This window comes from Qipengyuania aquimaris (genome assembly GCF_020171965.1).
GTDB lineage: Bacteria > Pseudomonadota > Alphaproteobacteria > Sphingomonadales > Sphingomonadaceae > Qipengyuania > Qipengyuania aquimaris_A.
The window spans coordinates 622,825-738,167 of sequence record NZ_JAIUZK010000001.1 but is presented as its reverse complement, the minus strand read 5'-3'; the positions used below and the strand labels follow the sequence as shown (position 1 = coordinate 738,167).

The 115,343-nt window shown below is 62.9% G+C and carries 98 protein-coding genes, 1 tRNA gene, 2 rRNA genes and 1 other RNA gene (2 of these 102 only partly in view); 49 read left to right on the top strand and 53 right to left on the bottom strand.

Annotated elements, in window-relative coordinates:
- The 3 genes from LCM24_RS03555 to LCM24_RS03545 form a co-directional block, all read left to right on the top strand.
- Window positions 1-738 (top strand): 23S ribosomal RNA (locus tag LCM24_RS03555); it begins 2,054 nt to the left of the window's first position.
- Window positions 739-851: 113 nt separating this feature from the next.
- Window positions 852-966, top strand: a 5S ribosomal RNA gene (gene rrf, locus LCM24_RS03550).
- Between the two features lie 119 nt (window positions 967-1,085).
- Window positions 1,086-1,162: transfer RNA gene (locus LCM24_RS03545), tRNA-Met, on the top strand.
- 95 nt (window positions 1,163-1,257) lie between these two features.
- Here the strand turns inward: LCM24_RS03545 and LCM24_RS13060 are convergent.
- From LCM24_RS13060 to LCM24_RS03460, 17 genes are all read right to left on the bottom strand, one after another.
- A complete protein-coding gene (locus LCM24_RS13060; protein WP_224802777.1) occupies window positions 1,258-4,953 on the bottom strand; it encodes an SdrD B-like domain-containing protein in 3,696 nt (1,231 codons plus the stop codon).
- Window positions 4,954-5,258: 305 nt separating this feature from the next.
- A complete protein-coding gene (locus LCM24_RS03535; RefSeq protein ID WP_224802776.1) occupies window positions 5,259-6,191 on the bottom strand; it encodes a hypothetical protein in 933 nt (310 codons plus the stop codon).
- Window positions 6,192-6,254: 63 nt separating this feature from the next.
- Entirely contained in the window at window positions 6,255-6,767 is a 513-nt protein-coding gene (locus LCM24_RS03530) for a DUF4402 domain-containing protein (RefSeq protein ID WP_224802775.1), read from the bottom strand.
- 69 nt (window positions 6,768-6,836) lie between these two features.
- The gene (locus LCM24_RS03525) at window positions 6,837-7,328 is read right to left on the bottom strand and encodes a DUF4402 domain-containing protein (protein ID WP_224802774.1); all 492 of its coding nucleotides are present in this window, start codon (window positions 7,326-7,328) and stop codon (window positions 6,837-6,839) included.
- Between the two features lie 138 nt (window positions 7,329-7,466).
- Entirely contained in the window at window positions 7,467-7,973 is a 507-nt protein-coding gene (locus LCM24_RS03520; RefSeq protein ID WP_224802773.1) for a DUF4402 domain-containing protein, read from the bottom strand.
- 50 nt (window positions 7,974-8,023) lie between these two features.
- Entirely contained in the window at window positions 8,024-8,581 is a 558-nt protein-coding gene (locus LCM24_RS03515; protein ID WP_224802772.1) for a DUF4402 domain-containing protein, read from the bottom strand.
- 171 nt (window positions 8,582-8,752) lie between these two features.
- Complete coding sequence (locus LCM24_RS03510; RefSeq protein ID WP_224802771.1) at window positions 8,753-10,066, bottom strand: radical SAM protein; 1,314 nt, start codon at window positions 10,064-10,066, stop codon at window positions 8,753-8,755.
- Window positions 10,067-10,105: 39 nt separating this feature from the next.
- Window positions 10,106-10,315, bottom strand: coding sequence for a hypothetical protein (locus LCM24_RS03505; protein ID WP_224802770.1), 210 nt, complete (start codon window positions 10,313-10,315; stop codon window positions 10,106-10,108).
- On the bottom strand, window positions 10,312-10,464 hold the full coding sequence (gene ccoS / locus LCM24_RS03500) for a cbb3-type cytochrome oxidase assembly protein CcoS (RefSeq protein ID WP_224802769.1): 153 nt from the start codon (window positions 10,462-10,464) through the stop codon (window positions 10,312-10,314). Before ccoS ends, LCM24_RS03505 begins: the two co-directional genes overlap by 4 nt.
- Window positions 10,461-12,584, bottom strand: a complete 2,124-nt coding sequence (locus LCM24_RS03495) for a heavy metal translocating P-type ATPase (protein WP_263617774.1) — start codon at window positions 12,582-12,584, stop codon at window positions 10,461-10,463. The genes ccoS and LCM24_RS03495 overlap by 4 nt, the downstream gene beginning before the upstream one ends.
- A complete protein-coding gene (locus tag LCM24_RS03490; protein ID WP_224802768.1) occupies window positions 12,581-13,027 on the bottom strand; it encodes a FixH family protein in 447 nt (148 codons plus the stop codon). Before LCM24_RS03490 ends, LCM24_RS03495 begins: the two co-directional genes overlap by 4 nt.
- Window positions 13,024-14,604, bottom strand: a complete 1,581-nt coding sequence (gene ccoG, locus LCM24_RS03485; protein ID WP_224802767.1) for a cytochrome c oxidase accessory protein CcoG — start codon at window positions 14,602-14,604, stop codon at window positions 13,024-13,026. Before ccoG ends, LCM24_RS03490 begins: the two co-directional genes overlap by 4 nt.
- A complete protein-coding gene (gene ccoP / locus LCM24_RS03480) occupies window positions 14,591-15,523 on the bottom strand; it encodes a cytochrome-c oxidase, cbb3-type subunit III (RefSeq protein WP_224802766.1) in 933 nt (310 codons plus the stop codon). The genes ccoG and ccoP overlap by 14 nt, the downstream gene beginning before the upstream one ends.
- The gene (locus tag LCM24_RS03475; protein WP_090480486.1) at window positions 15,513-15,677 is read right to left on the bottom strand and encodes a cbb3-type cytochrome c oxidase subunit 3; all 165 of its coding nucleotides are present in this window, start codon (window positions 15,675-15,677) and stop codon (window positions 15,513-15,515) included. Before LCM24_RS03475 ends, ccoP begins: the two co-directional genes overlap by 11 nt.
- Window positions 15,674-16,426 carry a cytochrome-c oxidase, cbb3-type subunit II gene (gene ccoO, locus LCM24_RS03470; protein WP_090480489.1) on the bottom strand — a complete coding sequence of 251 codons (753 nt, stop codon included), beginning with the start codon at window positions 16,424-16,426 and terminating at the stop codon, window positions 15,674-15,676. Before ccoO ends, LCM24_RS03475 begins: the two co-directional genes overlap by 4 nt.
- 12 nt (window positions 16,427-16,438) lie before the next feature.
- Window positions 16,439-18,085: a cytochrome-c oxidase, cbb3-type subunit I gene (ccoN, locus tag LCM24_RS03465; RefSeq protein WP_224802765.1), complete on the bottom strand. Its 1,647-nt coding sequence runs from the start codon at window positions 18,083-18,085 to the stop codon at window positions 16,439-16,441.
- 110 nt (window positions 18,086-18,195) lie between these two features.
- Window positions 18,196-18,897, bottom strand: coding sequence for a helix-turn-helix domain-containing protein (locus LCM24_RS03460; protein ID WP_224802764.1), 702 nt, complete (start codon window positions 18,895-18,897; stop codon window positions 18,196-18,198).
- 143 nt (window positions 18,898-19,040) lie between these two features.
- Between LCM24_RS03460 and LCM24_RS03455 the strand changes: the two genes are divergently transcribed.
- The 4 genes from LCM24_RS03455 (at window position 19,041) to LCM24_RS03440 (ending at window position 24,075) form a co-directional block, all read left to right on the top strand.
- Entirely contained in the window at window positions 19,041-19,715 is a 675-nt protein-coding gene (locus LCM24_RS03455) for an OmpW/AlkL family protein (protein ID WP_224802763.1), read from the top strand.
- Between the two features lie 147 nt (window positions 19,716-19,862).
- Entirely contained in the window at window positions 19,863-21,083 is a 1,221-nt protein-coding gene (locus LCM24_RS03450; RefSeq protein WP_090481535.1) for an MFS transporter, read from the top strand.
- 46 nt (window positions 21,084-21,129) lie between these two features.
- Window positions 21,130-23,151 carry a TonB-dependent receptor gene (locus tag LCM24_RS03445; RefSeq protein ID WP_224802762.1) on the top strand — a complete coding sequence of 674 codons (2,022 nt, stop codon included), beginning with the start codon at window positions 21,130-21,132 and terminating at the stop codon, window positions 23,149-23,151.
- Window positions 23,152-23,181: 30 nt separating this feature from the next.
- Complete coding sequence (locus LCM24_RS03440; protein ID WP_224802761.1) at window positions 23,182-24,075, top strand: HpcH/HpaI aldolase/citrate lyase family protein; 894 nt, start codon at window positions 23,182-23,184, stop codon at window positions 24,073-24,075.
- Here the strand turns inward: LCM24_RS03440 and LCM24_RS03435 are convergent.
- From LCM24_RS03435 to LCM24_RS03410, 6 genes are all read right to left on the bottom strand, one after another.
- Window positions 24,072-24,806, bottom strand: a complete 735-nt coding sequence (locus tag LCM24_RS03435; protein WP_224802760.1) for a 3'(2'),5'-bisphosphate nucleotidase CysQ — start codon at window positions 24,804-24,806, stop codon at window positions 24,072-24,074. The genes LCM24_RS03440 and LCM24_RS03435 overlap by 4 nt on opposite strands.
- A 91-nt stretch (window positions 24,807-24,897) precedes the next feature.
- Window positions 24,898-26,364, bottom strand: coding sequence for a sugar MFS transporter (locus tag LCM24_RS03430; RefSeq protein ID WP_224802759.1), 1,467 nt, complete (start codon window positions 26,362-26,364; stop codon window positions 24,898-24,900).
- A gap of 102 nt (window positions 26,365-26,466) precedes the next feature.
- Entirely contained in the window at window positions 26,467-28,845 is a 2,379-nt protein-coding gene (locus LCM24_RS03425) for a glycoside hydrolase family 3 protein (RefSeq protein WP_224802758.1), read from the bottom strand.
- 86 nt (window positions 28,846-28,931) lie between these two features.
- On the bottom strand, window positions 28,932-30,161 hold the full coding sequence (locus tag LCM24_RS03420; protein ID WP_318247355.1) for an MFS transporter: 1,230 nt from the start codon (window positions 30,159-30,161) through the stop codon (window positions 28,932-28,934).
- Window positions 30,133-31,182, bottom strand: coding sequence for a LacI family DNA-binding transcriptional regulator (locus LCM24_RS03415; RefSeq protein ID WP_224802757.1), 1,050 nt, complete (start codon window positions 31,180-31,182; stop codon window positions 30,133-30,135). Before LCM24_RS03415 ends, LCM24_RS03420 begins: the two co-directional genes overlap by 29 nt.
- A 168-nt stretch (window positions 31,183-31,350) precedes the next feature.
- Window positions 31,351-34,746, bottom strand: coding sequence for a TonB-dependent receptor (locus LCM24_RS03410; RefSeq protein ID WP_224802756.1), 3,396 nt, complete (start codon window positions 34,744-34,746; stop codon window positions 31,351-31,353).
- 154 nt (window positions 34,747-34,900) lie between these two features.
- On the opposite strand from LCM24_RS03410, the gene LCM24_RS03405 reads away from it, so the two are divergent.
- The 6 genes from LCM24_RS03405 to LCM24_RS03380 all read left to right on the top strand — a co-directional run bounded on the left by LCM24_RS03405 (window position 34,901) and on the right by LCM24_RS03380 (window position 41,187).
- Window positions 34,901-36,403: a tryptophan halogenase family protein gene (locus tag LCM24_RS03405; protein ID WP_224802755.1), complete on the top strand. Its 1,503-nt coding sequence runs from the start codon at window positions 34,901-34,903 to the stop codon at window positions 36,401-36,403.
- A 41-nt stretch (window positions 36,404-36,444) separates the two neighbouring features.
- A complete protein-coding gene (locus LCM24_RS03400; protein ID WP_224802754.1) occupies window positions 36,445-37,035 on the top strand; it encodes a flavin reductase family protein in 591 nt (196 codons plus the stop codon).
- Between the two features lie 60 nt (window positions 37,036-37,095).
- Window positions 37,096-38,073 (top strand): NAD(P)H-dependent flavin oxidoreductase, encoded by a 978-nt coding sequence (locus LCM24_RS03395; RefSeq protein WP_224802753.1) that lies wholly within the window; start codon window positions 37,096-37,098, stop codon window positions 38,071-38,073.
- 11 nt (window positions 38,074-38,084) lie between these two features.
- Complete coding sequence (locus LCM24_RS03390) at window positions 38,085-39,227, top strand: acyl-CoA dehydrogenase family protein (protein ID WP_224802752.1); 1,143 nt, start codon at window positions 38,085-38,087, stop codon at window positions 39,225-39,227.
- Between the two features lie 10 nt (window positions 39,228-39,237).
- Window positions 39,238-39,975 (top strand): SDR family NAD(P)-dependent oxidoreductase, encoded by a 738-nt coding sequence (locus LCM24_RS03385; RefSeq protein ID WP_224802751.1) that lies wholly within the window; start codon window positions 39,238-39,240, stop codon window positions 39,973-39,975.
- A gap of 186 nt (window positions 39,976-40,161) precedes the next feature.
- Window positions 40,162-41,187 carry an aldo/keto reductase gene (locus LCM24_RS03380; RefSeq protein ID WP_224802750.1) on the top strand — a complete coding sequence of 342 codons (1,026 nt, stop codon included), beginning with the start codon at window positions 40,162-40,164 and terminating at the stop codon, window positions 41,185-41,187.
- 93 nt (window positions 41,188-41,280) lie between these two features.
- On the opposite strand, the gene LCM24_RS03375 is transcribed toward LCM24_RS03380, so the two are convergent.
- The 5 genes from LCM24_RS03375 to LCM24_RS03355 form a co-directional block, all read right to left on the bottom strand.
- Entirely contained in the window at window positions 41,281-41,844 is a 564-nt protein-coding gene (locus LCM24_RS03375) for a fasciclin domain-containing protein (RefSeq protein ID WP_224802749.1), read from the bottom strand.
- A gap of 88 nt (window positions 41,845-41,932) precedes the next feature.
- The gene (locus LCM24_RS03370) at window positions 41,933-42,871 is read right to left on the bottom strand and encodes a cation diffusion facilitator family transporter (RefSeq protein ID WP_224802748.1); all 939 of its coding nucleotides are present in this window, start codon (window positions 42,869-42,871) and stop codon (window positions 41,933-41,935) included.
- A 96-nt stretch (window positions 42,872-42,967) separates the two neighbouring features.
- On the bottom strand, window positions 42,968-43,636 hold the full coding sequence (gene mtgA / locus LCM24_RS03365; protein ID WP_224802747.1) for a monofunctional biosynthetic peptidoglycan transglycosylase: 669 nt from the start codon (window positions 43,634-43,636) through the stop codon (window positions 42,968-42,970).
- Window positions 43,637-43,705: 69 nt separating this feature from the next.
- Entirely contained in the window at window positions 43,706-44,611 is a 906-nt protein-coding gene (gene rpoH / locus LCM24_RS03360; RefSeq protein ID WP_177201865.1) for an RNA polymerase sigma factor RpoH, read from the bottom strand.
- A 122-nt stretch (window positions 44,612-44,733) separates the two neighbouring features.
- Entirely contained in the window at window positions 44,734-45,678 is a 945-nt protein-coding gene (locus LCM24_RS03355) for an RluA family pseudouridine synthase (protein ID WP_224803455.1), read from the bottom strand.
- Window positions 45,679-45,695: 17 nt separating this feature from the next.
- Between LCM24_RS03355 and LCM24_RS03350 the strand changes: the two genes are divergently transcribed.
- From LCM24_RS03350 to rnpB, 5 genes are all read left to right on the top strand, one after another.
- The gene (locus LCM24_RS03350; protein WP_224802746.1) at window positions 45,696-46,091 is read left to right on the top strand and encodes a Mov34/MPN/PAD-1 family protein; all 396 of its coding nucleotides are present in this window, start codon (window positions 45,696-45,698) and stop codon (window positions 46,089-46,091) included.
- A 37-nt stretch (window positions 46,092-46,128) separates the two neighbouring features.
- Window positions 46,129-46,788, top strand: coding sequence for a histidine phosphotransferase family protein (locus LCM24_RS03345; protein ID WP_090480550.1), 660 nt, complete (start codon window positions 46,129-46,131; stop codon window positions 46,786-46,788).
- A gap of 86 nt (window positions 46,789-46,874) precedes the next feature.
- Entirely contained in the window at window positions 46,875-47,510 is a 636-nt protein-coding gene (locus LCM24_RS03340; protein WP_090481541.1) for an N-acetylmuramoyl-L-alanine amidase, read from the top strand.
- A gap of 72 nt (window positions 47,511-47,582) precedes the next feature.
- A complete protein-coding gene (aqpZ, locus tag LCM24_RS03335; RefSeq protein ID WP_224802745.1) occupies window positions 47,583-48,302 on the top strand; it encodes an aquaporin Z in 720 nt (239 codons plus the stop codon).
- 54 nt (window positions 48,303-48,356) lie between these two features.
- Window positions 48,357-48,775: RNase P RNA component class A (gene rnpB, locus LCM24_RS03330), an RNA gene on the top strand.
- Between the two features lie 18 nt (window positions 48,776-48,793).
- Here the strand turns inward: rnpB and LCM24_RS03325 are convergent.
- Window positions 48,794-49,585 carry a metallophosphoesterase family protein gene (locus LCM24_RS03325; RefSeq protein ID WP_224802744.1) on the bottom strand — a complete coding sequence of 264 codons (792 nt, stop codon included), beginning with the start codon at window positions 49,583-49,585 and terminating at the stop codon, window positions 48,794-48,796.
- Between the two features lie 268 nt (window positions 49,586-49,853).
- Here LCM24_RS03325 and LCM24_RS03320 point away from each other — a divergent pair, with 268 nt between their 5' ends.
- Window positions 49,854-50,603, top strand: a complete 750-nt coding sequence (locus LCM24_RS03320) for a TorF family putative porin (protein WP_224802743.1) — start codon at window positions 49,854-49,856, stop codon at window positions 50,601-50,603.
- An 87-nt stretch (window positions 50,604-50,690) separates the two neighbouring features.
- Entirely contained in the window at window positions 50,691-51,128 is a 438-nt protein-coding gene (locus LCM24_RS03315; RefSeq protein ID WP_224802742.1) for a VOC family protein, read from the top strand.
- A 10-nt stretch (window positions 51,129-51,138) separates the two neighbouring features.
- On the opposite strand, the gene nhaA is transcribed toward LCM24_RS03315, so the two are convergent.
- The gene (gene nhaA, locus LCM24_RS03310) at window positions 51,139-52,368 is read right to left on the bottom strand and encodes a Na+/H+ antiporter NhaA (protein WP_224802741.1); all 1,230 of its coding nucleotides are present in this window, start codon (window positions 52,366-52,368) and stop codon (window positions 51,139-51,141) included.
- Window positions 52,369-52,488: 120 nt separating this feature from the next.
- Here nhaA and LCM24_RS03305 point away from each other — a divergent pair, with 120 nt between their 5' ends.
- The 5 genes from LCM24_RS03305 to LCM24_RS03285 all read left to right on the top strand — a co-directional run bounded on the left by LCM24_RS03305 (window position 52,489) and on the right by LCM24_RS03285 (window position 58,767).
- Window positions 52,489-53,850: a glycosyl transferase family protein gene (locus LCM24_RS03305; protein ID WP_412093786.1), complete on the top strand. Its 1,362-nt coding sequence runs from the start codon at window positions 52,489-52,491 to the stop codon at window positions 53,848-53,850.
- Entirely contained in the window at window positions 53,847-54,968 is a 1,122-nt protein-coding gene (locus LCM24_RS03300; RefSeq protein WP_224802739.1) for a hypothetical protein, read from the top strand. Before LCM24_RS03305 ends, LCM24_RS03300 begins: the two co-directional genes overlap by 4 nt.
- Window positions 54,969-55,014: 46 nt before the next feature.
- Window positions 55,015-55,920, top strand: a complete 906-nt coding sequence (locus tag LCM24_RS03295; RefSeq protein ID WP_090480570.1) for a sulfite exporter TauE/SafE family protein — start codon at window positions 55,015-55,017, stop codon at window positions 55,918-55,920.
- 35 nt (window positions 55,921-55,955) lie between these two features.
- Window positions 55,956-56,666 carry a TIGR02186 family protein gene (locus LCM24_RS03290; protein ID WP_224803454.1) on the top strand — a complete coding sequence of 237 codons (711 nt, stop codon included), beginning with the start codon at window positions 55,956-55,958 and terminating at the stop codon, window positions 56,664-56,666.
- A 97-nt stretch (window positions 56,667-56,763) separates the two neighbouring features.
- Window positions 56,764-58,767, top strand: coding sequence for an ATP-binding protein (locus LCM24_RS03285; RefSeq protein WP_412093785.1), 2,004 nt, complete (start codon window positions 56,764-56,766; stop codon window positions 58,765-58,767).
- Between the two features lie 145 nt (window positions 58,768-58,912).
- Here LCM24_RS03285 and LCM24_RS03280 read toward each other — a convergent pair whose 3' ends face one another.
- Both LCM24_RS03280 and LCM24_RS03275 read right to left on the bottom strand, forming a co-directional pair.
- Complete coding sequence (locus LCM24_RS03280) at window positions 58,913-59,647, bottom strand: 7-carboxy-7-deazaguanine synthase QueE (protein ID WP_224802738.1); 735 nt, start codon at window positions 59,645-59,647, stop codon at window positions 58,913-58,915.
- Between the two features lie 180 nt (window positions 59,648-59,827).
- Complete coding sequence (locus LCM24_RS03275; protein ID WP_224802737.1) at window positions 59,828-62,662, bottom strand: valine--tRNA ligase; 2,835 nt, start codon at window positions 62,660-62,662, stop codon at window positions 59,828-59,830.
- A 217-nt stretch (window positions 62,663-62,879) separates the two neighbouring features.
- Between LCM24_RS03275 and LCM24_RS03270 the strand changes: the two genes are divergently transcribed.
- The 5 genes from LCM24_RS03270 (at window position 62,880) to LCM24_RS03250 (ending at window position 66,744) form a co-directional block, all read left to right on the top strand.
- Window positions 62,880-63,989, top strand: coding sequence for an ABC transporter permease (locus tag LCM24_RS03270; protein ID WP_224802736.1), 1,110 nt, complete (start codon window positions 62,880-62,882; stop codon window positions 63,987-63,989).
- Window positions 63,989-64,885: an ABC transporter ATP-binding protein gene (locus LCM24_RS03265; RefSeq protein WP_224802735.1), complete on the top strand. Its 897-nt coding sequence runs from the start codon at window positions 63,989-63,991 to the stop codon at window positions 64,883-64,885. Before LCM24_RS03270 ends, LCM24_RS03265 begins: the two co-directional genes overlap by 1 nt.
- 3 nt (window positions 64,886-64,888) lie before the next feature.
- Window positions 64,889-65,836, top strand: coding sequence for an MlaD family protein (locus LCM24_RS03260; protein ID WP_221563972.1), 948 nt, complete (start codon window positions 64,889-64,891; stop codon window positions 65,834-65,836).
- Between the two features lie 14 nt (window positions 65,837-65,850).
- Window positions 65,851-66,435 (top strand): ABC-type transport auxiliary lipoprotein family protein, encoded by a 585-nt coding sequence (locus LCM24_RS03255; protein WP_224802734.1) that lies wholly within the window; start codon window positions 65,851-65,853, stop codon window positions 66,433-66,435.
- 90 nt (window positions 66,436-66,525) lie between these two features.
- Window positions 66,526-66,744 carry a hypothetical protein gene (locus LCM24_RS03250; protein WP_224802733.1) on the top strand — a complete coding sequence of 73 codons (219 nt, stop codon included), beginning with the start codon at window positions 66,526-66,528 and terminating at the stop codon, window positions 66,742-66,744.
- A 457-nt stretch (window positions 66,745-67,201) separates the two neighbouring features.
- Here LCM24_RS03250 and LCM24_RS03245 read toward each other — a convergent pair whose 3' ends face one another.
- The 7 genes from LCM24_RS03245 to crcB are packed head-to-tail and all read right to left on the bottom strand — an operon-like array spanning window position 67,202 to window position 72,172.
- Window positions 67,202-68,449 (bottom strand): class I SAM-dependent methyltransferase, encoded by a 1,248-nt coding sequence (locus LCM24_RS03245; protein ID WP_224802732.1) that lies wholly within the window; start codon window positions 68,447-68,449, stop codon window positions 67,202-67,204.
- 45 nt (window positions 68,450-68,494) lie between these two features.
- Window positions 68,495-69,187 (bottom strand): ATP12 family chaperone protein, encoded by a 693-nt coding sequence (locus LCM24_RS03240; protein ID WP_224802731.1) that lies wholly within the window; start codon window positions 69,185-69,187, stop codon window positions 68,495-68,497.
- Window positions 69,187-69,396 (bottom strand): hypothetical protein, encoded by a 210-nt coding sequence (locus LCM24_RS03235; protein ID WP_224802730.1) that lies wholly within the window; start codon window positions 69,394-69,396, stop codon window positions 69,187-69,189. Before LCM24_RS03235 ends, LCM24_RS03240 begins: the two co-directional genes overlap by 1 nt.
- On the bottom strand, window positions 69,386-70,042 hold the full coding sequence (locus LCM24_RS03230; RefSeq protein WP_224802729.1) for an HAD-IA family hydrolase: 657 nt from the start codon (window positions 70,040-70,042) through the stop codon (window positions 69,386-69,388). The genes LCM24_RS03235 and LCM24_RS03230 overlap by 11 nt, the downstream gene beginning before the upstream one ends.
- Window positions 70,039-70,638: an FMN-binding negative transcriptional regulator gene (locus tag LCM24_RS03225; RefSeq protein WP_224802728.1), complete on the bottom strand. Its 600-nt coding sequence runs from the start codon at window positions 70,636-70,638 to the stop codon at window positions 70,039-70,041. Before LCM24_RS03225 ends, LCM24_RS03230 begins: the two co-directional genes overlap by 4 nt.
- Window positions 70,638-71,765 (bottom strand): RluA family pseudouridine synthase, encoded by a 1,128-nt coding sequence (locus LCM24_RS03220; RefSeq protein ID WP_224802727.1) that lies wholly within the window; start codon window positions 71,763-71,765, stop codon window positions 70,638-70,640. The genes LCM24_RS03225 and LCM24_RS03220 overlap by 1 nt, the downstream gene beginning before the upstream one ends.
- Window positions 71,762-72,172 carry a fluoride efflux transporter CrcB gene (gene crcB, locus LCM24_RS03215; RefSeq protein ID WP_090480614.1) on the bottom strand — a complete coding sequence of 137 codons (411 nt, stop codon included), beginning with the start codon at window positions 72,170-72,172 and terminating at the stop codon, window positions 71,762-71,764. Before crcB ends, LCM24_RS03220 begins: the two co-directional genes overlap by 4 nt.
- A 205-nt stretch (window positions 72,173-72,377) precedes the next feature.
- Here crcB and rpsU point away from each other — a divergent pair, with 205 nt between their 5' ends.
- The 4 genes from rpsU (at window position 72,378) to gatA (ending at window position 75,084) form a co-directional block, all read left to right on the top strand.
- Window positions 72,378-72,584 carry a 30S ribosomal protein S21 gene (rpsU, locus tag LCM24_RS03210; RefSeq protein ID WP_006834591.1) on the top strand — a complete coding sequence of 69 codons (207 nt, stop codon included), beginning with the start codon at window positions 72,378-72,380 and terminating at the stop codon, window positions 72,582-72,584.
- 79 nt (window positions 72,585-72,663) lie between these two features.
- Window positions 72,664-73,239: an FKBP-type peptidyl-prolyl cis-trans isomerase gene (locus LCM24_RS03205; protein WP_090480617.1), complete on the top strand. Its 576-nt coding sequence runs from the start codon at window positions 72,664-72,666 to the stop codon at window positions 73,237-73,239.
- A gap of 49 nt (window positions 73,240-73,288) precedes the next feature.
- Entirely contained in the window at window positions 73,289-73,591 is a 303-nt protein-coding gene (gene gatC, locus LCM24_RS03200) for an Asp-tRNA(Asn)/Glu-tRNA(Gln) amidotransferase subunit GatC (protein WP_090480620.1), read from the top strand.
- The gene (gene gatA, locus LCM24_RS03195) at window positions 73,591-75,084 is read left to right on the top strand and encodes an Asp-tRNA(Asn)/Glu-tRNA(Gln) amidotransferase subunit GatA (RefSeq protein WP_224802726.1); all 1,494 of its coding nucleotides are present in this window, start codon (window positions 73,591-73,593) and stop codon (window positions 75,082-75,084) included. Before gatC ends, gatA begins: the two co-directional genes overlap by 1 nt.
- Window positions 75,085-75,088: 4 nt before the next feature.
- Here the strand turns inward: gatA and LCM24_RS03190 are convergent, their stop codons facing one another.
- The gene (locus LCM24_RS03190; RefSeq protein ID WP_224802725.1) at window positions 75,089-75,871 is read right to left on the bottom strand and encodes an FkbM family methyltransferase; all 783 of its coding nucleotides are present in this window, start codon (window positions 75,869-75,871) and stop codon (window positions 75,089-75,091) included.
- A gap of 45 nt (window positions 75,872-75,916) precedes the next feature.
- Here LCM24_RS03190 and gatB point away from each other — a divergent pair, with 45 nt between their 5' ends.
- The 4 genes from gatB to LCM24_RS03170 all read left to right on the top strand — a co-directional run bounded on the left by gatB (window position 75,917) and on the right by LCM24_RS03170 (window position 80,511).
- Window positions 75,917-77,416, top strand: coding sequence for an Asp-tRNA(Asn)/Glu-tRNA(Gln) amidotransferase subunit GatB (gatB, locus tag LCM24_RS03185; protein WP_224802724.1), 1,500 nt, complete (start codon window positions 75,917-75,919; stop codon window positions 77,414-77,416).
- 28 nt (window positions 77,417-77,444) lie between these two features.
- Window positions 77,445-77,900 (top strand): tRNA (cytidine(34)-2'-O)-methyltransferase, encoded by a 456-nt coding sequence (locus tag LCM24_RS03180; RefSeq protein WP_224802723.1) that lies wholly within the window; start codon window positions 77,445-77,447, stop codon window positions 77,898-77,900.
- Between the two features lie 122 nt (window positions 77,901-78,022).
- Entirely contained in the window at window positions 78,023-80,185 is a 2,163-nt protein-coding gene (locus tag LCM24_RS03175) for a S46 family peptidase (protein ID WP_224802722.1), read from the top strand.
- Between the two features lie 89 nt (window positions 80,186-80,274).
- Window positions 80,275-80,511, top strand: a complete 237-nt coding sequence (locus LCM24_RS03170; protein ID WP_224802721.1) for a hypothetical protein — start codon at window positions 80,275-80,277, stop codon at window positions 80,509-80,511.
- A gap of 6 nt (window positions 80,512-80,517) precedes the next feature.
- Here LCM24_RS03170 and LCM24_RS03165 read toward each other — a convergent pair whose 3' ends face one another.
- From LCM24_RS03165 to LCM24_RS03145, 5 genes are all read right to left on the bottom strand, one after another.
- Window positions 80,518-81,183, bottom strand: coding sequence for a hypothetical protein (locus LCM24_RS03165; RefSeq protein ID WP_224802720.1), 666 nt, complete (start codon window positions 81,181-81,183; stop codon window positions 80,518-80,520).
- A gap of 16 nt (window positions 81,184-81,199) precedes the next feature.
- Complete coding sequence (locus LCM24_RS03160; RefSeq protein WP_224802719.1) at window positions 81,200-81,985, bottom strand: hypothetical protein; 786 nt, start codon at window positions 81,983-81,985, stop codon at window positions 81,200-81,202.
- Window positions 81,986-82,193: 208 nt separating this feature from the next.
- Window positions 82,194-82,499, bottom strand: a complete 306-nt coding sequence (locus LCM24_RS03155) for a hypothetical protein (protein WP_224802718.1) — start codon at window positions 82,497-82,499, stop codon at window positions 82,194-82,196.
- Between the two features lie 86 nt (window positions 82,500-82,585).
- Window positions 82,586-85,489, bottom strand: coding sequence for a M16 family metallopeptidase (locus tag LCM24_RS03150; RefSeq protein ID WP_224802717.1), 2,904 nt, complete (start codon window positions 85,487-85,489; stop codon window positions 82,586-82,588).
- A 40-nt stretch (window positions 85,490-85,529) separates the two neighbouring features.
- Window positions 85,530-87,725 carry an acylase gene (locus LCM24_RS03145; RefSeq protein ID WP_224802716.1) on the bottom strand — a complete coding sequence of 732 codons (2,196 nt, stop codon included), beginning with the start codon at window positions 87,723-87,725 and terminating at the stop codon, window positions 85,530-85,532.
- Between the two features lie 119 nt (window positions 87,726-87,844).
- On the opposite strand from LCM24_RS03145, the gene LCM24_RS03140 reads away from it, so the two are divergent.
- The 4 genes from LCM24_RS03140 to LCM24_RS03125 all read left to right on the top strand — a co-directional run bounded on the left by LCM24_RS03140 (window position 87,845) and on the right by LCM24_RS03125 (window position 98,006).
- Window positions 87,845-89,293, top strand: a complete 1,449-nt coding sequence (locus tag LCM24_RS03140) for an ATP-binding protein (protein ID WP_224802715.1) — start codon at window positions 87,845-87,847, stop codon at window positions 89,291-89,293.
- A 138-nt stretch (window positions 89,294-89,431) separates the two neighbouring features.
- Window positions 89,432-92,008 (top strand): ATP-dependent chaperone ClpB, encoded by a 2,577-nt coding sequence (clpB, locus tag LCM24_RS03135; protein WP_224802714.1) that lies wholly within the window; start codon window positions 89,432-89,434, stop codon window positions 92,006-92,008.
- 372 nt (window positions 92,009-92,380) lie between these two features.
- On the top strand, window positions 92,381-95,893 hold the full coding sequence (locus LCM24_RS03130) for a TonB-dependent receptor domain-containing protein (protein WP_224802713.1): 3,513 nt from the start codon (window positions 92,381-92,383) through the stop codon (window positions 95,891-95,893).
- A gap of 109 nt (window positions 95,894-96,002) precedes the next feature.
- Window positions 96,003-98,006 (top strand): alpha/beta hydrolase family protein, encoded by a 2,004-nt coding sequence (locus LCM24_RS03125; RefSeq protein ID WP_224802712.1) that lies wholly within the window; start codon window positions 96,003-96,005, stop codon window positions 98,004-98,006.
- 102 nt (window positions 98,007-98,108) lie between these two features.
- On the opposite strand, the gene LCM24_RS03120 is transcribed toward LCM24_RS03125, so the two are convergent.
- The 4 genes from LCM24_RS03120 to LCM24_RS03105 all read right to left on the bottom strand — a co-directional run bounded on the left by LCM24_RS03120 (window position 98,109) and on the right by LCM24_RS03105 (window position 103,394).
- Window positions 98,109-99,566 carry a 2OG-Fe(II) oxygenase family protein gene (locus tag LCM24_RS03120; RefSeq protein ID WP_224802711.1) on the bottom strand — a complete coding sequence of 486 codons (1,458 nt, stop codon included), beginning with the start codon at window positions 99,564-99,566 and terminating at the stop codon, window positions 98,109-98,111.
- A gap of 39 nt (window positions 99,567-99,605) precedes the next feature.
- Window positions 99,606-99,929 carry a hypothetical protein gene (locus tag LCM24_RS03115; protein ID WP_224802710.1) on the bottom strand — a complete coding sequence of 108 codons (324 nt, stop codon included), beginning with the start codon at window positions 99,927-99,929 and terminating at the stop codon, window positions 99,606-99,608.
- A gap of 157 nt (window positions 99,930-100,086) precedes the next feature.
- The gene (locus LCM24_RS03110; RefSeq protein WP_224802709.1) at window positions 100,087-100,407 is read right to left on the bottom strand and encodes a hypothetical protein; all 321 of its coding nucleotides are present in this window, start codon (window positions 100,405-100,407) and stop codon (window positions 100,087-100,089) included.
- A 110-nt stretch (window positions 100,408-100,517) separates the two neighbouring features.
- Window positions 100,518-103,394 carry a TonB-dependent receptor domain-containing protein gene (locus tag LCM24_RS03105; RefSeq protein WP_224802708.1) on the bottom strand — a complete coding sequence of 959 codons (2,877 nt, stop codon included), beginning with the start codon at window positions 103,392-103,394 and terminating at the stop codon, window positions 100,518-100,520.
- A 322-nt stretch (window positions 103,395-103,716) separates the two neighbouring features.
- On the opposite strand from LCM24_RS03105, the gene LCM24_RS03100 reads away from it, so the two are divergent.
- Window positions 103,717-104,889, top strand: a complete 1,173-nt coding sequence (locus LCM24_RS03100; protein ID WP_224802707.1) for an acetyl-CoA C-acetyltransferase — start codon at window positions 103,717-103,719, stop codon at window positions 104,887-104,889.
- A gap of 24 nt (window positions 104,890-104,913) precedes the next feature.
- On the top strand, window positions 104,914-105,699 hold the full coding sequence (locus LCM24_RS03095; RefSeq protein ID WP_224802706.1) for an SDR family NAD(P)-dependent oxidoreductase: 786 nt from the start codon (window positions 104,914-104,916) through the stop codon (window positions 105,697-105,699).
- 4 nt (window positions 105,700-105,703) lie between these two features.
- Here LCM24_RS03095 and LCM24_RS03090 read toward each other — a convergent pair whose 3' ends face one another.
- Window positions 105,704-106,759 (bottom strand): copper resistance protein B, encoded by a 1,056-nt coding sequence (locus LCM24_RS03090; protein WP_224802705.1) that lies wholly within the window; start codon window positions 106,757-106,759, stop codon window positions 105,704-105,706.
- Window positions 106,756-108,444: a copper resistance system multicopper oxidase gene (locus tag LCM24_RS03085; RefSeq protein WP_224802704.1), complete on the bottom strand. Its 1,689-nt coding sequence runs from the start codon at window positions 108,442-108,444 to the stop codon at window positions 106,756-106,758. Before LCM24_RS03085 ends, LCM24_RS03090 begins: the two co-directional genes overlap by 4 nt.
- Before the next feature lie 85 nt (window positions 108,445-108,529).
- Here LCM24_RS03085 and LCM24_RS03080 point away from each other — a divergent pair, with 85 nt between their 5' ends.
- Both LCM24_RS03080 and LCM24_RS03075 read left to right on the top strand, forming a co-directional pair.
- Window positions 108,530-108,799, top strand: coding sequence for a metal-sensitive transcriptional regulator (locus LCM24_RS03080; RefSeq protein ID WP_224802703.1), 270 nt, complete (start codon window positions 108,530-108,532; stop codon window positions 108,797-108,799).
- 11 nt (window positions 108,800-108,810) lie between these two features.
- The gene (locus LCM24_RS03075) at window positions 108,811-109,290 is read left to right on the top strand and encodes a DUF411 domain-containing protein (protein ID WP_318247353.1); all 480 of its coding nucleotides are present in this window, start codon (window positions 108,811-108,813) and stop codon (window positions 109,288-109,290) included.
- Here LCM24_RS03075 and LCM24_RS03070 read toward each other — a convergent pair.
- A complete protein-coding gene (locus LCM24_RS03070; protein WP_224802701.1) occupies window positions 109,287-109,892 on the bottom strand; it encodes a DUF305 domain-containing protein in 606 nt (201 codons plus the stop codon). The genes LCM24_RS03075 and LCM24_RS03070 overlap by 4 nt on opposite strands.
- A 314-nt stretch (window positions 109,893-110,206) precedes the next feature.
- Between LCM24_RS03070 and LCM24_RS03065 the strand changes: the two genes are divergently transcribed.
- The 3 genes from LCM24_RS03065 to LCM24_RS03055 all read left to right on the top strand — a co-directional run bounded on the left by LCM24_RS03065 (window position 110,207) and on the right by LCM24_RS03055 (window position 114,753).
- Window positions 110,207-113,200 (top strand): TonB-dependent receptor domain-containing protein, encoded by a 2,994-nt coding sequence (locus LCM24_RS03065; protein ID WP_224802700.1) that lies wholly within the window; start codon window positions 110,207-110,209, stop codon window positions 113,198-113,200.
- A gap of 142 nt (window positions 113,201-113,342) precedes the next feature.
- Window positions 113,343-114,215: a crotonase/enoyl-CoA hydratase family protein gene (locus LCM24_RS03060; RefSeq protein WP_090480693.1), complete on the top strand. Its 873-nt coding sequence runs from the start codon at window positions 113,343-113,345 to the stop codon at window positions 114,213-114,215.
- 67 nt (window positions 114,216-114,282) lie between these two features.
- Window positions 114,283-114,753 carry a MarR family winged helix-turn-helix transcriptional regulator gene (locus tag LCM24_RS03055; RefSeq protein ID WP_090480696.1) on the top strand — a complete coding sequence of 157 codons (471 nt, stop codon included), beginning with the start codon at window positions 114,283-114,285 and terminating at the stop codon, window positions 114,751-114,753.
- Between the two features lie 50 nt (window positions 114,754-114,803).
- Here the strand turns inward: LCM24_RS03055 and LCM24_RS03050 are convergent, their stop codons facing one another.
- Window positions 114,804-115,343, bottom strand: partial view of a type II secretion system F family protein gene (locus LCM24_RS03050; protein ID WP_263617748.1) — the 3' portion only. 462 nt of this gene lie beyond the right edge of the window; 540 of the gene's 1,002 nt are visible here — the last part of the coding sequence; its start codon lies beyond the right edge, outside the window; it ends in the stop codon at window positions 114,804-114,806.

Genomic DNA, 115,343 nt, shown 5'->3' with positions numbered 1-115,343 from the left:
AGTCCGAGTGGAGCCAACCTGTGAAATACCACCCTGTTGTTTTCTGATGTCTAACCTAGATCCGTTATCCGGATCAGGGACCCTCTATGGCGGGTAGTTTGACTGGGGCGGTCGCCTCCTAAAGAGTAACGGAGGCGCGCGATGGTAGGCTCAGGACGGTTGGAAACCGTCTGCAAGAGTGCAATGGCATAAGCCTGCCTGACTGCGAGACTGACGAGTCGAGCAGAGACGAAAGTCGGTCATAGTGATCCGGTGGTCCCTCGTGGAAGGGCCATCGCTCAACGGATAAAAGGTACGCCGGGGATAACAGGCTGATGATTCCCAAGAGCTCATATCGACGGAATCGTTTGGCACCTCGATGTCGGCTCATCACATCCTGGGGCTGGAGCAGGTCCCAAGGGTTTGGCTGTTCGCCAATTAAAGTGGTACGTGAGCTGGGTTCAGAACGTCGCGAGACAGTTTGGTCCCTATCTGCCGTGGGCGTCGATACTTGATAGGAGTTGCCCCTAGTACGAGAGGACCGGGGTGAACGTACCTCTGGTGTACCAGTCATCCTGCCAAGGGTGCCGCTGGGTAGCTATGTACGGACGGGATAACCGCTGAAAGCATCTAAGCGGGAAGCCTCCCTAAAGATAAGGTATCTTCGAACCGTCGTAGACCACGACGTTGATAGGCCGGGTGTGGAAGCGCAGTAATGTGTGAAGCTAACCGGTCCTAATAGTTCTTTTCGCGCTTGTAGGATCCATACCATCAACGACAGCCCTGTGGGTTGTCCGCGAGGTGGAGGAAACTCTAGCCGGATAACGCCCAGTATCGTGCATCGATTTAACCCATGTCCGCCTGCTTCATTGCTTGGTGACCTTAGCGTCTGTGACCCACCCGATCCCATCTCGAACTCGGCCGTGAAACCGGACAGCGCCGATGGTACTAGTGCTCAAGCACTGGAAGAGTAGGTCGTCGCCAGGCATTGCAGCCGGCGGACATTGGTAACAAACCCATTCACAGTTTCAAAAGCCGCTGCCGGTGTTAACCGAGCGGCGGCTTTTGTGTCTCTGGACCACATGTCCAGATGTCAGTCACGGTGCCGCGGGGTGGAGCAGTCCGGTAGCTCGTCAGGCTCATAACCTGAAGGTCGTTGGTTCAAATCCAACCCCCGCAACCATGAAAAAGGCCGCTTACCCTCAGGGGTAGCGGCCTTTTTCCGTTTCAGGGCTCTCCAATACTGCGTCGGCCGGATTATCGGCCTAAGTGGTTCCCCTATTTCCGGGCCGAGGCGACGTTTCCTGCGCAAGTGCGGATGGCGAGATCGCGCTGGATGACGTCTCCGTCGTAGGAAACGCTGATCGTATCCCCATCGATCGGGCACAAGCGCAGGCGTTCGACCTGACCGGGATCTATCTGAAGCTGGTACTCTCCGGGTTTGACCCGTTCGAAGAAGTAATAGCCGTCCAGCTCGGTCTTGGCGTAGTTCACCACGTTACCCTCGGTATCGAGCAGGCGCAGACGAACGCCGGAAACCCCTTTCCCGGTTCCCCCGTCGACGAACCGGGCGGTCCCTTCGATCTCGCTTAGAGTTACGATCGGATAGTCGATCGCATGCAATCGGCCCGAGCGCGGCACGACGTCGATGCCCTTCATGGCCGGCGCAAGGTTGATGTCCGGCAAGGTGCTGCTGTCGACCTGGATGCCGACGCGCTGTCCTGTGCCGAGCCCGACCAGGCGAGCGACACCTTCCGCGTCGGATGTGCCCGTCTGGTTGTAGGCAACGAAGTCGATGCCCTCGATCGTCTCGTCGACCGGCCCGTATATGCCGTCACCATCCCTGTCGCGGAAGGCGCGCAAGGTGGCACCGCCCGAGCTTGCCATGCCGGGCTTGGCGAGAAACAGGCCGCCGCGAAGCGGATCGCGGCCGAGGCTGAAACCAAGGCGAAGTCCGACGAAATAGGATTTGTCGAGGAATGAGTAATTGGCATCCAGCGCCAGGGTGAATTCGTCGAAATCCCTAATGCCCGAAGCACCGAAAAAGGGCTTGGCTTCTTCGAACACATATCCGGCCTGCCCGCGTAGAGAGGTCCGTTCGTCCAAAGCGTGATCGACCTGCACGCTCGTACTGATAAGATCGGCGTCCGGAAGCACGGAATAGCCGAGCGACAATCTGCCGCGTGTCTTCGACCGGCCGAGCGTTGCGAGATCGAAGCTGCCGAACAACTGGTTGTTGGTTTCCAGCCCCGCACCGCTGATGCGCGAATATTCCATGCTGTTCGATACCAGCAGGCCCGCGGCGCGTGTCGATGCGCGCACACCGGCGGCGAGGGTATTGCGGCCGTCGACAGTTTCATACGTGCGGAACCGTGCGCTTACGGGAATGGACAGGTTTGCCTTCTCGCCGCCGAGCCCGATTGTGGTGTTGAAGTCGACCTCGGTGGCGCGGCGGAGGAATTCCGTGCCCAGCGCGACTGTCTCGTCAGGAAACTCGCCGCTGTATTCGGTGTGGTTGACTGTAATGGCAGATCGCCCGAACCGTCCACCCAGCCCGCCGCTGACAGCAAAGGCGCCTCCGTCGGCTATTCCGGCATCGGCGCGCACGGCCACCCCGCCGAAGCCGGTGCGGATGCCTGCCGTTCCCAGCCACCTATCTTCCCCGTCGCGCTCAAACCATGCGCCGCCGAGAATGGTCGTGATGTCCGAGGTGAGGCCGTAAGACAGCTGGCCGGAAGTGCGCCAGGCGCCATAGTCGCGAGGCTCGAAAAAGTTTGGCGGCTTCACGCCGAACAGGTTCCGGTCCCGTTGGGCCGCATCCAGGCTGTAGACCAGTTTGCCCTTCGCAAGCCTGCCGTCGCCGACGGTGATGCGTTCGACCTTCTCGCTTCGCTGGCCTTGCGGGCCAAAGAATACGAGGCGGAACACGTTGAGCCCGAAATCCACCGGAACTTGCAGGAATTCGTACTGACCGTTCGAAGCCTCGCTGGTCGAGCCGATGAGGATATCGTTGCGATAGAGCTCGACCTCGTAACCGGCAGGCAGGATCCCGCGCAGGTCAATCTGGTCGAATACCGACCCCACGTCTGACGGCGCATTGGTAACGGTAAAACCTCGGCCGGCGACGCTGCGCAATCCCAGCGGCATGGTCGTGGAGTTAATATCGCCGACGCTGAAGGATGTCGCTTCAAGCGGACCAAGCAAGTCGGCGTCCGGGTCCATCCGGCCAACCTTGAACAGCGACGCGGTCAATCCGTTCACGGTATCGCCGCTGAGGTAGCTTTCGGCAGTCAGGAAAGCGAGATCGCCGGCAAGGAAGACATCCGCTTCCGCACGGGTTCCGAAGGTCCGGTCGGAGACCGCGCGCAGTTCGATATCGGCGGTCGGGAAGGAAATCGGTTCGTATGCCAGGTCGACCCGCTCGAATGCCTTCGCCTGGGGATTGTCCTGCCGTGCCTCCAGCCTCGCCCGCCTCGCTTCGCGCGCGGACCGCTCTTCGAAAGGGAAGCGTTCCAGGGTGGTGATGTGGACCGTCTGGGTCCTCAGATCCGGTTCCACTTCGAGCGGGAACAGCCTTTCGAACTGGTCCAGCCGGAGGAACATTTCGCCGTCGAAGTCAGCGGCCAGGAGGCCTTCGGTCTCGATGATCTTGTCGCCCGCTACGATGGTGCCTTCGCGCAGATCGATGGTCAGGGTGCGATCTTCGCTCAGGATCCAGCCATGCGCATAGCGACCCTCGTCGGTGACGGTTATCGCGAGATCCAAGATGCGGGCGATGCTGCCGAGAGGAAGGTACAGGCCCGAGCGGGTGCCGTACCCGATGATCGTGTCGCTTTCCTTGGCGTTGTTCACCCGAACTTCGAGGATGAGCTCGTCCTGGTAGGAGATGAGCGGCCCGTCGTCTCCAAGATTGCCAGCCAGGCCCGGTGCGGAGGCGAAGGCATTGTCGGTCGCAGCGGTTCCGCCGTCGAGGACGGAGGAGGTTGCCGTGGTCTCGGCGATGCCCGGAGCGCTTTGCGTGCTTCCTGCCTTGGCTGCGGGCCGCTTAACCAATGCTGCCGTCAGCGGCGCATAAGAAGCGACATTGTCTGCCGACAGCCCTGTCGACTGGGGCCGGGGCGTGCTTTGGCCTGTTTCTGAGGCGACGCGCTCCAGCTTCTCGGGATCGGAGGCTGGAAGTGTAGGAGGGCCCGCTTGTGCTCCGGTCTCGAAAGTGGCTCCCGACACTTCAGGTCGTGGCGAGAGCTGCGCTGGATCTGGGCCTGTATCGCTAGCTGCCGTGCCTGGAGCAGCGAAGGTTTCCGGCGCTGCAGCGCTGGCCGGCGAGTTCGAGAGGCCCTGCGCCTGGGGCTCCTCTAGTGGCGCGATCGAGAGGTAATCCTCCGCGGCCTGATCGGAGATGGCCGCAGAAGTGCCGGTCTGGCTGGGCGACGGTGGGGCGAGAGCGTCTGACCCGATTATCAGCCCCTCTTCGCCAACGACTTCCCCACTGGTGACTTGGGGCTGCGCGAGAGCAGCAAAGCTATCGCCGGTTGGCTGAGGCATCTCGGCAGAGGGCGGTGTGGCCAAGCTACCCGCGACCGGGTTGGCAATTTCTCCGATCCCGCCCTGCTGGGCGAGTATGGCCGTAGCGGGTTCGAACTCCGGCAAGGGTTCGAGGGTGAGCGGCGCAACCGAGGCTGTCAGTTCGAGCGGCGCGGCCTGGATTTCGATCGCGGGCTGGTTGCGCGAACCCAGAAGCTTCTGGTCGGGTTCTGACACAGCAAAGGATCCGGCGGACCCTGCAGGTTCGCCAACGGTCGCGGTTCCGACCGATACGACGCGGGCCGTCAGTTGCTCGTCGCTTGCCTCGGTTGGCGAGGGTGCTTGGGATTCGGCGAGTGAATGCTCTGCCCCGGGCGGGACGAGGGGCTCATACCGCTCGATCGGTCCGGGAAGCGTCAGCTCCGTCAGCTGAGTAGCGCCGCTTGGCACCGACGCCTTCGGCGCGCCGCCCCCCTTGGCTTCAGGGCTGCTTGCAACTGAGGGCAGCGTGCTTGCGCTGCCAAGGAGGCTTGAGCGCGGGGGAACGCTTTTCGGGGTCTTCGATACTGCCGGATCGAAAGTGGGGGCGGGCAAGGGCTTGCGGAGGCTTACCGAAGGTCCGGCCGCATCCGCGTTCTGTTTTTTCGGCTGAGGTAATTTCGTGCGCTGCTGGTCCGGGCCCGGCCAAAGGCCGAAACCCACCGCCGCCGTAATCAGGCAAGCGGTCCCGGCACCACCAACGATAACCCGTCTGTTCACGGCACTACGAAGCTATGCTCTGCAAGTTTGCTACCCGGGGCGAAATCGTCGTCCACGAACTCGATTTGCAGGCGAGACCCTGAAGTCAGTAGCGAAGGATCGGTTTCCGGATCGATCGGAACGATGACCTCCCGGGCATCGATTTCGGGATAGATGCCGACCCCGCGCGAAACGGCGATAGGCTCTGCCGAACCTGCGGCCTTGATCACGACGTCACCGAATGCCGAGCGCGTGCCGGAGCGGTTAAGAATGAAACCGACGGCCTGGGTGCCGTCACGCGCGGTGAGCAGCGTCGCACCGGTTATCCCGACATCGAGCGTGGTTTCGCCCACCCGGACAATCACCGGGATCGCGATACCGAAGCGCGGACGGATCGTGACGCCGATGCCATCGGCCTGTTGCGCGCCGGTCGCTTCCTCGATGCTGAAGCCTTCTGCATCGGGCACCGAGGTGACCATGAAGTGCGACCTGTATTCGCCATCGGGCAAGTCGCTGGAACCGCGGGCCATCACCCTGATCAACTGCGACTCCGTCGATCCGAGGCGCACGCGCCGCGGCGAATATCGCAGCATCTGGCTGGCCGTGAGAACCTTGGCCTTGGTAGCTTCGTCGAGACCATTGTCGAACGAGATCAGCTGGCCTTGCGGCGTCATGGCCATATCGACGATCTTGATTTCGTAATCGCCCGGATCGACTGCCTTGTTGTAGAGTCCCACGGTGGCAATTGCGCGGCGGCCATCGATCACCACGCGCTTGGGGAAGAGGTTCACATCTCCCAGTCCGCTGACTGATCCGGCAGGCGGGCTGGGCGCAGTTTGCGCAGCTGCATCTTGTGCAACCGACGTCCCGTGGCCGATCGCCAAGGTGCCGGCCAGCGCCAGCGCAGCGGCGGCGAGTTTGGATTTTGCGAAATTCGACCCGGATTTCATTGCTTTGCCCTTGAAAACATGGGCGCTGGGCCCAGTCCGGGTCATATCCTAGGCATGGTTAATTTACAGATAAAGAACGGCGACCTCGAAAGTCCCCGAATAACTGCCCGGTTCCTGGTTCGCGTCGACATGGAGTCTGCCTCCGACATACAGGTCATAGCTACCCACGGCATCGAAACGGCCGAAGCCTCGGTCGAGGTTCGTCCGGAACCGATCGACCCGCATGGTCGATGTGCCGTTCGAGATATTGATGCGGTTGGGTACGAAAATAATGAAGCGTCGCTGCGCTTCACCCAGCACGGTGAAACGGGCAGGCGCCCTCCCGTTCGGGAATGTTGAAAGATCGAGATTGGTGGTCACCGCGCCATCGGCAGCGACTTCGACGATTCCGTTGGTTGTCGGCTGCATCAATGTGCCAAACCGGAGATCGGAAATGTTCACGATCGAAATGGGCTCTACCACACGCACCTTGGAAGCGCCTGTCACCGACATGGTATCGGTCGACTGCGCGTGTGCCTGAGGAGCCAGAAGGCCGGCTAGCAGGGCGAGAAGCCCTCCGAGATATGTCCTGATCATGTGCCGGCTCATCGGTCAGGATGCTCGGTGGGCAGCCGCTGTCATGATGCCGGCGGCTGCCCGATCCGATTAGTTGTAGCTGACCGTTGCGTCGTAGTTGCCGCTGTAGGTGCCAGCAGCCTGATTCGCACCCACATTCAGCGTGCCGCCGACGGAAAAGCTGTCGCTACCGGTGGCAGACAGCGTGCCGGAAGCCGGAGCGTCGGTGGTGAAGGTCATCGAGTTGCCACCCGAGGTAACCGAACCGCCGGTCGTCACGATGCTGTATGCACGGTTTGCATCACCGGTCACGGTGAAGCTGTCGGCTGCGTTGGTGCTGCCCGAAACGAACAGTGCATCGCCGGTAACCGAGCCAGCGCCGCCCTGCGTCACGACGACGGTGCCTACAGCGGTGCCGGGAATTACGATACCGAAATCGAGTGCGCCGCCATCGTGGGTGATGGTGATCGGAGCGACGATTTCAGCAGTTGCGGTACCCGAATCCGTGGCGGTGTCGCCCGGAGCAGCCATCGCAGGAGTGGCGAATGCGACTGCGGCAGCCGCGAGAATGATCTTCTTCATTAGGTGTCCCCTGGTTCGTACAATAGCGCGCCCAGCTATTGCCGGTGCGACCTAAGGGATAGGACCTAGGTTTTAAGGAAACCTTACCGCCAGGAAAACGCGGAACTACGTGATCTTACGCAGAATATTTACCGCCTGTTAGTCATAAGAAACTACCATCTCCATCTCTGCGACGTAAGTTCCGGCAGTCGAGTCCGGCGCTACCTGCAGCGTTCCGCCCACCTTGAACCGGTCATTGCCCGCATCGTCCAACGTGCCCCTTGCGCCGGGCCCCGGCACGCTTTGCGTCGCAATCGTGATGGAGGTCACATTCAGCGTTCCGCCTCCTCCCGCCCGTGCCGCCACGGCCTGCGCCGGAGCGGTCACGCGGTAGCTTCGGCCTGCTTCGCCGCGCACATCGAAGATGCCGGGGCTTGCCGTGCAGCTGGAGCCGGACGGGCAGATGCTGCGCAAGGAGCCCGTCACGCTCGTCGCCCCGCTGGATGGCGAAAGCGTCAGGGTGCCGCCCGTATCGCCCGTCGCAACTGTACCGAAGCGAAGCGGTTCAATTTCACGAACCGTGATCGGTGCGACAACGGTGGCCGCTGCAGAGCCGCTCGCCTGCGCCCTATCCTGCGCCGAGGCAGAAGTGTGGGGCGCGGTCACGCCCGCCAGGAACAGCGAGAACGCTGTGAGGTGGAGATGCCTTCGCCCGATCATTTGACTGAAATGACAGCTGCGTCGACGACGATGGGTATCTCGACTAGTCCGCCGCCGAAATTGCGATCGACGTCGATCCGGCCGCCAAGATTGAAGGCGCGCGAACAGACGCGTTGCCTGCAATTGGGCATTTCGATCCGGATCACCTGGCCCGGCCGCACCGCACCATACCCCGGAAGGTCGATCTGGTAACGCGACAGGCGCGCCGTGATGCCACCTTGGGCGTAGGTCGAAGGTGCGGAAAACACGATCTCGATGACGAGATTGAGCTCGCGTCGGCCATTGTTGCCACGGTCGTATTGTACGACGAACCGGGCAGGGCCGACACCTGTATCATCGAGAGCGAAGATACCGCCGCTGGAAATTCCGCCCCTCGGGGACACTTCCCGGAAGCCTGATGTCGGCACGGCAAAAGTGCCGAACCTCAGGGCCGATGGATTCTGGACGGAAACCTGGGGGCTGTTGCTTGCCGCAGGGGACGCCGCGAGCAGGCAGACGAGCGCGCAGGCCGCTGAAAAAGCGGAATTTCCTCGTGTGGATTTCAAGCGGCTCATGCCCATAAGAACGGTCTGTGGAACGCGGCTGTTCCGGATTTCCTAATCATTTCAAGCAGTCGGACGCGCCAAATTGGCGCTCTTCACTGCGCACGCTGCAATACGATGGTTAATAGAGAGTGTGCTTGCAAGCCTATTAACCCTGAGTGCAGGCCCATGGACCGATTTGGATCAGACCGCAGAACTGAACTGGCGCATTGAAACGGCGCGATGGGAATCGAACAGGGCAGCGATCGTGCGTGCGTAGGGCAGGCCTTCGGGCAGGATCGTCAGCCATTCCTTGTCGAATGATGCGAGGCCGCGCTCCAGGAAGGGTGCGATTTCGCAGCGGACCTGCGCCATCAGCCTTGCGCCGATCCGGGCACGCCCGTGACACAGCAATGCTTCGATCACGCTGCCGCGATAGCGGTCGTGTGCACTTCGCCTGATACCGCGCCCGGCACTCAGCAGGCCCTGGGATGCACGCATTCGATACCTGCCGGAATTCTTCTCGTTCTGCGCGAGCAGTCCCGGGAACGACGAGATTGCGGAGGCGCCCAGCCCGATGAGATTGAGGGCCTGGTCGTCGGTGAACCCCTGGAAATTGCGGCGCAGCGTACCCGCCAGCGCTGCTGCCGCCATCGGATCTGCGCCCGGTTTGGCAAAATGATCGAAGCCGACCGGTGTGTAGCCATGCGTGCAAAGGTAGCGATAGCCGAGATCGGCCATGGCGAAGCGCGCTTCCTGATCGGGAAGCTGCGACGCGGGTATTGCGCGCTGCCTGGGCACGATATGCGGGACGTGGGCATAGCCGAACAGCGCAATCCGGTCGGCTCCCAGCGCGCGGGTGCGTTGCAGGCTGTCGAGCAGATCGTCTTCGCTCTGGCCCGGGAGACCGTACATCAGGTCGAAGTTTATCGAGCCGACACCGGCTTCCCTCAGCCAGTCGACCGACCGCAGGATCAGGTCTTCATCCTGCACGCGCCCAATGGCCTTCTGGCAATGCGCGGCGAATGTCTGGACTCCGAGGCTGGCCATGTCGAAGCCCGCCTGTCCGATGGCATCGGCCCAGTCCTGCGACATCGTACGAGGGTCGAGCTCTGTCGACAGGATCGGGGCATCGAGATGGAAATGCAGGGACAGCGCATCGAGGATGCCAAGCATATCGGCCGGCGCGATTGCATTGGGGCTGCCCCCGCCGAAGGAAATGCGCCGAACGCGCGCATCGACCGGCAACAGGGCGGCGACTGTCGCGATTTCGGTGTGAAGTGCATCGAGATAGCTCGCCAGGCGATGCTGCCGGTTGGCCCTGCCGGTGTTGCACCCGCAATAGAAGCAGATCTGCTCGCAGAACGGGATGTGCAGGTAAAGCGAGACATTGCCGTGCGCACTTTCCAGAGCCTCGCGATAGGCATTAGCGGGAAGCTCGCCGAAATCGGCGGCGGTCGGATAGCTCGTGTAGCGCGGCACGGGCGTTGCGAGCAGGTCGGGGTAATAGGTCCACATAGCGCCCGATTGCCGATGCGCGGACGGCCCGTCTTTGCGTCAGATCAAATTGTGCTTGCGGGACGCGCCGCGGCAGCCTTTTGCATGACACGGCTGGGTCAGGGGAGACTTCCTCGGCTGCACCGGGATTTCGATAGTGACGGTATCGCCATTGCCGCAAATGCTCGCGGAGATGATCCGCTGCTGTTCGGGCAGGGGGCCGACAATCGCAGGTACCAGTGCGAGCAGGCCTAGGACGGCCCCGTTCATTCTCCTTCGTCCTCGTCGTCGATGAGGATGCGCTGCGCGGCCCCGTCGAGGTCTTCGAACTGGCCGTCGCGCATGGCCCAGAAGAACATCGCCAGACCCAGAAGGCCGAGGCCTAGCGCAATGGGGATCAGGACCAGCAGGCCGCTCATTCCCTGACCCTCGCCAGCCTCAGCGAATTGCCCACCACGATCAGCGAACTGCCCGACATCGCGATGGCCGCGATGAGCGGGGTCACGACACCTGCGAGGGCGAGCGGCACGGCGCAGATGTTGTAGACTACAGCAAGGCCGAAATTCTGGCGCACGATCGCCATGCACCGCCGCGCGTGGGAGATAGCGAGGGCGACAGGCATCAGCGCCTTGCCGGTAAACACCGCGTCTGCCGCCTGCTGGCTGACGTCGCTGGCAGTGCCGGGCGCAATCGAGGCATGGGCCGCGGCGAGCGCGGGACCGTCATTGATGCCATCGCCCACCATCAGGACCTTGCGTCCTTCCGAGCGCAGGTCTTCGAGCAGGGCTAGCTTGTCCTGGGGTTTGGCCTCGGCGGTAGCCGGGACATCGAGAGCCTTCGCGACCGCTTCGACCGCTCCCTGGCGATCCCCGGATAGGATGCGGCTCGCAATGCCCTGTTCCGCCAGTTTGGCGAGTGCTTCTTTCGCATCGGCGCGCAGGCCATCTGCGAAGGCGATGATCGTTTCTTCAGGGCCGATGCGAAGGAGTGAGGCCATGCCGGTGGTCTTTTCGTCGGGACGACCAAGCGAAACGGGCGTTCCTTGCCACGTGCCCGCGAGCCCCTGCCCTTCGACCTCGGCAATGTCCTCGACCTGTGCAGGCCGTGTGCCTTCACTTTGAAGCATATCTGCAAGGCTGCGGCTAAGCGGGTGACGGCTGGTCTGCGCAAGCGCCAGGGCGACCTGACGCGCTTTCTCGCCGAGAGTGGAAATGTCGGCCTGCGGTTCGCCGAGTGTCAGCGTGCCGGTCTTGTCGAAGATCGCGATGTCCACCTCTGCGAGGCGTTCGAGCGCGCTGCCGTCCTTCACCAAGAGGCCACGTTTGATCAGTGCGCCGGAGGTCACGACTTGGGCTGCAGGGACCGCCAGGCCCATTGCGCAGGGGCACGTGATGATCAGGACGGCAATCGCGATCACCAGCGACTGGTACCAGCCTGCGCCAGCCAGCATCCAGCCAAGGAATGCCAGCAGGGCGAGCGAATGGACGGCGGGTGCATACAGCCGCGAAGCGCGGTCAGCGATGCGGGTATAGCGGCTGCGGCTCTGGCCCGCCTCGTCCATGAGGCGGGCGATTTCGGCGATCACGGTATCGGAGGATGCTGCGGTGACGCGCACTTCCATCGGCCCGGACAGGGCGATAGCACCTGCGTGAACGACGGACCCCGTCTCGACCGGTTCCGGATCGCTCTCCCCGGTGAGCATCGAGTTGTCGAGCGATCCGCGCCCTTTCTCGATCACGCCATCGGCGGCCAGTGCATCGCCGGACGCGACGAGCATCAGCATTCCCGGCTGGAGGTCTTCCGCTTTTATTTCGGAAGTTCCGCCATCGGGGCCGAGCACGCGCGCGCTTTTGCCCATCTTGGAAAGCAGCGCGCCGATGCCTGCGCGGGTCTTGGTACGCATGGTCGCATCCAGCGCCCGGCCCGCGAGCAGGAAGAACAGCAGCATGACCGCGCTGTCGAAATAGGCGTCCCCGTCGCCCGCAAAGGTTTCGTACATGCTCAGCCCGGTCGCAAGCAGCACGCCGATCGAAATCGGCACGTCCATGTTCGTGCGTCCGTAGCGCAGCGCCATCCAGGCTGAGGCAAAGAAGGGGCGGCCCGAATAGGCCACGACTGGCAGCGCGATGATTGCCGACAGCCAGTGGAACAGGTCACGGGTGACGCCGCCCGCGCCCGACCAGACGCTGACCGAAAGCAGCATGATATTCATCATGCCAAACCCAGCGACCGCGAGCGCGCGGAGCAGGGCCTTGCTTTCCTTGTCGTCACTGCCGAGCGGATTTTCGGCGAGAGCCTGCGCTTCGAAGCCAAGGTGGCGCAGCGCCTCGACCAGATCGCCCTGGTCCAGACGCGGGCTGTGCCGCACCGCGACGCGCTTGGCTGAAAAGTTCACGCGGGCGGCGTCGATACCCTCGATCTCGGCAAGGCCGCGCTCGATTTTGGCGATACATCCTGCACAGCGCATACCGGGCACGGTCAGGCGCGTGTCGACGAGCGCGCTATCCTCGAGATCTTGCTGGCGGAATGGCGCGCTCAACCGATCTGCTCCTCCGAAACCCAGCGGTCATCGCCCCGTACGATCGAAACGCGCACGATCCAGCGACCTGCGGGCAGGGCTTCGCTCGACAGCAGGCGCGCTTCGCCGGTCTGCACGAAAGAAAGCTCGCGCGTGTCGGCCTGGCCGAGCGGGCGGCGCACCTGTGCGGAAACCGTTGCGCTGGCGGGCACGTTTTCAAGGTCGAGTGCCAGGCGGTCGCCCGAACGGCTGGCCTCGGCATTCCAGCCCAGCGCTTCCTGACGCTCAGCCGCGTCGAGCCAGCCGTTGAACTTCTGGCTGGCGACATAGGAGTTCTCGACCACGACGCCGCTGAAGCTGCCCGATGCGATGGCCGCCATGGTGAAGTTGACCGCCACCACCACGCCGAAGCCTGCCACGAGGATCGCGGCCATTTTCCTGCCAGTGAATTCCTTCTGCATCATGGGGTCTCCGGTGCATCGAAGCGGGTCTCGACACGGTCGCTTTCGCGCTGTTCGTCGAGCGAGGTGACAGTGAACGCAAAGTCCTGTGTCTTCGCGTCGCGAGGGGCCATGACATAGGCCCTGATGGTGCGAACCTGGTCGGCAGCGACCGTGACGGTCTGCGTGGCGGCTGCCTCGTCCCGGCCGATGGCATCGGTCCACATGACGCCGCCTTCCAGCCCCTCGAGCGCGATTTCCATGTCGCGCGGACGGCTTTCCATGTTGCGGATTTTCAGCGTGAAGGAATTGCGGATCGAGCCGTCGCTCATCAGCATGAAGGGCGGATTGCGGTCGGGCGCGACGGTCATTTCCGTATGCGTGCGCACGCCGAGAGCGAAAAGCAGTGCCACGCCGATCCCTGCCCAGATCGTGAAATAGACCATCGTCCTGGGGCGGAGCAGCGCGCGCCATGCCGGTTTCGGTGCTTCGCCAGCGGCCTCCCGCTCGCAATCCTCGAGCGTGGCATAGTCGATCAGGCCGCGCGGCCTGCCGATATCCTTCATGACCTTGTCGCAGGCATCGATGCACAGGGCGCAGGTGATGCAGCCTATTTGCGGGCCTTCGCGGATGTCGATGCCCGTCGGGCAGACCTGGACGCATTGCGTGCAGTCGATGCAATCGCCGAACTGGCCGGGATTCTTGGCGGCTTTCTTCACGCTGCCGCGAGGCTCCCCGCGCCAGTCCTTATAGGTCACCAGCAGCGATTTCTCGTCCATCATCGCGGTCTGGATGCGCGGCCAGGGGCACATGTAGATGCAGACCTGCTCGCGCATGAACCCGCCCAGGGTGACAGTGGTCAGCGTCAGGACCGCCACGGTGATGTAGGCGACCGGCGCCGCTTCGAGGGCGAAGAAATCGCGAAACAGCGTGGGCGCATCAGCGAAATACAGGATCCATGCGCCGCCGGTCACGAAACCGATGGCGAGATAGATCGACCATTTGAAACCACGCCGGAAGACCTTGCCCCAGGTCCAGGGAGCATTCTCCAGCCGGATGCGCGCATTGCGATCTCCATCGACGAAGCGGTCGATGTGCTGGAACAGGTCGGTCCAGACCGTCTGCGGGCAGGCATAGCCGCACCAGGCGCGGCCAACGGCACTCGTGATCACGAACAGGCCGATCCCTGCCATGATCAGCAGTCCCGCGACGAAATAGAATTCGTGCGGCCAGATCTCGATACCGAACATGTAGAACCGCCGGTTGGCGAGATCGACAAGCACCGCCTGGTCGGGCGCGTAAGGCCCGCGATCCCAGCGCAGCCACGGGGTGACGTAATAGATCCCCAGCGTGACCAGCATCACGAACCATTTGAAGCGCCTGAAAGGCCCGTCGATACGCTTGTTGTGGATCGACTTGCGCGCTTCGTAGAGCTTTTCCGGAAGCGTCTCGCGCGGCGGTTCGTGCGGTTCGTGGCGCCGCGTGGCTGCTGCCGGATCGGCAACCGCGCTGGATACGGGCTCGTTCGACTTGGCGATGCCGTCTTCGACGGTCACCGCCCAGTCGCGTTTCGCATCGTCCGGTCGGTCAGGGTTGCCCATCGTTTCCGGCTTCCGCTTCGGGTTGGGTTTCGGCGCCGTCGGAAATCTCCGCTTGCGCCTCTTCGCCTCCCCCGAGCGAATAGATATAGGCCGTCAGCATCTTGACCGTCACCGGGTCCAGCCTCTCGCCCCATGCGGGCATTGCGCCCATCCTGGGGTTGAGGATCTGGCGCTTGATGTCCGCCGCAGTTCCGCCACGAAGCCAGATCTGGTCGTTCAGGCGTGGCGTACCTTGCGCACGGTCGCCCTGTCCGGCCGGACCGTGGCAGGCCGCGCAATTGTCGGCATAGATCTGCGCGCCTACTGCATTGGCATCCGCATTGCCGCTCAGCGACAGGACGTGCTGCGTCACGGCATCGAGCTGCGCGCTGTCGAATGCGCCATCGAATGATGGCATGACGCTCTGGCGCTCCTGGTTATCGTCCGGCTGGCGAATGCCGCGGTCGATCGAATAGTGGATTGCGGCAAGATCGCCGCCCCACAGCCAGTCGTCATCGTTGAGGTTGGGATAGCCAAGCGTCTGGCTGCCCGCCGCGCCCGATCCGTGGCATTGCGAACAGTTCACCTTGAATGCCGCAGCGCCGCCCGCGACGGCGCGCTGCATGAGTTCCGGATTGTCGCGCAGCTTCACCACGTCGATCGCGGCAAGCTGTTCGCGGAAGCTCTGCTGGGCCCGGTCGGCGGCGGTCATCTCCTGAGCCAGCGCGCCGCGGCTGGACCAACCCAGCATGCCTGCGGTCGCCCGGTCGATCATCGGCCAGGCCGGGTATGCGATGACATAGCCGATGGCGAAGATGATGGTGAGGTAGAAGGTCCACAGCCACCAGCGCGGCAGCGGGGTGTTGAGTTCTTCGATGCCGTCCCATTCGTGGCCGACGGTTTCGGTGCCGGTGGGCTGGTCGATGCGCTTATTCGCCATCGTCGTTTCCTTCAAAGATCGAATTGGCTGCCTCTTCGTTGCGCTTGCCGGCGCCCGGGCGGAACGGCCACAGGCACAGCAGCAGGAAGAGCGCCACGGTGGCGATCAGCGCATAGCTGTCGGCGAAATGGCGCAGGCTTTCGTAGGAGGTCATCGGCCTTTCTCCTGCGCGAGTTCCTGCTGCGCGGCGGCGCTGTCGACATCGACCAGCGTGCCCAGCATCTGGAGGTACGCGACCAGCGCATCCATTTCCGTGATGCGCGAGGGATCGCCGTCGTAATCGCGCACCTGCGCCTTGGGATAGCGGCGCTGGAAGTCTTCTAAATCGCCTTCCGCATCCGGATCGGCCTGCAGGAACAAGTCCATCAGGGCGTTGTCGATGTCTTCCTGCGAGTAGGGCACGCCGACGCGGCTCAGTGCGGTAAGGGTCGCGGAAGGATCGCCCACGGCAAGCTCTGTTTCGGCGAGGAACCCGTATTGCGGCATGACGCTTTCAGGCACCACGGCCTGCGGGTTGATGAGGTGCTGGACGTGCCATTCATCCGAATAGCGCCCGCCGACGCGGGCAAGGTCCGGCCCGGTCCGCTTCGAGCCCCATTGGAAGGGGTGGTCGTACATGCTTTCCGCAGCGAGGCTGTATGCGCCGTAGCGTTCCACTTCGTCGCGGAACGGTCGGATCATCTGGCTATGGCAGACATAGCAGCCTTCGCGGATGTAGATGTCGCGCCCGGCCTGTTCCAGCGGGGTATAGGGCCGCATCCCGTCGACTTTCTCGATCGTGTTGTCGAGGTAGAAGAGAGGGGTGATCTGCACCAGGCCGCCGATGGCAACCGTGATCAGCGTGCACACCGCCAGCAGCGTGATGTTGCGTTCTAGTTTCTTGTGGCGTTCGGTCATGCTCATGGCTGTCAGCCCTTATTCGGCCGGAACGGCGCTGGTGGGAGTGTCGACGATCGGACGGTCTTTCTCCGCGTCGTAGGCGGCGTCGCGCATCGGCGCTTCGTCGCGCAGCTTCCCGGCCAGCGTCATCCAGATATTGTAGGTCATCACGAAGGCGCCCGAGAGGTAGAGCAGGCCGCCGAAGGCGCGCAGCACGTACATCGGGAACATCGCGGCGACGCTGTCGGCGAAGGACCAGACGAGATATCCGTCGGGGCCGTATTCGCGCCACATCAGGCCCTGCTGGATCCCGGCGACCCACATGGTGGCAGCGTAGAAAACGATGCCCAAGGTCGCGAGCCAGAAGTGCCAGTTGATCATCCGCAGCGAATACATCCGCTCCCGGCCCCACAGGCGCGGCACGAGGAAGTAGACACAGGCGAAAGTGATCATGCCGTTCCATCCCAGCGCGCCCGAGTGGACGTGGCCGATGGTCCAGTCGGTATAGTGCGACAGGCTGTTCACGCTCTTGATCGAGAGCATCGGCCCTTCGAAGGTGCTCATCCCGTAGAAGGCGAGCGCCATGACCATCATGCGGATGATCGGGTCGGTGCGGATCTTGTCCCATGCCCCGTTGAGGGTCATCAGGCCGTTGATCATGCCGCCCCAGCTTGGCATCCACAGCATGATCGAGAACACCATGCCCAGCGTCTGCGCCCAGTCGGGCAGCGCGGTATAGTGCAAATGGTGCGGACCCGCCCAGATATAGAGGAAGATCAGCGACCAGAAGTGGATGATCGACAGCCGGTAGCTGTAGACCGGGCGTTCGGCCTGCTTCGGCACGAAGTAGTACATCATCGCCAGGAAGCCCGCCGTCAGGAAGAACCCGACCGCATTATGGCCGTACCACCACTGCGTCAGCGCATCCTGAACGCCGGCAAAGGCGCTGTAGCTTTTCGCGCCAAGCAGGCTCACCGGCATGGCGAGGTTGTTGACGATGTGCAGCATCGCAACGGTCACAATGAAGGCGAGATAGAACCAGTTCGCGACGTAGATATGCGGTTCGCGGCGGCGCACGATGGTGCCGACGAAGACGATGAAATAGGCCACCCACACGATGGTCAGCCACAGGTCGACGTACCATTCCGGCTCTGCATATTCGCGCGACTGCGTGACGCCGAGGAGGTAGCCTGTCGCGGCCAGCACGATGAACAGCTGGTAACCCCAGAACACGAAGCGGGCGAGGGCGGGGAAGGCCAGCTGCGCGCGGCAGGTGCGCTGGACGACATAGAAGCTCGTCGCGATCAGGGCATTGCCGCCGAATGCGAAGATCACCGCGCTGGTATGAAGCGGGCGAACCCTGCCGAAATTGAAATAGGGCTCGAAATTGAGCTGCGGGAAGGCCAGCTGCAAGGCGATGAACAGGCCGGCGGCAAGGCCCGCAATGCCCCAGAACATGGTCGCCAGCACGCCCCAGCGAATGGGGTCGTCGTCATATTTCGACGGCGTATCGGGCATCTTGAAGAAGCTGTTGAGCTTGCTCGCGGGGTCGTATCGCGATGCGCTCATCCACATCAGGACGAAGCACACCAGCGCCACGATTACCGCGTGTGCGGCAAAGCCCCCGTCGGCCGCCGTGGCGACGACCACGATCGAGACCAGGAACAGGACAAACCACAGCATTGTGCGGCCTAATGCGGTTTCCGCTTGCATATTACCTCCCGTGCAATCCCTGCGCGCCTAACGTGGCCACCGGGATCCGGCATTGATGTGGATCAAATTTGATGGATTTTTCACGCGGCGACCCTGAGATGGCCTGCGCGGCGATCGAGTTCGTCGACGCGTAGCAGCGTCACTCCGGAGCGGCCCTGCGTCCGGATCAGCCCCTGGTCACGCAGCAGGGTGAACTGGCGGCTGACGGTCTCGATGGTGAGGCCGAGGCTGTCGGCGATATCCCGGCGCGACATCGGCAGGTCCAGCTTCACTTCGGACCCTTCACCGCGCCCGATCCGCTCCGCCATGGAGAGCAGGAAGCTGGACACGCGTTCAAGCGCCGACTTGCGCCCGAGGGTAAGGGTCTTCTCGCGGCTGCGCTGCAGCGACACCGTGCTGCGCTCAAGCAATTGGGTGAGGACCTGCTGGTGCTTTTCGGCAGCCTGCAGGAACTGGGCGTAGGGGAATGTCATGAGGTCGCACTCGACCAGCGCTTCGAGCGTATAGCTGTGCGCGCCATGGGCGGGCAGCGTCAGCAGGTCCCCGGTGAAATGGAAGGCGAGCACCTGCTCGCGATGGTCCGAGGCGTGGGCGACCAGTTTCGTCGCACCGTCGCACAGGAAGACGAGGGTTGGCTCGTCGTCGGGGTAATGCAGCTGCCGGTCCGGTTTCAGGTGGACATGCGAACCGAGCGTGCGGAACAGGCGCACGGTCTCCGGCCCTGTGCGCTTGGGCAGAACGCGGCTTACGAAGCAGTCGAAGGCGTCGGTGCAAGTGTGCATGTACGCCCTATCGCGCGGCGAAAAGCGTATCTCATTGATCCAGATCAAGGAGCGAAATGGAAAGGTGGTGCAGTTGCCTTGCCACGCGATGCAACAACCTGGGCCGCATGGGGTGGCCGCTGCATCGCGCCAAGGAATGCGAAATGAAGAAACTGCTTGCCGGAACCGTCGCGGGGCTCGCGATGCTCGCCATCCCCGCCCAGGCGCAGGCACAGGACGCCAAGGGCGCGATCCAGGTGAAGCTGCTGGGCACGGCCGTGCTTCCCGATGGCAAAATCACCGAGGTGAAAACCGATATCGTCGGACTGCCCGCCGGGACGCAGACCGAGGCCAACGACAATGTCGTGCCGACGCTCGCGATCGAATATTTCGTCTCGCCCAATTTCTCGCTGGAGACGATCTGCTGCATGACGCAGCACGATGTCGACGCCGTCTCGGGCCTGACGGGTGCCGAGCTGGTGTCCGATGCCAAGCTCATCCCGGCGACCGTCACCGCGAAATACCACTTCGACCTCGGCGGTGCGAAGCCCTACGTCGGCGCGGGCGCTACCTATTTCCTCTGGGTGGACGTGGACCCCGGCGAAGCGACCCTGCCGCTGGGTGTGACCAAGACCGATCTGTCGGACGAATTCGGTTTCGTGTTGCAGGCCGGTTTCGATGTTCCGGTCAGTGATAGCGGCCTCGCCTTCAGCGTCGATGCGAAGCGCTATTTCGTCGGCACCACGGCCAGCTGGTACGCAGGCGACACGCTTGCCATCCAGACCGAACACGATCTCGACCCGTGGGTCCTGAGCGCCGGCGTCGCCTACCGCTTCTGACGGGATCGGCCGGCTCTCGCACGCCAGCCGGCCCGCCTTGCGCGGCCTTGCGGGAAGTCCCGCAGGGCCGCGTTTTTTATGCTAGGTCCAAACCTGCGATTCCCGCAGCACCTTGAAGCGTATGCCATGAGTGTTAGGGGCGATTCGATGTTATCCTCGGCCCTTCCGATCCGGTCCCTCTTATTCGCCATCTTCATCCTGATGGCGGGAAGCGGTTTTCTCTCGACCCTCATCGCCATCCGGCTGGAAGAGGCGGGCGCGGCTGCGCTGCTGATCGGTATCGTGGGTACGGGCTATTTCGCAGGGCTCACCTGGGGATCTCTCAAGGTTGAAACGCTGATTGCCCGCATCGGACACATCCGCGCCTTCGCCGCCTTCGTGACCGTCTTTTCGGCCAGCAGCCTGACCTATGCGATCGTCGACTTCCCCTATCTGTGGATCGCGCTGCGGCTGGTGGACGGTTTTGCCATGGCGGGCGTTTTCGTGTGCCTCGAAAGCTGGCTCAACAAGCAGGCCCAGCCGCACAACCGCAGCACGATCCTCGCGGCCTATATGATAGCGCTATATTGCGGGCAGGCCGGCGGCCAGTTCCTCTTGAACCTGGGCGACAATTCGCCGGACCTGCCCTTCATGGTTTCGGCCGTGCTGCTGTCCCTTGCGCTGCTGCCGGTCCTGCTGACCCGGATGGAGCAGCCGCATATCGAACGCACCGTGCCGTTCTCGCTGAAGCGGCTTTATACCGCATCGCCGCTCGGCATCGTCGGCACGCTGACGACCGGCGCCATGCTGGGCGCTTTCTACGCCATGGGTGCGGTTTACGTGCAGCGGATCGGCATGGACCTTTCGCAGGTCGCCTTCTTCACCTTCAGCGTGATCGCGGGCGGCGTGCTGCTGCAATACCCGCTCGGTTTGCTGTCCGACCGGTTCGACCGTCGTAAGGTAATCGTGTGGTGCAGCCTGATTGCGGCGGCGATCTGTGCGGGGCTGGCCCTGCTCGATTTGCCGAACGAGGGGACGATCCTTCTCGGTGCCATGTTCGGCGGCTTTGCCTTCGCGCTCTATCCCCTGTGCGTCGCACACACGAACGATCACCTCGAAGAAGACGAGCGGATCGGGGCGAGCAGCGGCTTGGTGCTGACCTATTCGGCAGGCGCGGTTGCAGGACCGCTGATCGGGTCGACCGCGATGAGCCTTGCCGGACCGGCGGGCCTGTTCTTCGCGATCGGCACGCTGGCGCTGCTCGGCGGTCTGTTCGGCCTCTGGCGGATGGCCGCATCCCCTCCCGTTGCAGCCGACGACCAGCAACCCTTCCAGAGCCTGCCGCGCACATCACCGATGGCCGCGGTGCTCGAATCCGAAGAAGACTGAGGACATTGGCTTGACCGGCTGGCGAGGGTCCCCGAAAGCACCGCCGATGAAAGTGCTCGCTCCAGCTTCTCTCCCGCTATGTGCCGGACTATTCGTGGCGGCAGCCGCTGCCGCATCGCCCGCAATCGCACAGGATGCCGAGGAACCGGTGATCGTCGTCACCGGCGAAGGCCTGGAGGAAACGCCTGCCAGCCCCGCCTACGACACACAGACCATCGAGCGCGAACAGATCGTCTCGGCGCCCTCGGGTCGGATAGAGGACGTGCTGTCCTCGGTCGCGGGGTTCCAGCAATTCCGCCGGTCCGACAGCCGGTCCTCCAATCCCAGCGCACAGGGCGCGACCTTGCGTGCCCTCGGCGGCAATGCGACCAGCCGCGCGCTGGTGCTGCTCGACGGCGTGCCGATGGCCGACCCCTTTTTCGGCTTTATCCCTTTCACCGCGATTGCACCTGAGCGCCTAAGCGAAATCAGGGTGACGCGCGGGGGCGGTGCGGGTTCGTTCGGCGCAGGAGCGCTGGCCGGAACTATCGAATTGGTGAGCGCCGGTGCTGCCGATCTCGACGGGTTCGGCGGCCAGGTCCTCGTCAACGATCGCGGCGGTACGGAAAGCGCGCTGCACGCATCTTCGCAATTGTCCGACGGGTTTGGTGTGATCTCGGCGCGATGGGACCGGGGGCCGGGCTTCTTCACCACGCCGGAGGCGGACCGGGTCGATGCCAGCGCCAAATCGGCTTACGACAGCTGGTCCACTCAGCTTCGCGGAGTTATTCCCGTGGGCGAGGATGCGGAGCTGCAGGTGCGCGGGCTAGTCTATGACGACCGCCGCACCTTGCGCTTCGATGGAGCGGACAGTTCCAGTTCCGGCCAGGATGCCAGCATTCGCCTCGTCGGGCGCGGCGACTGGCAATATGAAGCGCTCGCATACGTGCAGGCGCGCAATTTCACCAATACGGTCATCAGCTCGACGCGATTCGTGCCGGTCCTCGACCAGCGCAACACCCCCTCGATGGGGCTCGGCGGCAAGCTGGAAGTGCGTCCCCCGGTCCAGGACGACCAGGTGCTGCGGCTGGGGGTGGATTACCGCCGCTCCGAGGGCGAGTTGTTCGAAACGGCCATCAGCGCTTTCAGCGGCGCGGTGCGCGAACGCCGCAATGCGGGCGGGACCAATACCGATCTCGGCTTCTTCGTGGAGCATGAATGGCTGCTCGGCCCAATCACGCTGACGGGCGGCGCGCGGGTGGACCGCTATGCGATTTCGGAAGGCTTCTACGAGGCGCGCGATGCTTCGGGCAATATTATCCGCTTGGACCGCTTCGAAGATCGCTCCGGATGGCAGGATTCCTATCGCGGCGGGGTGTTGTTCAGGGCTTCCGATGCCTTGCGCTTGCGAGCAGCGGCCTACACCGGCCTGCGCCTGCCTACGCTGAACGAGCTTTACCGGCCCTTCGTCGTCTTCCCGGTCACGACCAATGCCAACGCTTCCCTGCGGAACGAGCGGCTGGAAGGCGTCGAGGCAGGGTTCGACCTGACCCCGGCAGAGGGCGTGGAACTGTCGGCAACGGTTTTCGACAACAAGGTCGAAGGGGCAATCGCGAATGTCACTCTCGATGCCACCACCCGCCAGCGCCAGAATATCGACGAGATCAGGGCGCGCGGGGTGGAGGTTTCCGCTGGCCTGTCCCTCGACACGCTGCGCTTCGATCTCTCGCTCGCCTATACCGATGCCGAGGCACGCGATGCAGGCGCCGCTTTCGACGGTAACCGGCCTGCACAAACGCCGCGCTGGGCGGGCGGAGCGACGCTTAGCTGGCGGCCCGCGACGGACTGGCTGCTGGCAGCATCCCTGCGCCACACCGGCGACCAGTTCGAGGACGATCTCGAGACCGACCTCCTGCCCGCCACGACCACCTTCGGGGTTTACGCGCAGGTGCCCGTGACCAGGAGCCTTGCCGTGGTGCTGCGCGGCGAAAACCTGTTCGACGAGGAAATCGTGACCCGAAACCAGGGCGGCTCCATCGACCTCGGTGTGCCGCGGACCGTCTGGGCCGGCATCAAGCTGGACCTGTAGAATGCAGAATGTGACGAGAGGTTTGCCCAAGTGACTACCCAGCCATCGCTTCCCAATCGCTTTCGTTCCTGGCTCTTCGCGCCCGGCGATAGCGAGCGCAAGATGACCAAGGCGGCAGAGGGCGAGGCGGACATCGTCATCTTCGACATCGAGGACGCTGTTGCCGAAGACGCAAAGCCTGCCGCGCGCGAGGCCATTCGCGCCTTCCTGCTGGCGCGCAGCGAAGAGGAGCGGACGCGTCTGTGGGTGCGGGTCAACCCGCTCGACGGACCGCACACGGCAGACGACATCGCCGCAATCCTGCCCGGCAGGCCGGGCGGGATCATGCTGCCAAAATCGCGCGGGCGGCACGATGTGGAGGCGCTCGATGCGCTGATGACGCCGCTGGAAATGGAGCTCGGGATCGAACCGGGCTCGACCCCGGTAATCGCGCTGGTGACCGAAGTCGCCGCCGCCATGTTCACGACCGGCGATTATGCGGGTGCCCCGCGGCTCGCGGCGATGACCTGGGGGGCAGAGGACCTCGCCGATTCCATCGGTGCCATGTCGAACCTTGGCGAAGACGGGGCCTATACCTTCACCTATGAACTGGCGCGCAGCCTGACGTTGCTCGGCGCTGCGGCGGCCGGTATCCCGGCTATCGAGACCATCGACGGCGATTTCCGCAACCTCGAAGGCCTCAAGGACCGCGCGCAGAAAGTGCGCCGCGACGGCTATCGCGGGATGCTGGCGATCCACCCGGCGCAGGTCCCGGTCATCAACGAGGCATTCTCGCCCAGCGCCGAGGAAATCGCCGAGGCACGCGAAATCGTGGCGCTGTTCGACGCGAACCCGGGGGCAGGGACCATCGGCCATAACGGCAAGATGCTGGATCGCCCGCACCTCTCCCGCGCGCGCCAGCTGCTGGCGCAGGTCGAAGGCTAGGCCGTAAGCTTCGCCACTTCGGCAAGCACGGTTTCGGCATATTCCGAGCGGCAGATCAGCAGGTCCGGCATGTAGGTGTCGGCCTGGTTGTAGACGAGCGGACTGCCGTCGATCCGGCTGGCGTGTAGGCCATGGGCGAGGGCAACCGCTACGGGCGCGGCGCTATCCCATTCGTACTGGCCGCCGGTGTGGAGATAGATTTCCGCTTCGCCGCGCACCACGGCCATGGCCTTGGCTCCGGCAGACCCCATCGGCACAAGCTCCGCGCCAAGCGCTTCGGCGACAGCCATCGCCTCAGCTGCGGGGCGCGTGCGGCTAACGACCATGCGGGGCTTTGCGGCCATTTCGGGCAGTTCGCCCGGTTTGCCCGTGCAGAGCACCTTGCCGAGGCCGGGCAGGGCGACTGCACCCACTTCAGGCCTGCCATCCACGCACAGCGCGACGTGGACCGCCCAGTCGCTACGCTCCTCTCCGTATTCGCGGGTGCCGTCCACCGGGTCCACGATCCACACGCGCTCTTTGGACAGCCGTTCGCTGGTGTCCCTGCTCTCTTCGGACAGGAGACCGTCGTCGGGGCGCTGGTGACGCAGGGCGTGGCACAGGAACTGGTTCGCGGTTTCGTCGCCGGCATTGCCCAGCGCCTTGCCTTCGAACATGCCGCTCGCGCGCACTTCCAGCAGGATCTTGCCTGCGCATTCGGCGAGGTGGGCTGCCAGTTCGGCGTCGGTCATGCAAAATCCCGTCAGTGAAAACCAGTTCGGGGGCCGCATGGCAGACCGAAGCCTCCATGCGAACCCCCGAAAGTGCCGGTCATTGCCGGTATCAGGCTACGGCAGGCCTTCTTGCGAAGATGCCATAACAAGCAATTACGGCGTAACACACGATCGGAATGATCATCGCCAGTGCCAGATTGCCGCCGGTTGCGTCGGCGACAACGCCGTAGAGCAAGGGAACCACCGCGCCGCCGAAGATTGCGACGTTGATGATGCCCGACCCATCAGCCGCGCGCGGACCGAGCTTTTCGCAGGCCAGCGAGAAGATGGTCGGGAACATGATCGAGTTCATCAGGCCGACTGCCAGCAGAGAGAAACCTGCCAGTTCCCCAGTGCTGTTCGTAGAAAGGAGGATCAGCAAGATCGCCATCGTCGCGTTGAAGGCGAGAATCTTGCCCGGCGAAAAAATGCGCAGGAAATAGCTGCCGATGAAACGGCCCACCATCGCGCCGCCCCAGTAGAGCCCGATCATCCATTCGACTTCATTTGATTCGAAACCGAAAAGGCCATTGAGGAAAGAAGTGACCGGGCCGCCATTGGCCATTACGCTCTCTTGGGTGAGGTAGTTGATAACGACTGAGCCAATCGCGACTTCGCCGCCGACATAGAGGAAAATGCATAGCGCGCCGAAACCGAAGCGCGTGCGCTTAATCAGATCGTTGTCGTACAGCCAGACTGCGGGCGCGAGGCAGATGAGCGCCAAGCCGACCAGAGGGCTGAACTGCAGGGCGATCACCCCGCCGATTGCGGCAATCGCGAGGCCCATTCCGTAACGCTTGTTGGTCACGAATGCGGAATCGCCCATGATTTTCGGATCGTGCGGCAAGCGGTTGCGAAACGACCACACTGCCAGAGCCACGATACCGATCAGGCCGGCAACGCCCAGATAGCCCTTCCAGATCGCTTCGCTTTCGGCTTGGCGATACTCGACCAGCGCTTGGCCGGACAGTTGATCGGCCGTCACCGTGGCAAGGCTGCCGAGGATCACGATCGTACCCACGATCGGGAAAACCGTCGTGCCGAGTGAATTGAATGCCTGCGCGAAGGTCAGGCGACTGTGGGCAGTCGATGGCGGCCCAAGCAGGCTGATCAGCGGATTCGCGACGACCTGCACGATGACCACGCCGCTGGCCAGCACGAAAAGCGCGAGCAGGAAGATACCGTATGTCGCAGTCTGACTAGCAGGAATGAAGAGAAGGCAGCCGACCATCATGGTCACGAGGCCCGCTACCGCCCCGCGCATATAGCCCAGCTTCTTGACCAGTTTCGCTCCGGGTATGCCGATTATGAAATAGGCCATGAAGAAGCAGAACTGCACCAACATCGCTTCGGTCCAGCTGAGCGTGAAAAGCTCTTTCAGCTTCGGAATGATGACGTCGTTGAGCGACGTGATCCCGCCAAAAATGAAGAACAGTCCGAAAACGAAGTAGTTCAAGCCCGGCGCATGTACCGGCGCGCGGTCATCCTCGATCGGATTTGGATCGGTGCTTGACGCAACGTCAGGTGCCAAAGCCATTCAATTTTCTCCCCTATGATCGCCGGTCAAACGCCGTGCGACCCGTTATCCCTATCGGTGTGCCAGCACTGAGCCGCCACGCAAAGCAAATACGAATGCCCGTCAGAACGAGCAGTCGGTCCCCTCTGCAAATTCTTCGCGCACGATCGATCCGATATTGATCGTGAAATCGCCTTCGGAACCCAGTGCCAGCGTCGGGCCGAGATCCGTCGCGCAGGCCGAAGTGATGATCATCTCGCGATAACCCTTGCCTGCCGCGACAGACAGTTGCTGCGTGATGTCGAGCGGTTCGCCCGAGCCGACCTTGACATAGAAAGGCGCGAGCGGCCGGTTTTCGACTTCGTAGACGATGCGATAGCCATAGCCATCGTCGCCGTCCCCCTGGACCAGCTCGAGGATGGAGCCTGCGCTGAACGTAAGCTCGCGCGCATCTTCCTGAGCAGTGCGGTCGATCCCGCGGGCGGTGATGCCGCCTGCCGAGCCGCGCAGGTTGTCGAGCTTGCCGGTTGCCGTGTTGGCGAGCACGCCGTCGGCCAGGCGGCCGCTGACATACCAGTCCTTGGCGGCGCCCTGTTCGAGCGGGGCGCAGGTTTCGTCGAGGGTCGGCAATGCGCTGGTGTCTGCCAGCGTGCGGCCATAACCCACGGTGAACAGCGCCCCGTCGGGCCCGTTGAGCGGACCGAAATCGCACGTGGCGGGCCAGCTGAAACCGAGCTTGCCGGTCGCGGGCATTGCGCCGGTGAGCACGTCGGCAATGCCTGCACCTTCGCCGCCCGGAAGCCAGGATGCCACGAAGGCATCGGCGATGTTGAGTTCGCGGTTCATCCACATGGGACGCCCCGAAAGGAAGACGGCCACGGTCGGCACGCCTTCGGCCTTGAACTTGCGCAGCAGTTCGAGCCCTTCGGTGTCCGGGAAGCCGAGGTGCTTCCGGTCGCCCGCGAATTCCGCATAGGGTTCTTCGCCGAACACCACGACTGCAACGTCGGGCTTGGCCGTGTAGCTACCGTCCTGCGACAGCGTGGCGCTACCGCCGCTCGCTTCGACGGCGCTTTCGAGACCCGACCAGATCGAGGTCGCGCCCGGGAAATTCGCGTTGGTCAGGTCGCCGCCGCCCTGCCAGGTCAGCGTCCAGCCACCCGAAGCCTGCGCGATGCTGTCGGCAGCGCTACCGGCGACGAGGACATTAGCCCCTTCCTTCAGGGGGAGGACTCCGTTGTTGGTCAGGATAACCTGCGACTTGGCGACCGCTTCGCGCGCGATGGCGCGGTGTTCGGCAGAGCCCAGCAGCGCATAATTGCCTGCGTTCGGACGGTCGGAAGGCTTCACGAACTCGTCCAGCAGCCCTGCGCGCATCTTCATGCGGAGCACCCGGCCCACGGCTTCGTCGAGGCGCGCCATCGGGATCGTGCCGTCTTCGACCTGTGCGACCAGCGTTTCGAGCAAGCCCTTCCAGTCGTCGGGGACCATGTAGATGTCGAGACCGGCAAGCAGCGACTGCGGGCAATCGGTGTTGGTGCAGCCCTTGACCTGTCCGTGGCCGTTCCAGTCGCCGACCACCAGGCCGTCGAAGCCCAGTTCGCCGCGCAGGAAATCGGTCAGCAGCGCTTCGTTGCCGTGCATCTTTCGACCGTTGACCGAGTTGAAGCTGGCCATGATCGTTTCGACACCGGCGTCGATCGTTGCCGGATAGGGATAGGCGTGCAGCGCCTTCAGATCCTCGATGTCGCCGTTCACTTCGCCCTGGTCGACACCCTGGTCGGTCCCGCCATCGCCGAAGAAGTGCTTGGCGGTGGCAATGACGTGGCCAGCGCCCAGACGGTCGGGATCGCCCTTGGCGCCCTGCAGGCCCTCTACCAGCGCTGCGCCGAGCGGGGCGACGATCTTCGGATCTTCGGAATAGCTTTCGTAGGTACGGCCCCAGCGGTCGTCGCGCGCGACGGCCACGGTGGGCGAGAAGTTCCAGTCGATGCCGGTGACTTCGATCTCGACGGCCGTAGCATGGCCGATCCGGCGCAGCAGGTCGGCATCGCGGGTCGCGCCAAGGCCGATATTGTGCGGGAAGATCGTGGCCTGGACGACATTGGTGTGGCCGTGGACGGCGTCCGTGCCCCAGATGGTCGGGATGATCGGTTCGCCGTTTTCTTGCGGCTGGACCGAGGCAAGATACATCTCGTCGGCATAGCGAAGCCATTCGGAAGCCGGGGCGAATTCATCGCCATAAGGGCCGCCGTTGCCACCATTGAGATAGCTGCCGAAACGATAGCGACGCATGTCTTCGGGCGTGAAGGAGTTGATCTGCGGCTGGATCAGCTGCGCGACCTTGCGTTCAAGGCTCATGCGCGAAAGCAGGTCGGCGACACGGGCGTCTTCGGACACCTCGGCGACTGCCACTGGGGTGGTTTCGACCTCTGCCGGGATTGCCGAACAGCCGGCCAGGGCAAGGGCCGCCGCCGATGCCGTCCAAAACGCCTTCTTCATTGTGTCCCTCCGCGTCCTCTTTTAATTGAGAACGTTATCAATTGTGAGAAGTGACACGACTGAAAAGGAAAATCAAGCCATCAGATTCAACGCCTGGCTGTGAGGAGGAGCACGGTCGCGAGGGCTGCCAGTCCTGCCAGAAGCAGGAACAGCGCATCGAAGCCGAACAGGGGCACAAGCGCCAGCGTCAGCCACGGCATGATGAGGCTGGGCACGGTGTTCGTCAGGTTGAAGATGCCGAGGTCGCGGCCGCGTGTCGCGGGCTTGGGCAGGAACCGCAGGGTCTGGCTGGAATGGAGCGCCAGGAACACGCTGGTGGCCAGGCCGAAAACAACATAGCCGAAAATCGCGCTCGCCAGCGTGTCGGCGAGCCCCATGATGACCAAACCTGCCGCGCCTACCCCCGATCCGATTGCCAGCGGCAGGAGGGGCCTGTCGTTGCGGTCGGACCAGCGCCCGGCAAGCATCGCCAGGGGTATCGACAGGCCCAGCACGAGGGTGAAGACCGTTGCGGTCCGGTTGTCGCCGAAATCGGCGTCGATCGTTGCGAACCATACTAGCAGATAGGCGAACAGCGCGGCCTCGGCGATCTGGACGAGCAGGCGCGCGAGCCACATCCGGGCTACCGTGCTCCGCGGCTGCCTGCGCGCCGCCGCCGCGTCGCTTTCGCTCGCTGCTGGTGCAGCGGTGAGATGCGGCATGGCGACCGGCTTTCCGAAGAGGATGACCGGCAGCACGCATAGCGCCACGATCGCTGCGACCAGGCTCAGGCGCGCATCGGCATCCGCTACACCGGGGATTGTGACAAGCGCGCCGGATAGCGCGCCCAGCGCAGGGGCGAAGGCGAGCAGGCCGCCAAGCTTGCCTTTCTGTTCATCAGGCACGCAGTCGCCCGCCCAGGCGGCAAGGGGGGCGAGCATCATGTTGAGGCCGATCTGCCAGACCACGATGAGGCCGAGCAGCTCGGCCGCGCTGTCCGTCCTGCGCACGCCGACAAGCAAAACCGATGAAAGCGTAAGCCCGGCCAGGATCCATCCGCGGCGATTGCGCGTGATATCGCTGAGCCAGCCGAATGCGATGTTCGAAATGCTCGCCGAAATGGCCCCGGCGAACGCAATGTAGGCCAGGGCGCCGATCGTATCAGTCGCCTCCAGCTCGCCCACCCGCACCGGGAGAAGCAGGGTCAGGAAGGGCACATAGGCGACGGCACCGCCTGCCGCTGCCAGCGCGTAAAGCCACAGGAAGCGGCTGGTCTGCCGGTGACGGGTGTCGCCTGGTTCCATCCGGTCAGGCGGGAGCAGGGCCGGTCGATCCACGAACGACCAATTCGCCCTTCACGCGGACCGGCTCGGTCGGGAGCTGGCCCTTCTTGGCGTCGATCAGCAATTCGACCGCCCGCGATGCCGTTGCGGCAATCGGCTGGTCGACCGCGGTAAGGGGCGGCTGCGTAAACCGCACGATCGGCGAATTGTCGAAGCTGATGACCGAAAGGTCTTCGGGAATCCGCAGGTCCATTTCCCTTGCCACTTGCATGGTGGCGAAGGTCATCTGGTCGCTGCTGGCGATGATCGCCGTAGGGCGCTCGGGCCGGGAAAGCAGCTTTCGTGCCGCCTCGATCCCGCTGTCGAACCCGAAGTCACCGCGTTCGCACAGGCCATCGGTCGGAAGCTTCGCTGCGAACATGGCTTCCTTCCACCCGGCGATGCGCCAGTCGGAAAGACTGAATTCGGACGGGCCGGCGATGAAGCCGATCCTTTCGTGGCCGAGGTCGAGCAGGTGCTCCGTCGCGATCCGCGCGTTGTGCGTATCGCCCATGGTCATGGGGATGCCCGGACCCGGATCGGTCGAGCCGATCCGCGCAAACGGTATGCCGCGTTCGGCGAGAAGGCCGGTGATCAGCGGATTGCCGGAGTGCGGCGGGGTCAGGATGACGCCATCGGGCTGCAGGGCCGCGATGGCCGCGCCCAGTTCGCGCTCGACATGGTCGTTATGTGTATCGACCAGCTCGATCAGCATGCGGTAGCCGTGCTCGGCACAGGTCAACATGCCGCCCAGCAGCATCTGGTCGACCCAGTCGCGGCCTTCGCGCGCACGCCAGTCGGCGATGGTAAGGTCGCGGTCGTTGATCGCGAGAATGAGGTAGGAGCGCGAGCCGCTCATCCGCTGGGCCGCGATGGAGGGGACATAGCCGAGCTTGTCGATGCTCGACTGTACCCGCTCCTTCATGGCCGGCCGGACATTGGGCTCGTTATTGATGACGCGGCTGACGGTCTGGAGCGAAACCCCAGCATCTGCTGCCACGTGCTTGATGGTCACGGCCTGACGGCGCCTGCCCATAACGAAACCCCCGAATGGTCAATTGGATATCGACCGGTCCACAGCCAACCTAATCCTGGCGGTCAGGATTTGGAATGGTCCGGTTGCGTTTTTCAATAGAGGAAAGACAAACGGGCCCCGGTTTCGCAACCGGGGCCCGTGGTGTTTTCCTGCCTTCAACCCCGGTACTTAGAAATTGAACCGGGCGAGGAAGGTGTAACGGCGGTCGTTACGGAACGCGTTGCTGATGAAGCGCGTGCCATCGTAGTCGACCACGGTCGAGAGCTTGGTCACTTCGTCGAGCAGGTTCACGCCCTGCACGCCGATCTTCAGGTTCTCGTTGACCGTGTAGAAGATCGATGCGTCCAGCTGGCCGCCCGCTTCCTGGAAGGTCGGCGAGAACGGGAAGAGATCGTCTCGCGGCGTAACCAGGAATTCGCTGCGCCAGTTGTAGGCGGCACGGGCCGAGAACGGTCCCTTCTCGTAGAAGATCACACCGTTGATTGTGTGTTCGGAGAAACCACGCAGCGGCAGCTGTGCCTGGAACGGACCGACGTTCTGCGGCGAGGCACCGTCGGCGACCGAGGGGTTGCCGATGTCCGACAGGGTCGGGTTCGTGAAGTCGCCGGCATCGATGTAGGTGTAGGAAGCCTGCACCCCGAAGCCGTCAAGCGGACCCGGCAGGAAGTCGAACTTGTGCTGGTAAGCCAGTTCGAAGCCCTTGAGCGTGCCGTCGTAATCATTGGCAGGGCCAGTGATGATGACGTCAGCCGTCGTGCCGCTTTCCGCGGTATAGGTCTGCAGACCCGTACCCTGGTCGATCAGGCCGGTGATATCCTTGATGAAGAAGGCCGCCGTAAGCGAGCCGACTTCGGCAAAGTACCATTCCGCCGAGACGTCGTAGTTCCACGATTCGACCGGGCGAACGCCGCGGTTACCCGTGGTGATCGAGAGCAGCGGACCGCTGTCGACACGGCCGCTGAAGCCGAACACGCCGCCCGCACTGAAGTTGTTCAGGTCGGGACGGACGATCCCCTTCGAGACCGCGCCGCGAAGGACGAAGCCGGTGCCGGTGTCGAGCCTGATGTTGAAGCTCGGCAGCCAGTGGTCGAAGGTGATGTCGCGGTTGTCGCGGATGACTTCGCCAGTGAACAGCGAGGCGTATTCGGCCAGGCGTGCACCTTCCAGATCGCAATAGAGGATCTGCGGACCGAATGCGGACCCCGTGTCGGGATCGATCGGCGCGTCCGGCGGCAGGACCGGGCAGGAGCCGGAGATTTCGTCCGGCTGGACGATACCGTCGCCGTTGCCGCCGTTCGCGACCGCATCGAATTGCGCCGGATCGGGGAATGCGACCAGCGCATCGGTACGAACGAGCGTGTCCGCATAGCGAAGGCCGATGTTACCACCGATCGACCAGCCATTGTCGAAGTCCATGCCGTAATCGACACGGGCATAGGCAGCGGTGGTCGTTTCGGCGACGTCGGAGATTTCGGACGGGCAGAACGGGTCGCACTGGACGACGCGGCCGTCGAGCAGCGTGCGCTCGCGGCCGTTCACGCCGAGGTTAAAGCGTTCCGGCGTCTGCGAGAAGGTCGTGATTTCGTCCCACTGGCCGTCGATCACGCCATCGAGGTAATCCTGCAGGAAGTCGTCGCCGCCGTAGAACCAAGCTTCGCCGCCCGGGATCGGGGTCGCGACTTCGCCGCGCTGGAAACCGTCCGCGAAGGGCGAACGCAGCTGCGAGTAGTTCGGGAATTCATCCGTGAACGCACCGCCGGCGATCGCGAATTCCTGTCCGTCGAGGCCGGTATAGAAACGACCCGGGGTGAAGCCGGGCTGGCCCCAATCGTAGGAGATCGTGCCAGCGCCGCCCGGATTACAGCCCGGACCTTCGCCCCACGGCGCACAGCCGCCACGGCCGGCCCACGGAGCCGACAAATTGCCCCAGGTGCTAAAGTTGGTGTTGCGCGTCGTCCGCTCACGAGCAGCCCAGCGAGCACCGAAGCGGGCCTTCTTGAAGAAGCCGTCGTCGCTGATGTCGTATTCGAAATCGCCACGCAGGCTGAACATGTCGGCATCGTTGTCTTCACGGCTGTCGAGACCGAACCAGTAATAGGTGTAGAAGCCCGAGCTGAAGTAGTCTGCCGGTGCGCCAAGCGGAGCGATGAACTGGACGTTCGGCGTTTCGCCGGAAAGGTCCAGATCGATGTCGGCCCAGGTGCTCATCGCGCCGAAAACGGAATCGCGGGTCAGGTCCGACTTGATGTACTGCGCTTCGAAGTTACCGCGGAAACGATCCGAGAAGATCGTGTCGATATCGAACGAGATATCCTGAGTGACGCTCTTGGTGTCACGCAGGAAGCGCAGGCTGTCCATCGGGATGCCGCCGAGGCCGAAGGGCGTTGCATAGGCATCGCCGACATTGTCGGTGAGGATGCCGCTGACGAACTTGCCGTCTTCGAACTGCCAGTTGCTGTCCGACCGCGGTTCGGGCGAGGAGACGCCATCGTCCATGCGGCCGATCAGGGCGAATTCCTCGGTCGAGAAAGTCGTTTCCGAACGCAGGTATTCCAGCGTCATAAGGAGGCCGCCGTCGAGCGTTTCGAACTGGGCGACACCCGAGATCGCTTCGCGGTCGCGGTCGAGGTCGGTGGTGCGAACGCCGGCGTACTGCGGCACCAGGACGGAGCCGGAGGGCGGGAATTCATTGGGCTGGTAGTTCGGTTCGTCACCGAAACCGCCGGAATTGAGGTCGAATACGCGCTGGCATCCGCCGCTCAGGTCGGCCGGACGGTAGCAGGGATCGATCGCCTGCGAGGAGTCCGTGCGGCTCTTGAGCTTCGAGTTCGAGTAGCTCAACTGGACGCCGAACGTGCCGTGCGCGCTGTCGAACGTGTCCGAAACCAGCAGGTTGTAGGTCGGCGACCACTTTTCACGCAGGTCGCCATAGTTCGCTTCGATCGAGCCGGCGACATTGAGGCCGGGGTTGTCGAGCGGCTTGCGCGTGACGAGGTTGACGAGGCCCGAGATCTGGCCCTCGATCATGTCTGCGGTAACGTTCTTGAAGACTTCGACGCGGCCGACGAGTTCGGGCGATACGTCTTCGAAGCTCAGGCTGCGGCCACCGGTCGCGGAGAAGATGTCACGACCGTTGAGTTCCGAACGGCCGAAATTGTCGGGCAGGCCGCGGATGATGACGCCGGTGCCTTCGACGGAGAAGCGGGTCGGGTCGGAGGTTTTCTCGAAGCGGCCAATGTTGACGCCGGGGACGCGCTGCAGCGCTTCTGCGACCGAACGGTCGGCCAGTGCGCCGATGTCTTCTGCGGTGATGACGTCGACGACGGTGTCGGCGCGTTCCTTGAAGTCCTGCGCGCTGCGCAGCGAAGCAGCGATACCGGTAACGATGATGACGTTATCCTGGTCGAGCTCTTCCGGAGTGCCGCCGGCACTTTCTTCGGTGAGATCTTCATCCGCATCCTGTGCGAAGGCGGGCTGCGCGGCGACGAGCGCAAGGCTCGACGCGGTCGTCAGTGCGGCAATCCGGCGCCCGAACGTGGCGCCACCTGTTTTGGTGCGAGACATGTATCCTCCCTGGTCCCAAGCGATATGTCAGGACGAATCCTGCATTCATTCTGTCATATATCGCCACTTGTTAGCGTTCACAACATACAATATGAACGTTCACAACAATCGTGGCAGACTGGCAACAGCTGCCCTTTGCTGGCATGGGGTCTCAATGGCTATCGAACACATCGTTATCGTCGGTGGTGGCACCGCAGGCTGGATGGCTGCAGCCGCCCTTTCGCGCATCCGTGACGGACGAAACCTGAAGATCACGCTGATCGAATCCGAGCAGATCGGTACGGTCGGCGTGGGCGAGGCAACGATCCCACCGTTCGTGGAATTCAACCAGGCGCTGGAAATCGACGAGCGCGAGATGCTTTCGGCGACGCAGGGCACGTTCAAGCTGGGCATCCAGTTCAGCAATTGGGGCCAGGTCGGCGAAAGCTACATCCACCCCTTCGGCAATTACGGCTACGACCTTGGCGGCATCAATTTCCACCAGGTCTGGCACGCACTTCGCCAGCGCGGCGACAAAAGGCCCCTGCAGGCCTTCAATCTCGAAACGATGGCGGCCTATTTCGGGCGTTTCTCGCGCACGCAGGACTACAACCGCGACGACCTGCCGCCGATGAATTATGCCTATCACATCGACGCCACACGCTATGCCGGGTTCCTGCGCCAATATGCGGAGAAGCGCGGGGTGGTGCGCCAGGAAGGGCGCGTGGAAGATGTTTCGCTGCACGGCGAAAGCGGCTTTGTTAAGTCGGTTACCCTCCAGAGCGGCCAGACGATCGAGGGCGATTTTTTCGTCGACTGTTCGGGCTTTCGCGGCTTGTTGATCGAGCAGGCGCTCGAGACCGGCTACGAAGAATGGACGCATCTGCTGCCATGCGACCGCGCAGTGGCACTGCCGTGCAATCGCGACGACGGGTCTCCGCCTCCGCCATTCACCAAGGCGACGGCGCATTCGGCAGGCTGGCAGTGGCAGGTCCCGCTCCAGCACCGCAACGGTAACGGACACGTCTATTGCAGCGAGTTCATGTCCGATGACGAGGCGCACGACATCCTGGTCAAGAACCTCGCCGGCAAGCCGACGGCGGAACCCAACTTTCTGCGCTTCGTGACGGGGCGGCGGAAGAAGTTCTGGAACAAGAACGTCGTCTCCATCGGCCTTGCATCGGGCTTCATGGAGCCGCTGGAATCGACTTCGATCCATCTCATCAACACGGGCGTCAACAAGCTGATCGCGCTGCTTTCGCTCGACGGGGTCAATGAGGCGCAGATCAGCACCTACAACCGGATCACGCGCAAGGAATACGAGCGGATCCGCGACTTCCTCGTCCTGCACTACAACGCAACGCGCCGGAACGATTCGCCATTTTGGGACCATGTCCGCACCATGGAAGTGCCGGATACGCTCACCGAGAAGGTCGAGATATTCAAGGCGAATGGCCAGGTCCTTCGCGAAGAGGACGAGCTTTTCACCACCACCAGCTGGGCGGCAGTCATGATGGGGCAAGGCATCTCGATGGTCGGCAACAGCCCGATGGCCGACAATGTCGCAACGCAGATGGCGGGCGAGGTCGACGAGATGGAGAAATCCATCCGCTGGCTGGTCGAAAGAATGCCGGGTCACGGCCAATACATCCAGAAATACGGCCCCGCTCCGGCGTAATCCTTGCCCTTGGCCACGGCGCGGGTTAGCGCTCACCGGCAATGTTCGACCCGCAGGCTTTCCGCAGCGCTCTCGGCTCCTTCGTAACCGGCGTCACCATCGTGACGACGCGGGACGAGAGCGGGCGCCCCATCGGCCTGACGGCGAACAGCTTCAACTCGGTCAGCCTCGATCCGCCGATGGTGCTGTGGAGCCTGTCGCTGCATTCGGGGAGCCTGCCGGTCTTCCGCGAGGCGAAGAGCTGGGCCGTACACGTGCTCGCCGCAGACCAGCAGGCCATGTCGGATCGCTTCGCCCAGCCGGGACAGGACAAGTTCGACGGGCTGGAGGCGGCGGACGGGCCGGAAGGCGCGCCGCTGATCGAAGGGTACGCCGCGCGCTTCGGATGCCGGGCGCGGTTCGAATACGAGGGGGGCGACCATGCCATTTTCCTTGGCGAAGTGGTCGATTTCGAACGCCGCGATGCAGAGCCGCTGATCTATCATTCGGGCAATTACGGCCGCGTAATGCGCTCTCCCACCGGCGAAGACCTGGAGCATGAAGGCCTGGCCGAGAAAACTTCCGGCGGTCTTGCCCTTACGGAACGCGGGGCGGAACTGATGGAAGCGCTCCAGCGCCTGTCGAAGCGCTAGACTCGGCTCTCTCGCCCCGATACCGGTTGCGAAAAGCAACCAGCAGGAGAGGCAGCCATCATGAAAACGCGCATCACCGAAATGTTCGGCATCGAACATCCGATCATCCAGGGCGGCATGCATTATGTCGGCTTTGCGGAAATGGCGGCGGCGGTTTCCAATGCGGGCGGCCTCGGCATCATCACCGCGCTGACGCAGGGCACTCCGGAAAAGCTGGCGAACGAGATCGCGCGCTGCAAGGACATGACCGACAAGCCGATCGGCGTGAACCTGACCTTCCTGCCGACGGTCAATGCGCCCGACTATCCGGGCCTCGTGCGCACGATCATCGAAGGCGGCGTGAAGATCGTGGAAACGGCCGGCAACAACCCGGCGCAGGTCCTGCCCTTCTTCAAGGATGCGGGCGTCAAGGTGATCCACAAATGCACCAGCGTGCGCCACAGCCTCAAAGCCCAGTCGATCGGCTGCGATGCGGTCAGTGTCGACGGGTTCGAGTGCGGCGGCCACCCGGGCGAAGACGATATCCCGAACATGATCCTGCTCCCGCGCGCTGCGGACGAGCTGGAAATCCCCTTCGTCGCCAGCGGCGGCCAGGCCGATGCCCGCAGCCTCGTCGCCAGCCTCGCCATGGGCGCGGACGGCATCAACATGGGCACGCGCTTCATCGCCACCAAGGAAGCGCCGGTGCACGAAAACGTGAAGAAGGCCATCGTCGCGGCGAGCGAGCTCGACACCCGCCTCGTGATGCGTCCGCTGCGCAACACCGAGCGCGTGATGACCAACGACGCGGTCGAGGAACTGCTCGAAATCGAAAAGCAGAAAGGCGACGATCTCAAGTTCGAGGACATCATCGAACAGGTCGCGGGCGTCTATCCGCGGATCATGACCGAAGGCGACATGGATGCAGGCGCATGGTCGTGCGGCATGGTCGCGGGGCTCATCAACGACATCCCGACTTGTAAGGAACTGATCGACGGCATCATGGCCGATGCGGACAAGATCATCCGCCAGCGCCTTGCCGGTTTCCTCGAAGCGTAAGGGCCGCCGCCATGCTCGATACAGCCAGACGCTTCGCCTATAACGAAGACCACGAGGCCTTCCGCGATACGGTTCGCAGGGTCTTTGCCGAGCACATGACCCCCTTCCTCGACAAGCACGAGGAAGAGGGCATCGTGGGGCGTGAAGCATGGAAGGCGCTGGGCGAGGCAGGAATGCTGTGCCCCACCGTGGCCGAAGAGAACGGCGGCCTCGGCCTCGATTTCGGCTTCAACTGCGTGATCGCCGAGGAACTGAGCTACCTCGGCTCATCCGCGGGTTTCACCCTGCAGAACGACATTACCGTCAACTACTTCGAACGGCTCGGCACGGACGAGCAGAAGAAGAAGTACCTTCCCGGCATGGTGTCGGGCGACATCATCACTGCCATCGCCATGACCGAGCCGGGTGCGGGTTCCGACTTGCAGGGCGTGCGCACCACCGCGGTCCTCGACGGCGACGAATGGGTCATCAACGGGTCGAAAACCTACATTACCAACGGCCAGAATGCCGATGTCGTGATCGTGGTCGCGAAGACCGATCCTTCACAAGGCGCAAAGGGCACCTCGCTGATTCTGGTGGATGCCGGCACTCCCGGTTTCGAGCGCGGGCGCAATCTCGACAAGATCGGCCAGCACGCTGCAGATACCTCGGAACTGTTCTTCCAAGACTGCCGCGTGCCCAGGGACAATCTGCTCGGCGGGGAAGGGCGCGGCTTCATCCACCTGATGGAGGAACTGCCGCAGGAACGCCTCTCCATCGCGGTCGGCGCGCAGGCCGGTGCCCAGCGCGCCTTCGACGAAGCGGTCGCCTTCACCAAGGACCGCAAGGCGTTCGGCAGGACGGTGTTCGAATTCCAGAACACGAAGTTCGTGCTCGCCGATCTTGCTGCCAAGCTGCAGGTCGGCTGGGCCCATCTCGACTGGGCGATCCTGCGCCATCTCGAAGGCAAGCTGACCACGGACGAAGCCAGCGCGGCGAAGCTGTGGCACACGGACCTGCAATGGGAATGCTGCGACAAGGCCCTGCAACTGCATGGCGGTGCCGGTTACATGAACGAATATCCCATTGCCCGCCTGTGGCGCGATGCCCGCGTCCAGCGCATTTACGGCGGCACGAACGAAATCATGAAGGAAGTCGTGAGCCGCGCGATCTGAGGAGAATAGCATGACCGACCCGCTGGATTTTTCAGGCAAGAGCGTCCTCGTGATCGGGGGGACGAGCGGGATCGGCAACGGTATCGCTCACGGTTTTCGCGATCACGGCGCGGACGTCCACGTCACCGGCACGCGCGCGAAAGCGGAGGATTATGCCGAGGCCGACGGCAGCGTCATGGAAGGGCTGACCTTCCATTCGCTCGACGTCAGCGACCGCGATGCCGTCGATGCTTTCGAATGGCCCGAACGGCTGGACGTGGTGGTGCTGTGCCAGGGCATCGCCCGCTACAATCGCGAGGAATTCACCCGCGAAGGCTGGGACGCCGTGATGGCGGTCAATCTCGATTCCCTGCTCGACTGCGCCAATGCGGTGCGCATGAAGCTGGCCGATACGGGCGGCTCGCTGCTCATCGTCAGCTCCATCGGCGGTTATCGCGGACTGATCGGCAATCCGGCTTACGGAGCCAGCAAGGCGGCCGCGATCAGCATGGTCAAATCGCTGGGCGTGGCTTTCGCTGCGGAGGGTATCCGCGTGAACGGCATTGCTCCGGGCTATGTCCACACCAAGATCAACGACGCTTTCCTCGGCAACGAGAAGTTTCGCGACGCCACTATCAAGAGCACGCCGCGTGGCCGCCTGGGCCTGCCGCAGGACATGGCAGGGGTGGCCCTGTTCCTCTCCTCGCCGCTTGCCGATTACGTCGTCGGACAGACGATCAGCGTCGATGGCGGGTTGTCGCTGGCCTGACCGCAGCGACGCTTCGCCTTTCCTACTCTGGCGGCAAATGGCAGTCGTGATGGGTGGGTACGGACGAAAGAGCGCATCGAGGTGTCAACCGGATCTTGATTTGAAAATATGTTTTAAAACAAATGCTAAGGGCCGATTTGCGAAGGCGACACAGTGTCGCCTTCGTCACCCGGCGAGGATATGAACATGGAATACGTCAATCTCGGCCGTTCGGGCCTCAAGGTCTCCCGCCTGTGCCTTGGCTGCATGAGCTATGGCGACACCAGCAGGGGCTGGCACGGCGACTGGGTGCTGTCCGAAAGGGAGAGCCGTCCTTTCATCCGCGAGGCGGTGGAGGCGGGGATCAACTTCTTCGACACGGCCAACATGTATTCGATGGGAGCGTCCGAAGAGGTGGTCGGCAGGCTGCTGCCCGAATTCGCCAAGCGTGACGAGATCGTCGTGGCGACCAAGGCCTTCCTGCCCTGGCGACAGGCGCCGAACGCCGGTGGACTTTCACGCAAGAGCCTGATGCAGGCGATGGACGACAGCCTCGACCGGCTGGGCATGGAGTATGTCGATCTCTACCAGATCCATCGCTGGGACGAGACGACGCCGATCGAGGAAACGATGGAGGCGCTGCACGACATCGTGAAAGCGGGCAAGGCGCGCTACATAGGCGCATCCTCCATGGCGGCATGGCAGTTTGCCAAGGCGCAGGAGGTGGCGCGCGCGAACGGATGGACGCCGTTCATTTCCATGCAGAACCACGTGAACCTGCTCTATCGCGAAGAAGAGCGCGAGATGATCCCGCTGTGCCGGGACCAGGGCGTCGGGATCATTCCGTGGTCGCCGCTCGCACGCGGAAAGCTGGCAAGGGCGTGGGACGAAAGCACCGTGCGCAGCGAAACCGATGGTTTCGGCAAGATGCTCTACACGCAGAATGTCGATGCCGACCGCGCGATTGTAGATGCGGTCGGCAGGATTGCCGAGGCGCGCGGCGTGTCGCGGGCGACCGTGGCGCTCGCATGGCATTTCGCGGTCGAGGGGATCACCGCACCGATTATCGGGGCGACCAAGGATGGTCACATTGCGGCGGCAGTCGCAGCGATGTCGCTCGACCTAACGGAAGATGAGGTGGAAAGCCTCGAGGGTCCCTACACGCCGAAAACGCCCGTTGGCGTTGCCTCGACAGCTCCGCGAAACTGGTCACTGACGCTCAGGCGCAAGTAAAAGTCCCGCCCGGCGCTTTGCGGAACCGGGCGGGACAGTCGGCACTGGGCGCGAAGGGGATGCAACGCTCACGGCAGTGCCGGGAGCTTGGCGTTAACCGGGCAGGAAAACGCTGTCGGTGACGTGGATGACGCCGTTGGTGGTCTTCACGTCGGCCTGGATGACTTCGGCTTCACGGCCGGCGGCATCGGTGATGACGATTGCGCTGCCATCGAAGCTGGCAGTCAGCGTTTCGCCGGCCAGCGTCTCGAATTCATAGCTTCCGCCCGACTGGCGGATGGCCTGCGACAGGCGTGCTGCCGGGATGCGGCCAGCCACCACGTGATAGGTGAGGATGTTGGTCAGCGTATCGCGGTTCTCGGGAAGCAGCAGGCTTTCGACCGTGCCGTCCGGCAGTTCGCCGAACGCATCGTCGGTCGGTGCGAAGACCGTGTAGGGGCCAGGCGATGACAGCGTCTCGACGAGACCTGCGGTGTCGACGGCAGTGACCAGCGTTTCGTGGATGCCGGTGCTCATGGCGGCTTCTACGATGTTGGGCTGCGATTTCTTCGCGCCGTGGTTATGGGCGAGGGCCGGCGCGCCGGCGGCAAGGGCGAAACCGCCCATGGCCAGGACCGAAGCTGCAGCAGCGGCTTTGACTTTCTTAGTAATAGGCAAGGAAACTCTCCGAATTTTCTGCCCGTCCAGTGACACAAGCACTCGGCAGGACTGATGTTCCGGAGAAACGGCTGAATTCTGCGGTTTCCTAGGCGCAGAAATTCGATTTCTGTGACCGTGTTTTCTCGATCTGGATCGTGGTGTGGTGAATCCGGTGGTGATGTTCCAGTTCGTCCGCGACTTCGCAGAGGAAATCATCGCCGGGATGGCCGGCTGGCATTACGAGATGCGCCGTAAGCGCGGTCTCGGTGGTCGACATCGGCCAGATATGGAGATCGTGGACGGCCTCCACCCCGTCGAGCGAGGCGAGGTAAGTGCGCACGGACTTTTCCGAGATACCTTTCGGAACGGCCAGCAGACTCATTGCGACACTGTCCTTCAGCAAGCCCCAGGTTCCCCACGCGATGACGGCGACGATGACGAGGCTGACCGCCGGATCGATCCACAGTGCGCCGGTATAGATGATTGCGATACCGGCGAGGACGACGCCAAGGCTCACCAACGCATCGGCTGCCATGTGCAGGAACGCGCCGCGGATGTTGAGGTCATGCTCCCGCCCGCGCAGGAAGAGGAGGGCAGTACCGGTATTGATGGCGATGCCGATACCCGCGACGATGACCATGGTCATGCCCTGGACCGGCTGGGGATCGGAAATGCGGTGCGCCGTCTCGAACGCTATCGCGCCGATCGCGACCAGCAGCAGCGCGGCGTTGGCAAGGGCCGCCAGAATGGTTGAGCTCTTGTAGCCATAAGTAAACCGCTCGTTCGGCGGACGCTTGGCGGCAACGCTCGCACCCCAGGCCAGCAGCAGCGCCAGCACGTCGGAGAGGTTGTGCCCGGCATCCGCGATCAGCGCCATCGAGCCGGAGATCCATCCGTACACCGCCTCGACGATGACGAAGCCGGTGTTGAGGATGATGCCGATCAGGAATGCGCGGCCGAAATCCTTCGGCGCATGGGAGTGCCCGTGCCCCGAATGGTCGTGGTCATGCCCGCCTGCGTGATCATGGCTGTGGCCGATGCCCAAGTGCCGGTGCCTTCCTTGCGTCGCTTCCCGCCTTCAGACCATCACTGGCCCCGAAAGGCAAACAATACAGCGAGATATCCTGTCAGGAGAAAGAGTCTATTCGTAGATGCAGCTGTCGAGCCCGTCCCGCGCCACAACGCCGATGCGCGCCGAAATCGTATTCCCGTGCCTGCGCAGCCAGCCGCCGGGATTTGTCACGGAGCGTTCCTGCGGCAGCGGAAGGGCAGCGGCCATGCGTGCCGCCTCGAGAGGCGTGAGGCTCGCCGCCGACTTGCGGAAGTAGCGCTGAGCTCCCGCTTCGGCGCCGTAAGTGCCGATGCCCGTCTCCGCGACATTCAGGTAGACTTCCATGATCCGCCGCTTGTCCCAGATATTCTCGATCAGGACTGTGAACCAGGCTTCCAGCCCTTTGCGGAAATAGCCGCCGCCCTGCCACAGGAAGACGTTCTTCGCGGTCTGCTGGCTGATCGTCGATCCGCCGCGGATCCGACCACCCTTGGCGTTCTGCTCGATGGCATTCTCGATAGCCTCGCGGTCGAAGCCGTCATGCGTACAGAACTTGCCGTCCTCCGCCGCGATAACGGCGCGTACAAGGTTCCGGTCGATGTTCGACAGCGGCTCCCAATCCTTGGTGATCCCGTCGCCGTTCATCACCATGGTCGCCGTCACCGGAACGGGCACGAACTTGAACGTCAGCACCAGCAGCAGGCTGAGGGCCACGAAGCCGAGCAGGAGCTTGAACAGGAAACGGACGAGAAAACGCATGGATTGCCCTTGGATAAAAAAACGGCGCGAGGAAAGCCCCGCGCCGTTTCGATGTCGTATGGTCGCGCTTTAAGCGGCGCCCGGCAAAAGCCTTTCGCCGGCAATGGCCTTCATCGCCTTCTGCAGCTTTTCGAAAGCGCGTACCTCGATCTGGCGGATGCGTTCGCGGCTGACCGAGTAGACCTGGCTCAGCTCCTCGAGCGTCTGCGGATTGTCCGTCAAACGCCGTTCGGTGAGGATGTGCTTTTCACGGTCGTTCAGGCTGTCCATCGCTTCCACGAGCATTTCGTGGCGGACTTCCTTTTCTTCCGCGTCGGCCACCGTCTCGTCCTGCAGCGGACGATCGTCGGTGAGCCAGTCGAGCCATTCGCCCGAGCCTTCTTCGCCATTGCGCATGGAGACGTTGAGCGAACCATCGCCGCCCATCATCATCCGGCGGTTCATGTTGATCACTTCCTGCTCGGGCACGCCGAGATCGGTCGCGATCTTGTTCACATCGTCGGGATGAAGGTCCGTATCCTCGTACGCGTCGAGGTTCTTCTTCATGCGGCGCAGGTTGAAGAACAGCTTCTTCTGCGCAGCGGTAGTACCCATTTTCACGAGCGACCAGCTGCGCAGGATGTATTCCTGGATGCTCGCCTTGATCCACCACATCGCATAGGTCGCAAGCCGGAAGCCGCGGTCGGCTTCGAACTTCTTCACGCCCTGCATGAGGCCGACGTTACCTTCGGAAATGAGATCAGAAACCGGCAGACCATAGCCGCGGTAACCCATCGCGATTTTCGAGACGAGTCGCAGGTGCGACGTCACGAGCTGCGCCGCAGCATCGGGATCGTCGTGTTCCTCGTAGCGCTTCGCGAGCATGTATTCCTGCTCTTGCGTCAGCACCGGGAACTTCTTGATTTCGGAAAGATAGCGGTTGAGGCTCTGCTCCCCGCCGAGCGCCGGAACGCTCAAAGATTTGGTGTTACTCACTTATTCCTGACCTTTCTAGCGTCGACCTCGTTTGCCGGACCCCTGATGGGCATCCGGTCTATCGGGCCACTGGGTTACTTATACCGCAATCCGCGGAAAAATGCATCTGTCTTTCGTCGATTTCAACGTGCGGTTTCGTCGATAAGTTCCCGCATATCGGCGGGCATTTCGGCGCGGAAATCCAAGGTTTCACCGCTGATAGGATGGCTGAATCCCAAACGTGCCGCATGGAGGGCCTGGCGTTCGAAATGCAGCTCGTCGAGCAAGGCTCGCAGGGGCTTAGGAGTGCGGCCGTAGACAGGGTCTCCTAATAGCCCATGACCGATTGATGCACAGTGAACGCGGACCTGGTGCGTGCGCCCTGTTTCGAGCCGACATTCGATCAATGCGCAGTGGGTGAGCAGGCGCAGCGTCTCGTAATGGGTAACCGCGTGTTTCCCGCGCGAAGAGGTGTCGGGCAGCACCGCCATCTTCTTGCGGTCACGGTCGGAGCGGCCAATCCTGCCCGATATGGTGCCCGAAGGCGGATTGGGGTGTCCTGCGCATATCGCGAGGTAACGGCGGGTAATCGAGTGATCGGCGAATTGCGCGGCGAGCCCTTCGTGGGCGGCATCCGATTTGGCCACGACCAGCAACCCGCTCGTATCCTTGTCGATCCGGTGGACGATACCGGGCCGCTCGACCCCATTGATTCCCGACAGCTTGCCCCTGCAATGATGGAGCAGCGCGTTGACCAGCGTTCCGTCCTGGTTTCCTGCAGCGGGGTGGACCACCATCCCGGCCGGTTTGTCGACGACGAGCAGGTCGTCATCCTCGTAAACGATCACCAGCGGAATATCCTGCGCGGGCGTGTCGAGCGGCGTCGGAGCGGGCAGGGCAATGCGCCAGTTCTCCTCGCCCTGCACCTTGGCGGAGGCCGATTTCGCGACGGTCTTGCCGATCGTCACCGCGCCTTCGGCGATAAGCGCCTTGATCCTTTCGCGCGACAGGCCGGACGCTTCGGCCAGCGCCTTGTCCAGCCTTCCGGGCGAAGTCAGCACTCCAGTGAGGATTTCCGGCGAAGACATGCTATCGGCCATGGGCGATGACGCTCGAACTCTCAAGCCGCCTTGTCGAGGCCATGCTATCCGAAGCTGCCGGGGCGCACCCGCGCGAGTGTTGCGGCCTGATCTTGGGCGAGGGCGAAACCATCGTCGAAATTCGCCCCGCGGCGAACGTCCATCCGAACCCCGAGAAGCACTTCGAGATCGACCCGCAACAGCTTGTCGACGCACATCGCGATGCCCGGAGCGGCGGCTCGCAAGTGCTGGGTTACTACCACTCCCACCCCAACGGCCGCGAAGGGCCTTCGCCCGAAGATGCGGCCATGGCTGCAGGCGACGGGGCGGTCTGGGGGATAATCGCGCTGGATCGAGTCACCTTCTGGCGGGCAGGGGATGGCGGCTTCACAGCGCTTCCCTATGTGGTTCGCGAACGCTAGAAGAGCGCAACCGATTTCCACTCCCGACGGGGCTTTAATGACCGACAGCAATCCCACCGATCTTGCGGCAATGCTTTGCTCGCGCCTTTGCCATGACATGTTGAGCCCGGTGGGGGCCCTGAGCAACGGGCTCGAATTGCTGGCGATGGAAACCGATCCGGAAATGCGCAAGAGCGTGATGGAACTGCTCGAACAGAGCGCGACGATTTCCACCAACAAGCTCAAGTTCTTTCGCCTCGCGTTCGGTGCAGCAGGCGGCTTCGGCGATCGCGTCGACGTGGCGGAACCGCGCTCGCTGATCGAGGCGCTGGCGGGCGATAACGACAAGATCCAGATCAATTGGGCGATCGAGACCGCCAATCTTTCCAAGCCTTCCGTGAAGGTCCTGCTCAATTTCGCCCAGATCGCAATCGATGCGCTGGTGCGGGGCGGCACGCTCGATGTGGGCGCGGAAGTACGCGATGGCAATTGCGAGATCGTGGTTCGCGCAACCGGGCCCAAGATCGCTTTTGACGAAACCATCGGGAAGGCAATCGAAGGCAGCCTGCCTTCTTCCGAACTGTCGAGCCGCACTGCCGCAGCGCACATGATCGCTCTGCTGGCCGAGGAATCGGGTGGCGGTCTGCAATATGCGCGCACCGACGAAGCCTTGGTGCTTGGTGCGGTCCTGCCCGAGCCGGAAGGGCTGATCGGTTGAGCGGCGAGGGCGGCTCGACCGGAGACGAACTCGTCCATCGCGAGCGTCTCTCACCCAACTTCGACGAGCGCACCCTGCCGGTCTCGATGGTGGTCATCCATTATACCGAGATGACCGGCCCCGATGTCGCGCTGGAACGTATGTGCGATCCGGAAGCCAAGGTTTCCGCGCATTACCTCATTTCCGAAGCGGGCGAGGTGACCCGTCTCGTCCCTGAAGAAAAGCGCGCGTGGCACGCAGGCCTGTCGTACTGGCGCGGCCACAAGGACGTGAACTCCGCCAGCATCGGGATCGAACTGGATCATCCCGGCCATCTGCACGGATACAGGGATTTCAGCGAAGCGCAGTTCGAAGCCCTCGTGCCGCTGGTCGCGCGGATGGTGAAAGAGCACAACATTCCCCGCGCCAATGTGGTCGGCCATTCCGACGTGGCTCCGGCGCGCAAGATCGATCCGGGCGAGCTCTTCCCGTGGGAACGGCTGGCCGAATATGGACTGTGCCTGCCCACACCCAAGATCGAACTCGGCGACCCGTTCGACAATGACGGCGCGTTCTATCTCGCGCTCGAACGGTTCGGTTACGACATTACCGATGGACACAAGGCGGTCGAAGCCTTCCAGCGCCGCTGGCGCCCGCGAAAGATCGATGGCGAGATCGACGGCGAAGTGCGCGCGATCCTCTTCCAGTTGCTGCTCGACCGCGACCGGGGCGTGACGCGCTAGTTTTCAACAGCCAGGATTGATCTTTGTTAGTATTTGGGCACTCTCTTCCCAGTCGGGAGAGGGAGAGCTCCAATGCTAAGGAAACTATTCGCAGAATTTTTCGGTACCTATTGGCTCGTATTTGGTGGCTGCGGGGCTGCTGTCCTTGCCGCCGCATTCCCCGAATTGGGGATCGGTTTCGCAGGCGTGGCACTCGCCTTCGGCCTGACAGTCCTGACTATGGCTTATGCCGTGGGTGGGATATCGGGAGGCCATTTCAATCCTGCAGTGTCCCTCGGCCTGGCAGTCGCCAACCGCTTCGCATGGAAGGACCTGCTACCCTATTGGGGAGCGCAGCTTATCGGTGCGTTCTGCGCTGCAGGGACGCTGTTCGTGATAGCTTCGGGCGTCGCAGACTGGAGTCCAGGCGGCTTCGCATCCAACGGTTTCGGCGATCTGTCGCCGGGCGGTTATTCGATGCAGGCCGCGCTTGTTGCCGAAGTTATCCTGACAGCGGCATTCCTTGTTATCATTCTTGGCTCGACGTCTGACAAGGTCCCCGGCGGTTTCGCGCCAATCTCGATTGGGCTTGGCCTCACCCTTATCCACCTGATCTCGATCCCGGTTACCAACACCTCGGTGAACCCGGCGCGTTCTACCGGGGTCGCTTTTTATGCCGAAACCGGTGCGGTCGGGCAGCTCTGGCTGTTCTGGCTCGCGCCGCTCGTGGGCGCGGCTATCGGGGCCGCAATCTGGCGTTACTTGCTGTCACCCGACGAGACGCTGGCCAATATCGGAGGAGATGCAGGCTGACACGTATACGAGGCGGCTTTTCCTTAGCCGCCTCTCACCCTATAGGAGCCTGTGCCAGGGGGCCGGGCAGCCGCGGGTGTTCGCATCCGAGGAAAGTCCGGGCTCCACGAAACAAGGGTGGCGGGTAACGCCCGCCGCGGGCAACCGTAGGGAAAGTGCCGCAGAGAGTAGACCGCCGATGGCTCTTTCGGGAGATCAGGCAAGGCTGAAAGGGTGCGGTAAGAGCGCACCGGGGTTCTGGTAACAGCGCCCGCATGGCAAACCCCACCCGGAGCAAGGCCGAATAGGGGTGGCGCGCTCTCGCAAGAGGGCCGGGGTGTTTCGCCCCGAGTGTAACAGCTGCGACCGCCCGGGTTGGCTGCTTGAGCCGCGGAGCGATCCGCGGCCCAGACGAATGGCTGCCGCTGCGGATACGGTCCGGTTTCGGATACCGTCTGCGGAGACAGAACCCGGCTTACAGGCCCCCTGGCGCTTTTACCGAGTAATCTGATTTACGAAGCGGTGATGCTGCCGTCTTCGGCCTGCGTGGCCTGGATCGTGCGCCGGTGATCACCTTCGAGAACGAGTGCGGTCAGGCGACCGGTACGAAATGCCCCGGTATCGATCCCGATCCGGTGGCCATTGTCTTCGACCTCTTCGAAAATCGTATGGCCGTGCACCACGACATGGCTGAGCGGCTCTGCGTGCGAAAGGAAGCGGTCGCGGATCCACAACAGGTCCTTGCGCTTCTGGTCGTCGACGGCCCGCTTGGGATTGATCCCGGCATGGGCCAGCACATAATCGCCGACCACGATGATTTCTTCGAAGCTTTCGAGGAATTCGCGATCCTTGGCAGGCACCGCCTTCTGCATAACCTTCTGCACCTCTTCGAGCTGCATGCGGTTGTATTCCTTCTTCTTCACTCCGTAGCTGAGCACCGTCTCGCGCCCGCCATGACGCAGGAAATGCCGCAGCGTTTCCTTGTCGGTGAAACTGTCGAGGAACATCTCTTCATGATTGCCCGCCAGATAGCGGACGTTGCGCTTCTTGCCCCATTTGCGGGCAAGCTTGATGACGCCCGCGCTGTCGGGGCCACGGTCGACGAGATCGCCAAGGAAAACGACCGTCGTGTCTGCCGCGCCCGCCTGCGCATCGTCTTGCTCAATGGCAGCCTGCAAGGCCTCGAGCAAGTCGAGCCGTCCGTGTATGTCGCCGATCACATACCAACGCTCTCCCTCGGGGACGCGCGCGATGCGGCGGTCCTTTTCGGGTTTGCGGAAGAGATTGCGTAGGGACTGGATCATTGTTTCTCTGGCGGCACGCTCGTGCTGTGCGCATCTAGTGCACAGCCGATATAGCAGCAAGCGCTGAGCCGCAGCTTAACGCCTTCGCAGTTGCACAATAGCCACGCTTAACGTCACGATAGACAAAAGTATCTCAAGTAATCTTGCGCCGAATCAAGCGTTGCTGCACGATCATTGCGATTTCGACCGAGGAGCCCTTCTTAAAAACCGGGACCCGGCGAGAACGCAGGTGGGACGAAGCACCAAACCGAACCCAAGGAGTTCGAATATGCTCACGTCCTTTCGCGGCCGACTGGCCGTTTCGCTCGCCGCTCTTGCATGCGGCCTTTCTTCTCCCGCACTCGCGCAGGACGATGCCGACACTGACGGTGTGACCGTTTCGGCGAATGTCTCGCTCGTGACCGATTATCGTTTCCGCGGCGTTTCGCTGTCCGGCGGCGATCCGGCTATCCAAGGCGGTCTCGATGTGGCTCATGACAGCGGCTTCTACGCCGGTGTGTGGGCGTCTTCGATCGATGGCGGCCCGTCCTACGGCGAGATGGAATTTGACATCTACGGCGGCTGGTCAGGCCAGCTCAGCGAAGGTGTCAGCGTCGATGTCGGCCTTCTCTACTACCTCTACCCCTCCGAAGAACTCGGTCTCGATACCGATTACTGGGAGCCTTACGCCTCGATCGGATTCAACCTCGGTCCGGCAGAAGCGACTGTGGGTGCCGCCTACGCCTGGGAACAGGATTCGCTTGGAGGTGACGACAACCTGTATGTCTACACGGACCTGAGCACCGCCCTGCCCGGAACACCGCTGACCGTAACCGGTCACCTCGGGTACACCGACGGCGTACTCGCGCCGCCGCTACTCGCTGGCGACACGGACGACAGCGGTCTCGATTGGTCGATAGGTGCCAGCTATGCTGCAGGCCCGCTTGAAGTCGGCATTTCCTATATCGGCGTCGAAGGCCCATCCATCGACGGCTTTACCGACGATGCGATCGTGGGAACCGTGACGGCCAGTTTCTAAAGCGAGGCTTCACGCTGACGGATCGGGGGCGCGTCCTTTCGGGCGGGCCCCCTTTTTCTTGGTCCGGCTGCATCCTAAGTATGCCGCATGACCCAATATCTTCACTCCATGATCCGCGTCACCGATCCAGACGCCACTGTCGCATTTTTTGAACTGATCGGACTGAAGGAAGTGCGTCGCAAGGACAGCGAACAGGGTCGCTTCACCCTGATTTTCCTTGCCGCGCCGGGAGAAGAAGGCGTTGCCGAGGTCGAGCTGACCTACAATTGGCCTCCGGAAGACGGCAGCGAGGGGGAGCAATACGACGGCGGCCGCAACTTCGGACATCTCGCTTACCGGGTCGATGACATCTACGAAACGTGCCAGCGGCTGGTCGAAGCGGGACACACGATCAACCGCCCTCCGCGTGACGGGCACATGGCCTTCGTCCGCACGCCCGATGGCATTTCCATCGAGCTGCTGCAGGACGGCTACCTGGAACCCGCCGAACCCTGGGCCAGCATGCCGAACACCGGCAGCTGGTAAGCCCCAGAACTCAGAGATCTTCCTTGTCGAGATAGGGCGACTTCTGATCGTCCGGATGGTCCGTCGTCATGCGCAGGATGGTGTAGCCGACCACTGCGGAAATGAACGAGCCCATCAGGATGCCGATCTTGGCTTCCTCGATCAGCAGTGCATTTCCGGCAAACGCCAGGCCGGAGATGAAGAGCGACATGGTGAAGCCGATACCGCACAGGATCGAAACGCCCCAGATTTCGGTCCAGCTGGCGCCGTCCGGGCGAGGCGCGAAGCCGAGCCGGTCGGCTGCGTAGATCGCCGACAGAATGCCCACCTGCTTGCCGAAGAAGAGGCCTGCTGCGATCGCAATCGGAAGCGGCGCGATAATACCCTCGATGCCGAGATTGCCGATTTCGACGCCGGCATTGGCAAAGCCGAACACCGGGACGATGAGATAGGCGCTCCACGGTGCAAGACCATGTTCCAGATGTTCGAGCATGGTGTCGTCGTCCTTGCCGCGCATCGGAATGGTCAGCGCAGCGACGACGCCTGCGATCGTGGCGTGGACGCCCGAATTGAGCACCAGGAACCAGAGCACGACGGCCATCAGGATGAAAGGCGTGTAAGCCGAAATGCGCGCACGGTTCATGGCCATCATGATGCCGACAACCACTGCTGCGGCCAGCAGCCACATCACCTTGAGGTTGGCGGTGTAGAACAGGGCGATCACCAGCACCGCGCCAATGTCGTCGACGATGGCGACAGTAAGCAGGAAGAGCCGCAGCGAAGCGGGCACCCGGCTGCCGAGAAGGCCCAGAACGCCCATGGCGAAGGCAATGTCAGTTGCCGCCGGGATCGCCCAGCCGCGGGTCAGTTCGCCCGCGCCTTCGGCGTTGACGAAGAAGAGATAGACCAGCGCGGGGAAGATCATCCCTGCTGCAGCCGCAAGGACCGGCATCTTGCGCTGGTCGTTGTCGGACAGTTGCCCTTCGATCCACTCGCGCTTCACCTCGAGGCCGACGACGAAGAAGAAGATCGCCATCAGTCCGTCGTTGATCCACAGGTGCAGGGTGTTCAGCTTGAACACGTCGGCGCTGAACAGCTCACCGTGGAAGAGGTGATGGTAATCCTCTGCCAAAGCGGAGTTGGCGGCCAGCATTGCAGCGATGGCAACCAAGATCAGCAGGATACCCGCTGATGCATCGCTGACGAAGAGCGCGCGAACCGGTGCGAAAACGAGGCGGATGGGTGAAGGACGGTTACTCATATCGCGTGCTCTCTTTCGCAAAGCATCGTGCGTTGCAAGGGGCTATTCTGCAGGTTAGGGAAGCGACAGGGGGATAAAGGGTTGCCGGTCGCACAATTTACGTCTGCCGAATGGCTTGCGTTGCTTCAGCACGAGCTGTTGCTGCTTGCCGCGGTGTTCTTCGCCATTGGACTGATCGATGAGCTTGCAATCGACCTGACCTATCTATGGTTGAGGCTGACGGGCAGGGCGAAACCGATGGAAGTCGGAGGGAGAGGCTACTTCCGCCAAGAACTGTCCGGAATGGCCGCGATCTTCATCCCGGCTTGGCAGGAGGATGCTGTTATCGGGCCGACGCTGGCCCATGCGCTTTCAGCCTGGCCCCAAGACGACGTGCGGGTCTATGTCGGGTGCTATCGCAACGATGCGGCCACGATCGCATCGGTCGCAGTGGCCGCGCGCAGCGATGAGCGGATCCGCGTGGTGATCGTCGGGGCGGATGGCCCGACCAGCAAGGCTCATTGCCTCAACCGGCTCTATCGGGCCCTGTGCGACGACGAGGCACGCCTACGCGTCAAGGCACACATGGTGGTGTTGCACGATGCCGAGGACATGGTCGACGAAGCAGCGCTGGTCACGCTCGACCGGGCGATATGGCATGACGATTTCGTCCAGTTGCCGGTCATGGCCCTGCCGCAATCGGATTCGCCGTGGATCGCCGGCCACTATTCCGACGAATTCGCGGAATCCCACGCGAAGGCGATGGTAGTGCGCGATGCGCTTGGCGTGTCCGTTCCCGGAGCAGGTGTCGGCTCCGCGATCAGGCGCCCAATGCTGGATCAACTGGCGAGGCTCCACGCCGGCGAGCCCTTCGCTTCCGCCTCGCTCACCGAAGATTACGAGCTGGGCCAGCGGATCTGCGCTGTCGGGGGGACCGGACGGTTTCTCAGGGCAAGGACACCTGACGGCCGCCTTGTTGCCACCCGCGCATTTTTCCCTTCCGATCTTTCCGCCGCCGTGCGCCAGAAGACCCGCTGGACCCACGGCATCGCACTTCAGGGGTGGGATCGCCTCGGCTGGCGCGGGACGCTGGCAGAACGCTGGATGACGCTGCGCGACCGGCGTGGCCCCCTGGCAGCCCTGGTCCTGGCGATCGCCTATCTCCTGGTCCTCTCCGCGATAGTCTCGCAGGTTTCAATCGCTGCAGGCTTGGTCGCGCCCTTGGAGCCTTCGCCAATCCTGCGCGGACTTCTGGTTTTCACCATGTTCGGGCTGGTCTGGCGGCTGGCGGTGCGCGGTTTGTTCACTGGCCGCGAGTATGGACTGAAGCAGGGCCTTATCGCGGTTCCGCGAGTCCTCGTTTCCAATGTCATCGCCATCATGAGCGGTCGACGCGCATTGGTCGCCTATTGGCGCAGTCTGCGCGGTGCGCCGGTCGTCTGGGACAAGACCGAACATCACGATCACCCCTCGCTCGCACTGCCCAGGGCAGCATTCGCATGATCGGGGCATCGGCCAACCGCCGCGGGCAGCCGCTCGTGTTCCTGTTCGTGCTGCTGGGCGGATGGATGACGCTCAGGCTCATGACATGGGAAAATCCCTGGCCGCAGGAATTGCTCCGTAATCTGGAATTGCCAGTGATCGACCAAGTGTTTGGGGGCGAGCCAGTCGAAGGTACAGTGCCCGATGAAAGCGCAGGCGACCCGGATTTGCTTGAAGCGTCGCCTCGCGACATGCCTGTTTCGCTGGATGCGCCGCCGTTGCAAATTCTGCCCGCGAGCGCGGAAGTGCCTCCGCATTTCGTTCAGGACCGGAGCGTAACTGGACACAACCTGATGTGGATGGCCGCGATGTCGCGCTTGCCTATGCCCAGGAGTGTTGCCGCGGCTCTCGACCGGCACGAAGGCAGCGCGCAAGCTGCCATTCCTTTGCCGGAAGGGACGCAAAGGAAAACCAGGCCTTGGCGTTTCGACGGCTGGCTCTTGCTCCGCGGCGAAGGCCGTAGCTCGATCTCTGGCGGAGACCGTCCCTCGAGCTATGGTGCTAGCCAGGTCGGCGGCGTGCTCTCCCATCGCTTGTCCCATTCATCAAGTCACCAGCCAGCGGTTTATCTCAGGACCAGCGCCGCGCTGCGGGAGCCGCGGGAAAGCGAGGCCGCTTTCGGACTGCGCGCGCGTCCGCTTGCCGGCTTGCCTGTGCAGCTTCATGCAGAGGCGCGATTGTCCGATCGATCGGGCCGGCTCGAATTTCGCCCCGCGCTCTTTGCCACGGCAGGGGTGGAACGGAGTGATTTGCCGCTTGGCATGACGGTTCGCGGATATGGGCAGGTCGGCTATGTGGCGGGAAGCTATTCCAGCGCTTTCGTGGACGGGATGGCGGTGGCGGAGCGCGAGGTGGCGCGCTTCGACCTTGGAAAGATCGAGGCCGATCTCAACGCCGGGGCCGGCGCTTGGGGCGGGGCGCAGAAGGGCGCGAGCCGCCTGGATGTAGGCCCGACCGCCAGCATGGACGTACGCATGGGCGAGGTTTCCGCGCGCCTCTCGCTCGATTATCGCGTCCGGGTTGCAGGTGACGCCGAACCGGGGAACGGGCCGGCATTTACCCTTTCAACGGGCTTTTGACACGGTTCAGCTTTAATAGAGAGTGACGCTGCGATAGGGCGGGGCAATGGATGTCTATCTCCCCATTGCAAACCTGTCCGTCGACGGACTGGTAATCGTCGCGCTTGGGGCGCTGACGGGCATCCTGTCCGGCCTGTTCGGCGTGGGCGGCGGCTTCCTGACAACGCCGCTGCTGATCTTTTACGGCATCCCGCCGACCGTGGCTGCGGCATCGGCATCGACCCAGGTGACCGGCGCCAGCGTTTCCGGCGTTATCGCACATTCCAAGCGCCGCGGCGTCGACTACCGCATGGGAGCGGTGATGATCGGCGGCGGCGTGATCGGGTCCGGCTTCGGCGCGCTCCTGTTCAATTTCTTCCGCTCGATCGGCCAGATCGATGTGGTCATCAACGCGCTCTACGTTGTCTTGCTCGGATCGATCGGCCTGTTGATGGCGAAGGAAGCGATCCAGACCCTGCGCGGGACGGGCGGGGCACAGGCCGCAAGACGTCGCCATCACCCGCTGGTCGCCAGCCTGCCTTTCCGGTGGCGGTTCTACGGATCGGGGCTTTACATCTCGCCGCTCGCGCCGCTGATCGTGGGCATCGTGGTGGGCATACTCACCATGCTCATGGGGGTGGGCGGCGGCTTCATCCTGGTGCCCGCCATGCTCTACATTCTCGGCATGAGCGCCAACGTCGTCGTTGGCACCAGCCTCTTCAACATTCTCTTCGTGACCATCGCGACCACGATCATGCACTCGGTCACTACGCGGGCGGTGGACATCGTGCTGGTCGCGCTGTTGCTGCTGGGATCGGTCTCGGGCGCGCAGATCGGGTCGCAATTCGCGGTCAAGGCGAAGCCGGAAGCGCTGCGCCTCGTCCTTGCCGCTATCGTGCTGCTGGTGGCCTTCCGCATGTTCCTCGGCCTCTTCTACCGGCCTGATGAAATCTACACGGTCTACCCGCTGTGAGGGCGATACTGCTTCTCTTCGCGGCCTTCTTCCTGATGGGCCAGCGCGATCCGGTTCTCGTTCCGGAAGTCTCGCAGCATGAGGTGCAGGTGAGGCAGGGCTTCGTCGGGCAGGAATTACTGCTGTTCGGCGCCGTGCTCGATCCGGCCGGACGTGCGGGCCAGGACTATGACATCGTGGTGGTCCTCAAGGGACCGAGCGAGCCGATCCGCCTGCGCGAGAAAGAGCGTTTCATCGGCGTCTGGGTCAATGCGGAAAGCAGCGATTTCCGCTCGGTGCCGAGCTATTTCGCAGTCGCTTCCTCGCGTCCGATCACCGAGATCGTCGACGACAAGACAGCCGCGATCTACGAATTCGGCACAGACTATATCCAGCTCTCGCCCAGCGGGTCGATCAATCCCGAAGAGCAGCGGCGGTTCGCAGCAGGCCTCGTCGATCTGAAGCGCAGGCTCGGCCTTTACCGCGAGGATTTCGGCGGCGTGCAGATCAGCGAGAGCGTGCTCTACCAGGCGCGTATCGAATTGCCGTCCAACGTGACCACGGGCACCTACACTGCCGAGACTTTCGCCGTAACGCGGGGCCGTGTGATCGCGTCCGCTGTCTCCGAGGTCGAGGTAAAAAAGGTCGGCTTCGAGCGTTTCGTGGAAGATAGCGCGAACCAGTGGGGTCTCGCCTACGGCCTGATCGCCGTGCTCCTCTCGGTCGGGATGGGCTGGGGGGCAGGCCGACTTTTCGCTCGTCTCTGAGGCGCTTTCCCATTCATCGTTGACGCGATTTTAACCGTTCTGCGGCATTCCACCCCTGCAATTATGCGTGATCTGCACGAGGGATGTGGGCCGAATTATGAACGACATGAGCAAGGGCAACTTCCGGACTTTCGACCCGGCCAAGGAAGACGGCGCCGAGCCGCCGCAGCCGCGCGGTAACAGCTTGCGCGATCGCATCCGCCGTTCCGAACAGGCCCAGCAGCCCGCACCCGCCGTGTCGCGCTCTGGCTATGTGCACCAGCCGCAAGCCCAGCCCCAACCGCAGCCGCAGGTCGAACATCCGCCCGCCGCCTCGCAGCAAGCCGCGCCTCAGGAAGCTGCCGCTCCGCAGCCCGACTATGCGCCGGCACCCGCCCAGGAACAGGCCGAACGCCCCGTGCCGCAGCCGGCTCCCCGGCAAGAAGCGGTAACAGCACCTGCCGACGCTGCTCCTGAAAAGCAGTCCAGCCCCGAGGAGACTCCCGAGCAGACAGGTGATGGCGATAACGCGATGCAGCCCATCGGCGTAGTTCTCGAAATCGCGGGCTCCGGCTCGCAGGTCGCCATCGACCTCCAGCGCCTGACCGAATGCGCCGACGACAAGGATCCTTCCGTCGCCATGGCCGGGCAGGTCGGCTCGCAGATCAAGATCCGCGTCGGCAACAGCTGGCTCCTCGCCAGCGTTCGCAACCAGAAGCGCGACCGCAAGGCGGGCAGCATTCTCGCCAACATCGACTTCCTCGGTGAAGGCGTGGAAGAGAAGCTGACCGGCAGGCTGCACGGTTTCCGCCGCGGTGTGACCCGTTACCCGGTGCCCGGCGCGATGGTCTATCCCGCCAGCACCGCCGATCTCAAACAGGTCTACGCCAGCGATGGCCGCAGCGCGGTCACGATCGGCAAGGTCTACCCGACCAAGGACATCCGCGCCGGCATTTATGTCGACGCCATGCTGGGCAAGCACTTCGCCCTCCTCGGTTCGACCGGTACAGGTAAATCGACCAGCGCCGCCCTGATCCTCCACCGGATTTGCGAAGCAGCGCCGGAAGGCCACATCGTCATGGTCGACCCGCACGGCGAATATGCGTCCGCGTTCCGCCAGACCGGTGTCATCCTCGACGTCTCGAACCTCCAGATGCCGTACTGGATCATGAACTTCGAAGAGCATTGCGAAGTCCTGCTTACCAGCAATGGCAACGACCGCCAGATCGATGCTGACATTCTGGCCCGCTGCCTGCTGAAGGCGCGGCAGAAGAGCCGTCTTGCCGAACAGATGGGCAAGATTACGGTGGATTCGCCCATTCCTTACCTTCTGTCGGACCTGTCGAACGCGATCCAGGACGCGATGGGGAAGCTCGACAAGGCAACGAATTCCGCACCTTACATGCGGATCAAGAACAAGCTCGAAGAGCTCAAGACCGATCCGCGTTACCAGTTCATGTTCTCCGGCATGCTCGTCGCCGACACGATGGCGGACTTCATCTCCAAGATCTTCCGCATGCCCGCAGGCGGGAAGCCTATCTCGATCATCGACGTGTCGGGCGTGCCTTCGGACATCACCTCGACCGTGGTTGCCGTGCTCAGCCGCCTCGTGTTCGACTTCGCGATCTGGGGCCGCGAGGAAAAGACCACGCCGATCCTCCTCGTCTGCGAGGAAGCCCACCGCTATGTGCCGAGCGAGAAGAACGCCGACGGCAACTCTGTCGGCACCATCCTGTCGCGCATCGCGAAGGAAGGTCGTAAATATGGCATCAGCCTCGGCCTCATCACGCAGCGTCCGTCCGACCTTGCCGAAGGCGTGCTGTCGCAGTGCGGTACGATCATCTCCATGCGTCTCAACAACGACCGCGACCAGGACTTCGTGCGCGCCGCGATGCCCGAAGGTGCACGTGGTTTCCTCGATGCCATTCCCGCGCTGCGCAACCGCGAGTGCATCATCTGCGGCGAGGGTGTCGCCATTCCGATCCGCGTCAGCTTCGACAATCTCGAAGAGGTCAAGCGCCCGGCTTCGGAAGACCCGAGCTTCGTCGAGATGTGGAGCCAGAGCGGCGGCGAGGAAGACATCGTCCAACGGACCGTCCAGCGCTGGCGCAGCCAGGGGTAAGAGGGAAGGGGCTGACGCTCCGAACTAGCTCCGCTGGCCCGAACCCTAGCCGCGGCAGCCAAAGCGCGACCGCGCGTCGCCGTCTTTGCGGCGAAGCCAAGCCGCACGGAGGTGCGGCGCCCGGCGTCTGAGGGTCACAAGAGGGCTACGTCCCTCTTGTGTCTCCAAAAAGGTGTATATGCAGGCGGTCGCTCATGCGGAAGCCGTGCTTGAGGCATAGATCGGCCAGCCATTTCTCGCGGGTGCGCAGCGTTTCGCTGTCGGTGCCTTCGGGCATCAGGAAGACATGGCCGGGGCGGAAGCGATAGCGTTCGTGCAGAGCCAGCACCTCGTCCACGTCGGAAGGCTCTGCGATCACGAATTTGAAGAAGGCGCGCGGATCGGTGGCGTAATCGTCGAGCCGCTCGGGCAGCAGCGCGAGATCCGCCGGATTGCCGCTATGCGCCAGCTTGGGGCTGACGTTGAACTGGTCGATGCGGATGTCGAGCGGGACCGGGGCCTTGGTGGTGCCGTTGGTTTCGATCTCCACGCTGATATCGGGCAGGTGGTCCAGCAACTTGGCAAGCGCCGGTGCCTGCAGCAGCGGCTCCCCGCCGGTTATGACCAGCCGGTCCTGCCCGAGCGCCAGGATACGCTCGGCGACCTCGGCCTCGTCCAGAGTGACCTGGTTGGCTTTTCGCTCGAAGGTCCGATCGTCGCGGTGGGGTCGATTATCGCCTTCGAAATGCCAGGTGTAGGCCGTGTCGCACCACACGCAGGCAAGGTTGCAGCGCGACAGGCGCATGAAGGCGACGGGCCGGCCCACGCTCGGCCCTTCGCCCTGCACGGAGGCGAAGATTTCAGGCCCGCCCGTATCGTCCGTGGCGAGGACTAGCGCCATCGGGCGATCCCCGAAGGCGACAAAGGCGACACCGTGTCACCCGGCGGAACAGCGGCCAAAGCTCTGTTTTCGCGGGCAAATGCAGCGTCCCCGCCAGGGTGACACCTGGCGCGGCGGATTTCGGGGCGAGCGGTGTTCATGCCTGTCTTGTGCCACAGCCGGGCCGGGTAGGAAAATTTCCTAGCCCAGCCGCGCCAGTGCCGCCTTCAACCGTTCGATCTCGGCCGTGTGATGCGCGAAGTCGGCGCGCGCCTTTTCGACTGCCTCGGGCTTGGCGCGTTCGACGAAGTTCGCATTGTTCAGGCGACCTTCGAGCGATTTGGCTTCCTTGGTGGAGGCTTCCATCGCCTTGGACAGGCGCGCCTTTTCCGCCTCGATGTCGATCACGCCTTCGAGCGGCACGATGAAAGCATCGTCGCCCGCTGCGACCTGCATGGCCGCGCCACCGGGCGCTTCTTCGAAGCGGACCGGCGTGAGGCGCGCGAGACGCTCGATCGCGGCGGCGTTCTCTTCCACCACCTTGCGGCCCAGCGCCGACGGGGTAGGGCAATAGGCTTCGAGCTTCGCGCCCGGCGCGATGCCGAGTTCGTTCTTCGCCGTACGGACCGCGCTGGTGAGCGCGATCAGCCAGTCGATCTCGGCCTTGGCGCTTGCATCGACTTCGGCCTGCGGATCGGGCCATTTGGCGGTGATCAGCGGATAGTCGGGCCGGTCGCCCTGCTTCGACCACAGCTCTTCGGTGATGAAGGGCATGAAGGGGTGGAGCATGACGAGGATCTGGTCGAGCGCCCAACCGGCGACCGCCTTGGTTTCCTCATCGAAATTGCCCTTGATCAGCTCAATATACCAGTCGCAGAACCGGTCCCACACGAAGTGGTAGATCGTGTTCGCGGCGGCATCGAAGCGCAGGTCGGCCATCGCCTGTTCGAGCGCATTCTTGGTCTCGACGACTTCGCCGATGATCCACTTGTTGACCGCCTGCGTCGCGGCGGGCGCGGCGATGCTGGTGCTCGCGCCGATGCCGTTAGACTGGCAGAAACGCGTGGCATTCCAGAGCTTGGTCGCGAAGTTGCGATAGCCTTCGACGCGGCGTTCATCCATCTTGATGTCGCGGCCCTGGCTTTCCATCGCCGACATGAAGAAGCGCAGTGCATCGGCACCGTACTGGTCGATCAGGCCGAGCGGGTCGACGACATTGCCCTTGGACTTCGACATCTTCGCACCGTCCGCTGCACGCACGAGGCCGTGCAGATAGAGCCGCGGCCACGGCGCCTTCCCGGTCAGGTGCATGCCCTGCATCATCATGCGCGCATCCCAGAAGAACAGGATGTCGAAGCCGGAAATCAGCAGGTCGTTGGGATAGTGCTTGTCGAGCAGGTCGGTCTTGTCCGGCCAGCCAAGCGTGGCGAAAGGCCAAAGCGCGGAAGAGAACCACGTGTCGAGGACGTCGTCGTCGCGCCAGACCATGATCTGCGATCCGTCGGTGACCTCACCAAAGGGAACCTCGTCGAGGTCAGCCTCGACAATCCTATCGGCTTCGACACCGAGGCTCTCGGCGATCTTCGCTTTGGCCTCTTCGAATGTATTTGCCACCACGGGCTCCACGCCCTTTGGCTCTTCAGGGTAATAGGCTTCTTTCGATGCTGAATTGACATCGGGACCATACCAGGCCGGGATGCGGTGCCCCCACCATAGCTGGCGGCTCACGCACCAGGGCTGGATGTTTTCCATCCAGTTGAAGAATGTCTTTTCCCAGCTCTTCGGGACGATCTCGATGGTGCCGTCCTTGACCGCCTCGATCGGTGCCTTGGCGAGGGTTTCGGCATCGACATACCATTGGTCGGTCAGCCACGGCTCGATCACCACGCCGCCGCGGTCGCCGAAGGGCGTTGCGATGGTGCGCGGCTCGGCGTCGTGGAGGGTTTCGTTGCCTTCCTTGTCCTTGGTGACATGCGGGATGAGGAAGCCGAGCTCCTTCATGCGCGCCACGACCAGTTCGCGTGCGCCGTCGACGCCGTCCCGCTTGAAGCGGTGCAAGCCGAGAAATTCGTCCGGTACCAGCCCGTCGGCGGTCTGGCAGACATTGCCTTCGGCATCGAGCATGTTGAGCATTTCGGCAGGAGCGAAGCCTGCGCGCTTGCCCACGTCGAAGTCGTTGAAATCGTGGCCCGGCGTGATCTTCACGCAGCCCGAACCGAGTTCCGGATCGGCATGCTCGTCGGCAACGACCTTGAAGCGGCGACCGGTGATCGGCTGGAGGATGTCCTTGCCCACCACCGACTTGTAGCGCTCATCATCGGGGTGAACCGCGACCGCCATGTCGGCCAGCATCGTCTCGGGACGCGTGGTGGCGACAACGAGGTAATCCTTGCCTTCCGAAGTCGTGACGCCGTCTGCCAGCGGGTAACGGAAATGCCAGAAGCCGCCCTTCACATCGACCGTCTCGACCTCGAGGTCGGAAATCGCGGTCTTGAGCTTCACGTCCCAGTTCACCAGCCGCTTGTCGCGGTAGATGAGGCCGTCATTATAAAGGTCGACGAAGGTCTTGAGCACGGCATTGGAAAAATGCTCGTCCATCGTGAACTGCTCTCTGGACCAGTCCATCGAGCAACCGAGACGGCGCAGCTGGCGCGTGATCGTGCCGCCGCTTTCCTCTTTCCATTCCCAGACCTTGCCCACGAAATCCTCGCGCGAGTAATTCGTGCGCTTGTCCTGGCGTGCTTCCATCTGGCGCTCGACCACCATCTGCGTGGCGATGCCCGCATGGTCGGTGCCGACCACCCACAGCGCATCCTTGCCGCGCAGGCGCTCGTAACGGATCACCACGTCCTGCAACGTGTTGTCGAGCGCATGGCCGATGTGGAGGGAGCCCGTCACGTTCGGCGGAGGGTTCACGATGGTGAAGGGCTCGGCATCGGGCCGCTCGGGCCGGAAGAGGCCGTTTTCCTCCCAATGCGCGTACCAGCGCTGCTCGATATCGGCGGGATCGAAGGTCTTTGAAAGCTCGGTGGTCATTGGTCTGTTCGCTCACGCTCGCTGGCGGCACCGGCCCGCTCCCCCACCCGGCCACCCGACAGGATAATGCCATGGGTGGACGGGTGGGGGAGTGGGCCGGTGCGGTAAATTTCGTAGGACGCCAATGCCAGTGCGCATTGTGCGATGCAACGGGATATAGCCTTCGCACGCTTACGTGCTTGTTTGGCGACTGAAATCCGCGCATACGGGGAGCCGAATGACAGGGCTTGCACAATTCGAGATCGTCGAGGGGGACGGGGGTTCCGCACTGGTACTTACCGGGCCCTATCTCGTGTCCACGATCGGCTCGATCGACGACGACCTGCGCAGCATGGATGGCGGCGTGGCCACGATCGACCTGTCCGGCGTGTCGGAAATCGACACGGTGGGAGCATGGCTGGCCTGCACGCTCGCGACGGAGCACGATGCCGAAATCACCGGGGCGAGCTCGCGTGCGCAGCGATTGCTGGATGCGATTTCGGGGCTTGGCGGCGAAGAAAAGCTCGGCGCGCCGCGCCTGCCGTTCTGGAGCCGGGTGCCCGATGCGATGGGCGAAAAGATCTTCAATGCCCGCAGCGGCATCATCGGGGTCATCAGTTTCCTCGGCGCGCTGCTGATTTCTGCCGGATCGCTGATCCGCAATCCGCGGCGCTTCCGCACGGTCGCCCTGTTCCGCCAGATGGAGCTGGTGGGCGTGTCGGCCCTGCCGATCATCGGCCTGATGAGCTTCCTTATCGGCATCGTCATCGCACAGCAGGGCGCGGTCCAGCTGGCGCAATTCGGCGCGGAAACGCTGACGATCAATCTCGTCGGGCGAATCACACTGCGCGAACTGGGCGTGCTGATGACCGCGATCATGGTCGCCGGCCGCTCGGGCAGTGCCTTTGCCGCCGAAATCGGCACGATGAAGCTGACCGAAGAAATCGATGCCATGCGCACGATCGGCATCTCCCCGATGGAGGCGCTGGTCATCCCGCGCATCCTGGCGGCCGTCCTGATGATGCCGCTGCTGGGCTTCTACGCCTCGTGCATGGCGATCATCGGCGGTGCGGTCATCGGCGACACCATGCTGGGCATTCCCTTCTGGACCTTCCTCAGCCGCATCCAGGAAGTGGTGCCCACATACGATCTTTGGGTCGGCCTCGTGAAAGCGCCGGTGTTCGGCCTGATCGTGGCGCTGGCGGGCTGCTACAACGGGATGCAGGTGAAGGGTAATTCCGAAGAGGTCGGCAAGCGCACCACGCTGTCGGTCGTCGCTGCCATCTTTGCGGTCATCGTGCTCGATGCCTTCTTCGCCGTCTTCTTCACCGAAATCGGGTGGGCGTGATGGCAGACGGCAGCAAGGCCACACACGAACGCTTTCGCGGCGATTTTCCCATCGTCGTCGACGGGCTGGTCAACCGCTTCGGCACGCAGACCGTGCACGAGGATCTCGATCTCAAGGTGCGGCGCGGCGAAATCCTCGGCGTCGTGGGCGGTTCGGGCACGGGCAAATCGGTGCTCATGCGCTCGATCATCGGCCTCCAGCCGCCATCGGGCGGCAATATCGAGGTGTTCGGTCAGTCGATCACCGAGGCGGAGCCCGACGAGGTGCTGGGCGTGCGCGATCGCTGGGGCGTATTGTTCCAGGGCGGCGCGCTGTTCTCCACCCTCACTGTGGGCGAGAACGTCGAAGTCCCGCTCAAGCAGTTCTACCCCGACATCTCCGACGAATTGCGCCACGAGATCGCGCGCTACAAGGTGATGCTCTCCGGCCTTCCCGAAGAAGCGGTCAGCAAATACCCGAGCGAGCTTTCGGGCGGCATGAAGAAACGCGCAGGCCTCGCGCGAGCGCTGGCGCTCGATCCCGAACTGCTGTTCCTGGACGAGCCGACCGCAGGGCTCGACCCGATCGGCGCATCGGCCTTCGACCGCCTGACCAAGGAACTGAAGGAAACGCTGGGGCTGACCGTGTTTCTCATCACCCACGATCTCGATACGTTGCACGAGATCTGCGACCGGGTCGCTGTGCTGGCGGACAGGAAGGTTATCGCCGTCGATACGGTGCCGAACCTGATGGAACTCGATCACCCCTGGATACAGGAATATTTCAACGGACCGCGCGGACGTGCCGCACTGACGGCGCAGGCGCTCGACGAACTGCGCCAGCACATGGACCGGCCGGTCGCCGCCCATGCGGTCAAAGCGTTGGACAAAACGCCTCCGGGCAAGGATAAGGCCTAACCAATGGAAACGCGGGCAAATTACATCTGGGTGGGGGCTGTAACGCTGGCCGTATTGGCCGCGCTTGCGCTCTTCATCGTCTGGCTGGCGCGCTGGGGCGAAGGCGCCCAGAAGGAATACGACATCTTCTTCAAGCAGTCGGTTGCAGGCCTCGCCAATGGCAGCCAAGTCAGCTTTGCGGGCGTGCCCGTGGGGCAGGTCAACCAGATCGTGCTGTGGGATAAGGACCCCGAATTCGTCCGCGTGCGCATCAGCGTGAAGGAAGAAGTGCCGATCCTGGTCGGTACCACCGCCACCATCCAGGGCAGTTTCACCGGCGTTTCGACTATCCTGCTGGATGGCGCGCGCAGCGGTGCGCCGCCCATCACCTGCGAAACAACGGCCTGCACCGAAGGCGTGCCGATCATCCCGCCGCAGGACGGGGGCCTCAATGCGCTGCTGTCCAACGCGCCGCTGCTGCTCGAACGGCTGGCGACGCTGACCGAACGCCTGACTCAGCTGCTGGACGAGGAAAACCAGGGCGAGATTGCCGGCATCCTTGCCAATACCAACCAGATGACGCGCAGCCTTGCCGAAACGGCCCCGCAGATCGAGCGGACCATGGCCGAATTGCAGGTCACCCTGCGCGAAGCGGCCGAAGCGCTGGACGAGTTCGAAAAGGTCACGGCATCGACCGACCGCCTGATCAATACCGAGGGCGAGCAGTTGGCACAGGAACTGCGCAAGACGCTGGCTTCGGCGGGCGGCGCGGCCAAGGCGCTGGAACAGACGCTCGAAGAAGCGCGCCCGGCGACCAAGCAGCTGACAGAAAGCACGCTGCCAGCCGCCGAAGCGACGCTGCGCGACCTGCGCGCCACCAGCAAGGCGCTGCGCAGCGTGACCGAAAAGATCGACGAGAAGGGCGCAGGCTCGCTGCTTTCCAGCCAGCCGCTGCCCGAATACGAACCATGAGACGGGATCGCGCGATGAACACGACCAAGACCCTCGCCATCCTTGCCCCGGCCCTGCTCCTGGGCGGCTGCATCAGCTTCGGCGCCGAACCGCCCGAAAGCCTGCTGACCCTGACGCCCACGGCCACCGCGCCTGCCGGGACCGGCGGCTCGAGCGATGCGGGCACCGCTCTTGCGCTGACCGAGTTTGAGGCCCCGGCCGCGCTCGACGTGACGCGCGTGCCCGTGCAGGTGAACGCCACCGAACTCGCCTACCTCAAGGATGCGGTGTGGGTGGAAAAGCCCGCCCGCCTGTTCCGCCGCCTGATCGCGGAAACCATCCGCACGCAGTCGGGCCGCGTGGTCGTCGACGGTGACGATCCGGGCGCGATGGCGGTCAACCGCATCTCGGGCACCCTGCGCCAATTCGGCTACGACGCCTCGACCTCCAGCGTAGTGGTCGTCTTCGACGCCGTGCGCGCGGGCGAGGGCAGCGCAGTCGAAACCCGCCGCTTCGAAGCCGTGGTCCCGGGCGTGACGCCCGACGTCCAAGGCGTCGGCCCCGCTCTCAACCGCGCGGCAAACGATGTGGCCGTGCAGGTCGCGGAGTGGGTTGGCTAGGCCGTAAGGGTGCAGAAAGTCCGCTGACGTCCCGATTGCCGACATTGGGTACGCCTGCCAATATCTCTGCAGCTTGGTAGGACGAGTTCAATGAGCGAAAACGCACGCAATTCAATTTATCTTTGGTTGACCACGGTAGCGTTCTTCGGTGCTTTCTCGGCTTGCCTCCACTTCGATTGGGTGGAGGGAATCTCCGACACTTGGCTTTGGCCTGTATTTGCAGCGCTGCTCGTCGTGAATGTCGTTCAGACTTTTCGCGGCGCCTGGCAGCGCCGTGCTTCCAATCCCAAAAACCCGAACCGTCACTAGCTTGCGCTTTTCACCCAGTTCGTGACTGATTTGCCGAGCTGGGGTACACCAAAAACTGACGAGCGGCCAAAGACCCAATTGCGGCAATTCGATCCAATCGACTATGTCCAAGAAAAATCAATCGCGCCGGACTGGTGTATAGACTGGCCTAACGAGAGGGTTTCCAAATGGACGTAGTCAAAAAGAAGGAATCGAACAAAGTAATCCGAGGTGTAGGTGTTGCCGCTCTTACTGGCATGATCGTCACTCATGTCTCCTCTGACATTTCTCTTGGTGGACCAGTGTTCTTCTTGTGTGCGGTAACCCTCGGTGTGGTGCTCGCGTTCATAAAGTGAAGGTAGAACAATCCACGCATTTAGGGTGGCTTTCCAGCCAATAGGCGCGTTTTCCGACAGCCAGCTCCGGCACAAAAAAATGAAACGAAGCCATCGACCCGCTTGCGGCAGCCCGAGCACCGCTATCGTGACGCCAGCTCCTGCTCGCATTGCATCATGTAATCGCGCGTCAGCGGCAGGACGCGGCGGTCGCGGCAATACTGGATCTGGTAATTGCACATGCCGCCGTTCTCGAAGCTCGACGTCGCCCCCGCGAGGTAGAAGGTCCACATCCGGAAGAAGCGTTCGTCGTACATCCGGACAATCGCTTCCCGGTGCTTCATGCAGTTCGCATACCATGCGCGCAGCGTTCTTGCGTAATGCAGGCGCAGCATCTCCGTATCGCTGGCAATGAGGCGGTACTTCTCGCTCGCGGCGACGGTTTCGGACAGCGCCGGGATATAGCCGCCGGGGAAAATATACTTGCGGGTGAAGGCATCCGTCATGCCGGGCCCGCCGATGCGGCCGATGGTGTGGAGCAGCATTACCCCGTCGTCCGCCAACAGGTTCGCGCAGGTCTGGAAGAACGTATCGAACTGCGGCCTGCCGACATGCTCGAACATGCCGACCGAAACGATCCGGTCGTACCGGCTGCCACGGTCCGTCAACTCGCGATAATCCACCAGCTCGAAAGTTATGCGATCGGCCACACCTGCCTGTGCGGCGCGCTCCTTGGCAAGTTCCAGCTGCTCGCGCGAAAGGGTGATCCCGTGCACTTTCACATCGAAATGCCTGGCAAGGTAGATGGCCATGCCGCCCCAGCCGCAACCGATGTCGAGTACGCTCTGCCCGTCGGCGAGCGCGAGCTTGGAGGCGATGTGTGCGAGCTTCGCTTCCTGCGCTTCGCCCAGCGTTTCCACCCCGTCGGCCCAGTAGGCGCAGGAATACTGCATGTGCTCTGGGTCGAGCATCAGTTTATAGAGATCGTTGCCGATATCGTAGTGGTGCGACACGTTGCGCTGCGAACGGATCCGGTCGTTCACCGCCTCGCGCGCGAAGCCGATGCGGTTGACGATCCGTCGCACCAGCTTCGGCGAGCCGATGGTACCACCCTTGTCCCACGGCTGGTTGGAGCGGAGCAGTTCGACAAGCTCCATGATCCCGCCCTGCTCGATGACCAGCCGCCCGTCCATGAAGGCTTCTGCCGCACCGAGGCGCGGATCGAGTACGATGTCGCGTGGGACCTTCTTGTCGGCAAGCCGGATTGCAACGTCCGGGAAGCCCTCTGCCGCAGAGCCGAAGCGGGAAACCGACCCGTCGGCGAAAGTGACTTGCAGCGTGCCGCGATCGATGATCCCGCCGAGGTAACGCTTGAACAAGGTTGTGCTCATGTCACGACCATATGTCGCCGGCGGCTATCGCGCCAGACATCATGATCAGGAGGCAGCCTGCGCAAACTCCATTGCCGCAAGGAAATCCCCCTTGCGCTTGGCGCGGCGTTCTTCGGCTTCTTCCTCGCGGCCCCAGAGGTCGGCCTGCCATTCCTCTTCGAGGCTAGCCGCGGCCCATAGGCCTTCGCCGTCGGCGGCCTCTTCCAGCGCTTCCAGCCCCACGCATAAAGATGCGGCGAGCGAGGTGAGCTGTTCCAGCGCGGCGAGGTGGAAGGGGCCGAGCGCGGCGAGGCGCTGGCGCAGTGTGTCGAGGCTGGAGGCAGGCTGCGCCTTGTGAACGATCCCGCTCACGCGGTGGAGCGTCACGCCTTCGCGCGCTTCCATCGCGGCAAGGATCGGCTCCCACACCTCCTGCTGGCGGCGGTAGAGCGGCTCTTCGGGATCGGCGCGGTAGCACAGCGTGTCCGTCTCGGCATAACCGACCAGCTTTTCGATCACCGCCTCTGCATCGCGTGCGACCACGTCGAGCGCATAGTCGGCCATGTCGCGAAAGCGGAAGGATGCGGGGTCGATCTTTTCGCCCTGCGCGCGCCATTCGGCGGCGAGCATTTCGGCCATCGTCTCGCTCGGCAGGACCTGCGGCTGGCCGCCCTGCGTCTTGATCGGCCGCCCGTCGAGATGGACCGTCCAGCCGAGGTCGGTCTCCGCAACAGTGACCTCCTTGTAGAAGCGTTTCATCACTCGTCCGATTTCCAGCGCTTGGAAAGAACCGCAGGCACGACGAAGAATTCGGCGAGGCCGATCACGAGGATGATGTAGCCGACGAAATCGGGCAGATCGATGATCTTGCTGACGATCAGCGCGCCGATGAACACCATTACGAAGGCGCTCAGGCGGGCCATCTGGATCACCCAGAAACGGCGTGCGACAGTCTCTTCATCGGCCACGGATCATATTCTCCAGTTCTTCCATGGTGGAGGCGACGGACTGCGCGCCCGCCGCCATGAGTTCTGCGGGATCGTGATAACCCCAGGCGACGCCGATGGCGCGGACGCCCGCAGCCCCGGCCATCTCGATATCGAAACTCGTGTCGCCGATCATGACCGCGTCTGCCGCGCCCACGCCTGCTTCGTCGAGGGCGGCTTCGAGCATGGCGGGATGGGGCTTGGACGGATAGCGATCCGCGCCGTGCAGCGTCACGAAGCGCTGCTTGATCCCATGCGTTTCGAGGCAGGCATGAAGGCCCCGGTCGCTCTTCCCGGTGGCGACGCCGAGCAGCCAGCCATCCTCGTCGAGCCGGGCAAGCAGGTCGGCCATGCCGTCATAGAGAGGTTCGTGAAGCGCTCCTGACAGTCGCGTTTCGCGAAACAGGCGCTTGTAGGCTTCGACCACCTGCAACCGGTCCACTTCGCGCCCGTCCATCATGAGCTGGCGCACGGCAAGCGGCAGGCTGAGGCCGACGGTGCGGCGGATGGCGTTGCGTTCGGGCGGCGGGCTGCCGATGGCGGCGAAGGCGCGCTCCATCGTCTCGCACACGGCGGCCTGGCCATCGACGAGAGTGCCGTCGCAATCGAATACGGCGAGCCGGGTCATGCCGTCACCTTGCGCATCCAGCCCGCCAGATGCGGGTTGCCGTGCGCTGCGTGTTCCTCAGCGATCCGCTCGCGGACGGGGGCGGGCTGCTTTTGCGAGAGCTTGAGCGTGGGACGCATGGTCTCCACCGCGAGTTCGAAGCCGACGATCCCCTTGAACAATTTCGCCCAATGGCTGTCCGGCGTTTCGCTCGCCAGCCAAGGTTCTCCGCCGAGACCATCCTCGAACTGCGTTATGGAAGTGTGCAGCAAGGCCTCGAGCCCCTCGTCATCGAGGCGCGTCACGGCGCCTTCCAGTTCGATCGCGACATAATCCCAGGTCGGCACGGAAGCGCGGTCGGGATACCAGCGCGGACTGACATATCCGTGCGGTCCGTTGACCACCACGAGTGCCTTCGCCCCGTCGAGATGGGCGGCCAACGCATTCGACCTCGCGATATGGAACCGGAGTGCTCCGTCGCCGCTCGCGATCAGCGGTACATGGGCGACGCGCGGTCCGTCCGGCGTGGTCAGGAAGACCATCCCGAAACCGGCCTCCGCCACGATGCTCTCGATCAGCTCCCGGTCGTCGGTTCGGAAGAGCGGATTGGGATGCATCAGCGCTTACCCTTGCCCTTCGCCGGGCCCTTTCCGCCGGTTCCGCCGCGCGCCCTGCGCGGGCCGCGCTGGGCCTTGCGGTAGTTCTTGGCGTGCTGGCGGGCCTGCTGCTTCTTCTCTTCACGCGATTTGGGCGGCGGATCGTCACGCATCGGCGTGGCGTCGCTGGCGTTCTCGTCGAAACCAAGCTGTTCGAGCGAGGCGGCGAAGTGTTCGGGCAGGTCGGCGGTCACGTCCAGCTTGCCGCCATCCGGGCTGTCGATGATCAGGCGGCGCGCATGGAGGTGCATCTTGCGGCTGATCGACCCGGTCAGGAAGGCATCGCGCCCGCCGTATTTGCCGTCGCCGACGATGGGATGACCCATGGCCGCGCAATGGACGCGCAGCTGGTGGGTGCGACCGGTCATCGGCTGGAGTTCGAGCCATGCGGCGGTCTTGGCCGCCGTTTCCACGACGCGGTACTTGGTCTTGGCAGGCGCGCCGCCTTCATGGTCGACATGCATCTTCTCGCCGCCCGATCCGGGCTGCTTGGCGAGCGGTGCCTCGATCACGCCCTGCTTGATGTCCGGCACGCCAACCACCAGCGCCCAGTAGATCTTCTTTGCGCTGCGGCCGGAAAACCGCTTGGAAAAGAACGCTGCGCTACCGGGCGTCCGCGCCACGAGCAGCACGCCCGAGGTATCCTTGTCGAGCCGGTGCACGAGGCGCGGGCGCACATCGTCCTCGCCCTCAACGAAGGCGTCGAGCAGCCCGTCGACATGGTTGAAGGTATTCGTGCCGCCCTGCGTGGCGAGGCCCGCGGGCTTGTTGAGCGCGATTGCGGACTTGGTCTTCTTGATGACCATGTCGTGGGCCTGTTCGATCTCGGCCTGGCTCAGCTCGCGCTTGGCCTTGGGCTTCTTGTGCGCTGCATCGCCGCCCGGGGGCACGCGGATCTGCTGGCCCTGTTCGAGCCGGTCATCGGGCTTCACCCGTTTGCCGTCGACGCGGACCTGGCCGGTGCGCGCCCACTTGCTGACGGTGCCGAAGCCCACTTGCGGCAGGTGCCGCTTGAACCAGCGGTCGACACGGATGCCGTCATCGTCGGCCTCGACCCTGAACTGGCGTACTTCGTCGGAGGTTTTCATCCTGCCATCCTCATGACTGCAAGCCCGACCATCAGCCCGGTGATGCCGAGCGCGAAGGAAAGGACGGCATATAGCGTTGCGAAGAGATATTGTCCGCGCTCGATCAGCATCACCATTTCAAGGCTAAAGGCGCTGAAAGTGGTGAAGCCGCCCAGAACGCCTGCGCCAAGCAGCAGGCGCGTCTGCTCGCTGGTGTCGGCTCCCGACCGCACCAGCCAGCCGGCCAGCAAGCCCATCAGCAGGCTGCCGATCGCGTTGACGGCGAGGGTGGCGAAGGGGAAGGCGCCCATGATCGGCGCGCCGAGCCATTGCGTCATGGCGCGCCCGGTCTGGTAACGCATGGCCGCGCCGATACCGCCGCCGATGGCGACATGCAGGGTTGCGGCAAGGGGGGAGAGGGTGGACATTGCGCGATCCCCTAGCCGCTCGCGCGGGTTTGCGAAAGGCGGCACTGCACGCTTGCCTTTTATGGCTCGAATCCGTATGTGGCCGCCATTCGAGCCGGTCCGGAACGGATTCGGCGCGCTTTTCGTTGATAAAGCGAAACCCTATTCAAGGAGGCATACCCCGCAAGAAGCGGGCTCTGGCCCGTAAGTCGAGGTATTGAATTTTATGCAGATCATGGTTCGCGATAACAATGTCGACCAGGCCCTCCGCGCGCTCAAGAAGAAGCTGCAGCGTGAAGGCGTCTATCGCGAAATGAAGCTGCGCCGCCACTACGAAAAGCCCAGCGAAAAGCGCGCCCGTGAAAAGGCTGCTGCAGTTCGCCGCGCTCGCAAGCTGGAGCGTAAGCGTATGGAGCGTGACGGCATCAAGTAAGCCGTTGATTGCTTCTGCAAGCTAAGCCATGAGGGCGCGGAGAAATCCGCGCCCTTTGCGTATTACAGGCGAATTTTACATGACCGAGATCACCCGCGTACCGCTCCGCCCCATCAAGAAGGGCTCGCTCACCAAGCTTTGGCTGGGCGTCATCGTTGCCATCCTGCTCGGTGCGGGCCTGGCGTGGGCTGCCGTGCCCAAGGGCGTGGAAGTGGAAACGCTGACCGAGGGTGTCGGTCCTTCGCCGCAGATGGGCGATGTGGTCTTTGCCAATTACGTCGGCACGCTGCCCGATGGCACCGAATTCGACCGTTCGCAGCCGAGCCCGTTCCCGCCCGAGATCTTCCCGGCGGGCACGCCGTTCCCGCTCGACGAGCAGGGCGGCATCATCGAAGGTTTCGCCGAAGGCCTGATGCAGACGCAGAAGGGCGGCAAGTACCGCATCGAAATCCCGGCAGAGCAGGCCTATGGCGCAACGCCGCCTCCCGGATCGGACATTCCGGCCAATAGCGACCTCATTTTCGAGGTCGAAGTAACGGAAATCATGTCGCTTGAAGAAGCGCAGCAGCGCTTCATGCAATTGCAGGCCCAGATGGGTGCGCAGGGCGGTCCCGGCGGCCCCCAGGGTGCTCCTCAGCAAGCACCCGTCGAATAAGGCGCAAAGCCTGCTTGAAGCGCGCGCGCCACACGGCTAACGCGCGCCCATGTCAGTTACCCGAGAAGAAGTGGCGAAAATCGCCTCTCTGGCCCGCATCCGGATGGAGGATGCGGAGCTGGATCGCATGGTGCCCGAGCTGAACAACATCCTCGACTGGGTGGAGCAGCTGGGCGAAGTCGACACCTCCGGCGTGGAGCCGATGACTGCGGTCATCCCGAACACGCTGCGTCTGCGCGACGATGTGGTCGACGCCATTCCCGAAACGTCCGGCGGACGGCGCGACGATGTGCTGGCCAATGCCCCGGCGGCCGAACACGGCTTTTTCGGCGTACCCAAGGTGATCGAGTAATGCCCGAGAACGCTAACGACCTTACGAATCTCGGCGTGAAGGAAATCCGCGACGGCGTGGCCGGCGGCGACTTCACCGCGCGCGAAGTGGCCGAAAGCTTCAATGCTGCGGTTGCCGCCGCTGCCGAGCTCAACGCCTTCATCGTCACCACGCCCGACCATGCGCTTGCCGCGGCAGATGCAGTCGATGCGAAGCGTGCCAAGGGCGAAGACCTCGGCAAGATGGGCGGCGTGCCCATCGGCATGAAGGACCTGTTCGCGACGCACGGCGTCCAGACCACGGCCGCCAGCCACATCCTCGAAGGATTCAAGCCGCAGTACGAAAGCACTGTCAGCCAGAACCTGTGGGATGCAGGCGCAGGGATGCTGGGCAAGCTCAACCTCGACCAGTTCGCGATGGGGTCCTCGAACGAGACCAGCTACTTCGGCAACGTCAATTCGCCGTGGAAGAAGGACGGCACCAATGCCGCAATGAGCCCGGGCGGCTCGTCCGGCGGTTCCTCCTCTGCCGTCGCTGCGCGCATCGCGCCTGCCGCCACTGGCACCGACACCGGCGGTTCGATCCGCCAGCCCGCAGCCTTTACCGGCATTTGCGGCATCAAGCCGACCTATGGCCGTTGCAGCCGCTGGGGCGTCGTCGCCTTTGCCAGCAGCCTCGACCAGGCAGGCCCGATGGCGCGCAGCGTCGAAGATTGCGCGATCATGCTCGAAGCCATGGCCGGTTTCGATCCCAAGGACGCGACGTCCCTCAAGATGGACGTGCCGAACTGGGAAGCCGCGCTCGATGCGGACCTGAAGGGCAAGAAGATCGGTATCCCGAAGGAATACCGCATGGACGGCACCGACCAGGCCATTCTCGACAGCTGGGAACAGGGCAAGGCATGGCTGCGCGATGCAGGGGCGGAGATCGTCGATATCTCGCTGCCGCACACCAAGTATGCGCTGCCGGCCTATTACATCATCGCCCCTGCAGAAGCCTCGTCGAACCTCGCGCGCTATGACGGCGTGCGCTACGGCCTGCGCGACCTGCCCGAAGGCGCTGGCCTGCAGGACATGTATGCCGCCACCCGCGCCGCCGGTTTCGGTGACGAGGTGAAGCGCCGCGTGCTGATCGGCACCTACGTGCTCAGCGCCGGTTTCTACGACGCCTATTACACGCAGGCGCAGAAGATCCGCACGCTGGTCGCGCAGGATTTCGAGAAGGCTTTCGGCCAGTGCGACGCGATCCTTGCGCCGACCACGCCGACCGCCAGCTTCCCGCTCGGTTCGCTCAACGAAGATCCGCTGACGATGTATCTGAACGACGTTTTCGCCGTTCCCGCATCGCTGGCCGGCCTTCCCGCAATGAGCGTTCCGGCCACGATCAACGAAGACGGCCTCCCGCTCGGCCTGCAGATTGTCGGCAAGCCTTTCGACGAGCAGGGCGTGCTCAACGCCGGTCTCGCGATCCAGCAGCGAGCCGGATTCGAGGCCAAGCCGGACAAGTGGTGGTAAACGCCTAGCGGACGAGGACGTACCAGTCGTCGAACTGCGACAGGTCCTCGAAGCGCCGTTCGTAGCCCTGCGATGTCAGGAGTGCGTGGATGCGCTCGCGGTCGGGCGTGTAATTATGCTCGACCGTGATGCAGCCGATCGGGCGCGACGCGAAGTCGTAGGCCTCGAGGATGGCGAATTCGCTGCCTTCGGTGTCGATTGACAGGTAATCGATCGTTTCGGGCGCATCGTGCCGGTCGAGCAGGTCGCCGAGGGACACGGTGCGCACGTCATAGCGCCTAGCCCTTCGCCGCTCGTGATGGTCGCGCGCGCTGAATGCCTCGATAGTGGACGTTTCCGACCATTCCGCTTCGCAGAATGACAGCGTTTCTCCGGTCTTCGACCACACGCAATCGTAGTCCTTCGCCGCGCTGCGTCCGGAATTTTCCAGCCGCCCGCGCCAGACCCGGCCCGGTTCCGCAAGGATGCCGCGCCAGCCGAAGTGTTTCTCCAGCAGGTAGGAATTGCTGAGTGTGACGCCGTCGGTCGCGCCGAATTCCACGAAGAACCCGCCGTGTTTCCAGCCGGTTGCGGACAGGGCGAAGAAGTCCTGGTTCAATTGCGATGGACTGTGCGGGAGCAAATCCAGCGCTTCGCGCAAGCGCCCGTCTTCCACCATCGAGAGCAGCAGCGCCTTTTCACCGAGCAGCACCTTGTCGCTCATTTCGGCAAGCGTTCCGGCAGGTACCAGCTCTCTCCCGGCCAAGGCGGCCAGGCGGCGTGCCAGAAACTTTGCAATCGGTCGCATCCAGCCCCTTCCATCGTGCGCTGCAAACGCTTATCGGCATGCACCATGACTAGCTACACAATTCAGGGCGCAACGGGCGAATGGGAGGTCGTGATCGGCCTCGAAGTCCACGCGCAGGTCACGTCCAACGCCAAGCTGTTCAGCGGCGCCTCCACCGCATTCGGGGCCGAGCCCAATACGCAGGTGAGCCTGGTCGATGCGGCCATGCCCGGCATGCTGCCCGTTCCCAATCGCGAATGCATCCGCCAGGCCGTGCGCACCGGCATGGCGATCGAGGCGCAGATCAACAAGTGGAGCCGGTTCGACCGCAAGAACTACTTCTACGCCGACCTGCCACAGGGCTACCAGATCAGCCAGCTCTACCACCCGATCGTGGGCGAGGGACAGCTCGTGATCGAAGCCGATGAAAAGGCCGGTATCGCGCAAGACAAGGTCATCGGTATCGAGCGCATCCACGTCGAACAGGACGCGGGCAAGCTGATGCACGACCAGCATCCGACCATGTCCTATGTCGATCTCAATCGCACGGGCATCGCCCTGATGGAGATCGTCTCCAAGCCCGACATGACTTCGCCTGCAGAAGCAGGCGCCTATGTCCGCAAGCTGCGCTCGATCCTGCGTTATGTCGGCAGCTGCGACGGCAATATGGAACAGGGCTCGATGCGCGCCGACGTCAATGTCTCGGTCCGCAAGGTCGGCTCCAGCGAACTGGGCACGCGTACTGAAACCAAGAACGTGAACTCGGTCCGCTTCGTGATGGCGGTGATCGAACAGGAAGCCCGCCGCCAGGTCGACCTGATCGAGGACGGTGGCAGCGTGGTGCAGGAAACGCGCCTCTACGATCCGGACCGCAATGAAACGCGCTCCATGCGCAGCAAGGAAGACGCGCACGATTATCGCTACTTCCCCGATCCCGATCTCCTCCCGCTGGAGCTGGAAGACAGCTTCATCGAGGAATGCCGCGCCAGCCTGCCGGAACTGCCCGACGCCAAGCGCCAGCGTTACGAGAACGAACTGGGCCTCACGCCCTACAACGCGCGCGAACTGACGGCGGAGGTCGAAACCTTCGGCCGCTTCGAGACGCTGCTTTCCGCAACGGCCGGCCAGATCGGCAAGCCCGAGGCCAAGGTCGCGACGCAGGTGGCGAACTGGGCGCTTTCGGTCGCTCCCGGCGTCATGAAGTCGCTGGGCGATGAAGCCGATCCGGCCAATGCCACTGCTGATGCGCAGGCGAAGATCCTGGCGATGCAGGACAAGGGCGAAATCTCCGGCGGACAGGCGAAGGAAATTTACGAACACGTCCTTCGCACCGGCGGCGATCCCGAAGCCATCGCCGACGAGAAGGGTCTCAAGCAGGTCAGCGACACCGGCGCCATTGAGGCGGCGATCGACGAAATCATCGCTGCCAACGCCGACAAGGTAGAAGAATACCGCGGCGGCAAGGACAAGCTGTTCGGTTTCTTCGTCGGCCAGACCATGAAGGCCATGCAGGGCAAGGCCAATCCGGCGGTCGTGAACCAGATACTCAAGGACAAGCTGGGCTAAACACCCGGCAAAGAACAGGGGGAGGGTGATGACCTCCATCGTCCTCGTTCATCCCGAGATACCCGGCAACACCGGCGCGGTGGGGCGCACCTGCGTCGCGCTCGATATGGAGCTGGTGCTGATCCACCCGCTCGGCTTCGAGATTACGGACAAGCGCGTGAAGCGGTCCGGCCTCGACTACTGGCCGCATATCCGGCTGGTCGAATTCGCCAGCTGGGAGGACTTCCTTGCCGAGCGCGCTCCGCGCCAAGACCAGATGTTCCTATTCGAGGAATACGCGAAGCGCAGTTTTTACGAGCCCGACTATCCCGAGGACGCCTACCTCGTCTTCGGGCGCGAGACGAAAGGGTTGCCGGCCGACATAGTCTCCGCCCACGAGGCTCAGCTGGTCGGCCTGCCGATGCGATCGGACAAGGTGCGTTCGCTCAATCTTGCCAACACGGTGGCGGCTGCGGCCTACCAGGCGGTTCGCGCCCACATCTGAACGCCGTTCGTCGGTCGGCCATGTCCCCGACAGAAGTCTTGCTTGCGCAAGCCCTTGCCAGCTTTTAGCCCTCTGCGCGTTTCGCGCGCATTCTCGCGCGCCATGTGAGGGACTGAAAACCAATGCGTAAGACCGCCACCATCGCGGCGCTGCTCGCTTGCACCGCGACCGCGCCGATTGCCGCCAAGGAAGGCATGTTCACGCCCGGCCAGCTGCCGGAAATCGCAGAGGACCTGAAGGAAACCGGCCTCGAAATCGATCCGGAAACGCTGACCGACCTGACCGGCTTCCCGATGGGTGCGATCGTGTCGCTCGGCGGCTGTTCCGCCAGCTTCGTTTCGCCCGAAGGCCTGGTGGTGACCAACCACCACTGCGCGCGCGGTTCGGTCCAGTACAATTCCACCGCCGAGAACAACTATCTCGAGAATGGCTTCCTCGCCAAGGCGAAGGGCGACGAACTGCCCGCTGCGCCCGGCTCGCGCATCTATGTGACGACCGAGATCACCGATGTGACGGCCCGCATGCGCGACGGCGTCGATGCCCTTTCGGCGACAGAGCGTTACGAGACGCTCGAACAGCGCATGAAGGACATCACCGCAGAGTGCGAGCAGGATGCCGGATCGCGCTGCCAGGTCGCCAGCTTCTATGGCGGCGCGGAATACACGCTGATCAAGCGCCTCGAAGTGCGCGACGTGCGCCTCGTCTATGCGCCTGCCGACTCCATCGGCAAGTATGGCGGCGATATCGATAACTGGATGTGGCCGCGCCATACGGGCGACTTCGCCTTCTACCGCGCCTATGTCGCACCCGACGGTTCGGCTGCGGACTATTCCGAAGACAACGTGCCCTACCAGCCCGAGCACCATCTCAAGGTCAGCGCGGCCGGTCTCGATGACGGCGATTTCGTAATGGCTGCAGGCTATCCCGGATCGACCCAGCGTTATGCAACGCTTGCCGAGGTGGAAAACACCTTCAGCTGGACCTATCCGACCTACGTCACGCTGGTGAACGACTGGATCGACACCATCGAAGAGGCCGCTCCCGAAGGTTCGGATGCCCGGGTGAAGTATGAATCGCTGCTCGCCGGTCTCAACAATTTCGAAAAGAACACGCGCGGCCAGCTCGAAGGCGCGCGCCGTGTCGGTCTCGTCGACCGTCGGCGTGCCCGCGAAGAGGCTCTCGCAGCATGGATCGCCGCAGATCCTTCGCGCGCGAATTACGGCGAGGCTATCACCGGCCTGCAGGCGCTGAACGAAGAAGGTGCGGCCGCCGCGAAGAAGGCCTTCTGGTACAATTTCGCGACCCGTCCTGCCCTGCTTTCGGCAGCGCAGCGCCTCTATCGCCTGTCGCAGGAACGGCTGAAGCCCGATGCGCAGCGCGAGCCCGGCTACCAGGACCGCGACATGACGTTCTTTGCGCAAGGCCTGCAGGCGCTGGATCGCCGCTACGAGGCCTCGGTCGACAAAGCTCAGTGGCTGCTGTTCCTCGATACCTATCTCGAAGAACCGGCTGAAAACCGCGTGGCCGTCTTCGACAACGCTCTGGGTCTCACCGGCGATGTCGATTTGGCGGCCCTCTCGGCCAAGCTCGACAGCTATTATGAAGGCACCACGCTGGACGACAGCGAAACGCGCCTGGCGCTCATGGACGCGAGCCCGGCCGATTTCGAGGCGAGCGAAGACCCCTTCATCCAGCTTGCCGTCGCGCTTTACGAATACGAGCGCGAGCAGGAAGCCGAAGCGGAAGAGCGTGCAGGCCGTGCGCAGGCGCTGCGCCCCGCCTACATGGAAGCGATCACCCAGTGGCAGCGTTCGCAGGGCCTCTCGACCTATCCCGATGCCAACTCCACGCTGCGCGTGACCTATGGCACGGTGATGGGCGGATCGCCCAAGGACGGCATGGCCTACCTGCCGTTCACGACGCTGGAAGGCATCCTCGAAAAGGACACCGGCGAAGACCCGTTCAACGCTCCGGCCAAGCAGCTGCAGGAAATCCGCGAGAAGGATTACGGACCTTACGCGCTCGACAGTATCGGTTCGGTTCCGGTGAACTTCCTGTCCGATCTCGATAGCACCGGCGGCAACAGCGGCTCGGCCACGCTCAACGCGCGTGCAGAGCTGGTCGGTCTGCTGTTCGACGGCACGTTCGAAAGCGTCAATTCGGACTGGGACTTCGACCCGCGCACCACGCGCACGATCCATGTCGACACCCGTTACATGCTGTGGGTGATGGACAAGGTCGACGGGGCCGAGGGCCTAATCGAGGAAATGGACATCGTCGACTGACGCTCGTCCGACAGCACGAAAACGAAGGGCCGCCGGAGACGATCCGGCGGCCCTTTGCGTTTTGCGCGATCGGGTATAGCCTGCACCACATGAAGTGGGCCTTCATCGTCTTCACAGCGCTTTACGCCATCGCGCTCTTCCTGCTTACCGTAGGCACCTTTGGCTGGTTCGGGCAGGAGCAGGACCCGCTGTCCGGCGTTTTCCTGATGCCGTTGGGCCTGCCGTGGAACATCCTAGCCGACAGGCTGGGTCTGATGGGGCCGTGGGTCGCAATCCTTGCGCCTGCAATCAATGCGGGCATTCTCTACTGGTTGTGGAAGCGCTGACCCGCTTCAGCCACCGGTGATCAGCGCATCGACGAGGATATAGGTCTCAGGACCGAATTTCACCGTCACCCGGTCTCCATCGCGCGTCGTGGTGAAGTCCCAGCCCGCCGAACCGTCCGCCTGCGCACTGTCCGCGCCATAGGGTTCGGTGCCGTTGAAGAAGATCGCACGCTTGCTTCCATCCGGCTTGCTCACCTCAACGAGATGCGTGCCGTCCTCGCCCCAGTTGCGCTTTACGCCCGCCTCGCAGCTCTGGGTGGGCGGCGCATTGGCGAAACCGCAGTCGAGAATGGTCGTGGCGTTGTAATCGGTGCCGGCGACCATGGCATCGCCCTCCATGCCCGCATTGTCATCGCCCATCGGCACGCTGACGAGGCGCACGCCTTCGACATTGCCGACGATGGTGCCGCCAAGCGCTTCTGCGGAGGCTTCGCTCGGGCAGCCCACCAGCATCGCGCTGTCGTCGAGATAGTTCGAGGTCGCTGCGCTTTCACCCAGCCTTTGGCAAGGATCGCCTGCATTGGGATAGCCATCGCCGAACGGGGCGAGGCTTTCGGGGATTACGGCAAGCTCTTCGGCAGGTGCGGCCTCGGCCCCGGGTTCGGAAGTGCTTTCACCGCATGCGACAAGGGCGAGCGCCCAAGCGCCCGCCACGATAGCCTTGAGTTTCATCGCTCGTCCCCCTCTCTCAGCGGCAATTCGGATGCTGGCCGATGTCGCGAATGTCGTAGAAGCGACCGTCGGCGATGGTCACCTGCAAACACTGGCGCGACTGGGGGCGCCACTGGATCGAATAGCGGGTGTTGCCGCTGGTGAAATTGTCCACCTGGCGGAAGCCGCGGCTTTCCAGCTGGCTCATGCCTCCTGCCGCACGTGCGCCGTTCAGGTCCTTGAACTGGGCGACCTGGCGATAACCGCCATAGCCATGATGGTGGCGAAGGTTCGCATTGCGCTCGTTCACGCCGGCGCTGTAGCCGTTGGAATAGGCGTCCGATCGGTCGTAATTGTGATAGGCCGCGTTGTGCAGCCCGTCCTGGTAGCCGCGCTCGTAGTGGGCTTCGTCGTTACGATCGTCGTGATGCTTGTTGTCGTCATGATGGTGCGACTTGTGGCTCAGCAACGCGCCTAGGATCGCAGCTCCGGCGACGGCGGCAACCGCCGCGCCCGCATTGCCCTTGTGATGGCCGCAATCCTGATCGCTCGCATCGTTGATGGTCATCACCCGGCCATCGTAAACCTCGACGTTGACGCAATCGTCGTCGGCCTCGTCCCACCAATAGCTGTAGACGTAGCCCATATCGTTCTTGTGGGTGGAGATATGCGCGAAGCCGCGTTCGCGCAGCTGGCCTTCGGCGTCGCGTCCGTAGGAACCGTTGATGTAGGTCAGCTCGCTGGCTTTCTCGGCCAGGACCGGAACGGCGGTCATGGCAGCCAGTGCGGTGCCGGCGACGAAGTACTTCAGTCCAGTAGTCATGCGATACCTCCCGTTGTCCGCACATGGTGGCGGATGCATTGGTAACGACTCGACCCGAAGCTGTTGTTTTCGCGACTAGCGTACTGCCAATGGTGGCAGGAATATGGCTTGCGTGCAGATCCGTCGCGCGGTGTCGGAGTGCAGGGCACGAAAAAGGGCCGCCGGATCGCTCCGACGGCCCTCTTCTTGTCTGAGTTGACCTGCGGGCTTAGCCCTGGCGTTCGCCGGTCAACGTCATGTCGCCAAATGCGCCGGCGTTGACGGTGCCGGTCAGCTGGTCGCCGTCGACCGTGGCGTTGCAGTTCAGCGTCATCGGCATGGGGACGGTCATGTCCATCTTCCAGCTCAGCGCATTGCCGTCGATGGTGCCGTCCTTGACGTCCATCGAACCCATGCCGCCGGCCATCGAGCCGGTGAAGGTCTTGCCGTCATCGCCCGGAACGACGGTGAAGGTGCCCTTCTGGTCACCCATCGGGCTCTTGACGACGGTGTCATAAGTACCGGCTACGGACATGCATATTCTCCTTTTGCGTGACCCGCTGGTGCGGGCCGGATCTAGTGGTGCAGACATCGGCGTTACTTACACCGATGTCAACAAGCTCATTCCTGCGGTTCGATCACCTCGACTTCGAGGCCGAGCGTGTCGAGCTGCGGGGCGACCACTTCAGCGTCGCCTACTACGATATAGACGATATCACCCTCGTTTATGTTCCGCCGCGCTTCGAGGTCGAGTTGCGATGCGGTGAGGGTGTTGTAGCGCGAGGCCAGCGTCTCGTAATAATCGTCGGGGCGGTCGTAGCGCACGATGTTGACCAGCCCGCCGAGCACGTCGCCCGCGGTTTCGAACTGGCCGGGCAATTCACGCATATTGGAATTGACGATCCGCTCCAGCTCATTCGGCTGGACGCCGCGTGCATCCACGAAATCGTTGATCTCGCGGCGGATCTCGCTGATCGAATCCCCGGTGCGGTCCGACTGGACCGGAGCGCGCACGCCGTAGAAGACGCGGTCGAGGCCGCTGGCGATCTGGCTGCCCGCGCCATAGGACCAGCCCTTTTCCTCGCGCAGGTTCATGTTGATGCGCGCAAGGAAGCCCCCGCCAAGCGCCTCGTTTGAAGCGATGAGGGGGATGAGGTCGTCGCGGCCGGTCAGGCCCAGTACCTGTCCGCCGTAGATCACCGATTGCGGCGAATTGGGACGGTTGACCAGGATGATGCGCTGGCGCGGCTCGGGAATGGCGGCACTGTAATTGCGCTCCGGCTTGGCGGTGACGGGAGCCTGCCAGTCGCCGAAGCTTGCCTCGAGCAGGCGCGTGACCTCGGCCAGCGAGGTGTCCCCGACCACGAAGATGCGGGCATTGTCGGGCCGCAGCCAGGTGGCATGGAAGGCGCGCAGGTCCGCTTCGGTCAACGCTTCGAGCCGGGCTGCAGAACCGAGGCCCGAGGTCGGCAGACCATAGGGGTGCGGTCCGAATATGGCGCGGCGACCGGTGCGATCGGCGATGGAATTGGGGTTCTTCAGTTCCGACGAGAGGGCGTTGAGCAATTGCGCACGCTCGCGCTCGATCACATTGGCGCGAAGGCCCGGTTGGCGAATGGTTTCGGCCAGCAGTTCCAGCGACGGCGCGAGGTTCGGGGCCAACGCGGCAAGCGAGAAGTTGGTGTAGTCTGCATCGAAACCGTTGAAGATGTTCGCGCCGAGCCGTTCCTGCGCGATTGCATAGTCGGTCGCATCGAGGCGCTCTGTGCCTTCGCCCATGGTGCTCAGCAGCAGGCGCTGCGTACCGAGCGTTTCCGCAGTTTCGGCAGCGCGGCCGGCATCGAATTCGACGCGCACCGAAACGGTCGGCACGGCATCGCGGTGCGCGAAATAGACTTCCATGCCGTTCGACAGGGTCGCCCGCTCGATATCCGGGAAGTCGAGGCCCTGCAGCGGCTGGAGTTCCGGCAGGGTATCGCGATCGGCCTGCGCCTGCGTGGCGATCTGCGAAAGATCGCAGGTTTCCCCGGCGCAGTAATTGGCCTGCGCGATGTCTTCTATGGAATCGGGTCCGGTCACGGCACCGCCGCGGTCTTCGCCGCCTTCGGTGCGTTCGCCGGGATTGAAGACCAAGTTGAAGACCGGACGCGAGAGCCACTTGCGAGCCAGCGCATGGACCTGCTCGGGCGTTGCGGCGGCCATCTGGTCGAGCTGGCGTTCGACATAGCCGGGATCGTTCGCGAACAGTTCGCCCGCGGCAAGCTGCGGCGCCTTGCCGCCGAAGCCGCCGACCGATTCAAGGCCGCGGATCACGCCCGCCATGGTCGATACCTTGGCGCGCTGGAGCTCGTCTTCCGTCGGACCGGTGGCAAGAAAATCGGCGATCTGCGCGTCAAGCTTGGTGGCGACCTCGTCCGGATCGACGCCGGGCTTCACATCCGCCTGGACGACGAAGATACCCGCATCTTCCAGCGTGTAGTTGAAGGTGCTGACCGAGACCGCGACCGGGTCCTCGCGCACCAGCGAGTTGTCGAGCCGCGAACTGGACAGCCCGCCCAGTACGGCCGAGGCGAGGTTCATCGGGACCGACTCTGCCGAATTCGACCCGGGCACTGCCCACATGCGATAAAGCCGCGTGGTCGAGATCTGGTCGGTGGTGACGACCGTCTTGTCCTCGGTAAGGGTCGGAACGTCGACGGCGGGATGAACCACTTCCGGCCCGCGCTCGATATCGCCGAACCACTTCTGTACCTTCTCGCGCGCGGTGGCAGTGTCGATATCGCCAGCCAGCACCAGCACGGCGTTGTTCGGGCCGTAATGGTCGATGAACCAGTTGCGCACATCGTCCATGGTCGCCGCGTCGAGATCGCCCATCGAGCCGATGGTCGAGTGGTGATAGCGGTGGCCCTTGGGGAAGAGGTTTTCGAAGATCTCGTAGCGCAGCAGGCCGAAGGGATTGTTGTCGCCCTGGCGCTTCTCGTTCTGGACGACGCCGCGCTGGTTATCGAGTTTCTCCTGCGTCACCGCATCGAGCAGGTGACCCATGCGGTCGCTTTCCAGCATCAGCACGCGGTCGAGCGCGCCGGTCGGAACCGTCTGGAAATAGTTCGTGCGGTCGGGATTGGTCGTCCCGTTCACATCGGTACCGCCCATCTGCTGGATATATTCGAACCAGTCGTCGGGCGCGTTTTCCGTACCGTTGAACATGAGGTGTTCGAACAGATGGGCAAAGCCGGTCTTGCCCTTGGGTTCGTGCTTCGAGCCGACGTCGTACCACACCGACACGCCGACCAGCGGCGCCTTGCGGTCTTCATGGACCACCACGGTCAGACCATTGTCGAGGACGAACTTGTCGTAGGGAATGTCCACTTCGGCGACGAGCTGCGAGAGCGGGGCGGGCTCGTAACTGACGGCCTGCTGGGTAACGGCGGCATCGGTGGATGCGGTGTCGACGGGTTCCTGCGAATAGGTCGAGCAGGCCGATACGGCGAGAGCGACGACGCTGGCGGAAATGATACGTTTCATGGGGGCTCCGAAGGGGATTCTCTTAGAAGTGCCTGGACGCTCAGCGACGGTTTGTCACGGTCTTGCGGCTCTTCGCGTTTTCCAGCACGTCTTCGCGCCAGAAATGGACCGGTTTCAACCGGTGCTGGACGAACAGCGTAGACTGATCGGCGTAATGCGGTGAATCGGGCCGCGTGGTGGCGGAACCGAAGGGCTGGATCGACCGCGAGGTGACCCGCTCGCCTGCATTCCACTCGACCCACTGGATGAAGCTGTCACCATGGCGGACCGACAGCCTGCCATCCTCGTCGACATCCCACAGCGTCGATGCGCGCAGCGTGTCCGATCCCCCGTCTAGAGGCAGGTCTACATCGCCCTGACGAAGGCGAAGCAGGTCGCCCATCGGCGGGTCGATCCGGCCGAAATGCGATTCCAGATGGTCGACGGATTTCACCAGCTCGTCGCGTGCGCTGGGGCAGGCCTTGTTCTGGTACCGGCAGGACATGAACTCGCGGATCATCAGCAGGGCGAGGCTGTCGCCGCGCCCGATATTGTCGGCGGTGAAATCCCACTCCAGCAGCAGCTTGCGGGCCTCGGCAAGGCGTGGCTCGTCCGACAGGTCGAGTGCTTCCAACTCGTCCCACAGGTCCGCCACATAGCCTTCGCGCGCATAGCCGGTGTCGTACTTGATTTCCTCCAGCGTAGCGCGGTCGAGCCGGTCGGCTTCGCTCAGCAGTTTCCAGGCTCTGCGCGAACGGTTGGTCTGCTTCAGTTCGACACCGAGTTCGGGCGCGAAGTCACCGGGCGAGAGATCGCTTCCCGCCCCCGCGGCGGTGTAGGGCGCGTTGTTGGCATTGTAGAGCCAGCCCGAGGCCGGGTTCAGGTAACGCGGCAATTCGCCGTACTCGACCGGACCACCCCAGACGAGGGCCGGATCGCTCCCGTCCAGCACGGTCCGCCAGTTTGGGCCTTCGCTACGGTCGGGCAGGGCGGCGTTGTAGACATAGGCGATGTTGCCGATCTTGTCGGCGTAGATGAAGTTGGTCGAAGGGATGTCCATCCGGGCAAGGATGCCCTCCCATTCCTCCAGCGTTTCCGCCTTGTTGAGGCGGTAATAGGCATCGAGCTGGCCCAGATTGTCGATCCCGCCATAGCGGAAGGCGAAATAGCCATTGTCGTTCTTGATCACCGGCCCGTGGACGCTGCGCAGCACCTCGCGCTGGATCGGCAGCACGAGCGGGCCGAGCCGCACTGGCAGGGTCACCGTCTTGCGCTCGAGCTCGCGCCATTCCTCGCCGAAGCGATAGCGATTGCCATCGGCGTCCATTTCCAGCTGGTAGACATCGATCATGTCGGGCGTGTTGACCGTGTTGGTCCAGCCCAGATCGCGGTTGTGGCCGAGGAAGGGGAAGGGCGAGCCGGGGAAATTGGCCCCGGCATAGTGCCAGCCTTCGCCGCTCTCCACGACGAGTTCGTACCACGCCACGCCGCCGCGCCAGGGCTGGTGGCTGTTGGAGACGAGGATGGTCGGTCCGCCCGACTTTTCGGGTGTGACGGCAAAGGCGTTCGACCCGCTCATTCCGTTGTCCTTTCCAAGCGGTGACATTGCCACCTCTTGCGAGGGCAGTGCGGCATCGACCGTGTCGGCCGGGCGCGGGAAGCCGGGAATGTCGGGGCCGTATTCACGCCGCAGCGGCTCGCCCGTGACCAGCGGCTCGATCACGCCGTTGAGGCCGAAGAAGAAGGGCTGGCGCAGAGCGAAACCTGCCGCCACGTCCTCGCCCTCGACCGGAAACAAATTGCCGAGCTTCAACTCGTCCGGGTTCTCTTCGGCGAACTGGTTGAGCCCTGCCGCATAGGCATCGAACAGTGCGCGGGTGTCTTCGGGCAGGTTCGGATAGTGTCGCTCTGCCGTGCCGCGCGCATCGAGCAGGTGGTAGACATAGTCGATCGCCGCACCGTCCTGACCGGCGATCGCGCCATAGCGGCCCCGGGCCATGGCGATCACCTCCTGCAGGGTCGAGAAATCGTCTTCCGAATGGGCGATGGCAACGCCGTATGCGACGTCCGCATCGGTGTCGCCATAGATATGCGGCACGCCGAATTCGTCACGAATGATTTCGGCGGTGTAGGTGCGCTGCGGCTCGACGACATCGTCGCGCTCTGCCCACAGCGGTTCCCAGGTTGCCAGCGCGACAAATGCGACAAGCACGAGCAACAAAAGGGCGAAACCGATGCGCCCGAACCATTTGGTCATGAAATCCAGTCCTCTCTCGCAACCGATCTAGCGTCGTGCGACGAGCGGTGCAATCGGTCTGGGCAAAACCTGTCGCGGCCTATTCCGCTTTGGGGATTCGGCTGTCTAGCCATGTGCATGTGACTGCCAACATCACCATCGGCCATGAAACGTCCGGCAAGCCGGTCGAATTCGATATCGAGGAGCTTCTCGCGACCCGCCTGCTCGTCCAGGGCAATTCGGGTAGCGGAAAGTCGCACCTTTTGCGCCGCCTGCTCGAAGAAAGCGCCGGGATGGTGCAGCAGGTGGTGATCGATCCGGAAGGCGACTTTCCCTCGCTTGCGGAAGAATTCGGCCATGTGGTGATCGACGGGGCGGCCTATTCCCCGCCGGAGATAGAGGCGCTTGCCCGCCGCATCCGCGAACACCGCGCCAGCGTCGTGCTCGATCTCGACGGCTTGGAAGTGGAGCAGCAAATCCGCTGCGCCGCGCAGTTTCTGACGGCGCTGTTCGATGCCCCGCGCGAGCATTGGTATCCTGCGCTGGTCGTGGTGGACGAAGCGCAGATGTTCGCGCCTGCCGCAGCTGGCGAAATGGCCGAAGACACGCGCCGCATGACCCTGTCGGCGATGACCAATTTGATGTGCCGCGGGCGAAAGCGCGGGCTGGCCGGCATCGTAGCGACGCAGCGTCTGGCGAAGCTGGCGAAGAACGTCGCGGCAGAAGCGTCGAACTTCCTGATGGGTCGCACCTTCCTCGACATCGACATGGTGCGCGCGGCCGACCTGCTCGGCATGGAGCGGCGGCAGGCAGAGCGTATCCGCGAACTCGAACGCGGGCATTTCCTCGCCCTCGGGCCAGCGATCACGCGCCTGCCGGTCGCCTGCAAGATCGGCCCGGTAAAGACCGGCAATCAAGCGCGTAGCGAAGGGCTGATGGCTCTTCCCGATACCGCGCCCGAAGACATGGCCGACCTGCTGACCCGCGATCTTGCCAGCGATGTCGCAACGCCGACGCCGCCTCCGGCCCCTCCGCCTGCTCCGCGCTTGGAGGAAATGGAGGACAGCATCGCCCACGCCGAGGAACGGCAGGTCGAAGCGCCGGCGGAGAAGCCCGATACGTCTGCCGTTGCGCAGCGGATCGAGGAACTGATCGGCGAGCTTGCTGGCGAAGAGGGCATCGCCTTCCAGTCGGCCAGCGCGCAATACCAGACCTTCCTCACCCGTTGCCGCCGCGAACGGCTGATCGGGCCGATGCCTGACATGCACGCCTTCCGCCGCCGCTTTGCTATCGCGGGCGCAGGCCTTGCCGATCTGGGTGAGGATTTGCAGGCGCGGATCATGCACCTCGCAAGCGCCGTGGACGAGGACCTGCTCGGACCTTTCCTGGTGATCGCCAAGGCGGCCCATGCAGGCGAAACGCAGGTCGACGAGGACGAGCTGGCCCGCGCCTACGGCACCAGCTCGCCCGGACGCATCCGCCGCTTGCTCGACCACCTGGAACGGCAGGGCCTGATCGTGGTGCGCGAGGATTTCGGCGGTGGCCGCACGGTCATGGTGCCGGGCCTCGAAGGGCTCCCGGCGGAATAAATTTCGCCTTGCCCCTCGCCAAGCGCGCAGGCACCCCTATATTCGACTAACACACCTCGCATATTTTTGCGGGGGAGGGCTTGTGTTGCAAATTGGCAACACCATATCCGGGCGGCAATTCTTTTTTGAGGGACCAGCATGAATCTCGAGAAATTCACCGATCGCGCCAAGGGCTTCCTGCAGAGCGCGCAGACGGTCGCCATTCGCATGAACCACCAGCGCATTACATCGGCGCACATCCTGAAAGCTCTGCTCGAAGATAATGAGGGCATGGCCGCGCAGCTGATCCAGCGTGCGGGCGGCAATCCGGGCGTGGCGATTACCGAAATCGATACGGCACTGGGCAAGATTCCGGCCGTATCCGGCGGCGGTGCACAGCAGACGCCCGGCCTCGACAACGATGCCGTGCGCGCGCTCGACCAGGCAGAGCAGCTGGCAGAGAAGGCCGGCGACAGCTTCGTGCCCGTGCAGCGCCTGCTGCAGGCACTCGCGCTGGCGGACAACGATGCCGGCAAGGCGCTCAAATCGGCTGGTATCGACGCGAAGTCGCTCGAAGCGGCGATCCAGGAAGTTACGGGCGGCCGCACCGCCGACAGTGCGGGCGCGGAAGAAAGCTACGACGCCATGAAGAAGTACGCGCGCGACCTCACCCAGGCGGCGCGCGACGGCAAGCTCGATCCCGTAATCGGCCGTGACGAGGAAATCCGCCGCACGGTCCAGATCCTCGCCCGCCGCACCAAGAACAATCCCGCGCTTATCGGCGAACCAGGCACCGGCAAGACCGCGATCGCCGAGGGCCTTGCGCTGCGTATCGCCAATGGCGACGTGCCCGACAGCCTGAAGGGCCGCACGCTCATGTCGCTCGACATGGGCGCGCTGATCGCGGGCGCGAAATATCGCGGCGAATTCGAAGAGCGGCTGAAGGCCGTGCTGGACGAGGTGAAGGGCGCCGAAGGCCAGATCATCCTGTTCATCGACGAGATGCACACACTGATCGGCGCCGGCGCGTCCGAAGGCAGCATGGATGCAGGCAATTTGCTCAAGCCCGCCCTGTCGCGCGGCGAACTCCACTGCATCGGCGCAACCACGCTCGACGAATACCAGAAGTATGTCGAAAAGGACCCGGCACTCCAGCGGCGTTTCCAGCCCGTCTTCATCGACGAGCCGAGCGTCGAGGATACGATCTCGATCCTGCGCGGCATCAAGGACAAGTACGAGCTGCACCACGGCGTGCGGATCACCGATGGCGCAATCGTCGCCGCGGCGCAGCTGTCGAACCGTTATATCCAGAACCGCTTCCTGCCCGACAAGGCCATCGACCTCATGGACGAGGCGGCCTCTCGTATCCGCATGGAAGTGGAGAGCAAGCCGGAGGAAATCGAAGGCCTCGACCGCCGGATTATCCAGCTGCGTATCGAAGAGCAGGCCTTGCAAAAGGAAACCGACAGCGCGTCGAAGGACCGCCTCGAGGCCCTGCGCAAGGAATTGGCCGAACTCGAACAGCAGTCGAGCGAACTGACCACGCGTTGGCAGAACGAGCGCGACAAGATCCACGCCGAGGCGCGGGTCAAGGAAGAGCTGGACCAGGCGCGGATCGAACTGGAGCAGGCCCAGCGCGCCGGCGACCTGCAGAAGGCGGGCGAGCTGCAATACGGCAAGATCCCCGAGCTCGAAAAGCGGCTCGAGGAAGCGAGTGGCCACACCGACAATGCGCTGCTCAAGGAAGAAGTGACCGAAGACGACATTGCAGGCGTCGTGAGCCGCTGGACCGGCATCCCGGTCGACAAGATGATGGAAGGCGAGCGCGAGAAGCTGCTCGACATGGAAAACATCCTGTCGAAGCGGGTGATCGGGCAGTCGCAGGCGATCGATGCCGTGTCCAAGGCCGTCCGCCGTGCGCGCGCTGGCCTACAGGATCCGGGCCGTCCGCTCGGCAGCTTCCTTTTCCTCGGCCCGACCGGCGTCGGCAAGACCGAACTGACCAAGGCGCTCGCCGGTTTCCTGTTCGATGACGATACGGCGATGGTCCGCATCGACATGAGCGAATTCATGGAGAAGCACGCGGTCGCCCGCCTGATCGGTGCGCCTCCGGGCTATGTCGGATACGAAGAAGGCGGTGTGCTGACCGAAGCCGTGCGGCGCAGGCCATACCAGGTCGTGCTGTTCGACGAAGTCGAGAAGGCGCACAGCGACGTATTCAACGTGCTGCTCCAGGTGCTCGATGACGGACGCCTGACCGACGGGCAGGGCAGGGTCGTGGATTTCAGCAACACGCTGATCATCCTGACCTCGAACCTCGGCAGCCAGTACCTTGCCAACATGGACGACGACCAGAAGGTCGAGGATGTCGAGCCGCAGGTGATGGACGTGGTGCGCGGGCATTTCCGCCCCGAGTTCCTCAACCGCCTGGACGAGATCATCTTGTTCCACCGCCTCGCGCAGGAGCATATGGCACCGATCGTCGATATCCAGGTCGCACGCGTGCAGAAGCTGCTCAAGGATCGCAAGATCGTGCTCGACTTGACCGAAGCGGCGAAGAAGTGGCTCGGCCGGGTCGGCTACGATCCGGTTTACGGTGCGCGGCCGCTCAAGCGCGCCGTCCAGCGCTATGTCCAGGACCCGCTGGCCGACATGATCCTGTCGGGCAATGTGCCGGATGGATCGACCGTCAAGATCGACGAGGGTGACGGCTCGCTCGAGATGCAGGTCACCTGACAAACGGGAAGAGGCGGGTCGAACAGGTCCGCCTCTTTTACCGTTCAACGCAAGTGATTCGCCCGCCCTCCAAACGACTGCAGTGCCGAATAGGATTGCAGGCGAAACAAAATTCTGCGGCTTTGCGTCTCGCGCGACCGAATATTTCACGCTTCTTCGCTCGATCGGCAAATGTGTGGGATTTGCGCAACAAGAGATTCTAAAGCGCCCCAGTGCTTTGACACTGCATCGTTAATCCCGCAGAAACCCGTGTGTTGGGACTGGGGGTCTATCCACCCGGACAATTCGAGCGAACCGGACGCCGCTAGGGGGGCGTCCTTTTCGTCGTCCGGATGGGAGACGCAGTTCCAGTTGTCGCGACTGGAGTAATCAATGCGAAAAATTCACACGAAAACAATCCGGGGCCTCGCCTTCTCGGCGTCGGCGCTCGCGCTGACTGCGGGTAGCCAGGCATATGCGCAGGACGCAGACTGCCCCGAAGGCCAGGAAGAAGTAGCCGGCGAATGCGTCATCCAATCGGATGGCCCCGACGGCGTCACCACCAACGATCCGACCGCACAGGACGTTGTCGACGTAACCGACACCGGTGCCACCGGTCAGAGCGCTCCGGGCGCCATCGTCGTTACCGGTTCGCGTATCAAGCGCGACACCTACAGCTCGATCTCGCCGCTCCAGGTCATCACCTCGGAAGTCGAAAACGAAGCTGGTCTGTTCGATCCCTCGCAGATCCTGCAGCGCTCGGAAAGCGCATCGGGTCAGCAGATCGACGCGACCTTCCAGGGCTTCGTCCTCGATAACGGCCCGGGTTCGCAGACGCTGAACCTGCGCGGTCTCGGTGCAGACCGTACCCTCCTCCTGCTTAACGGTCGCCGCCTGGCTCCCGCTGGTGTGGAAGGCGCGCCTTCGAGCCCGTCGATCAACCTGCTGCCGGGTTCGCTCATCGACCGCTACGACCTCCTGCTCGACGGTGCTTCGTCGATCTACGGTTCGGACGCAGTCGCTGGTGTGGGTAACGTCATCCTGCGCAAGGACTTCGACGGCCTCGAACTCTTCGCACGTGGCGAAATCAACCCGATGGGTGCTGGTGAAGATTACACCATCAGTGCAGCATACGGCATCAACTTCGACCGCGGCTTCATCGGCCTGGGCGCAGAATTCGATCACCGCGACACCATCCGTCTGCGTGACCGCGACTTCTTCGAAGGTTGCGACACCGAGTATGAAATCACCGATTCCGGTGAGATCCGTACCGTCAACGTCCGTAACGATGCGATCATCCGTTCGCAGACCGGTGGTGACATCGGCGTGCGCCAGGATCCGTGTAAGTCGTTCGTCGGCGCTGCCGCGATCATCGTGCCCGGCATTTACGACGCGGTCCTGTTCTTCCAGGATGCCAACGGCAACGTCGGCGTACCGGGCGGTAACACGGGCATCCCGAACTTCAGCGTCCGCAGCGACGCGTTCGGCGATTTCCGCGACGACAACAACGACGGCATCCTCGACGTCGACTATGCCGACTACAACGTAGCGGGTCTCAACCCCGGCCAGACTTTCCAGAGCGGCCAGGACCTCTACAACGTGATGGCTTATGGTGAGTACACCTTCCCCGGCGAGATGAACCTTACGCCGTTCTTCGAAGCGAACTACACCCGCGCTGAAATCACGTCGAACAACAACGGTGCCGGCAACATCGCGGTCTACGCACCCGCCGACAACGCGTTCAACCCGTGTAACTTCTCGGTCAACCCGAACGGTGTCGACTGTGCTGCTGCAGACAACGACTTCCTCGGCATCAACGGTTTCCCGTTCGCACTGCCGACCGGTCGCGATCTTGCCGCGCGTTCGTTCTTCTCGATCGCTGGCGACCGTGACAACGTCGAAGTCACGCAGGAACAGTACCGCGGCGTTCTGGGCCTGAAGGGCGACCTGCCCTTCATCGCTCCGAGCTGGACCTTCGAAGTCGCGGGTGTCTACTCGCGTTCGGAAGGTCAGTCGGTCCGTCTTGGCGTTCGTGAAGACAAGCTGGCCTTCGCCCTGGGCGTCGACCCGACTGCCGACTTCAACAATGACGGCATCGTCGACCGCGACGGTGACGGCATTGCCGACGATTACAACGGCGGTAGCTCGAACCCCCCGACCACGGGCGGTGCCTGTAACGCGGATGGCCTCGCCAACCCGCAGCTTGCAGCACCCGACCTTCTCCAAGGCTGTGTGCCGGTCAACATCTTCGCGTCGAGCGTTTACGGTCTGCCCTTCGGCGACTTCGCAACGCAGGCGGAGCGTGATTATGTCTTCAGCCCCAAGCTGTTCGACACGATCTACGAACAGAAGCTGATCAGCGCCTTCGTCACGGGCGACCTGTTCGAGCTTCCGGCCGGTCCGGTCGGCGCGGTGTTCGGTCTCGAATATCGCCACGACAAGATCGACTCGCAGGCTGACTTCGTCACCACCAACGGTCTGTTCATCCAGTTCGCTTCGGACGCAGGCACCACCGGTGACAAGTCGACCAAGGAAGCGTTCGCCGAAATCGACATCCCGCTGCAGGCAGGCAAGGAATGGGTCCGCGAACTCGACCTGAACCTGTCGGGCCGTATCACGGATGACGAATACTACGGCACGAACTACACCTATGCGATCAAGGCCGGCTGGCGTCCGATCGATCCGCTGCTCCTGAAGTTTAGCTATGGTACGTCGTTCCGTGCGCCGAACCTGCGTGAAAACTTCCTCGGCGGTCGTACAGGCTTCGGCAGCATCGTCGATCCCTGCGCCGTTCCGCCCGAAGCGTATGACGCGCTGGGTGTCGGCTACAATGCAGAGAACGACGAGCGCGAGCAGACCACGCTCGATGCCTGCCGCCGTGAAGGCCGTGACCCGACCCGCGTCGGTATCAGCCCGCTCGGCACCAACACGACGCAGCTGGCGAGCCCGGAAGTGCTCACCGGTGGTAGCCTCGACATCGATCCCGAAACGTCGCGTTCGATCACGGCAGGTGCCGCGTTCGAAGAAACCTTCGGTGACGGCTTCGATGTGGCGCTTGGCATCAACTACTACGACATCAAGGTTAAGGACTCGATCGTTAGCCCGTCGTCGCAGTTCATCGTCAACGACTGCTTCACCCGCCAGGATGGCACGCGCAGCCCGTTCTGTGACCGTCTCACCTTCGATACGGATGCAGACAACACGCGCCTGCTGATTTCGGACATCGACTCCGGCTTCATCAACCTGAACCAGGAAAGCGTCCGCGGCCTCGACATCAATGCCAACTTCGGCAAGGAAGTCGCGCTGTTCGGTACGCTGGTCGATCTGGGTATCAACCTTCGTGCGAACCACCTCATCGAGCGCAGCAACCTGTTCATCGGTGACAATGGTGACCCGAGCATCGACAACGATGAAGGCGAATTCGGTTTCCCGAAGTGGACCGGCCGTTCGACCTTCACTGCAGATGTCGACAAGTTCCGCGTCACTTACGCCGTTCGTTACACCGGTCCGGTGGAACAGCAGGCTGACGGTATCGACCCGCTCAGCGATGCATTCGGTCGCGGTCCGGACGGTCAGCCGACCGGCTTCGACGGCAACACCTGCCTCGGTAACGGTTCGGGCTCGAACGATCCGGTCACCGGCGAATTCATCCCCGACGGCATCGTGCCCGGCGACGGTGTATTCTGCCGCGACATCGGCTTCGCGGATGGCCAGTTCCTGCACAGCGCTTCGGTGCGTTACCGTGCAGAGAAGTTCACCATCCTCGTCGGCGTCGACAACATCTTCAACACTGCTCCGCCGCTGGTGGACGGTAACGAAGTGTTCGCGATTGCAAACACCGCAATCGGTAACGGTTACGACTACGATGGACGCGAATTCTTCGCATCGATCACCTATGAGTTCTAATTCGGTTCATCTGAGTTAGTTTAGGAAAGGGCGGTTCCGTGTTTTGGACACGGTGCCGCCCTTTGCTATTGAGGGTCACCCTTTTTGAATATCTTGTGAGAGTCGCTTCATGAAAATCATCAAATCCGCTCTGCTGGCTGCCGGTGCAGCCGCATCTCTCGGGATTGTCGCCGCCCCGGCTGCGGCACAACAGAACACGACCGGCATGCCGACCGTTCCGATCGAGGTCTGGGCGCTGCGCGACGTCGTCAACGCCGTACAGGTTTCGCCCGACGGCAAGCACGTTCTCGTCCACGTGGTAGAAAGCAAGGAGGGCGAATACCTCCTCAAGATCTACAAGACCGAGGACATGTCGAAGCCCTTCCGCGTGCTCAATGCGGACCCGATGGAAATCATCAGCGCCTCTTGGGTCAGCGATCGCTATATCTTCGGCTCGGCGTGGCAGCAGAACCGCAGCAAGGTCAACGGACCCGAACAGGGCACCTATGACTATGCGGGCTATGCCTATGACCTGAAGACCAACAAGTTCCGTAAGATCGACGGTAACTTCGGCATCGCAAACCGCCTGCCGAACGACCCGGAAAATATCATCGTCGAAACAGGGACTGCAATTCCCGATCCCTCGGGCGTCGATCCGTTCGAAGCTTTCCGTCCGCGTTCCTATTACAAGGTCAACCTTGCGCGCGGCACGCGGAGCCTGGTGCTGAAGGGCAGCGAAAAGTATCCGACTGCGCAGTTCGACGACGAAGGCAATCCGCGTTGGACGGTCGGCTACGATCAAGGAACGAAGGAAGCGATCACCTACTACCGTAAGCCGGGCGAAGGCTCGTGGACGGAACTGATGCGCTACGATCAGGACAAGCACGAGAACCTGTATCGCACGCTTTCGGGCTTCATGGGGCTCGCCGGTTTCGATCCCGACAACCCGAGTATCGGTTATGTCATCGACAACCGCGGCGAAGACAAGGCTGCCCTGTGGGAGTTCAACTTCGACACCGGCCAGTTCGGTGAGAAGCTCGCTGGCACGGACCAGGCAGATATCATGGGCATTCGCACCAGCTCCATGCCGGGTGACGAATCGCTCGTCGGCGCGATCTATCCGTGGGACAAATATCGCACTATCTGGTTCGATGAGGGCGAAAAGGCGCTGTATGACGCGCTCGAGGCCCAGATCCCGAATGCCCACCAGGTCAGCATCACAAGCCGTTCTAACGATGGCGGTACGATGATCGTATCGAACCGTGGTCCGCGCGATCCCGGCTCGTACTGGCTGGTCCGCAACGGCACCATGACCAAGCTTGGCAGCCGCAACCCGCTGATCCAGCCGGAGCAGCTCGCGGATGTCGAATTCATCCGTTATCCGTCCCGTGACGGCAAGCTGACGATCCCGGCCTACTTCATGCGGCCGAAGGGCGAAGGCCCCTATCCGCTGATCGTTCGTCACAACGGCGGCCCGCACGTCAATGGCGTGGTCGGCTATGACGAGTGGGACCAGATGCTGGTGAATGCCGGTTACGCGGTACTTCGTCCGCAGAACCGGATCTCCACGGGCTGGGGCCAGAAGCACTTCGACGCAGGTTACGGCGAACACGGCCTCGCCATGCAGGACGACAAGGATGACGGCGCGCTCTATCTCATCGAGAAGGGCCTCGTCGATCCCGATCGCGTTGCGTTCATGGGCTGGTCCTACGGTGGCTACTCGGCGCTGGTCGCAGCGTCGCGTTCGCCGAACATCTACCAGTGCGTGATCGCCGGCGCGGCCGTTTCCGATCCGGAAAAGAGCTACAAGCAGCGTCGCAGCCCCTATTCGCCCAAGGCGATCGACGATTGGGCGCAGCGCCGCGGCATGATCGGCATCAACCCGATCAATGAAGTCTCGAAGGTCAACGTGCCGATCCTGATGGTTCACGGCGATGTCGACGCCCGTGTCCTCTACTTCCATTACGAAGACTATAAGGACGCGATCGAGAAGGCCGGTATCCAGGACGCCCAGTTCCTGACCCTCAAGGGTGCCGACCACTTCTATACGACGCTGATGTTCGAGCATCAGCAGCAGTTCTATACGAAGATGTTCGACTTCCTGAAGAATGACTGCGGCCCCGGCGGCCTCTGATCTGATCTTCAGCCTCTAATACGAATAGGGCCGGTATACCTTCGGGTATGCCGGCCCTTTTCATGCAGGTGGGCCCGGTACGCGCCCCAGAGTGTGGCGCGCCTAGGGAGCGATATCGAAGGCCACGCTCAGCCTCTCTCCTTCGGTGAAGGGCGTAGTTCCGTGGAAAAGGATCGAGGGGAAGAGAGCAAGCCTGCCGCGTCGCGGCAATATCTTGCGGAACGGCTTCTGCTCCAGGCCGAGTTCCTTCGGCGGTTCCCCGAGAACCAGCATGCCCTCTTCGCTCGATGGTCCCAGCGTCTCGGGCAGGTCGATATAGAGCGCCGAACTGAACAGGCCGTTGGGGTGGACGTGATTGGTGTGATAGCCAGACCCTGCGCGCAACAGCACCGACCATGATCCGATGATGCGAACCTTGTCCGGTTTGCGCTGCAGGACAGGATGGCCGGGCACCATCGGCAGAGCGTCTATGTGGCTGCCGACGGTATCGATCAGCTTGAGCCGCAGCGCCTGTATTTCGGGTTCCGAACGGGCGAGCAGGGGGCCATCGGTTTGCGTGCCTCCCCTGACGGACTGGCCAAGAAACCCTTCGCGAGCAGTGTGGATCGACCTTAGGGTGCTGCCCAGCAGCTGCAGCTCGTCGCTATCGAGGACATCGTAAGTTTCGATCAGTCCGGGCTGGTCGAACAGCCAGTCCGCACGCGGGTCGTCCGCCATTTGCCATGCGAGCCCGAGCCAGGGCCATACATGCTGGTCGCCGTCCTGGCCGATTACCGATGTTCCCAAAGCGATCGCCTCGTCAATCCGTCCACTGCGCACCAGATGCCGCATGAGGTGGCTGGCGAGGGCGGGGGCGTTCACCGGTTGAAGCGAGGAGAAATGGCGGTCCGCGCGCTCTGTCCGCCCCGTCTCCGAAGCCGCGATTGCCTGATAGGTCGCAAGCCCAGGCCCGGGTCCGAGGCGCCTATCCAGGTCGTCGGCGAATTGCAAGAGGCGCTCGAATTCTTCGCCGGCGTGCAACAGGTCAAGCTTGAGTGTCAGCAGGCCGATGTCGTTGGGGCTTGTATCAATTGCAGCATCAAGGGCCGTGAACGCCGCCGAACCTTCGCCCCTGGCCACGCGCGTCTCTACCAACTGGCGGTGGGTATCCAGGTCATTGGGGCTGCTTTTGAGGTAACTATTGAGCAGCGCGATCGATTGATCGGCCTCTCCAAGCGCCGCAAGGGCGGAGGCCTTGCCCAGGACCAATGCCTGATTGCCCGGATCCAGCGCCAATGCAGCATCGTAAAGCGCGACCGCAGGCTGACCGGATTCGAGGGTCGCGCGTGCAAGAGCATGGCGGCTGACCAAAGAGGCTGGATCGAGCTGGAGAGCTTTCTCGAAGGCCGCGATCGCCCGCTCGCTCTCCAGCTCTGCACGAAACAGCGTACCGAGCGTGTGCCACAGGCGGGGATTGGCCGCGTCCAGCTCGATCCCCGATTGTAGCCTGGCAATCCATTCACCGCCGAGGCCTGCATTGCGGGCCGCGATGGCATTCTGAATCAGGGCTTCGCTATCCATGCTTGCGGCTATGAAGGAACAGCGCCGCAAGCCAAAGAATTATCCGCCGCGTTGCGAGTTGACGAGACCTGCCTCTTGCATATTCGACGCGCCTTCGCGGCTCATCCGGCCCCGGTCTTCCCACTGGGCGACAGTCATGCAGATGCGCTTCTTGCGGACGCGAGAGCCTGTCACCTTGATCCGACGACACACGACTTCTTCTGGGTCGGACGCGACGGTTTCCGCATCTGTCTTTGCCGGGGATTGAGCGGCAGAAGGTTGTGCGACGGCCGCAGGAGGCGTGTCGGCGTGGGCTGAGCCTGCAAAGGCAAGAGCGCCGAGGCCGAGTATTGCAGAAAGCGTGAAGGTGGTGGGAGTGCGCATGAAAATCCTAACAATAAGAATGTCTTGAGCAGTCCCCATTTCTGCCTAGGGCAAAAGCGAACGGCGGGCAATAGCCCGCCGTCTTATGGTCAGTTTGCAATCGAGACGGCATGTTCTCGAATGAAAGGCCCCCGATTATTGCGGGAGTACTGGCAGATCAGCCTCCGCGTTCGCCTGCGGGGTCGATCGTTCCCGCGTCCTGCATTTCGGTTGCTGCACCGCGGCTGTTGCGGCCGTAAGCTTCCCATTGCGCGAAAGTCATGCAGATACGTTTCTTGCGGACACGCGAACCCGTCACCTTGATACGGCGGCAGTCGATTTCGTTCTGGTCGACCTCGGCGTCTTCGGTCGCTTCTTCTTCCGAAGTCTGGTTGGCAGCCGCAGGAGCAGCCTGAGCAGATGCACTGCTCGTGGTCATCAGAAAAGGCGACGCTGCAAGGGCCAAAGTGGCAGCAGCAAAACCATGCGTAAATTTCATGAATTTCCTCCTTGCCGAGATTTGTATGGCAATACGTATCGTTTGTCACGGGCGTAAAAAAAGCGGCGGGCCGGAGCCCGCCGCTTCTATTTTCGGTCAATCCGTGAGGATTAGAACGAGATGTTCGCCGTGACCGAGTAACGACGTCCGAGAACATCGTAGGTCGACGGATAGGTGTTACCCGAGTTCTGCGCCGAGGTACCGATGAACGAGCTGACGCTCGGCGGTTCCTTGTCGAAGATGTTGAACACACCGAAGGTCAGGCTCATGCGCTCATCCACATCGGCCCGGACGTTCAGGTCGAAGTAGTGATAGCCCGGGATCGACTGGTATTCTTCGAGGACGCCTGCAGTCGACAGGATTTCCTCGTAGTTGACACCGTCGATCCAGCGCCAGCGCAGCGATACTGCACCGAAGTCGTCGAGGTTGGCGGTAACGCGACCGTTAGCCGACCATTCCGGAACGATTTCGCCGTTGAAGAAGCTGCAGTTCGAGCTGTACTGACCAACGCATTCGCGGTTGATCGAGGTCGGGCTCGCCTGGAACTTGATCTCGTCGACCCAGTTCACACCGAAGTCGAAGCCGAGACCGCCGAAGCCGGTCGGCATGTCGTAGGTCAGGCGTGCATCGACACCGCTGGTTTCGATCGTGCCCTGGTTGGACAGAGCAAGCACCAGACCAAGCGTGTCACCACCGCCGTTCAGCGAACCGTTCAGCGGGTTACGACCGATCAGGTCGCAAGCCGGGCTCGATGCGTCGGGCGAAGTGCCGCCAGCGCCGAAGCACGGATCGATGATGTCGTTGGTCGTCGGGTTGGTGATCGCGTCTTCAACCTTGATGCTGTAGTAGTCGGCCGTGAAGGCGAGACCCGGAACAGCATTCGGGGTGAAGATCACACCGAGCGTGTAGCTCTTTGCAGTTTCGACGTCGAGGTTCGGGTTACCACCGCTGGTGGCGTTGACCTGACCTGCCGAAGGCGACGGAATGCTGCCGATCGAGCTGGCCGGTGCGCCCTGTGCCTGACAGATGCTTGCAAGCGTTGCGTTGGTCGTCGGAGCCGCGCCTTCGCACGGATCGACTGCCAGCGTTGCAAGGCCGGTCGTGGTCGGCAGGAACAGCTCGGAGATGTTCGGCGAGCGAACAGCGCGCTGGTAGATGCCGCGGAACACGAAGCCTTCGAACGGCTCAATGCTACCACCGGCTTTCCACGTCACGCTCGTACCGGTGTTCGAATAGTCCGAAACACGGATACCAGCCTCGAGGGTGGCGCCGTAGACGAACGAATTCTCGACCAGCGGTACGATGACTTCGCCGAAGAGTTCCTTGACGTTGTAGCCACCCGAGTAGCTCGGCGACGGAGCGCCGGTACCGAGGACTTCGTCCTGCGTGCCGAAGGAAACGTCGGAGAGCTGCGATGCGCCGTAGTCACGATATTCCGCACCGATAGCGAAACCGATCGGGGTTTCTGCGGCGAGGAAGCCGGTTTCGGTCAGGTCGCCCGAGATGCTGCCGCTGACGACTGCAAGCGAGGTCGAGACCGTGTTGCCTGCGGGCTGGCCGAAGAATGCAACTGCTTCCGGCGAGATCGAGCGACCGTCACCGAACAGGTTGATCGGCGAACAGCCGTTCGACGGATCCGAACAGGTCGTTGCGTCGTTTGCACGAAGCGCCTGCTGGACACGCGACTTGAGGCCCCAGTTGATGTTGCTCTGCGAACGATCGGATTCGCCGTAGGTGGCGTAAACGTCGTAATCGAGCAGATCGGTCAGGCCGCCACGAACGCCGGCCCAGACCTGGAACTGGTTCGTGGTGAAGTCGCGCTGGCGGTTGCCCTGCTCGACCAGACGACGGTTGATGATCGTCGGAACTTCGAGATAGGCGTCGTCGGTCGGATCCGTGGCATTGCCAGCGGCGACACAGGTTGCCGGGTCGATCTCGTTATCAGCACAAAGCTGGTCACGGATGGCGTCGGTCAGGAACGGGTTGTTCAGCGGGAAATCGTAGGTGTCGCCGAACAGGCCCGACGGAGCAAGCTGCAGCTGAACCTTGGCCTTGGTGAACATGCCCTTCGTGTAGAATTCGACGCCCGGGCTAACTTCGTAATTGGCCGTCGCGAAAACGTTGAAACGCTCAAGCGGGGTCTGGAAGTAGTTGAAGGGTGCGAAGTTGAAGGTGTTGTAGGTCGGAACCAGTTCACCCGTATCCGGATCGTACTGGTCGCCGTTCAGACGGGTCGGAACCGAGGTGCCCGAACCGATTTCCTGGCCGCCGACGAAGAAAGTGTTCTTCGAAACGTCACGGTCGCCCTGGAGGACCGATGCGACGTTCTGGTAGCCGAGGCTCAGCGTTGCGTTGCCGCGACCGTCGTCGAAGCCTGCGCCGAGGGTGATGTCTGCGCGAACGCGCTCACCGTCGCCACGCTCGTTGATGCCAGCCGTGCCCGAGAATTCGGCACCGACGAAGTCATCCTTGAGGATGAAGTTGGCAACACCGGCGATAGCGTCTGCACCGTACACCGACGAAGCACCGCCGGTTACGACTTCGACGCGCTCGACGAGTGCGACGGGGATGATGTTAAGGTCGGTCGTGCTGGTCAGCGTGCTGGGAACAACGCGCGTACCGTCGACGAGGACGAGGTTACGGTTGGTGCCGAGACCGCGAAGGTTGAGAGCCGAGAAGCCGCCCGAACCGTTGTTGACGTTGTTACCGAAGCCGGGAACCACGCCCGGAAGGTCGACCAGCAGTTCTTCAGCGTTGGTAACCTGCTGAATGCCGATGTCTTCCGAAGTGACGAGCTGGATGGGGCTCGACTGTTCGAGGTTCGGATTCGAAATACGCGAACCCGTAACGATGATGGCGGTAGGCGGAGTCTGCTCTTCGTCGGCGACGGTTACGTCGGCGTCCTGAGCAAAGACCGGCTGCGCACCAAGCGCGACACCGAGCGCCAGGGGCGCCGCTGCCAGCTTAAGCTTGCTTTGCATTCTCATAATGCTTCAATCCTTATTTCTTGCTCTCATCCGAACTAACCGGATGAGAAACCCCTCTAATTTATACCGCGGCAGGCGCCGGGGAGGCACCTGGTTTTGCGGATGCCGCATGTGCTCAAATGTGTCTTCAAATTGCAAAATGTTTATCTCGGGACGGCGCGTTCGCGCATCGTGTGTTGCGAAATAGACACAGCCCCAAAGTGGCGGAAATACGGCGATTTCTTGAGCATAGAGGGATTCTCCGGATTGCCTTTCGCGATTGACCTTTACGTCAACGGAACGTAGCCAGTGGCAAACAGCAACTCGAATCCGGAGATGGACTATGCCCGCCGCCTATATCGTTGAAGCCGTACGTACCGCAGGCGGGAGACGCGGGGGGCGGCTTGCCGGCGTCCACCCCGTCGATCTGGCTGCCAAGTCGCTCGATGCCGTGATGGAACGCTCGGGCCTCGAAGCCAAGGCGATCGACGATGTCGTCATGGGCTGCGTCAGCCAGGGCGGCGAACAGGCAATGCAGGTCGGGCGCAATGCCGTGCTTGCATCGAAGCATCTCGGCGAAGGCGTGCCCGCCGTCACCATCGACCGCCAGTGCGGCTCTTCCCAGCAGGCGATCCAGTTCGCCGCGCAGGCCGTGATGAGCGGGACGCAGGACGTTGTGATCGCCAGCGGCGTGGAAAGCATGACCCGCGTGCCGATGGGTTCGACGGCGATGTTCCACATGAAGGAGGGCCTGGGGAACTACAAATCGCCGGGCCTCGAGGAGAAATATCCCGGCATCCAGTGGTCGCAGTTCATGGGCGCGGAAATGATCGTCAAGAAGCACGGCTTCACCAAGGACGATCTCGACCGCTTCGCCCTGTCGAGCCACGAAAAGGCAATCGAGGCCACGCGTTCGGGCGCCTTCGAGGCCGAGATCGTGCCGGTGGAAATCGAGACGCCGGAAGGCACGGAAATGCACACGGTGGACGAGGGTATCCGCTTCGATGCCACGCTTGAAAGCATCCAGTCCGTCAAGCTGCTCAGCCCCGAAGGCACCATTACCGCCGCCTCCAGCAGCCAGATTTGCGATGGCTCCAGCGCAGTGCTGGTAGTCAGCGAAAAGGCGCTGAAGGAATACGGCCTCACCCCGCTGGCGCGCATTCACAATTTGACCGTGACGGCAGGCGATCCGGTCATCATGCTGGAAGAGCCGCTGTTCGCCACCGACCGCGCTCTGGAACGGGCGGGCATGAAGATTTCCGACATCGACCTGTTCGAAGTGAACGAGGCCTTCGCGCCCGTGCCGCTGGCATGGCTCAAGCACACCGGTGCCGACCCTGAAAAGCTCAATGTCAACGGCGGGGCTATTGCACTTGGCCACCCGCTCGGTGCATCGGGGACCAAGCTGATGGCCACGCTGGTCCATGCGCTGAAGGCGCGCGGCAAGAAATACGGCCTGCAGACGATGTGCGAAGGCGGCGGCGTCGCCAACGTTACTATCGTCGAGGCAATTTAATTACCTGAATTGAGAGGATTTTTCATGGAAGTTTCAGCAAATACCCCCGCAGTCGTGACCGGTGGTGCATCGGGCCTCGGCGAAGCCACTGCGCGTGCGCTCGCCGCCAAGGGTGCCAAGGTCGCCATCTTCGACATGAACGAAGAAAAGGGTGAGGCGGTCGCCAAGGATATTGGCGGCGTGTTCTGCAAGGTCAATGTGACCAGCGACGAAGACGTCGATGCAGGCTTTGCCAAGGCCCGCGAGGCTCACGGCCAGGAACGCATCCTCGTCAATTGCGCCGGTATCGGCAATGCCATCAAGACCGCCAGCCGCGACAAGCAGACCGGCGAGATCAAGCACTTCCCGATCTCTGCCTTCGATTTCGTGATCCAGGTGAACCTCATCGGCACCTTCCGCTGCATCGCCAAGTCGGCTGCCGGCATGATGAGCCTCGACCCGCTGACGGACGAGGGCGATCGCGGCGCGATCGTCAACACCGCATCGGTCGCTGCCGAAGATGGCCAGATGGGCCAGGCTGCCTATTCCGCTTCGAAGGGCGGCGTGGTCGGCATGACGCTTCCCATCGCGCGCGACCTGATGCGTGAAGGCATCCGCGTGAACACCATCCTGCCGGGTATCTTCAACACCCCGCTGATGAACGCCGCACCGCCGCAGGTGAAGGAAGCGCTGGCCGCCAGCGTTCCGTTCCCCAAGCGCCTCGGCAATCCGGAAGAATACGCCAAGCTCGCCATGTGCATGATCGAGACCGGCTATTTCAACGGCGAAGACGTCCGCCTCGACGGCGCGATCCGCATGGCTCCGCGCTAAGCGATCAGAACCAGGCCCTCAGGCCGACCAACAGTTTAAGGCCGTCGGGGTCCTCCCCGGCGGCCTTTGCTATGTCGGCCGTCTCGCCCAGCTTGGCTTCGTATTCGACGCCGACATAGGGCGCGAATTCGGGCGTGAATTCGTAACGCAGGCGCAGGCCCGGCTCGACCTTGGTAAGGCCTGCGCCGATCTCGCGCTCGGGAATATCCTGGGCGGACAGTTCCAGTTCCACACGCGGCTGCAGGATCAGGCGCTGGGTGATCTTCTGGTCGTATTCCCCCTCGATCCGCGCCGTCAGGTCGCCCTGGTCGGACAGGAATACCGCGCCGTCGACATGGAACATGTAGGGCGCAAGACCCTGCACGCCGATCACGGCGTGGGCGCGGCTGTCGGGCTCGATATCGTAGCGAACACCTGCCTGAAGGTCGAAAAACGGCCCGATCGCACGGCTGTAGAGCACCTGGATTTCTGCGTCCTCCAGCTCTGCCCCGAACTCTCCTTCGCCTTCGGACTTGACGACGAAACGGTTGAGATCGCCGCCGTACCAGCCCTGCGCATCCCAGACATAGCCGGTGTCGCCTCCATCTGTCGGAACGCGCGCTTCGAGCCGCTCCAGCATGATCATGCCGGTCTTCATGCTACCGTTTTCATGGGCCAGCTGCGCGCGGCTTGGGGCCATGGCGCTCTCGCCCCAGATCAGGTCGGCCGCGTGGCGCGGGCCTTCCAGGGCGCGGGGCGGGACGGCACTTTCGGGAGCGGCACCGGGGGCGGATTTGTCGGTCATCGCGCCGTGGGCGGAATGGTCGACCGTTGGCTGACCCATCGCCGAATGATCCATGGTCGAGTGGTCCATCTTGGAATGGTCCATCGCCGAGTGGTCCATCTCGGCGGCTGGTTCAGCTTCGCTCTTTGGCGGACACTTTTCCGGCGGCAGGTGCCCCATCGCGCAGTGATCGGGTTCTTGCGGTGCGGGCTGGGAATGACCTGCATGGCCGGAATGATCTTGCGCGGCGAGCGGCGCGGAAAGCAGCGCGAGTGGTAGAGCGAGGCTACGCATCATGCTTCTCCCGGTGCGGGGAAGGGACGCACCGTCACCACCTGCATCATGCCTGCGTGCATGTGGTAGAGGAGGTGGCAGTGGAAGGCCCAGTCGCCCGGCTCGTTCGCGGTCAGGTCGAAAGTCGCAGTCCCGCCCGGCTGAACGACGACAGTGTGCTTCAGCGGCTGGTGCATGTGATCGGCCCCGTTCACCAGCTCGAAGAAATGGCCGTGCAAGTGGATCGGGTGGGCCATCATCGTGTCGTTGACCAGCTTGACGCGCACCCGCTCGTCATACCCGAAGCGGATCGGGTCGTCGGTGACGGCAGTGAACTTCTTGCCGTCGAAGCTCCACATGTAGCGTTCCATGTTCCCGGTGAGATGGATTTCCATCTCGCGGTCCACTGTGCGGTGCGGGTTCATCCGCTTTGCCTTGAGGTCGGTGTAGCGCAGCACGCGATGCTTGACCGTGTCGAGACCGAGCCCGGGGAAATCCATCCGGTCCACCGGCATCGGCGCGATCATGTCGACGCCCGGACCGACCTTCACATCGTCCGGCACCGCGCTCTTGTCGCGCATGGAGTGATCCATCGAACCGCCGCCGCCATGGGCGGAATGGTCCATCATGCCCATGTCCGTCATCGACAGCGTCACCGGCTCCCGCAGCGCGGGCGGAGTGGCGATATGTCCCTTGTGCGAGGTTAGGCTGGCAACGCCCATGCCGCTGCGGTCCATCGCCTCTGCAACGACTGCATGGCTGCCGGCCGGCGGCGTAACGATCACGTCGTAGGTTTCCGCGACGCCGATCTGGAATTCATCCACCTCGACATCGGCCACGTCCTGCCCATCGGCCTGGATTACGGTCATCGGCACGCCGGGAATGCGGACGTTGAAGAAAGTCATGGCCGAGCCGTTGATTACGCGCAGGCGCACACGCTCTCCCGGCTGGAATTCCAGCTGGAGATCGTCGGCCGGGCCATGCCCGTTGATGAGATAGGTGTAGGTCGTGCCGGTCACGTCCGAGATGTCGCGCGGGTTCATCCGCATTTCGCCCCACATGCGCCGCATCTCCCCGGACATGTCGCCGTCGGTCGCGGTCTGCATCTGGCGGTTGAAATAATGTTCGCCGACCTTCAGCGTGCGCATGATCTCGTGCGGATGGATCGGCGTGAACTCGCTTAAGAGGACGACGTAATCGCGGTCGTAACGCAGATCGGGTTCGGCGCTTTCGACAACGATCGGGCCATAGTGCCCCGCCTGCTCCTGCAGGCCCGAGTGGCTGTGCCACCAATAGGTGCCGCTCTGCCGGATCGGGAATTCATAGGTGAAGGTTTCGCCCGGCTTGATGCCGGGGAAGCTGACGCCCGGAACCCCGTCGAACTGGAACGGGACCAGTAGGCCGTGCCAGTGGATCGAACTGTCTTCGTCCAGGTGATTGGTGACGTGGAGCTTGACGTTCTGGCCTTCGCGCAGGCGCACCAGCGGGCCGGGAACCGTGCCGTTGACGGCCACGGCATGGCCCGAGCGGCCGCCGGTCATGAAATGATGATTGCCGATGGAAAGGCGGATGTCTTCGCCCGATACCTCACCGAAGCCGCGTTTCGCATGGGTCAGAGAACCGCCCTTGGCCCATGCGGGCATCGATAGCGATGTGGCTGCGGCAATGCCTGCTGTGCTGGTGATGAAACGGCGGCGATTGATCTGCATGACGAAGAAGATTTTCCGGCTCTGTTGATCCGATGACGCGCTGCACATATATACCCCCGCAGGGTATTTCAACGGGATCGGAATTATGGCCGACAGTTCGACCGCGAAAATCAATCGACTCAACCGGATCGCGGGTCAGGTGCGCGGAGTTGCGCAGATGATCGAGGACGATCGCTACTGCATCGACATCCTCACCCAGATTCAGGCGATCAAGTCCGCGCTGGCCAAGGTCGAAACACAGGTCTTGAAGGACCATGCCGCCTGCTGCGTGGCCGAAGCGATATCGAGCGGAGACGCCGACGACCAGCGCCAGAAGTTCGAGGAACTGGTCGAATTGCTGCAGAAGAAAAGGTGATTGGGATGACCATGAACAAGACAACGCGCCTCAACCTTCGCCTCGCACTGGGGCTCGCGCTTGCAGGCTGTGCCGGTGCAGTGCAGGCGACCGACATCGCCATGTACCGCGATCCGAATTGCGGGTGCTGCCTCTCGTGGCTCAAGCATGCGCATGAGCATTTCTCTGCCGATGGCGACGCGGTGGCAGCCAAGACGATCGAGAGCGAGAACATTGCTGCGGTCAAATCGGCCAATGGCGTGCCTGCGGACTTGGTTTCCTGCCACACCGCCATCGTCGACGGCATGGTGATCGAGGGTCATGTCCCTGCAGCCGATATCGAGCGCCTTCTCGAAGAACGCCCCGATGGGATCACGGGCCTTGCCGTTGCCGGCATGCCGCTCGGTTCGCCCGGAATGGAAATGGGCGACCGGCGACAGGCCTATCAGGTCATAGCCTTCGGCCCGGACAAGCGGGTCGTCTGGTCGAGCTATCCGGCCAGCGGCAACTAGCGCGCCACTTCGACTTCTTCACGCATATCGGGCGTAACCTCACGCTCGACCGCCTTTTCGGCCTCGTCCATGAGTTCGGGCGTAAGCTTTGCCGTGCGCGGTGGCAGGGGTGTGCCATCACCCATTTCCCCGTTCGCTTCGATATCCGCGAGCAGGAGCTTCATCTCCGCGATTTCCTTCACCTGCGCTTCGATAATGGCGTCGGCCAGGTCGCGCACACGCGGATCGCTGATCTCGGCGCGGCGGCTGGTGAGGACTGCGATCGAGTGATGCGGGATCATTGCCTTCATCCACGCTTCGTCTTCGACCGTCGCCTGGCTGCGGGCGAGGAACAGGAAGAGGAAGAAGCCTGCAATCGCGCCAATCATGACCAGCACCTTGGTCATGAGGGTCTTGTACATGCCCCACATGAAACCCAGCATGATGACGATCATTGCCATGCCCATCATCAATGCCATCCACATGCGGGTCTGGCTGAAGAATGCGTGATCCGCCTCGTAGATGTTGGAATACTTCAGCACGAACATCGTCACGATCGACGTTGCGATCATGGCGAAGAAAGTGGTCCATTTGCCGCCGTGGCTGGAGCTGTCCTGGTTCATGGGTTCCCTGTTGGTTGACTATCCAATCTGGATTCAAAGCGTTTTTCGGAACCGATCGGTTCCGGTCCGCGTGAGTGGGGGTGCCGACTCACCTGCTCAATACTTGGATTTCTCGCGGCGCGATGCAGAACACAAGAAATTGTCAAGTCAAATTGCAAGTAGCGAAAATTCGCTAGGGACTGCGGCCGTTTTTTGTTGCCGAAGAAATCCGCCGGGACAAGCATTGATGCGGGTTGCTTTTGCGGGGGTGAGTCATGTCCCAGAAACTGTCAAAATTCCGTTCTTTAGTTACTTCGACTGCCTTTCTCGCGCTGATGCATGGAACCGCATATGCGCAGTCGGAGGCAGCGCCCGCTTCTCCCGAAGAAGCCGACGATTCAAACCAGATCGTGGTAACCGGGACACAGATCAGGGGCGCCCAGATCAACGATGTCCTGCCGGTGACCGTGCTCGACGAAACCGCCATCGAGAATACCGGAGCGGCATCGGGCGACGAGCTCTTCCGCTCGATCCCGCAGGCGGGCACGGTGGCCTTCAACGAACAGAACGCCACCACACAGAACAGCGCGCGCGGCGACGTCGGCTCGATCAACCTGCGCGATCTCGGCACGGGCAATACGCTGCTGCTGATCAACGGGCGCCGCATGACGCTGCACCCGGGCTTCCAGACGGAACTGCTCGTCCCCGTGGTTAGCGCCGATACCAATGAAATCGCACCCGGCAGCGTACGGCGTCTTGAGGTTCTGCGCGACGGTGCATCGGCCATCTACGGCGCCGATGCCGTGGCCGGCGTCATCAACACCGTGCTGCGCGGCAATCGCACCGGCGGCTTCCTCGAGGCCGACTGGCGCGCATCGCAGGGGACCAGCCTCTACAATTACTCGATCAGCGGCGGCTACGGCTTCGACTTCGGCGGAGGCCGCGGGAACCTGACCGTCTATGGCGGCTATTTCAAAGAAAACGGCATGCTGGCTTCCGAGCGCGATTACGCGGGCGAGGACAACCGCCTCCCGCTGGTCGAGGGCACGGACTTCGAAGGCGATGCCTCGTTCAACAACCGCAACACTTTCGGCCCGTTCGGCCAGTTCGACATCCAGGCCCCGTCCAGCCGTACGCCGATCGGCGATGACGATTTCTATCTCCAGCCGTCCACTTTTTCGGGCTGCCGCCTCGATTTCGGCAACGGTATCTGCGCGCGCAACGGCACCACGCCGACCAGCGCTGTCCGCTACAACACCAATTTCGGCAACAATCTCATCAGCGCTAAGAAGCGCTACAACGCGATGGCCCTGCTCAGCTACGAGTTGTCGAACAATGTCGAGGCCTATTTCGAGGGCAGCTATTACCGCTCCGAGAACCGCCGCAATATCGAGGCTTCGGCCATCTTGAGCGCGGTGCCGGTCGGCATTGCGCGCGATGCCTATTGGAATCCCTTCGGCCCGACGACGTTGGCGGACGGTTCGCCAAATCCCAATCGCCTGCCGGGGACGACCATCGCCGCAGGCGGGGCCGATCTGATCATGGAACGCTATCGTTTCGTCGATGCCGGCAACCGCGACGTGACGGTCGACAAGGATACCTATCGCCTCGTCGCGGGCCTGCGCGGGTCGTTTGGCGCGTGGGATTTCGACACCGGCGTCCTGTATTCCGAGGCCGACCTGGTCGACCTTGCCCGCAACCGCGTGTCGCTCACGCTAATGCAGCAGCAGATCAACCTGACAACGCCCGACGCCTACAACCCCTTCAACGGCGGTTGCCTGGACGATCCGGGCGAGGGCGATTGCACGCCCAATCCCGCCTCCTCCATCGATCCGTTCCGCATCGATGTGTTCCGCAAGGGCGGCACCAGCCTTGCCCTGGCCGATTTCAAGCTCAGTCGCGACAACCTCTTCACCCTGCCGGGCGGCGATGTCGGCGTGGCGACGGGGATCGAGTTCCGCCGCGAGACTTTCTACGACGATCGCGACCCGCGCCTCGATGGCACGATTACCTTCACCGACAGCGTGACCGGCGATTTCAACGGCAGCGATGTCGCGGGCACCAGCCCGTCTCCCGACACTGATGGCACGCGCGATGTCTATTCGGCTTTTGCCGAAGTCTTCGTCCCGCTGGTCGCACCCGACATGAATATCCCGCTGGTGGAGGAACTGAACCTCCAGCTTGCTGGCCGTATCGAGCATTTCGACGATATCGATGCGACGGCAATCGTGCCGCGCGTTGCCGCGTCGTGGACCACCTTCCCGGGAGTCACCTTGCGCGGTGCATGGTCGCAGGGTTTCCGTGCGCCGAACCTCGTGCAGGTGAACGATGAAGGCACAACGCGTTCGAACACGCGTGACGACTTCGTGGTCTGCCAGGCGCGCGTCGAAAAAGGCACGCTGGAAAACCTCGGTGCCTGCCCCGGTGCAGGGACGATCAGCTTCCGCTCGGGCGCGCGCGATCTCGAACCCGAGGACAGCACCAGCATCAACCTCGGCGTGGTGCTGGAGCCGGTGTTCATCCCCGGCCTGACGCTGACGGCGGACTATTGGCGCGTTAAGCAGGAAGGGCTTGTCGGCACCTTCGGCGATGACAATGCCATCGCGCTCGACCTGCTGCGCCGTCTCAACGGCAGCACTAACCCCAACGTGATCCGCGAAGATCCGACGGCGGATGACATCGCCCTGTTTACCGGCACGAGCCTAGCCCCGGCAGGCGCGATCATCCAGGTGCTGGATCCTTACCTCAACCTCGACAGCCGCGTGTCCAAGGGCTGGGACTTCGGGATGTTCTACGACGTGCCGAACTTCGGCCTCGGCGACTTCCGCCTGCGTTTCAACGCCGCCCGCCTCGAAAGCTTCGTCCAGTCCGCCGGTCCGCAAGGGCAGGAACTGCTCGACGCGATCGAGGCCGGAACGCTGCCGCCAGACGTGAGTGTGGAGGGGCTGGGCGAACTGCTCGAGATCGAGGGGCGTCCCAAGTGGCGTTTCAGCAGCGCGATCAACTGGGAAAGCGGCCCGGTCGATGTCGGGCTGTTTGGGTCGTATGTCGGCGAGGTCTGGGACACCAGCGTCACCCGCGACGAATTGATCGAAACCGACGATCCGAACGGTAATTTCTACCGGGTCGACGACTTCTTCACGGTCAACTTCTCGATCTCCTACACGATCAACAACGACACCGCGCTCGACGGGACGCGGCTGCGCTTTGCGATCAACAACCTGTTCGGTGAAGATCCGCCGCTGGCGGACGAGACCTATGGCTACTTCAGCGAACTGCACTCCGCACGCGGCAGGCAGTTCCATGTGGAGCTGCGCAAGTCGTTCTGATCCGGGCGTGGGAAACACCCGCAAATTCGCGAGGCGCGTCCAATGGGCGCGCCTCGTTTGCTTTGGCGATAGGCTTTCCCACTTGCCACGACGCTGTTCCCCGTGTTCCATCCCGTTCGAGAGAGACACGAGGGAAAGCCAAATGACCGACTACACGCAGATCAAGCTCGACATCGCCGACGGCGTCGCCACCGTCACGCTGCACCGGCCCGAGAAGATGAACGCCTTCACCCGCACCATGATGGCGGAGTTCATCGATGCGCTGGATGTGACCGATGCCGACGACAGCGTGCGCGCGGTGATCGTGACCGGGCACGGCGACCGGGCTTTCTGTGCAGGGGCCGATTTGACGCCGGAGGGCGGGGGACATGTCTTTTCCGATCCCAATCCGGTCGAGGACCTGTCGGACGAGCGCGTGCGCGACGGTGGCGGACGGCTGACGCTGCGCCTGTTCAATTCCAAGAAGCCGCTGATCGGTGCCTGCAACGGTGTCGCCGTGGGCGTGGGCGCGACCATGCAGCTGCCGTTCGATATCCGGCTGGCGAGCGACAATGCGCGTTTCGGTTTCGTATTCGCGCGGCGCGGGATCACGCCCGAAGCCGCCTCAAGCTGGTTCCTCCCGCGCCTCGTCGGCATGCAGACCGCGCTGGAATGGTGCATGACGGGCCGCGTGTTCGATGCACAGGAAGCGCTCGATCGCGGGCTGGTGCGCTCGCTCCACCCCCAAGGCGAACTGATGGATGCCGCGATGGGGCTCGCACGCGAGATCGCGGACAATACCTCGGCCGTGTCGGTGGCCATGACCCGCGCCATGCTGTGGCGCCTGTCGACGACAGACCATCCGATGATGGCCCACCGCATCGACAGCCGCGCGATCTACCGCCTCAGCCGCAGTGCGGATGCCAAGGAAGGCATAGCGAGCTTCCTCGAAAAGCGGCCACCCGCCTATCCGGACACGGTCGGCGAGAACATGCCCGACTTCTACCCGTGGTGGGACGAGCCCGGCTTCGAGTAGTTGCAGATGTGATAGTCACACGCGCAACGGCCTTGTCATGTCGGGAGGGGGCATTACAGCTACGCCCATGCCAAGCCGCCAGCCAGCCAAACGCCTCGCCGATTTCCTGCCGTACCAGCTCTCGGTCGCATCCAATGCGGTCTCGACAAGGATTGCGGAACAATATCGCAAGCGTTTCGCGCTCAAGACGACCGAATGGCGGATCATGGCCGTGCTCGGCGATAGCGGCCCGCTGACCCAGCGCGAACTGTCGCAGCAGACGCTGATGGACAAAGTGCCGGTCAACCGCGCTTGCAAGACGCTGGAAAGCCGGGGGCTTGCCGAACGCACGCCCAATGCAAAGGACGGGCGCTCGCACCTGCTGGCCCTGACCGCGGAAGGCAAGGCGGTCCACGCGGGGATCATGCCGCTGGCCTTGAAGATCGAACAGGAACTGTTCTCGGTCCTCAGCGAAGACGAGCGCGTGGCGCTGCGCGACATGCTTTCGCGCGTTCGCGACAATGCCGGGGACTTCGACGCAGAAAGCCTGGCCGACTAGGCAGTCGACCAGGCTTTCCTAAAGCGACCCGTTTTCGGGTTTGGTTTCTGCTACTTCCCGACCCCGCCGCTGAAGGCGTCTGCGATCGAACAGGCTGCCGGTCCGAGGATGACCACGAACAGTACGGGCAGGATGAACATGATCAGCGGAACGGTCATGATGGCCGGAAGACGCGCGGCCTTCTCTTCGGCGCGCATCATGCGCTCGTTACGGAATTCTGCCGACAGGACGCGCAGTGCGCTGGCCAGCGGCGTACCGTAGCGCTCGGTCTGGATCATGGTGGTCACCACGCCCTGAACCGCTTCGAGGTTCACGCGATAGGCAAGATGCTGGAAGGCGGTCTTGCGTTCGTTGAGGAACGACAGCTCGATCGCGGTGAGCGCGAATTCGTCGCCCAGTTCCGGATAGGCGCGGCCCAGTTCCTTGGCGACGCGGTTGAAGGCGGCGTCGACGGTCAGACCGGCTTCGGCACAGATGACCAGGAGGTCGAGCGCGTCGGGCAGGCCCTTGCGGATCGCGTCGGTACGCTTGGCCGCCTTGTTCGACAGGAAAAGTTCCGGTCCCTTGTAGCCGGCGAAGACCGCTGCAGC

Bases quoted from the DNA above. Each gene is read 5' to 3' on its own strand.
- LCM24_RS03490 (WP_224802768.1), bottom strand. From the start codon at position 13,027: ATGATGCAGAAGGAATTCACTGGCAGGAAAATGGCCGCGATCCTCGTG.
- LCM24_RS03400 (WP_224802754.1), top strand. From the start codon at position 36,445: ATGTTCGACCCGCAGGCTTTCCGCAGCGCTCTCGGCTCCTTCGTAACC.
- LCM24_RS03415 (WP_224802757.1), bottom strand. From the start codon at position 31,182: ATGGGCAGGCGCCGTCAGGCCGTGACCATCAAGCACGTGGCAGCAGAT.
- ccoS (WP_224802769.1), bottom strand. From the start codon at position 10,464: ATGAGCGGCCTGCTGGTCCTGATCCCCATTGCGCTAGGCCTCGGCCTT.
- LCM24_RS03265 (WP_224802735.1), top strand. From the start codon at position 63,989: ATGGCAGACGGCAGCAAGGCCACACACGAACGCTTTCGCGGCGATTTT.
- LCM24_RS03505 (WP_224802770.1), bottom strand. From the start codon at position 10,315: ATGAACGGGGCCGTCCTAGGCCTGCTCGCACTGGTACCTGCGATTGTC.
- LCM24_RS03205 (WP_090480617.1), top strand. From the start codon at position 72,664: ATGACCGAGATCACCCGCGTACCGCTCCGCCCCATCAAGAAGGGCTCG.
- aqpZ (WP_224802745.1), top strand. From the start codon at position 47,583: ATGCTAAGGAAACTATTCGCAGAATTTTTCGGTACCTATTGGCTCGTA.
- LCM24_RS03525 (WP_224802774.1), bottom strand. From the start codon at position 7,328: ATGAAGAAGATCATTCTCGCGGCTGCCGCAGTCGCATTCGCCACTCCT.
- LCM24_RS03170 (WP_224802721.1), top strand. From the start codon at position 80,275: ATGAAGTGGGCCTTCATCGTCTTCACAGCGCTTTACGCCATCGCGCTC.
- LCM24_RS03110 (WP_224802709.1), bottom strand. From the start codon at position 100,407: ATGAAATTTACGCATGGTTTTGCTGCTGCCACTTTGGCCCTTGCAGCG.
- LCM24_RS03285 (WP_412093785.1), top strand. From the start codon at position 56,764: ATGAACGACATGAGCAAGGGCAACTTCCGGACTTTCGACCCGGCCAAG.
- LCM24_RS03245 (WP_224802732.1), bottom strand. From the start codon at position 68,449: ATGAGCACAACCTTGTTCAAGCGTTACCTCGGCGGGATCATCGATCGC.
- LCM24_RS03290 (WP_224803454.1), top strand. From the start codon at position 55,956: ATGGGCCAGCGCGATCCGGTTCTCGTTCCGGAAGTCTCGCAGCATGAG.
- LCM24_RS03410 (WP_224802756.1), bottom strand. From the start codon at position 34,746: ATGTCTCGCACCAAAACAGGTGGCGCCACGTTCGGGCGCCGGATTGCC.
- LCM24_RS03255 (WP_224802734.1), top strand. From the start codon at position 65,851: ATGAACACGACCAAGACCCTCGCCATCCTTGCCCCGGCCCTGCTCCTG.
- LCM24_RS03295 (WP_090480570.1), top strand. From the start codon at position 55,015: ATGGATGTCTATCTCCCCATTGCAAACCTGTCCGTCGACGGACTGGTA.
- LCM24_RS03155 (WP_224802718.1), bottom strand. From the start codon at position 82,499: ATGTCCGTAGCCGGTACTTATGACACCGTCGTCAAGAGCCCGATGGGT.
- crcB (WP_090480614.1), bottom strand. From the start codon at position 72,172: ATGTCCACCCTCTCCCCCCTTGCCGCAACCCTGCATGTCGCCATCGGC.
- LCM24_RS03510 (WP_224802771.1), bottom strand. From the start codon at position 10,066: ATGTGGACCTATTACCCCGACCTGCTCGCAACGCCCGTGCCGCGCTAC.
- LCM24_RS03065 (WP_224802700.1), top strand. From the start codon at position 110,207: ATGCATGGAACCGCATATGCGCAGTCGGAGGCAGCGCCCGCTTCTCCC.
- LCM24_RS03390 (WP_224802752.1), top strand. From the start codon at position 38,085: ATGCTCGATACAGCCAGACGCTTCGCCTATAACGAAGACCACGAGGCC.
- LCM24_RS03395 (WP_224802753.1), top strand. From the start codon at position 37,096: ATGAAAACGCGCATCACCGAAATGTTCGGCATCGAACATCCGATCATC.
- LCM24_RS03460 (WP_224802764.1), bottom strand. From the start codon at position 18,897: ATGCACACTTGCACCGACGCCTTCGACTGCTTCGTAAGCCGCGTTCTG.
- gatC (WP_090480620.1), top strand. From the start codon at position 73,289: ATGTCAGTTACCCGAGAAGAAGTGGCGAAAATCGCCTCTCTGGCCCGC.
- clpB (WP_224802714.1), top strand. From the start codon at position 89,432: ATGAATCTCGAGAAATTCACCGATCGCGCCAAGGGCTTCCTGCAGAGC.
- LCM24_RS03225 (WP_224802728.1), bottom strand. From the start codon at position 70,638: ATGCATCCCAATCCGCTCTTCCGAACCGACGACCGGGAGCTGATCGAG.
- ccoO (WP_090480489.1), bottom strand. From the start codon at position 16,426: ATGAGCATGACCGAACGCCACAAGAAACTAGAACGCAACATCACGCTG.
- LCM24_RS03445 (WP_224802762.1), top strand. From the start codon at position 21,130: ATGAAAGTGCTCGCTCCAGCTTCTCTCCCGCTATGTGCCGGACTATTC.
- LCM24_RS03260 (WP_221563972.1), top strand. From the start codon at position 64,889: ATGGAAACGCGGGCAAATTACATCTGGGTGGGGGCTGTAACGCTGGCC.
- LCM24_RS03430 (WP_224802759.1), bottom strand. From the start codon at position 26,364: ATGGCTTTGGCACCTGACGTTGCGTCAAGCACCGATCCAAATCCGATC.
- LCM24_RS03230 (WP_224802729.1), bottom strand. From the start codon at position 70,042: ATGACCCGGCTCGCCGTATTCGATTGCGACGGCACTCTCGTCGATGGC.
- ccoN (WP_224802765.1), bottom strand. From the start codon at position 18,085: ATGCTGTGGTTTGTCCTGTTCCTGGTCTCGATCGTGGTCGTCGCCACG.
- LCM24_RS03340 (WP_090481541.1), top strand. From the start codon at position 46,875: ATGGTGGTCATCCATTATACCGAGATGACCGGCCCCGATGTCGCGCTG.
- LCM24_RS03455 (WP_224802763.1), top strand. From the start codon at position 19,041: ATGAAGAAACTGCTTGCCGGAACCGTCGCGGGGCTCGCGATGCTCGCC.
- LCM24_RS03515 (WP_224802772.1), bottom strand. From the start codon at position 8,581: ATGAGCCGCTTGAAATCCACACGAGGAAATTCCGCTTTTTCAGCGGCC.
- LCM24_RS03160 (WP_224802719.1), bottom strand. From the start codon at position 81,985: ATGACTACTGGACTGAAGTACTTCGTCGCCGGCACCGCACTGGCTGCC.
- gatB (WP_224802724.1), top strand. From the start codon at position 75,917: ATGACTAGCTACACAATTCAGGGCGCAACGGGCGAATGGGAGGTCGTG.
- LCM24_RS03105 (WP_224802708.1), bottom strand. From the start codon at position 103,394: ATGAGAATGCAAAGCAAGCTTAAGCTGGCAGCGGCGCCCCTGGCGCTC.
- LCM24_RS03120 (WP_224802711.1), bottom strand. From the start codon at position 99,566: ATGGATAGCGAAGCCCTGATTCAGAATGCCATCGCGGCCCGCAATGCA.
- LCM24_RS03425 (WP_224802758.1), bottom strand. From the start codon at position 28,845: ATGAAGAAGGCGTTTTGGACGGCATCGGCGGCGGCCCTTGCCCTGGCC.
- rpsU (WP_006834591.1), top strand. From the start codon at position 72,378: ATGCAGATCATGGTTCGCGATAACAATGTCGACCAGGCCCTCCGCGCG.
- LCM24_RS03130 (WP_224802713.1), top strand. From the start codon at position 92,381: ATGCGAAAAATTCACACGAAAACAATCCGGGGCCTCGCCTTCTCGGCG.
- LCM24_RS03150 (WP_224802717.1), bottom strand. From the start codon at position 85,489: ATGAAACGTATCATTTCCGCCAGCGTCGTCGCTCTCGCCGTATCGGCC.
- LCM24_RS03190 (WP_224802725.1), bottom strand. From the start codon at position 75,871: ATGCGACCGATTGCAAAGTTTCTGGCACGCCGCCTGGCCGCCTTGGCC.
- LCM24_RS03325 (WP_224802744.1), bottom strand. From the start codon at position 49,585: ATGATCCAGTCCCTACGCAATCTCTTCCGCAAACCCGAAAAGGACCGC.
- LCM24_RS03250 (WP_224802733.1), top strand. From the start codon at position 66,526: ATGAGCGAAAACGCACGCAATTCAATTTATCTTTGGTTGACCACGGTA.
- LCM24_RS03100 (WP_224802707.1), top strand. From the start codon at position 103,717: ATGCCCGCCGCCTATATCGTTGAAGCCGTACGTACCGCAGGCGGGAGA.
- LCM24_RS03115 (WP_224802710.1), bottom strand. From the start codon at position 99,929: ATGCGCACTCCCACCACCTTCACGCTTTCTGCAATACTCGGCCTCGGC.
- LCM24_RS03535 (WP_224802776.1), bottom strand. From the start codon at position 6,191: ATGAAATCCGGGTCGAATTTCGCAAAATCCAAACTCGCCGCCGCTGCG.
- mtgA (WP_224802747.1), bottom strand. From the start codon at position 43,636: ATGCGTTTTCTCGTCCGTTTCCTGTTCAAGCTCCTGCTCGGCTTCGTG.
- LCM24_RS03280 (WP_224802738.1), bottom strand. From the start codon at position 59,647: ATGGCGCTAGTCCTCGCCACGGACGATACGGGCGGGCCTGAAATCTTC.
- LCM24_RS03355 (WP_224803455.1), bottom strand. From the start codon at position 45,678: ATGTCTTCGCCGGAAATCCTCACTGGAGTGCTGACTTCGCCCGGAAGG.
- LCM24_RS03450 (WP_090481535.1), top strand. From the start codon at position 19,863: ATGTTATCCTCGGCCCTTCCGATCCGGTCCCTCTTATTCGCCATCTTC.
- LCM24_RS03175 (WP_224802722.1), top strand. From the start codon at position 78,023: ATGCGTAAGACCGCCACCATCGCGGCGCTGCTCGCTTGCACCGCGACC.
- LCM24_RS03085 (WP_224802704.1), bottom strand. From the start codon at position 108,444: ATGCAGATCAATCGCCGCCGTTTCATCACCAGCACAGCAGGCATTGCC.
- ccoP (WP_224802766.1), bottom strand. From the start codon at position 15,523: ATGGCGAATAAGCGCATCGACCAGCCCACCGGCACCGAAACCGTCGGC.
- LCM24_RS03275 (WP_224802737.1), bottom strand. From the start codon at position 62,662: ATGACCACCGAGCTTTCAAAGACCTTCGATCCCGCCGATATCGAGCAG.
- nhaA (WP_224802741.1), bottom strand. From the start codon at position 52,368: ATGAGTAACCGTCCTTCACCCATCCGCCTCGTTTTCGCACCGGTTCGC.
- LCM24_RS03530 (WP_224802775.1), bottom strand. From the start codon at position 6,767: ATGATCAGGACATATCTCGGAGGGCTTCTCGCCCTGCTAGCCGGCCTT.
- LCM24_RS03145 (WP_224802716.1), bottom strand. From the start codon at position 87,725: ATGACCAAATGGTTCGGGCGCATCGGTTTCGCCCTTTTGTTGCTCGTG.
- LCM24_RS03315 (WP_224802742.1), top strand. From the start codon at position 50,691: ATGACCCAATATCTTCACTCCATGATCCGCGTCACCGATCCAGACGCC.
- LCM24_RS03165 (WP_224802720.1), bottom strand. From the start codon at position 81,183: ATGAAACTCAAGGCTATCGTGGCGGGCGCTTGGGCGCTCGCCCTTGTC.
- LCM24_RS03435 (WP_224802760.1), bottom strand. From the start codon at position 24,806: ATGACCGACGCCGAACTGGCAGCCCACCTCGCCGAATGCGCAGGCAAG.
- LCM24_RS03080 (WP_224802703.1), top strand. From the start codon at position 108,530: ATGGCCGACAGTTCGACCGCGAAAATCAATCGACTCAACCGGATCGCG.
- LCM24_RS03320 (WP_224802743.1), top strand. From the start codon at position 49,854: ATGCTCACGTCCTTTCGCGGCCGACTGGCCGTTTCGCTCGCCGCTCTT.
- LCM24_RS03345 (WP_090480550.1), top strand. From the start codon at position 46,129: ATGACCGACAGCAATCCCACCGATCTTGCGGCAATGCTTTGCTCGCGC.
- LCM24_RS03385 (WP_224802751.1), top strand. From the start codon at position 39,238: ATGACCGACCCGCTGGATTTTTCAGGCAAGAGCGTCCTCGTGATCGGG.
- LCM24_RS03220 (WP_224802727.1), bottom strand. From the start codon at position 71,765: ATGAAAACCTCCGACGAAGTACGCCAGTTCAGGGTCGAGGCCGACGAT.
- LCM24_RS03070 (WP_224802701.1), bottom strand. From the start codon at position 109,892: ATGAACCAGGACAGCTCCAGCCACGGCGGCAAATGGACCACTTTCTTC.
- LCM24_RS03095 (WP_224802706.1), top strand. From the start codon at position 104,914: ATGGAAGTTTCAGCAAATACCCCCGCAGTCGTGACCGGTGGTGCATCG.
- LCM24_RS03055 (WP_090480696.1), top strand. From the start codon at position 114,283: ATGCCAAGCCGCCAGCCAGCCAAACGCCTCGCCGATTTCCTGCCGTAC.
- gatA (WP_224802726.1), top strand. From the start codon at position 73,591: ATGCCCGAGAACGCTAACGACCTTACGAATCTCGGCGTGAAGGAAATC.
- ccoG (WP_224802767.1), bottom strand. From the start codon at position 14,604: ATGGGCAACCCTGACCGACCGGACGATGCGAAACGCGACTGGGCGGTG.
- LCM24_RS03125 (WP_224802712.1), top strand. From the start codon at position 96,003: ATGAAAATCATCAAATCCGCTCTGCTGGCTGCCGGTGCAGCCGCATCT.
- LCM24_RS03405 (WP_224802755.1), top strand. From the start codon at position 34,901: ATGGCTATCGAACACATCGTTATCGTCGGTGGTGGCACCGCAGGCTGG.
- LCM24_RS03300 (WP_224802739.1), top strand. From the start codon at position 53,847: ATGATCGGGGCATCGGCCAACCGCCGCGGGCAGCCGCTCGTGTTCCTG.
- LCM24_RS03380 (WP_224802750.1), top strand. From the start codon at position 40,162: ATGGAATACGTCAATCTCGGCCGTTCGGGCCTCAAGGTCTCCCGCCTG.
- LCM24_RS03060 (WP_090480693.1), top strand. From the start codon at position 113,343: ATGACCGACTACACGCAGATCAAGCTCGACATCGCCGACGGCGTCGCC.
- LCM24_RS03270 (WP_224802736.1), top strand. From the start codon at position 62,880: ATGACAGGGCTTGCACAATTCGAGATCGTCGAGGGGGACGGGGGTTCC.
- LCM24_RS03350 (WP_224802746.1), top strand. From the start codon at position 45,696: ATGACGCTCGAACTCTCAAGCCGCCTTGTCGAGGCCATGCTATCCGAA.
- LCM24_RS03090 (WP_224802705.1), bottom strand. From the start codon at position 106,759: ATGATGCGTAGCCTCGCTCTACCACTCGCGCTGCTTTCCGCGCCGCTC.
- LCM24_RS03075 (WP_318247353.1), top strand. From the start codon at position 108,811: ATGAACAAGACAACGCGCCTCAACCTTCGCCTCGCACTGGGGCTCGCG.
- LCM24_RS03475 (WP_090480486.1), bottom strand. From the start codon at position 15,677: ATGACCTCCTACGAAAGCCTGCGCCATTTCGCCGACAGCTATGCGCTG.
- LCM24_RS03240 (WP_224802731.1), bottom strand. From the start codon at position 69,187: ATGAAACGCTTCTACAAGGAGGTCACTGTTGCGGAGACCGACCTCGGC.
- LCM24_RS03180 (WP_224802723.1), top strand. From the start codon at position 77,445: ATGACCTCCATCGTCCTCGTTCATCCCGAGATACCCGGCAACACCGGC.